Consider the following 115,343-nt stretch of genomic DNA (forward strand, 5'->3'; position numbering starts at 1 on the left):
AGAAGGTTACCCGACGGGGATACGCTAAAAAAATCAGAGATATTATTTGATACAACTTGGGAGAATTTAATTCCTGACGACCAATTTCCTTTCCATAATGGGAATTTTTGATGTAAGGAAGCGGCAAAAATGTGTATTTTTCGGTCGCTATCAGCCAGAAAAGCCTCATCATCGATACGATTTCCTGCCAAATTTTTATGCCAATTGGGTTGGTTTACTCCCGACAAGCCGTCGAAGAATACATAATCTATGTCGATGTTGTATTTTTCATTGTCAGAAGGCTGATACGCATAAAAAGAACTCAATCCATAACGTGCATTTCTTTGTTTGAAGTAATCGCTTTGCCCGAAAATGGTCTTTTCATATTTGAAATCCTTATTGAAGATATCGTTTTGGGTGTTTATAATTCCTTTACCGAAATGAGAGTTCGCAGAAAGGGCTATCCCAATTGTATTCTTCTTATTTAGTAGATAATCCAGCCCAAAATTACCTGAAACAGAGTGACGCTTGTCTGTATCTGCCGATGAACTGATGTACCACTTGTCATCTAACTTTCTTTCTGAGCCGTAATCATAATTGATATGCCCAAAATGATGGCTGTATGAGGCGTTTATGTTTAGTTTATCGGTATTGTGTTGCAAGGAAACGTCCGTTGTATTTCTCAGGTGATGCCAATAGGATACACCACTCCCCGCCGAAATGTATGTACCCTCAATGTTATGCTTGTCTAACACTATATTAATGATACCAGCCGCTCCTTCGGCATCGTATTGGGCTGGTGGATTTAGCATAATCTCAATGTTCTTAATCTGTGAGGCTGAAATGGATTTGAGGAAACTTGCTAAGTCCTCCGATTGCATAAATGTAGATTTTCCGTTGATAAAAACGACTGCTCCTTTTTTGCCCAGAATTGAAATGGCGTAAGAATTATCCATTAATATACCTGGTGTTTTTTGCAGAGCCTCCAAAGCGTTTCCTCCTGAGGTAATACTACTTTCTTTAGGCGAAAAAATGATTTTGCCTTCCTTCAACCGAATGGTAGGTTTCTTTCTGTCTGCCGATACTACCACGCCCGATAATTCAGTAACTAAAGATTGCAGCTTAATAATGCCGAGAGAAATGTCTTTGTCCCATTGTAAGGGAGTTTTTTCCTCGTAGGTTTCAAATCCTGTGGCAAAGATTACTATTTTTATGTTGTTTCCGTTTCCTTTCAGGGTAAAATTTCCCTCCAAGTCGGTGCTTGTTTGTGAAATCACCTCAGATTTGTCATACGACAACACCGAAACAATTGCGTAAGGCACGGCATCGTTGTATTCATCGGTTATACGCCCTGAAATGATATGAGAATGTTGTGAAAATACACTCGTACAAACTAAAAAGAACATAAAATAGATAGTAGTTTTCATTTTTTAAATCATTTTGTTGGTTTTGGTGTTTCAATATTGCGAAAAATAAAATAAAAAGTCTCAAAATTTGTACAAAATTAAAAATTAAAAATTAAAAATTAAAAATTAAAAATTAAAAATTTTATTTTTAAATATAAATTTAGAATGAATATGAATTGATTGTTGTTTTTGTAAGTAGTGAAATGTAATCTTTCCAAAGATTATAATAAATTTAGAATCAACAAATTTGGATATTATTTTTGTTTTCGCTGATTTTTTCAATACATTTGCAAGGCACTAAAAATAAAGAAAATAATGATTCTGTCCGATTTAAGCCAAAGTAGTCGTTATGAGGGGTTGCATTCTGCTTTTCCGAAGGTTTTTCAGTATGTGAAAAGTCATAATTTGTTAAACGCAGAACTGGGGAAAATAGAAATTGATGGCGATAAAGTTTTTATAATTAATTCAGAACCTGAATGTCTTTCTAAAGAAAATCAAGTACTTGAGTATCATAGGAAGTATTTGGATATTCATATTCTTCTTTCTGGTGAAGAAACTATCGGCTGGAAGAATTTGGCTCATTGCAAACAGGAAAAAAAAGCCTTTGATGAGGAAAATGATTATGGACTTTACGAAGATAAACCAACAACTTACATTACGCTAAAACCCAATCAATTTGCGATTGTATATCCTGAAGATGCTCACGCTCCGATTATTGGCGAAGGTAAAATTCGGAAATTGGTAGTGAAAATTAGTGTGGAATAAAAGGCTTTAAGCATAAGGATATGAAAGTTATTTCACAAATAAAGGAACCTATCCGCCAAGAGATGGAGCTTTTTGAGCAGAAGTTCCGCGATTCAATGTCCTCTCAAGTGGCATTACTTAATCGGATTACGTATTACATTGTTAATAGAAAAGGCAAACAAATGCGTCCGATGTTTGTGTTTTTGGTGGCGAAAATGGTTTCTGGCGGTAATGTGGAAGAACGTACATATCGTGGAGCCTCTGTAATTGAGCTTATTCATACGGCAACTTTGGTCCACGATGATGTGGTTGATGATAGTAATAAACGTCGTGGATTTTTTTCGATTAATGCTTTGTGGAAAAACAAAATAGCCGTTTTGGTTGGTGATTATCTGCTTTCCAAAGGATTGTTGCTTTCAATTGATAATTCTGATTTTGATTTGCTTAGAATAATTTCGGTTGCGGTTCGTGAAATGAGTGAAGGAGAGCTTCTGCAAATAGAAAAGGCTCGTAGGTTAGATATTGTTGAGTCTGTTTATTATGAAATTATTCGTCAGAAAACAGCTACATTAATTGCTGCCTGTTGTGCTATGGGTGCTTGTTCTGTAATTCCAGATGATAAGGAGACTATTGAAAAAATGCGTCTTTTTGGAGAATATATCGGAATGGCTTTCCAAATCAAGGACGATTTGTTTGATTATACAGAAGAAAGTATTGGTAAACCAACAGGAATTGATATTAAAGAACAAAAAATGACGCTTCCTCTTATCTACACATTGAATACTTGTACGGAAAAAGAGAGGAAATGGATAATAAATTCTATTAAAAATCATAATAAAGATAAAAAACGCGTTCGGGAAGTTATCAATTTGGTGAAAGAAAAGAATGGACTTGCTTATGCTGAGGAAAAGATGCGTGAATTTCAACAAAAAGCTTTGGAAATTCTTTCTAAATTCCCTGATTCAGAGTATAAGAACGCACTAATACTAATGGTGAATTACGTTATTGACCGAAAAATATAATTATACAAATAAAAAGAGCCTAAAATTTAGGCTCTTTTTATTTTTGAATTCAATTTTAACTATTCTCCAAGAATTCTAAACTCTGTTCTTCGGTTTTTGTGATGCTCTTCTTCTGAACATTGAACTCCGTTAGCACATCTGTTAATCAAACGAGATTCTCCGTATCCTTTTGCGATCATTCTTGAACGTTGAATACCTTTGTTAGCTAAGTAGTTAACAACAGCATTTGCTCTCTGTTGAGAAAGAGACATATTGTATTGGTCGTTTCCTCTTGAATCTGTGTGTGACATAATTTCTACACTTGTGTTTTTTCCTCTTAACAAAGGTAACAACATATCATCAATAACTTTTTCAGAAGCTTTTGTTAACTTAGCACTGTTGTACTCATAAAGAATAGGCAACAAAGTAGGTTCTAATAACTTACAATCAACCTCTTCCCAAACAGTAACACCTCCTTGTTTAACTAAAACTTGTTTAGTTATGGTTTTGTGTTCAGCAGGAACTTCTACTTTGCGAGTTGTTGCTGGTGAATCAATTACTTCACGTTTGATAGTGGCGTATTCAGCAGGAATTTCAATTTCTTCAACACGAGCAGGAGTTTTGATTACCTGACGTTTGAAGTTTGCTGATACAGCAGGGATTTCACTCTCAGTTGTGTGAGCATCTTTTGTTAATGTAACGATGTTAACACTTTCAAAACGAGCTGGTCTTTCAACAAAACACGCAGTAACACAAGCGTCTTTATTAATTGAAGGACAATTGTCAAGATGTTTGTATTCCCACCCTGAAGTTTTAGGGAATACTTCAATAGTTTTTACATCATTTCCAAAAGCAGCAGGAACAACTTTCAAAATACTTCCTTGTTCTTTTTTCTCGTAAGGGACATCGACTGTTTCATAAACAGCAGGTACGTAAACCAACTTTTTGCTTGCTTCTTTTACAAGAACACGTTCTTCAATGGTTTTGTACTTAGCAGGAACTACCTCTAATTTGCTGTACGCAGGAGAAATTTCGATAGTTTCTGTTTCTTCGCGGAATTCATCCTTTGTGATACATTTAACGTAGCACTTTCCTGGGGCAGGGTTTGCTGGTAAATCTTGGGCACACACATACCCACCAACCGATAAAATAGCAATTAAGCTCAGGGTTGTCTTTTTCATATGAAAAAAATAATTATTGGTTTAAAACATTAGCAAAAATACAAATTAATATCACATCTAAAAAAAATTAACAATACTTTGGCTTTTTTTATATATGTTGAGAGGAATTATGTTAAGAATTTGTTTGTAAAAGAAAATTCGAAGATGAGTTGAATTGTGTTTTTGCAAAGAAAAAAGATATGTTTGCTGCTTATCAATTATTTACTACCTTTGCACCTATGCAGGAAAAGAAGGACATACGAGCATTAAGTAAAAGTGAGTTGCGTGAGTTTTTTGAAACGAACGGAGACAAAGCTTTCCGTGGAGATCAGGTATATGATTGGCTTTGGAGCAAAGGGTTGCACTCCTTTGATGAAATGACCAATTTACCAAAAAAAACTAGAGAGATGCTTGATAATAATTTTGTTATCAAACATATTGAGGTTGATATGATGCAACGCAGCTCTGATGGAACAATCAAAAATGCGGTTCGACTGCACGATGGATTATTAGTTGAATCTGTTTTAATCCCTACTGAAACACGAACAACTGCTTGTGTATCAAGTCAAGTTGGGTGTAGTTTGAATTGTACTTTCTGTGCTACAGCTCGTTTGAAACGTATGCGAAATCTGCTTCCTGATGAAATTTTTGACCAAGTAAAAGTGATTGATAGTCAAAGTCGTATGTTCTTTAACAGACCGCTTTCCAACATTGTTTTTATGGGTATGGGAGAGCCTTTAATGAATTACAACAACGTACTGGCTGCTATTGAGAAAATTACTTCAGAAGAGGGGTTAGGAATGTCTCCTAAACGTATAACAGTCTCAACTTCAGGAATTCCGAAATTAATAAAAAAAATGGCTGATGATGATGTTAAGTTTAAACTTGCTGTGTCATTGCATTCTGCTATAGACCAAGTGCGAACATCTATTATGCCCTTTAATGAAAAATTTCCGTTAACCGAACTTCGTGAAGCTTTGGAATACTGGTACAAAAAGACAAAGAACAGAATCACTTATGAATATGTGGTTTGGAAAGATATCAATGATAAGAAGAAAGATGTAGAAGCGTTGATAAAATTCTGTCGTTTTGCTCCTTCAAAAGTAAATCTTATAGAATACAACCCAATTGGGGAAGATGGTTTTGCTCAAGCGGATAGTGCAGCTATTGAAATGTATCAAAATATGCTGGAAGAAGCAGGGATTACTGTAACAGTTAGAAAATCAAGAGGAAAAGATATTGACGCTGCGTGTGGGCAACTGGCAAACAAAAAAGTCAAGAACTAAAAGATAGTAATCAATTATTTCAGATAGTTTGGCTCAAAGTAAGCAATATCTTCAAAAGTTTTGTTTTTAAATTTTTCAAGAGCGTGTATAATCATATCTCTTGCTTGAGGGTAGGCGTTTTTTACAAAAACTGCGTTTGGATTGTCACAGATTTCCGAAAATTTATCTACACCATCACCTAAAAAAATTACTTTTCCTTTTGAGAGCCACTCTGCGTAGCTATTCTTATCCAGAATTTTGGCTTCAGTTTTTTCAATTTCATTGAAATTTCTGTCAAAAACAGCACTATACACTTCCATACGTCGAGCATCTATCATAGGGATAATGATTTCATTATCTGTTACTTGTGAAGCTAAAATTTGAAGTGTTGAGATGGCAATTAATGGTTTATTTAAGGCGAAACATAATCCTTTAGCTGTCGAAATACCAATTCGTAAGCCTGTGTAGGAGCCAGGTCCTCCGCTTACAGCGATAGCATCAATTTCACTGAGAGAAATCCCCGCTAAACCGACTACTTCATTTATGAAAACGTGCAAACTTTCAGCGTGTGTGAATTTCCCTTTGTTTTCGGTTCTTTCAGCCAGAAGAGTGCTATCTTTTGAAATTGCTACGGAACAATTTAAGCCAGAGGTTTCTATACAAAGAATTTTCGTCATAAAGTCAATTTTGAAAATGTTTCGGAAGAATTATTTTTTTGTTTTTCCTTCAATAACCATTACAATCTCGCCTTTGGGTGTTTTTTTTTCGTAATATTGTAATAATCCTTCAAGAGTTCCTCGCTGTGTTTCTTCGTGTATTTTTGTGATTTCCCGAGAGATAGAAGCTCTTCTTTCTTTTCCAAAAACGGAAATAAAGTCGGAAATAGTTTTGAGTAGCTTATGAGGAGAAACATAAAAAATCATTGTTTTCTTCTCATCAGCAAGTGAGGATAAGCGAGTTTGTCTCCCTTTTTTGTCTGGCAGAAAGCCTTCAAAAACAAAGCGGTCATTCGGTAAAGCACTATTCACCAACGCGGGGACAAAAGCTGTAGCTCCAGGAAGGCATTCTATATCAACACCTTTTTCAACACACTCTCTAACAAGCAGAAAGCCAGGGTCGGAAATAGCTGGCGTTCCAGCATCTGTGATTAAACCGATATTTTCTCCACTTTTAATTCGCTGCACCCAATGTCCAACTACCTGATGTTCATTGTGCATATGATAACTTTGCATTGGTGTGGAAATCTCGTAGTGTTTTAGGAGCTTACCACTTGTTCGAGTATCTTCTGCAAGTATAAAATCAACTTCTCTTAAAATGCGTAAAGCCCTGATAGTGATGTCTTCCAGATTTCCAATAGGAGTAGGGATAAGGTAGAGTTTACCCATTAAACTTCAAATCGTTTAAGCATTAAACCTAAAAATCGTTCTTCGTAATCTTCTTTTCCTCTCCAATGATTGTAGATAGGTTTTATTTCTTGCTCTATGTAAAGTGCAATTTCCTCTACACTTTGAAGGTCATTAATGTGCTGAACTACAGTGTTGTATTCACTTTCGCTTCCGAAAAATAATTGACGTATAAACGCAAGTCTGTCATTTAACCCAATTTGAGCAGTTTTTCCAAGATGGTCATTTAATGAAGAAGTTTTTGTGGTTTCTGCTTCTTCTTTTTTTTCAAATACAGGGTGTTGTGTTTGAGAGATGAAATCCTCTAGAGACTGACCTTTGTTTCCTTGTTTTGCCTCTGTTTCTTTATGTACTTCAGTGACAGGCTCGTTATGAGTATGCTGGTTTTCTGCTTCTTGGTTAGCATGTGCCTTTTGAACGATATCCTGATAAGCCCTGTAAGCAGATGTTTTATGCGACTCAGTAGAAGTATAACTTGTTTTTACTGTGTGGTTTTCTTCTTTTTTTTCTGTATCAGTAGGTGTTTTTTCTGTTTGAGACAGAACGATTTTCTGCACTTTAGTTGTTTCAACAGGGAGGTTGAAGATGTCGTTTTCATCTTGTTCCTCTTCTATGAAATCTGCAACTTTCTTCATTGTGTATTGTAAACGGTCTTCTGAGGAGCCAACAGAGTTGTAATATTTCTCTACAAAATTTAAAATTGAAACTTTTTCCAGTAGTTTTTCCAATTCTTTTTTTAAGTCAGGCAGATCCAAATTATCTTTTGTTGAGATAATATTTTGTGCTAATTCCTGTAATTCTTTTTCTAGTTGCTTTTTCATAATCTCAAACATAATAGTGATACAAATAGGCTCCAAAGGTATAAAATATTATTTTAAAAACGAAAATTCATCTGTGAAATCTATAAAAAAGGTTGATTCGTAAAGGATTTTTGTAGTATATTGTGCTCATTAAGTGTAAAAAGCATTACTATTTTGTTTGTTCTAAATAAATATAATATCTTTGCCTTCGAAACTTTAATTTTTATTTAGTATGAATAAATATATTTTATCAGCTCTTTTGATGGGAGCATTTGTGTTTGGAGCTTTCTAACGTTATCCTAAGTGGAAAATATGTAAGTTCATCTAAACTATTTGATATTGATAGTGATAACAAAAGTTTTTACATTCCTTGTGAAAGTTATGTAATATGGCGATTGCAAACTTCCATACGTTTGCCGTATCATTTTACGCTTAATGTGGGGATTAACAATTTGTTTGATTATGTAACTAAAACGGCAAGTTTTTATTCGAGTATTTCGCCAGGTAGAACGTATTTTGTTGGGCTGAAATGGTCAATTTAGCAGCAGGGTTGAAAAGATCATCAATTAGAATATTTAATGAAAGCTAAAAAAAATCGTTTTAATCAGTTTAATAGCTTTGTTAGTTGGAAGAAATGGATTGCTCCAACTCGGATTGCTTTAGTGAATTTTCCGTCGTCAAATACTGATAATGATTCTCAAAAACGAGGCAAACGCATCGGAACAGCTTATCAATTGGAGAACGGAGATATTGTCTATCTTTCAGAGTAATTCGCTGTCAGATAAATGTAAAAAAGGCTTGAAATAAACTATCTCAAGCCTTTTTAATTTTATTTTAAATAATAACTATGCTTCAAAAGGAACAATTGAAACGTATGATTTATTATTTTTCTTTTTCTCAAACTTAACAATACCATCAATTTTAGCGTGTAGTGTATGGTCTTTACCTACATACACGTTTTCTCCTGCATTGTGTTGAGTTCCTCTTTGTCTTACGATGATGTTACCAGCTATAGCAGCTTGTCCACCGTAAATTTTCACTCCTAAGCGTTTAGAGTGAGATTCTCTTCCGTTCTTCGAACTACCGACACCTTTCTTGTGAGCCATTTTCTTTAATTTTTAAGTTTTAAAATTATTTTACGATACCACCATTAAGCTCATCTTGCCATTTTTTCAGTTCGTCCCATTTGCCATCGGCAGCTAATTGAGCTTGTGCAGCCCAAGTTTGTGGGTCTAAGTGAGCTAATGTTGAACTTGCTTCTGCCAAAATTGTTTTAATTTCTTCTGCTGACTTTTTGGCTAATTTAGCAAATGTGTCTACACCAGCGGCTACAAGGGCTTCTGATGCTTTTGGTCCAATTCCTTCAATTTTTTTCAAATCATCAGCTTTTACTGATTTTGAAGGTTTTTCCTCTTTTTTCTCAGTTTTTGCTGGTTTAACAGCAGCTCCTGATGCGATGATGTTTTCAATAAGGATTTCAGTCAAATACTGTCTGTGACCATTTTTAACTTTGTACCCTTTACGTCTTTTCTTTTTGAAGACAATAACTTTATCTCCTTTTAGGTGTTTTACCACCTTTGCTTCAACTGAAGCACCATCTATAGCTGGGGCGCCTACTGTGATTGCTCCATTGTTGTCTAAAAGCAGAACGTTGTTAAATGCAACTTTCTCTCCCTCTTGGTTTTGCAAACGATGAACAAACACTTTTTGGTCTTTTGAAACTTTAAATTGTTGCCCTGCTATCTCTACAATTGCGTACATAGCTTGTTGTTTAAAATGTTAAAATTGGGTGCAAAAGTAACTCTTTTTTTTCAAATGTCAAAGTTCTTTTTATTAATTTTGCTATTTCAAAAAAAATAATTATCTTGCGAAACTTATTTTTAAGCTACTATGAAGAATTTTTTTTTCTTGTTTATAGTTCTAACAATAACAGGATGTGGAGTTTATAACTTTACTGGAGGAAGTACTGGAGATGCAAAAACATTTCAAGTTAACTTTTTTCGTAACGATGCCCCTTTGGTTGAGCCTGGTTTGGATAGAGATTTTACCATTGCATTACAAGATTTGATTAATAATCAAACAAATTTGTCTTTAACAGATAGGAATGGGGATTTGGTGTATGAAGGGGAAATAGTAGAATTTAATATTACACCAATGACGGCTACAGCACAACAGACGGCAGCTCAGAATCGGCTTACTATAGCAGTGAATGTACGTTTTACCAATAACGTGGAAGAAAATAAGGATTTTGAAAAGCGTTTTTCTTTCTACTACGATTATCCTGGTACATCACAATTAAGTTCGGTGAAAGGTACAGCAATTCCTGAGATTTTTGAACGAATTACTCAAGATATTTTTAACGCATCGTTGGCTGATTGGTAAAAGAATGACGGTAAAAGAGTTTGTTGAAATACTAAAAAATCCTTATGTAATAGGAGAGGAACAAGCACACGAATTAGACCATATCGTGAAGGAGTATCCCTACTTTCAGGCTGCTCGCGTATTACAGCTCAAAGTGCTTCATTCTGAAGGGAATTACCGTTACAACAAGGCTTTAAAACTTGCTGCTGCTCACGTTTTGGATCGCTCTGTGTTGTATGAATTTATACATTCAAGAGCGGTTGTACCTGATATTTCAGCTCTGAAGCAAGATTTGAACGAAATTAAAAAGGCAGTACAACGGCAAGAAGCAAAAGAAAATGCAGAAATTGTCAATGTAGAATATCTGCCTCCAGAGCCTTTTACCATTCCACAAGTGCCTAAATCTATTTTTGATGAAGATATTTTTTCAGAAAAATTCATTCGTCAGGGAGATATAGAATCTATCCTTGTTTATAAGGAGGAAGTGGACGATGTAACGCCTGAAACAGAAAGAGTACAAGGCAAAAACGTATTAGGTGACAGGCTGGATTCTATTTCGGAATGGCTGAAGAGTATTTCTGAAGATAAAAGTATGCAATCTTCTGAATATAAAGATGATAATGTGGCTAAAAAATTTCATTTGATAGATAAATTTCTGGAGACTAATCCTAAAATTGAGCCTGTAAAAGATTATTCTTCAAATGTAAATTTGGCTAATGAAGTTAAAACAGACCCACGCCAATTAATGACTGAAACGTTGGCTCAAGTTTATGTAAATCAGAAGAAATATAAACAAGCAATTCAGGCTTATGAAATATTAATTTTGAAAAATCCAGAAAAAAGTGCTTACTTTGCATCCCAAATACAAGAAATAAAAAATTTACAACAACAAAAATAATTTATTTAAATGACAACATTCAATATTTTTTTAATCCTTATTGTAGTGGTGTGTCTGCTACTTGCATTGGTTATAATGGTTCAAAATCCTAAAGGAGGTGGTCTTTCTTCTTCTTTTGGAGGAAATACGCAAGTTGTGGGAGGAGTTAAAAAGACGGGAGATTTCTTGGAACGTAGTACTTGGACATTTGCGACCCTTTTGGCAGTGTTGATTTTGGTGGCTAACACTTTGTTGCAATCAAATACAACGACAGGTTCTGACTCAAAATTATTAGATGGAACTCCTGTACAAACAGATGTTTTAAACACGCCAGCTTCTACAAATGAGGCTCAACAACCTGGGACAACTTCAAACACTGCACAATAAAGATTTAGTGGTTAAAATTAAAAAATTGAGAATTGAGTATCATATGTATTTTCAATTCTCTTTTTTTGTTTAAAATAAAAGTATGACATAGTGTCAGTTTTTTTTTGTTTGGCACACTTTCTGAGTTGTTTTGAAGAAGATTTTTGAATACTTGTAATGTATTTAATTTTTTTTAGTATAATTATAAATTCAATAAAAACATAAAATATGGCAAAAGTGAAAATTAAGCCTTTGGCAGACAGAGTACTAATTGAACCTGCTGTAGCTGAGACCACTACGGCATCAGGTATCATCATTCCTGACACTGCAAAAGAAAAACCACAAAAAGGTACCGTGGTTGCAGTAGGGGCAGGAACAAAAGACAATCCAATTACCTTGAAAGTAGGAGATGTAGTTCTTTATGGGAAATACGCAGGAACTGAACTTAAATTAGAAGGAAAAGATTATCTTATTATGAGAGAGAATGATGTATTAGCTGTTTTATAGCTAATTGTTCATTCTTTTTGAGTATAAAAAATAAATAAAAATGGCAAAAGAAATAAAATTTGATATAGAAGCTCGTGAAGGCTTAAAACGTGGCGTTGATGCATTAGCAAACGCAGTGAAAGTTACTTTAGGTCCGAAAGGAAGAAATGTAATTATCAGTAAATCATTTGGTTCTCCTCATATTACCAAAGATGGTGTAACTGTAGCAAAAGAAGTTGAGCTAGAAGATGCTCTTGAAAATATGGGAGCTCAAATGGTAAAAGAAGTTGCTTCAAAAACCAATGATTTGGCAGGTGACGGAACTACTACTGCCACTGTTTTGGCTCAGGCCATCGTTAAAGAAGGTTTGAAAAACGTTGCTGCCGGTGCAAACCCGATGGATTTGAAACGCGGAATTGACAAAGCTGTCACAAAAATTGTTGAGAATTTAGCGAAACAAGCAAAAGAAGTTGGCTCTTCTTCTGAAAAAATCCGTCAAGTAGCTTCTATTTCAGCAAATAACGACGATACTATCGGTGAGTTGATTGCCGCTGCTTTCGAAAAAGTAGGAAAAGAAGGTGTTATCACTGTTGAAGAGGCTAAAGGTACTGATACTTACGTAGATGTGGTGGAAGGAATGCAGTTCGATAGAGGATATTTATCTCCTTATTTCGTGACAGATTCAGAGAAAATGGTTGCTGAATTGGACAGACCTTACATCTTATTGTACGATAAGAAAATCTCTACAATGAAAGACTTACTTCCTGTGTTAGAGCCAGTTGCTCAATCAGGTAAGCCATTGTTAATCATTGCAGAAGATATTGATGGAGAGGCTTTAGCTACATTGGTAGTTAATAAATTGAGAGGAACACTTCGTATTGCAGCTGTAAAAGCTCCTGGGTTTGGTGACAGAAGAAAAGCAATGTTGGAAGATATCGCTATCTTAACAGGAGGAACGGTTATCGCTGAAGAAAGAGGATTTACTCTTGAAAACGCAACCATCGATATGCTTGGTACAGCAGAAAAAGTGTCCATCGACAAAGATAATACAACTGTTGTGAATGGAGCTGGTGATGCTGAACAAATAAAAGCTCGTGTAAATCAGATTAAAGCTCAAATTGAGGTAACAACTTCTGATTATGACCGTGAAAAATTGCAAGAGCGTTTAGCAAAACTTTCTGGAGGTGTAGCTGTTCTTTACGTTGGTGCTGCTTCGGAAGTAGAGATGAAAGAGAAAAAAGACCGCGTTGATGATGCTCTTCACGCAACTCGTGCTGCTGTTGAAGAAGGTATCGTAGCTGGTGGAGGAATTGCTTTACTTCGTGCAAAATCTGTTTTAGCAAAACTTAAACCTGTGAATGCAGATGAAGCAACAGGAATCCAAATAGTAGCAAAATCACTGGAAGCTCCATTGAGAACGATTGTGGAAAATGCTGGTGTAGAGGGTTCTGTGATTGTTGCCAGAGTTTTAGAAGCTTCAAAAGATACATTTGGTTACAATGCAAAAACAGGTCAGTATAGCGATATGTTCAAAGCTGGAATCATCGACCCTAAAAAAGTAACTCGTGTAGCGTTGGAAAATGCAGCTTCTGTAGCAGGAATGATTTTGACAACTGAATGTGCTTTGGTTGATATAAAAGATGAGAAAGCAGGAGCAGGAATGCCTCCAATGGGCGGAGGAATGCCCGGAATGATGTAAATAAAATCATAATCAAAATAAATTTTCTACAAGAGAAGCCACTTATGCAAATAGGTGGCTTTTCTGTTTCTATATTTTTCGTAGTAAATAGAAGTAGATTTTCATTAAAGAAATTTAAGTCATCTGTAATTTGAAGTATGAAAATTGTATAAAAAATTGATTTTTAAAATAATATTTGTACTTTTGGAAAGGCATTTTAATCGTTAAAGTTATGAGATATTTCAAAAGATTTTTTATAGGGTTGATTGTAATATTGTTATTGGTCGTTGGGGGTATGTACATAAGTGGGTATGGATATATTCTCAAAGCAGTTTATGCTATCTATTGTTCGGGACATAAGACAGCCTTTTTGTCTGATTACGAGAAGTTTGATAACAGAACCATCAATAAGGGAGCAGAATCACAACCTTGGGCGTTACATAAGGATTACAACAAGACGAAACCCACAAAAGATTTAGAAAATTTGCATAAAAAGTACGAGTCTGTGGCATTTCTTATTCTTAAAAATGATAGTATTTGGCACGAGCAATACTTTGATGGGTATTCCGAAAAATCAAAAAGCAATTCCTTCTCAATGGCAAAGTCGTATGTTTCTGCTTTACTTGGAAAATCTATTTATGATGGATGTATAAAAAGTTTGGAACAGTCTGTGAGTGATTATCTTCCTGAGTTTTCAGAAGGATTGGCGTCAAAACTTACTGTGGGCGATTTGGCTTCAATGGCGTCAGGTTCGGATTGGGATGAGTCGTATTATAGCCCGTTTTCAATTACTACTCAAGCTTATTTTGATACGAATCTTCGGGAAGTTATGGGGCGAATGAAAATTGTTGAAGAGCCAGGAAAAAGATATGTTTATCAAAGTGGCAACACACAATTATTGGCAATGGTTATTGAAAAAGCAACAGGCAAAACGCTTTCCGATTATTTATCACAATCAATTTGGAAGCCGTTAGGGTCGGAGAGCGATGCTCTTTGGCAGGTTGATAGTGAGGCAAGTGGAATGGAAAAAGCTTATTGTTGTATAGCTTCCAATGCTCGTGATTTTGCTCGGCTTGGTAAACTTTATCGTGATTATGGAAAATGGAATGGACAGCAGGTTTTAGACTCTACCTTTGTAGCTAAATCCATTCAACCTCGATTTTCCGAAAGTCCAGAATACGGATATGGGATGTGGCTTTTGACTCATAATAGCAAAAAGTTTTTTATGATGCGAGGACATTTGGGGCAATACGTTATCGTTCAGCCAGAAGATAACATTATGATTGTTAGGCTTGGACATTTGAAAGGAGTAGAAGAGGAGGGAGGAGATCCTTTCACTGAGGATATCTATGGATATATTGACGAAACTTATAAAATGTTGGAAAATAATGCTCAATAAAATCAATTTGGAAGATATTCTATTTCTAGATATTGAAACGGTTCCTCTATCTGAAGATTATCAAGAACTTTCACAAACTGAACAAGAACTATGGAATGAAAAAACCAAGTATCAACGAAAAGAAGATTTTACTGCTGAGGAATTCTATGACCGAGCAGGAATCTGGGCTGAATTTGGGAAAATAGTTTGTATTTCAGTAGGCTATTTTTCGTTTCGCTATGAACAACGAACTTTTCGGGTGACTTCCTTTTTTGGCGATGAAGTAAAGATTCTGAAAGATTTTTCCCGTCTTATTGAACAATATTTCTCAAGCAGTAATAAGTTATTGTGTGCTCATAATGGCAAAGAGTTTGATTTTCCGTATATTACAAGGCGTATGATAATTAATAATATACGTATTCCTCAAAAAATGCAATTATTTGGTAAAAAACCTTGGGAAGTTCCGCATTTAGATACGTTGGAGATGTGGAAATTTGGTGATTATAAGCATTTTACTTCATTGAAATTATTGACACACGTTTTAGGAATTCCTTCACCTAAGGACGATATTGATGGAAGCCAAGTCAGAGATGTTTTTTACAAAGAGAAAAATATAGACCGAATTGTTACCTATTGTGAGAAAGATACTGTAACTGTTGCTCAGGTGTTTCTGCGTTTTCGAGGAGAAGCATTACTAACAGAAGACGAGATTTTGTTCGTGTAAAATAAAAAAATCGCAAATTTTTTAAATTTGCGATTTTTTTCTATTCTAATTTTTTATGAATGTTCTTTAATTTGTTCTTGGTTTCTGTCCAAAATCTCAAAGATTGAGTTGTTGCTCTTAAATTCTTTAACTATTTCTTTCAGAATGCGAACTACTTCAATTTTGTCGCCTAACTTGGCAGCTGCACTAATTTTGTTTGATAAGGCATCAATTTCTTCAAAAGCCATTGTCGGATCTTTAGACACCATTATTTTCTCGTGGTGAGTAGGAAGTGTTCTTGTATCATCACTTAAAAGTTCTTCATAAAGCTTTTCACCAGGTCTTAACCCTGTGTATACAATTTTTATATCTACATTTGGTTCATAACCAGACAATTTTATCATACGAGTAGCTAAATTGAGGATTTTGACAGGCTCTCCCATATCAAACACAAAAATTTCTCCTCCTTTACCCATCGTTCCCGCCTGAAGAACCAACTCACAGGCTTCAGGAATGGTCATAAAATAGCGAACAATATCAGGGTGTGTTATGGTTACGGGACCTCCTTTTTCAATCTGTTTTCTGAAGTGAGGGATTACTGAACCATTAGAGCCTAATACGTTTCCGAAACGTGTTGTGATGAACTTAGTAGTGTTACCTTCTTCATTTTGAAGTGCTTGTACGAAAAGTTCAGCAGCTCGTTTTGAGGCTCCCATAACGTTTGTAGGATTTACAGCCTTATCGGTAGAAACCATTACAAAACGATTTATTTTGTATTTGCTGGAAAGTAATGCTAAGTTTTTACTTCCTTGAATGTTTACCAGAATAGCCTCATGAGGGTTTTCTTCTATCAAAGGAACGTGTTTGTAAGCCGCAGCGTGGTATACCATGGAAAAATCATGTTCCATAAAAACACTTTCTATACGTTCTTTGTTCGAGATATCTGCTAAAACGAACTTAAATTTCGTATTAGGGAATTTCTCTTTCATTTCCAGCTCAATATCGTACAGAGGGGTTTCAGCTTGGTCTAAAACTACAACTAATGATGGGTTGAATGAAGCCACCTGACGCACAATTTCACTCCCGATAGAACCAGCTCCTCCTGTAACCAATACATTTTTTTGGAAGTGTCGTTTTTTTACTTCATCGTTTTGGATTACAATAGGTTTTCTGTTGAGTAAATCTTCAATTTGAACTTGGTGGATTTTGATATTTTCATCAGGACGTAACTTTTGCAACGATGGGGTTTTTAGAATCATCAATCCTCTTTCTAAGAAGAAGTTTACCCATTGGTTTAGGTCTTCTTTCGAGAAGTTATTTTTATTTATAAGTACCCCGTGTATGCCAAGATACTCCTTACGATATTTCATAAGTTTGTCCTTGCTATAGATAGTCTTACCTAAAAGTACAGCGTGGTTGGAGTCTGTTCTTTGTGTTAAGAAACCAGCTACATCATAAGGTAACTTCGGATTCTCCATAATTGCTTTTGCCATTGATATGGATTCTTCGTCTATTCCCAATATAAGAATACGTTTCTTTAATGCACTTCTTCTGAATTCTTTCAACTGCTCAAAAATTTCTTTAACAAATAATCGGAAGAAAGACATTAGTACAAAAGAAATTGCAAAATAAAGTATTAAGGGGATGTTTAGCAATAATTTGTCTCCTACAGCAATAATATTAGCTATGTTAAAGAGCCAAAGCACAAATATTGTACATACATTAGCTAACAAGATTTTGATTAAGTCGGTAAATGTGGAGTGACGAATAATACCAGAATAGGTGCGAAACACCAACATAAAGACGATATTTACCCCAATGATTAAAAGGTACTTTTGGTAAAGGAGTAGGTTGTCACTATCTTTTACCTCTAATCCATTTAAAAGGTAAAAAGATACGAACAGAGAAAAAATAGATAGACAAATGTCAATAATTAGAACAATCCATCTAGGTAGATATCTGAGGTTTGATAGGTCAATGGTATTACGCTCATTGTATGTTCTTTTGTTCATTATCAATCATTATTTTTATCCACAAGAAATATTTGTGTGAAGGTTCAACAATTAAGTTAAGTAGTAGATATTTATGTTTTTTAAATTATTTAGAAAAAATTCTTGCGATTCGTTCTCTATCTTCATCTGTCATATTAGAACCAGAAGGAAGACAAAGACCTTTATCGAATAAAGTTTCAGAAACATTTCCTCCGTAATATGGAGCATCGGCAAAAACGGGTTGTAAATGCATAGGTTTCCACAGAGGGCGTGTTTCAATGTTATCCTCAAGGAATTTCAGTCGCAGTTCTTCTCTGTCAAAACCTGTTTTTTTATTATCAATTGTTATTGCTGAAAGCCAATGATTTGAAAAGAAATCAGAATTAGGTTCCGTGAAGAGTGTAATTCCATCAAAATCTTTAAAAAACTCTTGATAGAAGGAGTGATTTTTACGTCTTTGAGCAATTCTTTCATCAAGCACTTCCATCTGTCCACGACCAATTCCAGCTGATATATTACTCATTCGGTAATTATATCCAATGTGTGAGTGTTGATAATGAGGTGCGTTGTCTCTTGCTTGAGTAGAAAGGAACACAACTTTTTCTTTTTGCTCAGCTTTTTTACACACTAAAGCTCCTCCTCCAGAAGTTGTTATGATTTTATTTCCATTAAAACTAAGGATTGCCATTTCTCCGAAAGTACCACATTTTTGTCCTTTGAATGTACTTCCCAAAGCTTCAGCAGCATCTTCAATGATGGGGATTTCATAACGATTCGCCACTTGAAGTACTTCATCCATCTTTACAGGCATTCCGTAAAGATGTACAACAATGATGGCTTTAGGTTTTTTACCTTTTGAAATGCGGTCTTTTATAGCTTCTTCTAACGCTTGTGGACAAATGTTCCAAGTTTGTGGCTCACTATCAACAAAAATAGGGGTAGCACCCTGATAAACAATTGGATTTGCGGAAGCTGAAAACGTAAAACTCTGGCAAATCACCTCATCTCCCGATTTTACACCAAGAGCTACCAAAGCTAAATGCAGAGCCGCAGTACCTGCAGAGAGAGCTGCTACCTTTGCATTTTGTCCTAAATATTTTTCTAAATCTTCTTCAAATCCGTTTACATTAGCACCAAGCGGGGCAACCCAATTTTGGTCAAACGCTTCGTGGATATACTTAAGTTCTCCTCCTCCCATATGAGGTGAAGATAACCATACTTTTGAATTCATTTTATTTCTTTTATTTTTATTATTCTTCCTGGGTTTCCTACAATTGTCGCAAAATCAGGCACGTCTCTGATTATTACAGCACCCGCACCTATAGTAGCCCATTTCCCTATTTTTACTCCTTGAATTACGCAAGAACCAATACCTATATGAGCTCCCTCTCCTACTTCAACATTACCTGCTAATGAAGCATTTGGAGATATGTGGACAAAATCTGAAATTTTACAATCGTGCTCTACTATTGCGCTAGTATTAATAATACAATGTTTTCCAATTTCCGAATCTGAATTTACAACTGCATTTGCCATTACCACTGTTCCGTTTCCTATTCTTGAAAATTTAGAAATTATAGCACTGGGATGTATGATAGTTTGATAATCAAATTGATATTTTTCTGATATTTTTTTTCTGATTTCGTTATTACCTATTGAGATTATTACTTTATTATTTTCATTATTTTCTGTAAGGGTGCCTTTTTCAACAGGAATATTAAAAATATCCTTGTTTTTTGGTTCATCATCAATTATTTTACTGACTTTTATGTTGTTTTTTTGTAGAATGTCAATAATTACTTTTGCGTGTCCACTTGCTCCGTATAAAATCATCTCTTTTTTAGTTTTTTATGGTATAATTTTTCTGGTTTCTGATAAAAGATATTTTAGTTGGTTACTTTGTTTTTTGGTTCAATATTTAAAAGCCTATCACACTTGGAAAACATTACACCTTCTTTATAATTAAAGAATTGAGAAATGTCATTTCCTCCCTTCAACCATTCGATATAGGCTGCCGCTGTATTGCTTCCTGCTTCGTGTGAAAAAGGATATCCACCACCAAAACGAGGATTTAATTCCAAGATATATAGTTTTCCGTCACATTCGAAAATATCACAGTCTAAATTACCAATGTGTTTTAGATTTTCGCCTATAATTTTTCCTACCTGATTAAATCTCTCATCTATTACTGAAATAGCTTTGTCTGTTTCACCTGCTCTCATAGATAACTTTTTACGGACAAATGTATTTACATAGTTCCCTTGAAAATCATTCAAGATATCCGCTCCATACTCCGTTCCCAATATTTTTTCTTGGATGATAATTGCGCTGTTAAGACATTTTTCACTAATAACTTCTGCAAGAATACTTCTCTTTAAGCGAATCATTTGCAATCGATAGGCTAAGTCTAACTCTTCAACGGATTCTATAAAATCAATGCCAACAGAAGCACTCCCCCATCTGGGTTTTAACACAAGAGGGAATTTCAATTCTTTTTCTTGAATAGCCTTTTTTGCTTCAACCAGAGATATGAAAGTTTTAGGGGAGTTTAATCCAATCCTATTTATGAATTTTACTGTTTCCCATTTGTCAAATGAAATGTCAATAATATCTTCGTTAGAAACGATTACTTTTGTTCCATATTTTTCTATTTCGCTTTTTTTTGTTGAAAGGATAGGTAGTTCTAAATCATTCAGCGAGATAATAGCTTTAATATTATGTTTTTTTACAATATCAATTATAGTCGGAATATAATTTTTGTCATATATGTTTGGAACCTGGATTGCTACATCAGCGTCAACTAATGCGGGTGCGTTAAGCTGTTTATCTGTTGCAAAAACCTTTCCCTGCCCTTGTAGAGAGTCTTTAAAGTAGTTGATGAGGTAGTTCCTTCGTCCTGCACAAGTGAAAAGAATATTCATATCATTGTTATTTAGAAATGTTTTTTTGAGTTGTTTCTCACAATGTCTAAATCATTACTTTCGCAACTAGCAACAATTATATCTTTCTGAGAAACAACATTTTCTATTGTTTTTAGTAATATTTTTATGTCATTTGTGAAAGAGAGCTCTTCAACATACTTTGCATCCATTTCAAGCTTGTCATCCCAGCTAATGTTGTTTCGTCCATTTACTTGTGCAAGTCCAGTAATTCCAGGTCTTACAGTGTGTCTTAGTTTTTCTCTTTCAGTATAATAAGGTAAATATTTTACCAATAAGGGTCTTGGCCCAATTAATGACATATCACCTTTCAATACATTTATTAACTGAGGGATTTCATCTAAGGATGTTTTTCTTACAAAAGAGCCTATTTTAGTGAGCCGTTCAGCATCGGGAAGGAGTTTTCCGCTACTATCTCTTCTGTCATTCATTGTTTTAAATTTTATAATCTCAAAGACACGGTTGTGTAATCCAGGTCTTTTTTGAAAGAAAAAGGGTTTTCCATCATTGGCAAAAAATAGACCAACCATCACAATTATAAATATCGGAGATAGAAGAATCAGACCAAATAATGCTGCAAAAAAATCAATTAAACGCTTTATATAATTTTTGTACATATTACTAAATTCTGTTGTATTAAACTTTTGAAATTATAAACTTCCGTTTTCCAGTTTTTTCTGTAGGAATTTCTGAAACTTCATCTATTTCTACAGTAGTTTTTTTACCAAACACATTAATTAACTTTTCTTCAATTTGTTTGAACGTTTCATTCTTATTTTCAAATTGATGTACTAGTTTTAGGTGAACCAAGTTCAAATTTTCTTGGATTAATTGAAATTGAACAATATCCTTAAAATGCCATAATGTATATATAATGAGATACGGAGGCAATAATTTACCATCATTAGTTTTCAGAAGATCATTAGCTCTTCCTTGAAGGGTTTTAATGTATTTCCGATTGTTCCTGATGCCAAATGTACATAAGTCGCCTGTTTCATAACGTATTAAAGGAACTGATTTGTTGAATAAGTCTGTAATTACTATACGTGCAAGTTCGTTTTCGTTAGCTTCTTCATCATTATCCAATTTCAAAAATTCGAAATGATAACTGGCTTCGTTAGTCAAGAAATAATCTTCACCTGAAGCAGGTTGCTGTGCAAACATTCCCATTTCTTGGTTTGAGTAACGTGAAACAACGGGGCAATTAAAGATGTTAATTAATTCCTGTTTAGTGTGTATGAGTAATTCTTCAGCCATTGAAATGATGGATTTTACTTTCCATTCTTTGCTTTTTTTTCTACTTTGATTGTCTAGATTTTTCACTAACTCAGCAAATGTAGAGGCGTAACCCGAAAGAACTTTTATATTTCTGTCTTGTATTGCAATTTTTTCAAGTTGAAGAACTCCTTCTTTGCTTAGACTTGAGGTGTCATACATTCTAAAATTTTCCTTCAATTGAGTAAGCCAACTCTTACGATTGATATTCGTCCAGATACGTAACGAGTACATCCTATCTCCAACATCATAATTAGCAATATGGTAGAAAAAAAGGATGTCCATTTTGTTTCTCAAAACTTTCTCAGGATTTTGATATATTCTGAAGGTAGCTCCCGTTGAGCCGCTCGTTGTCATTACCCTAAGAGAATCCTTTTTGTTAATATAGTCTTCAGAAAAAAAACTATCATAATTCTCGTTAACATTTTTTTTACTTATTATTGGGAAACTTTTTATGTTTTTGGGGTCAAAATTTTTATAAAAAGAGGTCTTTTGACAAGCGTATTCTAAAATATCATCAAGTCTTTTGGATACAATTGAGTTATACCCCTCCTCTTGATGATAGATTTTTGCAATCTCATCATAGTGTTTTCTTTTTTTTCCTCCTGTTAGTGCATCTAGTCCCCAATAAAGGTAATACCTAATATTTTTCATATGTTAGTAGAGTATGTGTTTCCCTTTTCAGTTACTTTTTTGGGTTAGAATCAAAGGTTCTAAACCTCGTGCAAAGGTAGGAAATTATTTAACATAAAATAGTCGAAAAGAGAAATTTAAGATATTTTTCACATTACTATATCGATTAAGTTCTTTAAATCTTCAATCTTGTGCTTTGGAAGAAAAATTTGTTCAATACTGAAGTCTTGCCGGTGTATATTCCGGCCTTTGTTGAGTAGGCAGACAGTTGTCCAATTTAATTTATTAGGAGTTACAAAATCTTTTTTAGGGTTATCAGCGACGTAAAAATATTCACTACAATTACTTTCTTCAAACACTAAAAAATTTCTTTCATCGGGCTTAGAAGATCCAAACTCTTCTGAGATAATGATTTTATCAAAGATGTCCTCAATTTTTAAGGCTTTTAGCTTATTTCTTTGGGTGATGCTACGTCCGTCGGTTATTAGTCCTATTTTATAGTTGTTTGATTTGCAGAAATGAAAAACATCTTCAGCACCATCGTTTAGTTTCAGATTAGGAAAATGATTTCTGTATATTTCTAGTAATTTATCCTTGGTGAGATATGGAAATTTATCTATTAAGAACGAAAATACATCTCCTCCTTGATGATAAATTTCAAGCATTCTGCTGTAAAGAGATTCGTGATTTTGAGAATTAGAAACAAAACGGACAATTTCTCTATATGCTGATTTTAAAAAGTCTATTTCGTAAATCAGCGTGTCATCCAAATCAAAAATAATATATTTATTCTTCATAATTATGTACCAAAACCTCATTATCATAACGAAGCATCAACAGATTATCTTCCCAATCGTCAAAAGGTTGAATTTCTTCGTTTAAAATGTACTCATCAATAATGAACTTAGGGAAATTGGCGCCAGCTAAATAACTCAGTGGATAACCACCTCCGAATCTAGGATTAATTTCGATGCCAATTACGCGTTTGGTTTCGGGATTGAAAAAGAATTGCATTGTGAGGCAACCTATGGCTCCATCTATTTTGTCTAAACGAGTTTTGATGAAATCTACAAGCTCATTTTTTTTGGTTACCCCCTTATTAATTTCTCCAGCACGGACGGAAATTCTTCTTCGAGGAACAATACATTTCAATATATTTTTTTTGTCGTAATAAGCATCTATAGTAAATTCTTCATGCAATGTTTGGTTGATGCACTCCATAAATATTAATTTCGGGTCATTCAAGTAATGTTCTGTAAGTTCCGAAGCATTGTTGATTAGAAACGAGCCTTTACTGGCTGAGCCATCATAAGGTTTTACAAATAGAAGAAACTGTGGATTATTTTTGTCAATAATTTTTGGAATATTAATTCTGTTATTGATAAAAAATTGATTGATTTTACGTTTGTCTCTGCATTTTTTTACGAAATCTAATGATGAAATTATGGGTGTAATTCTGTGATTTATAAATAATTCCTTGTTTTTTGACAAGATGTAAAGTTCCGTGTCAATGGTGGGGATAATTATTTTGATATTCCATTCCAAGCAGATTTTAGTAAATTATCAATGTATCGGTCGTCAGTAACTTTTTCAACCTGTTTATATCCATCGGAGATAATACACGCGGGAGCCAATACGGGATTCAAATCAACCGTATATACGTTGTTTTTCGGATTTAGTTTTTTTATCTCTTTTTGGAAAGTTTTCACTAAAGAAACTCGTTGTCCAGCAGAGGTAATTAGAATATTGTTCATTGTGAATATAAAAGTAACAGTTGGAATTTTTTTATTTAATAAGTCCTAAAATGTGATTAATGTTAATAATGGTTTGCAAAAGAAATCTATTATTGAAACATTTTATCAATAATTTATCTCTTTTGTTATATCCTTTGAAATTATGAATGGGATATGCTGGAACTCTGCCCTTTTCTAAGTTAAGTAAAATAGTAGCTAATTCAGAGTATTTTCTCTTACTTCTGATAAATCGAACAATAGCAAAGTAAACATATGATTCTTGCCGTGCTTTCAAACGCGAAAAGGCTTTTGGATTTTTTTCAAGGTTAGCTTTGCATATAATTTTACCGAGCCGTTCAGAGGCATAAAACATATCGTTGTTTATCTTTCTTAAACGTTCAGGATTCTTAGTTTTAATTGTCGAATCATTGTTTGTAAAATACCCATAAATACGATTTTTATAAACTCTTCCTTTCTTTACTTTTAATAGTAATTCTGTTGTAAAGATGACATCTTCACACACTCGCCCTTCTTCAAAAAAGAGATTTCTAGCGATGGCTTTTTCAAAAATGAACCAACACGATCCGTTATAATAATTGTGACTCTCAATGATATTCAGTCCATTGCCTTGATTTTCAATTTCTAAACTTTCTACTATAGTAGAGTGAGAATATGTTTTTGAAGTATGATAAGCCTTGAACCCTAGAAAATCTAAATCTTCTTTCTCCATAATTTTTAATAGACTCCCTAAATATCCTGAGTTCAGATAGTCGTCAGAATCTATAAAGTATACGTATTTGCCAACTGCGTGTTTTAATCCTACATTTCGGGCAACACTTTGACCTTGATTTTCTTGGTTGTAAACCTTAATATTTTGGTGTCTTTTTGCTAGTTGATTGCAAATTAATAAGCTACTATCAGTTGATCCGTCATTAACAAGGATGACTTCAAACTCTTCTAAAATAAGATTTTGATCAAAAAGGCTTGTTACGCACCTTTCAAGATATTTTTCAGTATTATATATAGGTATTATAATGGAAAGTTGCATAAATAAAAACTATAAATATTTTTCTAAGTGTTTTTTTTCTTTGAATAAAATTTCATTTCTTCTGTTTACTAAAATTTGTTCTATTCTTAAGAGATTGAAGCATCTATAGATAATACCTTTAATTGTGGTGTAAAAAAAATATTTTTTCCAAAAAGAATTATTAGGGTATTTCTTTAAAATATATTGCTTACTTGTGTTGGCTAGAAAATATTTCTTGTAGTAATTATTGCCGATTTCTCTATAGAAAAATAGAGGTTCAGAAAGGCTGACGAACTTATATTTCTTGTATGTCCTATACCATAATTCAGCATCTTCCATTCTAACAGCATCTATATCATAAGGATTGTTTTTAAACCATTCTGTTTTTGCCATAATGGTTGGGTGAATAAATCCCTTAACTCGCTGTAATTGTTTTGAGTTGATTACTTTGTGTCTTAATCCAATGACTATGTTATCTTTATCTATTGTGTAGGCATTAGTTCCTAATACATCAATATCAGTGTATTTTTCTAGTATCTCTATTTGTCTCTGTATTCGTTTAGGGTGCATAATGTCGTCTGCGTCCATTCTCGCTAAATACTTTGTATTTACTAAGGAAGGTATTTGATTAAGTCGAAAACCTAAGTTTTTATTTTCTCCATCAGAAAAAACTCTAATTCGATTATCCTCTTGTGCATACTTCTGTGCTATTTTTAATGAATTATCCTTAGAGCCGTCATCTATTAGCAGGAGTTGCCAATTAGAGTAGGTTTGTGCAATAACAGAGTCAATAGCTAGACTTAAAAACTGTTCTGCATTATAGAAAGGAATAGCAATTGTTACCATAATTATTTACTGATTTTGTTTATAAACTTCTTGGGGAGCTAAAAACTCTTGATTGATGTTGATTTTTGTAAGGTTTTAGGGTTTTTATGTGTTAAATGAAGTAAATGATTATTATATTCCCGTAAAGTGGCTTCCCAAACGCTAGACTGCTCATAACGTTCTACAATCATTCTTCTGGCGTTTTGTTTTAATTGAATGTACAAATTTTTATTCTCAAATAGTTGTTTCATTCCCTTTTGCAAGTCATCAACTTGTTTAGGAGGTATTATCATGCCGTTTTCTCCATCAATGATTATTTCATTACACCCGTTGATGTTAGAAACTATGGAAGGCAATTCCATTGCACCTGCTTGTATTACTGCATTTGGGAAGCCTTCTCTGTAACTTGGAAATGCTAAGGCGTTAGATATGGCAAAGTATGGGCGAACATCTTTTTGAAATCCTACTGATATGATAGAGGGATTGGTTTCAATTTCTTTTATAGTTTTTTCTTTCAGAGGGTCTAATTCTTTTTCCATAGGACCAACTAATAATAACTTCACATCACTAATTTTCAGGGAAGAAAATGCTTCAATTAGTTCATTTATTCCTTTATCGCCAACGAGTCTTCCAACAAAGATAAAAACAAAGTCATTTGGTTTGATTCCTAATTGTTGTTTTAATTCTGTTTTTTGTTCTTCTGAAACTTGAGAGGGAGAGAAATACTCTAAGTCAATGCCATTAACATTTCCATTAGCGATGACTTTCAACGGTTTTGATGTGATTTTATAGTTAATCAAATCTTGTTTTACTCCATTTCCTTCGGGATAGATATTAGTTGCTGCCCAGCATAATAGTTGGTCCATCAGGATTAAAATTTTTTGCATTAAACCTGTCTTATTTGGAAAAATGAGTCCTGTAAAAGTATGTATTCGAATAGGTACACCAGCCATTTTTGCAGCTAACATAGATAGCAAACCAGCTTTTGGAGTAATGGAATGAACGATTATAGGTTTTTCTTTCTTAAATAAAATCCAAAGGTGCAACAAAGACTTTAGATCTTGAATGAGTGCTATCCTTCTTGCTATGTGTATAGGAATGACTTTTACACCTTCATTAAGTGCAACTTCTTGTAAGGCTTCTCCTTCTGATGACACACCAATAACTTCGAAGCCTTTTTCTGATATAAAGCGGAGTTGTCCCTTTAAAAGTGTTTTTAATGAACCTGGTACAGTTGATAAACGGATGAGTTTTGTGTTCATATGAGAGTGTAAAAATATGTTTGGTTTTAAGATAAAGGATTTACAATATGGTTTTCATTAATTGGTTATATTCATTTAAAATTTCTTGCCAGATTACAGTTTGTTCATAACGCTCTATGATTGTTTTTCTGCTATTAAGTCGTAACTGTTCATACAAGTTTTTATTCTGTGATAAGATAGACATTTTTTCTCGTAGTTGTTCAATATTTTTAACAGGAACAATCATTCCATTTTTTCCCTCAATGATTATTTCATTACACCCATTGATGTTAGAAACTATACAAGGTAGTTCCATTGCACCTGCTTGCATTACTACATTTGGGAAGCCTTCTCTATAACTTGGAAATACCAAGGCGTTAGATATGGCAAAGTAGGGACGGACATCTTTTTGAAATCCTACTGATATGATAGAGGGATTTGTTTCAATTTCTTTTATGGTTTTCTCTTTTAGAGGGTCTAATTCTCTTTCTATAGTGCCAACTAACAAAAGTTTTGTGTTGTGAATATTCAGGTAGGAAAAAGCATCAATTAGTTCATTTATTCCTTTATCGCCAACGAGTCTTCCAACAAAGATAAAAACAAAGTCGTTTGGTTTGATTCCCAATTGTTGTTTTAATTCTGTTTTTTGTTCTTCTGAAACTTGAGAGGGAGAGAAGAAAGAACTATTGATTCCATTTGATGAACCATTAGCTATTACTTTTAATTTCTCCTTTGTAGTATATTTATTTTCTAAAATGAAATCATATAGACCCTTTGAGTTTGGATAAATTTTAGTGGAACATTTGTAGGTTAGTTTTTCTACAAAATCTAATATCTTTCGTTTTAGACCAGCAGTTTCCATCAATGGTAGTCCTGCCACTGTATGTAAGCGAATAGGAACTTTAGCCAACTTAGCTCCTAACATGCCTACAATACCAGCTTTTGGAGTGTGGGAATGTACAATCAAGGGTTTTTCTTTTTTACAAATGGAATAAAAATTGTACAGGGATATCAAATCTTGAATAGGAGAAATGCTACGGGTCATTTCCAATTCTATGGTTTTAATATGTTCTTCATTTTGTACATCTTGAAGTTCTTGTCCTTTACTTGATACTCCAATGACTTCAAAACCCTGCTTTGACATAAACTGATGTTGCCCTTTTAAAAGTATTTTTAAAGATATAGGGACAGTCGTTATACGTATAAGTTTGTTGTTCATTAGTGTTTTAATTATTTAGTTTTTATCATATAATGTATCATAATCTAATGAGGTTTAACTACCAAAACTTGAATAATCTGTTACAGAAATTTCAGGTTTAATCTTAAAAAGATGAGATGTTTTTAAATTTAATAATTTCCTGAAAAAGTTTATTTTTTTTAATTCATTTTTAGTTAATAGTCAAACACAATTTTATGTTTAGAAATATTTACCGAAAATAATTTATATACATATACGGGTATAAATTTTATTCCTATAGAATGGTATAATTACAAAGTTTTCTAGTTTGGTTTCCTTTTTTCTTTTAGGAAAAAAAGCGTATTTCTTCTTGGTATATATCAGTATCATTGCGTTTTGCATTGTACAAAAAGAAATTGTTTTTTTACATCTAATAAGATATTTAAGATGAGGTTATTTGGAAAAAAATATAAATACTAGCGAAAAATAGAACAATAATAGAACGGTATTGTTTTTTATTTTTTATATCACTAAAAAAAGGAATCATCAATAAAGGGATTGTAATCCAAGAAAAAAGCCCCCATCTATCGGAATAAGGAATTTGAAAAGTCATAAAAAAGAGAATACTACTTGTTATGAAGTATTTCAACAAGATTTCATATTTTTCTTTATAATTATTTTGAACACTTAATCTGAAACGGTTTGAATATAATGATAATATTAAAAAAACAGTGTTAAAAGCTACGAATTGGGGCTTGAACCCCACAGAATAAAGTTCGTTACTCCCTTGTAGATAGCCTATTCTTTTAGAGGATTCTCCCAGAATATCGGCTATAAAAGGAGCAATATTCAATAACCCAATATTTGCTGCAGCTAAGATGATTCCAATCAAATACAAAATGTTGAAATATTTCAGAGATGTCTTTTTACAAAAAATATTGATGAAAATGAAAATTATTAAAGGAATAATAGATGTGGTATGAGTAAGTATGGAAAGACATATAGCAAAATATAAGATAAACTTACTTTTACTATTTGTTGCCCATAAACTATAAGAGTACAATAGAAAAGATAACGAGAGACCCTGCCTCATAATATTTATCGACATTGTAGATGTAAAAAACAATGAAAATAAACAAAAAACTACAAGGAAGGCATTTGCTTTTTGGGAATGAGATAATTTGCTTAAAGACCTTGCCATAAAAAAATAGAATAGAAAAGCGACAAGTAAAAGAAAACTAGTGAATGACAAAGACGCTTTTTTTAGAGTACTCATCAAAGTATCAAATATAATCTCTGAAGACTCAACAGGAGGGGCACTACTCAGCCATTGGTTATAGTAAACTTCTGTATCTGTGCCAACATTATATTCACGAAACCCAACTATCCCTATAAATAGAATTGAAAAAAAAATGATGAAAGGATTACTCAATTTATTTGGCAGTAACTTATTGTTCATATCAATGGATATAGAAGAAAGTAGTGCAACGAAGACCATCGCTGAATAAATTGATATGTGTAAAGTGCTGAATAACGTTTCCGATATATATCCTTGGTTATCAAACATGATTTTTGAATTTTATTGTTTTTTTTACATCTGTTATATTAAAAAGTAGGAAGACTAAAACAGCAACTAAGAACTTTATGATAAAACTTAAGTATATATTATTTAAAATAATTATATTCTTATCTAGTATGTTTATTGTTAGTATTGGAGCTATCATTAATAAATATCGACTCATTAAAGACAATAAAGATTTCAATGTGCCTGATATCAATCTATTTAATTCTATTCCTACAATCACAAGGATAATCAAATTATGTACAACAATAGAATATATAAAAAAATAAAAATCATAAAAAACACCAATCAATATTATAGGAATAATTAATATTTTTGTAGCTAATTCTATGTCTAGATAAAGTTTAGTTTTTCCTAATACTGCTATGTAGTCAAGGGTTAAATTATACAGTACAATGAAAACCCCTGAGATGGAAATTATAGACAATATGTCTGCACTTAGAAGCCATTTCTCACTCAATATTATAAGGATCACTTCTTTAGAACAGAGAAGTAACGTGAGACAAGCTAAACAAGTAGTTAAGAATGCGACTCTTCTAAAAAATAAGAATTTTTCTAACTGTATTTTTTTGTCATTTATTTTTGACAAAGTAGAAAAACTCACTTTTTTGACAATGCTGGAAACGTTTGTGGAAAGCAAGTCCCGAAAAATGGTGGCTCTTGTGTAATATCCTAGTTGTGAGGCATTATAGAACTTTCCAATCAAGATGTAATATATGTTTAACTGTAGTGAATTTAGTAAGTTCGAGAGTAGTAAATTTATACCATACTTAGACATCTCTTTTAAAGATTTTAAAGAAAAAGATAAAGAAGGTCTCCATTTGTTAAACGCCCAAAACAATACAACTGCAATAACTTCTCCTATCAAAATTCTATATATAAGACTATATACACCATAACCTCTATATGCCATTATAATTGCACAACCTGCACTAACAGAAACAGAAATGAAAGATATAATAGTAATAATACGAAAATTTAGGTGTTTAATGAAGATAGTTCGATGGATTAATTCCAATGATATTAAAATGATATTAAGCCCTGCTAAACGTAGCAAATTTTTAAGTTCAACGAGATTAAATTGAAAAGCAATCCATTCCGATGATAAAAATAATATGGCATATAAAAGCACAGAAATGCCAATGTTGGTCAAAAAAACAGTATTATAATCTATTTGAGAGACCCTCCTTTTGTTAATTAATGCAGCACTAAATCCTCCATCTACAAATACGTTTGATAAAGCTATAAATACATTTATTATTCCTACCAAACCGAACTCTTCGGGTAAAAGCAAACTAGCTAAGATAATTCCTACAATGAAATTGAGAATTTGTTGAGAAGTATTGTCAGCAAAACTCCAAAATAGGTGTATAAAAGATTTGTTTTTTGGCATTTCTTATACTAACTTTTTTAAAATAGAAAGTTTATTACAACTTTTTATCACAATCTTTTAAGATTCCTTTTACATCGTAAACGATAGCATTCTCTTTTTTCAAAGAGTCGACGTTTACTTCTTTAAATTCCTTGTGAGCCACACCTAATACAATGGCATCAAACTTTTTAGAAGATAGTTTTTGTGAGCTTTCAACGCCATATTCGTGTTTAACTTCTTCAGGATTCGCCCAAGGGTCAAAAATAGTCACTTTTACACCAAAATCCTCCAAAGCGGCAACTACATCCACAATTTTAGTATTTCTAACATCAGGACAATTTTCCTTAAAAGTAACTCCCAACATTAGTACTTCGGCACCATTTACGTTGATGTTCTTTTTAATCATAGTTTTCACAACCTCTTCAGCAACATATTTCCCCATTGAGTCATTCAACCTTCTTCCTGCTAGAATAATTTCTGGATGGTAGCCATACTCTTGAGCTTTTTGTGCCAAATAATAAGGGTCAACTCCAATGCAATGTCCACCAACTAATCCTGGTTTGAAAGGTAAAAAGTTCCACTTCGTACCAGCAGCAGCTAAAACAGCGTGTGTGTCAATATCCATTAAGTTGAATATTTTAGCCAATTCATTAACAAAAGCAATATTGATATCACGTTGTGAATTTTCAATCACTTTAGCCGCTTCAGCAACCTTGATAGTAGGAGCTAGGTGCGTTCCAGCAGTGATTACAGACTTGTAAATATCGTCCACGATTCTCCCTATTTCTGGAGTAGAACCCGAGGTTACCTTCAAAATCTTTTCTACTGTATGCTCTTTATCTCCTGGGTTGATTCTCTCAGGAGAATAACCCGCGAAGAAATCTACATTGAATTTCATTCCTGAAGTTTTTTCTACAACTGGGATACAATCTTCTTCGGTAGCTCCTGGGTATACAGTTGATTCATATACTACAATGTCTCCTTTTTTCAGAACTTTTCCTACTGTTTCACTCGCTTTTACTAGTGGAGTTAAAACAGGTCGATTATTTTTGTCAACAGGTGTAGGAACTGTGATTATGTAAATATTTGCGTCTTTGATGTCGTGTAACTCGGCAGAACATAGAAGTCCATTGGTATTACTGTTGAAAGGGTTCTCTTTTACCAATGCAGATTGAAGCAACTCATCAGAAACTTCCAAAGTATCATCGTGTCCTCCGTTAAGTTTTTCAACTCTTTCTTTATTGATGTCAAAACCAACTACTGGATATTTTGTAGCAAAAAGCCTTGCCAAAGGCAATCCAACATAACCTAAACCGATAACAGCTATTTTGTGTTTCATTTTCTTACTTTTTATTAATGAATTTTAAGTTTCTTTATTTGAATTATTTTAAATTTTTCCAATACCAATCTACCGCTTCTTTTAGTCCCTCAGCGAACTTATGAGTTGGTTGATATCCTAAGTTTTTTTGTGCCTTTTCTATAGAAGCCAATGAGTGAGGTACGTCACCTAACCTATTTGGACCATTTAGAATTTCTACTTCTGCAATTTTCGGATCATACTTAGCAAGAAATGTTCTCAATAATTCAGCCATATCCTTAATGGTAGTTCTATCTCCTACTGCTGTGTTATATACTTGATTTACAGTGTCATTGTTTTCTGAAACCATTGCTAGAAGATTCATCTGAATCACGTTATCTATGTATGTAAAATCACGGGAATAGGTTCCATCTCCGTTAATTGTTGGCGATTGGTGATTCATTAACTGAATGACGAACTTTGGAATTACTGCGGCATAAGCTCCATTCGGGTCTTGTCTTCTTCCAAAAACATTAAAATATCTAAGTCCAATTGTGTCAAAATTATAAGTACGCTTGAACACATCAGCGTATAGCTCATTCACATATTTAGTGATGGCGTAAGGAGAAAGTGGTTTGCCAATTACATCCTCTACTTTAGGTAATGATTTAGAATCTCCGTAAGTCGAGGAACTTGCTGCGTAAACTAAACGTTTTACTCCAGCATCTCTTGCTGCCACAAGCATATTAAGAAAGCCTCCCACATTTACGTCATTACTTGTAATAGGGTCGTTGATAGAACGAGGTACTGAACCTAAGGCTGCCTGATGCAATACGAATTCTTGTCCTTCACAGGCTTTTCTGCAAGTTTCTAAATCACGAATGTCACCTTCAATTAAAGTGAAGTTTTTATTTGATAGAAATGGTTCAATGTTGTGTCTGTGACCTGTAGCAAAGTTGTCTAAAACAGTTACTATAGCACCTAATTCCAAGAGTTTTTCAGAAAGATTAGACCCAATGAAGCCAGCTCCACCAGTAACTAAAATTCTTTTTTCTATTAATTTTTTGAAAGGCATAGTTTTTATAATTATATTTTTACGTTTTCTAAAGCTTCGTGCAAAGATACGAGGTTTTTTTAAAATCGAAAAGTATTTAACATTTTGATAATACTTGTTTTTGTGTCTTTTTTAAGAAGTTTTTAAGGTCTAAAAAGAAACAGACCTTGTCAATAAGGTCTGTTAAATTACTTGATCAGTATTGGATGTTACTCGATGATTTTTTGTTTACAACTTCCCATAAATTAGTTCCTTTTTTTATGAGTGTAACGTGTGAACCATGAGGAATTGTAATGCTACTTGATAATCGTTGTTTTTGTTTTTCTCTTTGAATAGTTTTTTTTGTGAGTGTGGATTTCGTTCCAAAGTTTAAATTTAGAGGGACTTTGTTAGTTGAATTGTTAGCGTAGTATAGTTCGAATCCAGAAATGGGGATGTTGTCATTTAAGTATATAATAGGAGCTTCTATTGTGTTTTCGTTAATGTTTACGATTGTTTTATCTAGGTTTTTAACTACTTCAAAATCACTCCATCTCGAAAAGCCAAAACTAGGTAATTTGCTTTTTTCAGTGTTAATAGTTAAGATGAATTTACTATGTAAGTTTGAAAAATTGGATAAATTGGGGTCAGAGATTCCGCTGTGATTATAAAAAGGAATGCTATATCCATCTATGATTAAATTTTCAATTCTAACATCTTTTAAGTCTTCACTGAAAGAGCTAGGAGTGATATTGCGAATGGCATTTTTGTTGAAAGTTGCATTTTTGTCAGCAATAAAACGAGGATTTCTAATAGAAATATTTTTATTTCCTGTAGTTTTTACGCCTTGTTTATTACAATTAAAAAGCATAGGTATAAAATATGAAGAGAGTAAATTCGTTTTTTTTACACAATTATAAAATAAAGGATTTGCAATTTCTGTTTCAAAATTATTAGATTGATGATTTAGTATGTATACTGCTGATATATAGGATTCACGAAATTCAGGGTTTTTTACAGTTAGTTTTCCTTTTACAAGATCTGATGAGGCAGAAATAAGTAACTGATCCCCTTCGAAGATAGGGCTTATTAATTCTATGTCAAAAGTAGTAGGAATAAATTCTTTTTGGTTTGTAGGCTTTTTTTTGCTTATTTGATGGGGGGATAAACAAAAACCAGCAAAATCTCCTTCAAATTTCCCTCCATCATTTAATTTACCATTATTCCTAAAAATAGCATTGTAGATTTTTAGATTTTTAACATGTTCCCCATTTTGGTTTGGTTCAACAACAATACCAAAAGCAGGATAAGTTCCAGATGTATTAGATATTATAGGTGAGTGTATTTCTACGTTTTCACAAGAAATTATTGAAATACCTTGACGTCTATTGTCATCTAATACAGGATTGTGAATTTTTACATTTTTAGCGTTATTGATATAAAGTCCATCTCCCCACATTTTTGAGATACGAGCGTTTACTATCTTAATATCGCTGCAATCAGTTATATTTATTCCGTTTCCCCATTCTCCAGTGGTTCCCAAATGGGTATATTTGTCTCCTTCGATATTTGGATTTACAATGGTAACATTGTTTTTTGATTTCAAATCTATCACGGAATATATATCTAGTCCGTTTGGTTTTACTTTTATTTTTGCGTTAGATTCAAAAGTTATTGTGCATCCATTTTTAGGTTTTATAGCTCTATATTCACTGATTAATTCAATGTCATATGTGCCGTCCTTAATCAGAATGTTTGAGTGTTTATCCACAATGCTCTGAAAAAACGTTCTAAAATCTCCTTTTACATTTTGAGTGGTAATTATAAAATCATATTTTTCATTGTTCTTATCTAATTCTTTACGTTTTTCTGAAGAATGATCCAAGATGTCCTCAAAAGTACAAGAACTCCCTCCAAAAACAATAATAGGGATGATTCCTAAAAATAAAAGTGAAGTAATAATTCTTTTTTTCATTTGCTATTTAGTTTAGATCTTGGGGCAAAAATATGTAAAACTATTTAATAAAACAAAATGTACGACATATACTATTTCATAAAATGAGTTTCAATAATTTAGATGACTACCAAGATGTGATTTAATACTCTATGGTTCTGCACTATTTTGTCTCTATTTTTCTCTTAATTTTAAATCTTTCTTTGTATTTTCGCCCCTAAAAAAGTGTAAAAATATGGATGTTCAATTTAACATCAATGAAGATTTTAATAAGCTTGAAATAAGTGAATTACGTAGAAGGTTAGCTAAAGTAAAAGAGGGCGGTGGTAAAAAACGCCTTGAAAAATTACACCATCAAGGGAAGTTATCCGCTCGTGAACGCATTGAATATCTGTTAGATAAGGATAAAGAACATATCGAGATAGGGGCTTTTGCAGGAGAAGGAATGTATCCCGAACACGGTGGTTGCCCATCGGCTGGGGTGGTGGTTGTAATTGGCTATGTGTCAGGAAAACAATGTGTTGTGGTAGCGAATGATGCTACTGTAAAGGCAGGAGCTTGGTTTCCTATCACGGGCAAGAAAAATCTTCGTGCTCAAGAAATTGCCATCGAAAATCGTTTACCAATCATCTACTTGGTGGATAGTGCTGGGGTGTATTTGCCAATGCAGGACGAAATTTTCCCCGACAAAGAACATTTCGGACGAATTTTTCGTAACAATGCGATAATGAGCAGTATGGGTATCACACAAATTGCAGCCGTTATGGGAAGTTGCGTTGCTGGCGGAGCGTATTTGCCCATTATGAGCGATGAAGCCCTAATTGTGGATAAAACAGGAAGTATCTTTCTGGCAGGAAGTTATTTGGTAAAGGCAGCTATTGGGGAAGATATTGATAATGAAACGCTTGGTGGAGCCACTACACATTGTGAAATCAGTGGAGTGACCGATTTTAAAGCCAAAGATGACAAAGATGCGTTGGATAGAATCAAACGGACGATGGCAAAAATCGGGGCTTATGAAAAAGCAGGTTTTAATCGTGTTGAAGCTCAAAAACCACTGAAAAATCCTCAGGAAATTTATGGTATTTTGCCTAAATCACGGGCAGAACAGTTTGATATGATGGAAATTATTCTTCGTCTGGTAGATAATTCCGAATTTGATGAATACAAAGCAGGTTACGGACAAACACTCATCACAGGATACGCTCGAATTGATGGCTGGGCAGTGGGAATTGTTGCTAATCAGCGTAAAGTGGTGAAAACCAAAAAGGGTGAAATGCAATTCGGTGGAGTAATTTATTCTGATAGTGCCGATAAAGCCACCCGATTTATAGCCAATTGCAATCAAAAGAAAATTCCTTTGGTGTTTCTGCAAGATGTTACGGGCTTTATGGTGGGTTCGAAATCTGAACACGGCGGTATCATTAAAGATGGAGCGAAAATGGTAAATGCAGTGGCAAATTCAGTGGTGCCTAAATTCACGATTGTTGTTGGAAATTCCTATGGTGCAGGAAATTATGCGATGTGTGGAAAGGCATACGACCCGCGTTTAATCGTTTCGTGGCATAGTGGAAATATTGCTGTGATGGGAGGAAATCAAGCTGCCAAAGTTTTGTTGCAAATTGAAACTGCTTCACTCAAAAGCAAAGGTCAGGAAATTAGTAAGGAGCAAGAACAGGCGTTGTACGATAAGATAAAATCAAAATATGATGAGCAGATTTCACCATACTATGCTGCCGCCCGACTATGGACAGATGCTATTATCGACCCGCTCGAAACCCGCAAATGGATTTCAATCGGTATTGAGGCTGCCAATCACGCTCCTATCGAAAAATCATTTAACTTGGGAGTTTTGCAAGTATAATAATTAATTTTTAAATATTTAATATGATGAATGTAAAGAAAATATTTTTAGGAATTCTTTTTTTGGTGTCTGTGTCTCTATATTCACAGGATATTTCAAAAGCATTGAAGGTAGGAGATAAAGCTATTGATTTTACTTTGAAAAATGCTAAAGGAGAGGAGGTTACGTTGTATTCGCTTCTTGAGAAAGGAAATGTAGTAATAACTTGGTATAGAGGTGGTTGGTGTCCCTATTGTAATGTTGCTCTAAGTCAGTTACAAGAGAAATTACCAGAGTTTAAGTCGTTGAATACTAGTTTGGTAGCTCTTACGCCTGAATTGCCAGATCATAGTCTATCCACTCAAGAAAAAAATAATCTTGAATTTGAAGTACTTACTGATATTAATAATCAGATTGCTCGAAAGTATGGTGTTGTTTTTAAGTTAGATGATACAACGGCAAAGCGTTACGAACAAGCCTTACAGTTGAGCAGCCGAAATGGAACCAATTCTTCTGAATTACCTGTTCCTGCTACTTATATAATTGATAAAAAAGGGAATATACGTTATGCTTTTGTAAATCCTGATTATAAAGTACGTGTAAATCCAGAAGAAGTAATTGAGGAACTCAAGAAAATTCGTTAGGAAGTTTTGACAACGAAATTCAAAGAAAATAAAAGTGTTAAAAAAATCAAAAGTTGATAAATTTGTTAAGTCTAATTTTTTCTTTTTATAGAAAAATTGTAAATTGACTGAAAATCATTGAAATTAACTTTGTGAGTACTGTAAAATGTCTTTTATTTAGAACTTATATAAATTAACTTTAAAAGAAATAAGTTTTTTTGTATATTCCTAAGATGTTCTATTTTTGTCACTTGAATAAATCAGTTTATCAGAGCGTTCAATTAGGAAATAGTAGATAACATATTTTAATATGAAAAAGGTTAAAAACCATAAATTTTTGAATATCAGTATTTTTAGCTTTTTACTGATGTTGTTATTTTCAACTTCAGTTTTAGCTCAGGAAGGTGTGGTTCAGGGTGATCCTGTAAAAGGAGAAACCTTATTTAAAACCAACTGTATGGCTTGTCACCAGTTGGATAAACGCACAATTGGTCCTGCTTTAGGAGGTGTAACAGATAGAAGAACTAATGAGTGGCTTCATAAATGGATTAACAATAGTGCGGCGTTAATCGCTTCAGGTGACGCTGACGCAAAAGCTATATTCGAGGAATTTAATCAAGTTCCGATGGCTCCTTATGAAGGAATTCTTTCACATCAGGATATAGAGGATATTTTAGCTTACACAGCAAATCCTCCTGCAGTGCAGGAAGTTGTTGAAGAGGAAGTTCCGCAAGTTGTTGTTGAGAATCCTGAAGTAGCGAAAGAAAAATCGGTTACATATGTTACTGCTATTATAGGAATAACAGTGCTTTTAATAGCATTGTTCGTGATTTTGTTTGTTCTGGGGAATGCATCAAGAATTATTGCGAATGGGGACATTTCAGCTGAAGAGTTTGCAAAACGTAAAGAAGGGCTTCTTTCAAAAGCATTCGCAGATAATCCATTTTTGGTTGTAATGACTGTGTTGGTGCTTTTGTTTGGTTCAACGTATGCTATCTTTGGTTATTTAATGCAAATTGATGTAAATCAAGGATATGAGCCAATTCAGCCAATACACTATTCACACAAGATTCACGCTGGTGATAATCAAATTGATTGTAAGTTCTGCCACTCTGCTGCACGTGTATCAAAAACAGCAGGTATTCCTTCGTTAAATGTTTGTATGAATTGTCACGAAACAATATCAGAATATAAAGGAGCTGAAGATTTAGCAAATGGCTATACACGTGAATTTTATACCAATGAAATTAAAAAGTTGTATGAAGCTGTGGGGTGGGACGAGAAAACATTTACTTATACAGGAAAAACTAAACCAGTTCGTTGGGTTCGAATTCACAATTTGCCTGATTTTGCGTATTTCAATCACTCACAACACGTTAACGTAGCGGGACTTGAATGCCAAACTTGTCACGGAAAGGTGGAAGAAATGGAAATCGTTCATCAACACGCTCCATTAACAATGGGCTGGTGTGTGGATTGTCACAGAAAAACAGAGGTTAATACCGAAAATGGATATTACCAGAATTATAAGGAAGTTCACGCTGAACTTGCTAAAAAACTTAATGTAGAGAAACTTACTATCGCTCAGTTAGGAGGTTTAGAGTGTGGTAAGTGTCACTACTAATTCAATTATTATTAAAGAGTTAAATTTCAGATTATAACTATGGCATCAAACAAAAAGTACTGGAAAAGTGTAGAAGAACTTAGTGAAAATTCAGTCTTAGATACACTGAAACAGAATGAGTTTGTGGAAGAAATTCCTGTTGATGAGTTTTTAGGTGATAAGGCAATTTTGGAGTCGTCATCAACTTCGCGTCGTGATTTCTTAAAATATGTAGGTTTTACTACAGCTGCTGCTACCTTAGCTGCTTGTGAGGGACCTGTACATAAGGCAGTTCCTTATGTGGTTCTACCTGAGCAAATTCGTCCGGGAGTAGCTGATTATTATGCAACTACCATAGCTGATGGGTTTGATTTTGCAAGTATTTTAGTTAAAACCCGTGAAGGACGTCCTATTCTGATTGAACATAATCGTGAGGCAAAATCACATTGTGATGCCAATGCAAGGGTAATGGCTTCTGTTTTAAGCTTGTATGATAATTTACGAGTTAAAAATCCTATTGCTAAGGGAGGAAATTCTATCTCTTGGTCAAATTTAGATGCTGAAGCAATAAAAGCTTTCGAAAAAGCTACACAGAATGGAAAACAAGTTGTTGTTCTGAGCCATACTTTGGCGAGTCCTTCCACATATAAACTGATAGAAAATCTTAAAGAAAAATATCCAACATTAAAATTAGTTGAATATGATGCCATCTCAGAGGAAGCCACACTAAATGCTTTTGCGAAAAAGTACAATATTCGTGCAATGGCCGATTATGATTTTGCTAAAGCTGATGTAATTGTTTCATTTGGGGCAGATTTTATTGCTGATTGGCAAGGAGGAGGTTTCGAAAGTGGATATGCTAAAGGACGTATTCCTGCGAAAGGAAAAATGTCACGACATATTCAGTTTGAAGCAAATATGACGTTATCGGGTGCTAATGCCGACAAACGTGTCCCTGTTACACCATCGCAACAAAAGGTAGCTTTAGCTAAATTTTATGAGTACTTAATGGGTACTTCTGTCGCAGGAAATCTGCCAGAGAACGTAGAAGAAGCAGTTAAAAAAGCAGCACTTCAGGTTAAAAAGGCTGGGACAAAAGCCGTGGTAGTTACTGGAATTCAAGATGAAGATGCACAGTTGTTAGTTTTGGAGATAAATGAGAAATTGGGAAGTGAATCCTTTAATCCTCAGTCTCCTATATTAACAAGAAAAGGGAACTTAGCAGAGTTAAAGCAGTTAGTTTCTGATATGAATGCTGGAAATGTAGGAGCGTTAGTTATCAATAACATTAATCCGTTATATACTTTTCCTAATGCTTCTGAGTTTGCAAAAGCTTTAGAAAAAGTAGAATTTTCAGTTTCTTTTTCAATGAAAGCTGATGAAACCGCTATCAAAACGAATTATATAGCTGCTACTCCACATTACTTGGAATCTTGGGGTGATGTAGAGTTGAAGAAAGGATATTATGCACTGACACAGCCAACAATTCGTCCATTATTTGACACTCGTCAGTTACAAGATGCTTTGTTGAAATGGTCAGGTTCGGATAAAACATACTATGATTTCGTAAAAGAATACTGGACAGCAAATATCTTGGGTTCAGCAAAATGGAATCAGGCTTTACACGATGGGTCTTTTGCAATTCCTGCTGAAGGAGAATCTCTTTCTAAAAATGAAGTGTCTGTTAGTGAATTAATTACAAACTTAGCCAAATCTGAATCCAAAGGGTTTGAGCTTACCTTATATACAAAAGTGGGAATAGGAGATGGACAACAAGCCAACAATCCTTGGTTACAAGAACTTCCAGACCCAATAACAAGAACCACTTGGGATAATTACGTAACAATGTCAGCAGCTGATGCTAAGCAATTGGGTGTTAAAAACTGGCACGTAGCAACGGGTGCATTAGACGGGGATTACGTTAAAATTACTGTAAACGGAGTTAGTTTAAAAGTTCCTGTATTAATCCAGCCTGGTCAAGCTAAAGGTTCGTTAGGGTTAGCTTTTGGCTATGGTAGAGTAGAGGGTATGAAGAAAGAAATGCAGGTAGGCGTGAATGCTTATCCGCTTTATCATAACTTCAATAACGTACAGAAAGTTGAAGATATTACAAAAGTAGATGGTACGCACGAATTTGCTTGTATTCAGCTACATAATACTCTGATGGGACGTGGAGATATCCTCAAAGAAACTACTTTGGAGGAATTTAATACTAAACCAGCTGAGGAATGGAATAAAAAGCCAGTAGTTTCATTGGATCATAAAGAAGTTCTGGCTTCAAGTATATCCCTTTGGGAGTCTTTTGATCGCTCGTCAGGACATCATTTCAATCTTTCAATAGATTTGAATGCTTGTACAGGTTGTGGAGCTTGTGTAATTGCTTGTCACGCGGAGAATAATGTGCCTGTAGTAGGTAAAGAAGAGGTGAGACGTTCAAGAGATATGCATTGGTTGCGAATTGACCGATATTATTCTTCTGATGAAACTTTTGCAGGTGACCTTAACACAAAAAACAACATTAAAGGGTTGGGAGCTGCACTTTCTACCTATGGAGAGATGGAGATAGCTTCAGAAAATCCTCAGGTTGCTTTTCAGCCAGTGATGTGTCAACATTGTAACCACGCTCCTTGCGAGACAGTTTGCCCTGTTGCTGCAACATCTCACGGTCGTCAAGGACAAAATCATATGGCTTACAATCGTTGTGTAGGAACTCGTTATTGTGCCAATAACTGTCCGTACAAGGTTCGTCGTTTTAACTGGTTCTTGTACAACAACAATGATGAGTTTGACTTCCATATGAATAACGATTTAGGAAGAATGGTATTGAATCCTGATGTTGTGGTTCGTTCGCGTGGGGTAATGGAAAAATGTTCGTTCTGTATCCAACAAACACAAGCTGTTATTCTTAAAGCTAAAAATGAGGGACGTGCAGTTCGTGAAGGGGAGTTTAATAACGCGTGTGCTTGTTCGGCAGCTTGCGGAACTGGAGCGATGGTGTTTGGTGACATTAATGAGAAAAACAGTGAAATAGCTAAATTGGTTACCGATGACAGAGCTTATCATTTGTTAGAACATATTGGAACAAGACCTAATGTGGTTTATCAAGTAAAAGTAAGAAATACAGCAGAAATTTAATTTTGATGAATAAATACATTTTAATATACGTTTTATCTTTTTTATTGGTTTCTTGTGGAGGAACTAAGTCTCCTGAGTTAAAACGTCTCAAAGCAAAAGAGGAGATATTAAAACTTAACACAGAGCTAAATAGCCTAAAGATAGAACTTGAGAAAAGTCGTATAGAAAACGAGGGCTTGAAGTCTGATGTTGATAAAGTTAATAGCAGAGCGGATAAGAAAACATCTGATTTTACATCTGCCGAGGCGGGTTCGTCATCAGCTAAAGATGCAAAACAAGCTCGTCGAGCTTTGAAAAGAGCAGAAAAAGCGAATCGTAATTTGGCGAAAAGTAATAAGAAAATGCAGAAGATTCAACGAAAAATTGAAAAAGTTCAACGAAAAATCGATGGGCTTAATAAGCAAATTGAGTTTGTTGATAATAAGGAAGAAAAGTAGTTGTTTTTGCCTAATGGATAATATTTTCTGAAAAAATCAAGTAAAAAGTTTAATTTTTAAATATTTAATAATAAGTATGGCATCGCATTACGAAGCACCTATACGAAAACCCTTGGTAACGGGCGATAAAACTTATCACGATGTAACTGTTGATATTGCTCGTCCTGTGGAAGGTAAGGCAAATAAGATGTGGTGGATAGTTTTTTCCATTTCTTTGGTCGCTTTCCTTTGGGGCTTGGGCAGTATGATTTACACAGTATCAGTAGGTATTGGTACTTGGGGATTGAATAAAACAGTTGGTTGGGCTTGGGATATCACAAACTTTGTATGGTGGGTGGGTATCGGTCACGCTGGGACGTTAATTTCTGCAGTACTACTTTTATTCAGACAAAAGTGGAGAATGGCGATTAACCGTTCGGCTGAGGCTATGACAATTTTCTCAGTAGTACAAGCAGGTTTGTTTCCAATCATACATATGGGGCGTCCTTGGTTGGGATATTGGGTTATGCCTATTCCAAATCAGTTTGGGTCGTTATGGGTAAACTTTAACTCTCCGCTATTGTGGGACGTATTTGCAATTTCAACATATCTATCAGTGTCTCTGGTATTCTGGTGGACAGGATTATTACCTGATTTTGCGATGCTTCGTGACCGTGCTGTAAAGCCATTCCAAAAGAAAATATACAGTTTGGTGAGTTTTGGTTGGAGTGGTCGTGCTAAAGATTGGCAACGTTTTGAGGAAGTATCGTTGGTACTTGCAGGTTTAGCTACCCCACTAGTACTTTCTGTACACACTATCGTATCATTTGACTTTGCTACATCAGTAATTCCAGGTTGGCATACTACTATTTTCCCGCCTTACTTTGTTGCTGGGGCTATTTTTTCAGGGTTTGCGATGGTAAATACGCTCCTTATCATTATGAGAAAGGTTTGTAATTTCGAGGATTATATAACTATCCAACACATTGAGCTTATGAACATTGTGATTATGATCACGGGTTCGATAGTTGGCTGTGCTTACATAACAGAATTATTTGTTGCGTGGTACTCGGGGGTTGAGTATGAGCAATATGCGTTCTTGAATCGTGCTACTGGTCCGTATGCTTGGGCTTACTGGATGATGATGACATGTAACGTGTTTTCACCACAATTTATGTGGATAAAAAAGGCACGTAGAAGTATAATGTTCTCTTTCATCATTTCATTGGTGGTGAATGTAGGAATGTGGTTTGAGCGTTTTGTAATTATTGTAACTTCTTTGCACAGAGATTACTTACCTTCATCTTGGACAATGTTTTCACCAACTTTTGTAGATATTGGTATTTACATTGGTACAATTGGTTTCTTCTTTGTGTTGTTCTTGTTGTATGCTCGTACGTTCCCTGTAATTGCACAGGCAGAAGTAAAATCAATCTTGAAATCATCGGGAGAGAAATATAAAAAATTAAGAGATAATAATTCTAACCACAACCACAATGAGTAATAAAGTAATACAAGCATTATACAATGATGATGATGTCCTGATGGATGCCGTGAAAAAAGTTAGAGCTAAAAATCATCATATTGCAGAAATTTACACACCTTTTCCTGTTCACGGTTTGGATAAGGCTATGGGGTTGAAGCCTACCAGAATTGCTATTGCATCATTTATTTATGGCTGTATAGGGCTAACAGTGGCAGCTTTGATGGTTAATTTTATTATGATTGAGGATTGGCCGCAAGATATTGGGGGTAAGCCAAGTATGACGTTTTTGCAAAATATGCCAGCGTTCGTCCCTGTGATGTTTGAAATGACTGTCTTTTTTGCAGCTCACTTAATGGTAATTACTTTCTATTTAAGAAGTAAGTTGTGGCCATTTAAAGAAGCAGAAAATCCAGACGTAAGAACTACAGATAACCATTTTTTGATGGAAGTTGCTGTGACAGAAAATAGTATAGGAGATGTAACAACACTTTTGAAAGAAACAGGAGCTGTTGAAATAAAAATAGCAGAAAAATAGGAGATATGAAAAATATAGTGAAAATAGCTTTATTCAGCAGTGTATCTTTACTTTTAGTATCTTGCTTTAACAAACGTGAGCCGAACTATCAGTTTATGCCCAATATGTATGAAAGTGTTGGTTATGAAACATATCAGGAATCGGTAGCTTTTAAGGATAGTATGCAAGCCCAACTACCTGCACAAGGAAGTATTAAACGTGGTTGGAAACCTTATGATTATCCTGATACATCAGCAGGTTTGCTTCTTGCTAAGGAGGAGTTAAAAAATCCTTTGTTAGCCGATTCGCTTAACATAACTTCAAATACAGAGGCGGGTAAGGCTTTGTATGATATTTATTGTGCTGTCTGCCACGGAGCAGAAGGAAACGGAAAAGGTATTTTGGTAGAAAGAGGAAAATTCGCAGGAGTACCAAGTTACGGAGATAAAAATCGTGTTATTACACAAGGGGGTACGTATCACGTGATTTATTATGGGCTTAATGCAATGGGGTCTTATGCTTCACAAATCAACGAGAAAGAACGTTGGCAGGTAGCTCTTTATGTTGAGAAATTACGTGACGAGTTAGTAAAATAATTTCCTAAAAAGAAAGATATTAGATTATGTACACATTTTCAAATAAATTAAAAATCACCTCTATCATTCTTATGGTTGTAGGAATTATAGGAGTTGTAGTAGGTTTCTTGACAGTTCCACATACAGCCGAAGATGAACATATTTTACATATGTTGCACAACAAGCCTTGGGCTGCAGTATATGTTGCTGCTCTTTTCTTTATGCTTATCTCTTTAGGAGTGTTGGCTTTTTACGCTATAAACAGAGCTGCTCAGGCGGGTTGGTCGCCAGTTCTTTTCCGTGTTATGGAAGCAATTACAGCTTACTTATTCCCAGGTGTATTAATAGTTTTTACTTTGTTAGTACTTTCAGGAATGCATCTGAATCATCTTTTTGTTTGGATGGATGAAAGTGTTGTGGCTCACGATGCTCTACTACAAGGAAAACAAGGATACTTAAATGTTCCTTTCTTTTTGGCACGTGCTGCATTTTATATGTTAGGCTGGGTGCTGTATCGCCATTTTTCAAGAAAGTTGTCCATAGCGCAAGATACAGCTACTGACGATAGGAATTTTGTGAAGAATTTCAAACTATCTGCAGGATTTTTAGTATTCTTCTTGGTAACAGAGTCAATGATGTCTTGGGATTGGATTATGAGTGTTGATCCGCACTGGTTCAGTACGTTGTTTGGATGGTACGTGTTTGCAAGTTTCTTTGTGTCAGCTATAACTGTAATTGCGATGATTACGATTTATTTGAAAAGCAGAGGATACTTAGAATACGTAAATAGCAGTCACTTGCACGATTTGGCTAAATTTATGTTTGGACTTTCGATTTTCTGGACATATTTATGGTTTTCCCAATTTTTATTGATTTGGTATTCGGATATTTCGGAAGAAACGGTTTACTATGTTGCTCGTATTAGAGATTATAAAGAAATATTTTTCGGAATGTTAGCTTTTAATTTTGTGTTGCCTTTGTTGTTACTGATTAATACAGATTATAAACGAATTGGCTGGTTGGTGTTTACAGCAGGAGTTTTAATATTGGTAGGACATTATATTGATTTCTATATTATGATTATGCCTGCAACAGTAGGTGACCAATGGAGCATAGGAATTACCGAAATTTCGGCGGTGTTATTCTTTTTAGGGTTTTTTATCTTCGTGGTATTTACATCTTTGACAAAAGCTCCTTTATTGGCGAAACGTCATCCACTAATTGAAGAAAGTAAACATTTTCATTATTAATTAAATTAGTAATGATGAATTATAAAAAATAAAGCCATAGAATTACTATGGCTTTTGTTTTTTTACATTTATTTTTTCTTTATGAAAGCAATCAATAAAAGAATCCAACCAAGCATCAAAAGCAAACCTCCAAAAGGAGTTATGAGTGCAAATGATGAAATATCAATAAAAGTGATGCTTTTTGTAGCTAATAAGTAGATAGAACCAGAGAAAAATAACACTCCTAATACTGTTACTATAAAAGCTGATTTCTTTAGTTTGATTGATATTCCTTCAATTGAAGCTAAAAATAACAAAAACAAGGCGTGGTACATCTGATAACGAACTCCCACTTCAAAACTAACAAGAGCCTCTTGTGAAAGATGCTTTTTTAGTGAATGTGCTCCGAATGCTCCTAAAATGATAGAAGTTACTCCTAATAAAAGTGCAGTAATAATAATTTTCTTTTTCATTTGTATTCTATATAACTGGTTATAGGGCAAATCTACGTTATTTTTTTATATTTGTTAGATTCTTTTATAGGAAATTCTTTTTTTTGTGTAAAACAAAACATATTTCTGTTTTCTTTTGAGATTTACTGAAGAAAATTTAACTTTGCGAAGCATTTTCTAAAATCTGAAGTAAGAAACATTCTGTTTGATTGTAGATGTCAAGTTTTTAAATGAAAAGATTTTGATTTTCTTTTAAGGAAAGACTTTTTAATGATTTTACATATTCATAAATTGTATTTCTTGACTGAAAATGTTTATAATCACTATAAAATTAGCTTGATTATCTCATAAAAACATTTATTTTAAACAAAATCATTCTATGCAAATATTCAAGTTTGGTGGGGCATCTGTAAAAGATGCTGAAGGTGTAAAAAATATAGCAAACATATTGCAAAAGGTTGGTTATTCCAATACGTTGATTGTAATTTCGGCAATGGGAAAAACAACAAATGCTTTGGAAGTAGTTGTACATAATTATTTCAAAGAAAAAGAAAAAATCAAAGAAAGTATTGATTTTGTTAAAGAATTCCATCATAAAATTCTTCAAGGATTGTTCCCTGATGAAAAACATTCGATTTTTTCAAAAATAGATAACTTATTTAACGAATTAACTTCTTTTTTGGAAAGAAATAAATCTCCTAAACATAGTTTTGTATATGATCAAGTAGTTAGTTTTGGGGAATTAATCTCTACTACGATTGTTAGTCAGTATTTGAACGATTGTGGTGTTAAAAATACGTGGCTCGATGTGCGAAACTTAATAAAAACCGATAGTAATTATCGCGATGCAGGAATTAATTGGGAAGAAACACAAAAGAACATCGTTAGTAATGTTAATAAATCACTTTTGAACATTACGCAAGGTTTTTTGGGGAGTGATTCCAATTTTTTTACTACAACCTTAGGAAGAGAAGGCTCGGATTATACAGCAGCTATTTTTGCTTATTGTTTAGATGCTGAAAGTGTAACTATTTGGAAAGATGTTCCTGGTGTACTTAATGCAGACCCTCGTTACTTCGAAAAAACCGAATTATTGCATAAAATTCCATATAAAGAAGCCATTGAACTTGCTTTTTACGGAGCTTCTGTAATTCACCCCAAAACATTGCAACCTTTGCAAAAAAAAGAGATTCCGTTGTTTGTAAAGTCATTTATTAACCCTCAAGCTCAGGGAACTGCCGTTTGCAACGTTGCAGAGCTTGAACCTAAGGTGCCTTGCTTCATTTTAAAGAAAGAACAGGTTGTAATTTCACTTTCGTCGCTCGATTTTTCATTTATTGTGGAAGATAACATCAGTTATATTTTCAAATTACTTTCTGATGCTAAAATGAAAGTTAGTATGATTCAGAATTCAGCTATTAGTTTTTCTGTCTGTGTTGATAATAAATTCGATACACTTTCTGATTTGGTGGAGAAATTGAAAGAAAAATTCAAAGTTTCGGTGTTTGAAAACGTAGATTTGTATACAATTCGTCACGCTGATGAAGCTTCTGTTCAAAAAATTCAGGAAAATAAGGAAGTTTTATTAAAACAAGTCCTTCAAAATACTGTTCAGATAGTAGTTTTGTAGCAGAATTTAAAAAATAAATACCTATTTCAATTTTAAAGTTGATAACAGATGAAAGAACGTTTTGAAGAACATATCTGTCAGAATTTTAATCTTAAAGACAAAAGAATTTTGGTTGCTATCAGTGGGGGAGTGGATAGTATGGTACTTGCAACGTTGTTTTATCAGTTAAATTATGATATTGTTTTAGCACATTGTAATTTTCAGTTAAGGGGTGAAGAAAGTGACCAAGATGAGATTTTTGTAAGAAATTTTGGCGAAAATTTAGCTGTAAAAACTATTGTTAAGCGTTTTGATACGTCACAATTTTCTGCCGAAAGTAAATTAAATACGCAACTATCTGCCCGAAGGTTGCGATATGATTGGTTTTACGAAATAGCCTCTGAAAATCAGTGTGATTATATAGCTACAGCGCATCACGCTGATGATAATCTCGAAACATTCATTATAAATCTTTCCAGAGGAAGCGGACTTGATGGACTATTAGGAATTCCGCAAAAAAATGGAAAAATTATTCGTCCGATGCTTCTTTTTTCACGTGAAGAGATTTTAGAATTTGCAAAACAAAATTCTATTCATTGGAGAGAAGATAGCTCCAATCAGACTGAAAAATATGTCAGAAACAAGATTCGACATACAATTATTCCTGTTCTGAAAGAAATTCACCCCACTTTTTTGGAAAATTTTAAAGAAACGCAACATTATCTTTCACAATCATCACGATTTATAGAAGAAAATATCCAAAAAATTAAAGAACAATGTTTTGAGGAACGAGAATATCAAACTATTATTCGTCTTGAACCTCTTAGAAACGTATCTGATATTGATTTTGTGCTTCACAAACTTTTTTATCCATATAATTTCAGAAATATTCGAGATTTAAAGAAAATGTTATATGCTGAAAGTGGAAAACAACTATTTTCGCCTACACATCATCTCATTAGTGGTCGTGATTATCTTGTTTTGATGAAAACATCTCCTAAAAATGAAGAGTTAGAAGGTGAAGGAATCATTTTTTTAATCAATGAAAATCATTTTGATAGAAAAGATACTATAAAATTGAGTATTTCTGATGTGAGAAGTTATCTTTCACTGGAAATGACTATCCTAAAGCGAGATATAAATCATTTTTTTGATTTAGAACAACTCAAAAACGCAAATAATGAAGTTGCATACTTTGATTATGATACATTGCAATTTCCATTGATGCTTCGGCATAAAAAAGAGGGCGATTTTTTCTATCCGATAGGAATGCAACAAAAAAAGAAGCTTAGCAAGTTTTACATCGATGAAAAATATTCACTTTTTGATAAAGACCAACAATGGTTACTTTGTTCGCAAGAAAATATTGCTTGGGTAATTGGCAAACGAATAGATAATCGTTTTAAAGTTACAAACAAAACACAACGCATCTTAAAAGTATCAATTTTGTGAATTTAATGCTTGAAAAATGAATTTTCCTCCTCAAATTATCAAAAAACTGAATGAAAGAGCAGAAAATAATGCTTTACGAACTCTGAAAAATAATCAATTTGAGTTTGATTTCTATTCCAATGATTATATTAGTTTTTCTTCCTCAGTTAACATTCAAAATGAAGTAAAAAATATTTTATCAACTACAAAATTACAACACGGAGCAACAGGTTCTCGATTAATATCAGGAAATTTCCCACTTTTTGAAATTGCTGAAAATGAGATAAAAACTTTTCATAATTCGGAGAGTGCATTGCTTTTTAATTCAGGATATGATGCTAATGTAGGTTTTTTTTCGTGTGTTCCACAACGAGGAGATATAATTTTATATGATAATTACATTCACGCTTCTATTCGCGATGGAATTTCATTAAGTTTAGCACAATCTTTTAAGTTTAAACATAATAACTTGGAAGATTTGGAAAAATTATTGAAGAAATTTTCCAGCACAATACATTCTATCTTCATAGTTACAGAATCTGTTTTTTCAATGGACGGAGATTCTCCTGATTTACGTCAAATGACCAAATTGGCAGAACAATATAATGCTTTTTTAGTTGTTGATGAAGCTCACGCATTAGGTGTTTTTGGTTTTCAAGGTTGCGGATTGGTTCAGCAATTAGGTTTGGAAGAAAAAGTATTTGCCCGAATTGTTACTTATGGAAAAGCATTGGGTTGTCACGGAGCTTCTGTTTTAGGGAAGGATATTCTGAAGAAATATTTGATAAATTTTGCTCGTTCATTCATTTATACTACGGCAATGTCTCCGCATAGTGTTGCAACAATAATTGCAGCTTATAGAGAGCTTAAAACTACGAATAATATCAAAAAATTACATCAAAATATATCTCTTTTCAGAGATATTCTAAAAAAATCAGACAAAGAAAATATTTTGAATACCGATATAGATGATAAGGAAGTAAAATATGAAAAAAAACTAAAAAATTATTCATTTATTGAGTCAGAATCTTCTATACAAGCAGTGATTTTATCTGGAAATGATTTTGTAAAACAAACAGCTCAAAAATTTCAAGAAAAAGGCTTTGGAGTGATACCAATTCTCTCTCCTACAGTTCCTAAAGGACAAGAACGATTGAGAATTTGTTTGCATAGCTTTAATTCAGAAAAAGAAATAAAAGAATTACTCAATTTTTCGTTTTAAAATTATAAGTAATCTTACTTTTATAAAAAATAATATTGATTTTTATTTTTATGATGTATGAAAAGTAAATTTAGATATATAAATTTTAAATATATATGTTATAAATTAAAATTATAATGTATATATTTATTTTTATAATATCATTTTTTTAAATATATAGATTGTTGTAGTATTGTTTTTGTATTTTTCATTTGTTTTTATTTTTTACTTCTCTTTTATCTGTCTAAAAAATTTTTTATTAGTTAAAAAATATATAAAAATTTGATTTTCAAAAATTATTTGTTTACATTTGAAGCAGAAAATAAAAATAAATTGATTATGGCTACAAAATCTTACTCAGAAAAAGTAGTGCAAACTAAAATAATGGTTGATGCATTGCGAAACAATAAGGAAAGTCTTCCTGCTGGTGTTACAGAAGAAACAATAAGTAAATTGGAAGAATTAAAAAGCCTTGCAGAAAAGCTAAATAGTGAACAAGAAAAATTGAAAGCACAATTAAAGCTAAAAACAGAAGAACTTTCAGATACATTAGATAAATTATCAGCTTTGTATGTTGAAACTAAAAAAAGAGTGAAAATTGATGTTTCAAAATCACTTTGGAAAGAATACGGATTTTCTGATAAGAAATAATAATAAAATTTTATTTTAATGATGCTATTTCTTTTTTCTTTGTTGAATAAATGAAGAAAAAAGAGGTAGCTTTTTTATTTTTTAATATCATAAATTATGAATAAAGATACTTTTTTTATTACAGGAATTTCTACAGAAGTAGGAAAAACAATTGTTTCGGCAATTATTACAGAAGCGCTACAAGCAGATTATTGGAAACCTATTCAATCTGGAGATTTAGATAATTCAGATACTAATAAAGTTCAAAAATTGATTTCAAATGAAAAAAGTGTCTTTCATTCTAATTCATATGCATTAAATATACCAGCAAGTCCGCATTTGTCAGCTGAGTTAGATGGAATTGAAATAGAATTAGATAAAATAAAACGTCCTGAAACTAAAAATCATCTGGTAATTGAAGGAGCAGGAGGATTGTTAGTTCCTTTGAATGTAAAGCATACTATTGCTGATTTAATATTGCCTTCTGACAAAATTATTTTAGTTTCTCGTCATTATTTAGGAAGTATTAATCATACATTACTTACTTACGAAACTTTAAAGCAACGCGGACTTTCTATCTTCGGAATTATTTTTAGTGGAGTAAAAAATCCTTCATCTGAAAGTATTATCTTGGAAAAAACAGGATTAAAATCTCTTTTGCATATAAATGAAGAACCTTATTTCGATAAAAATGTAATTAAATACTATGCAGAGAAATATATATCAAATTTGAATGATTTTTAATCTTGTTTCTTGTTTATTTCTCATAATATACTAATTATATATGATTATAAATGAAAAAATCCGAGAAAGTTCTCGGATTTTTTGGTTTATTATTAAATATGAAGATAAAGTCAAATTAAAACTGATATACAACTTCTATTTTATGTCCTTCAAGAGTTTTTTTAGCTTTTTCAATGTCTTCGGTAAATCCTAACATATATCCGCCTCCTCCTGAGCCGCAAAGTTTCAAGAAATAATCCCCAGTATCGATACCTTTTTTCCAAAGAGCGTGAAATTCGGAAGGAATCATTGGTTTAAAGTTATTAAGAACCACTTTTGAAAGTTTTTTCACATTCTTGAAAAGGGATTTTACATTTCCTTTCAGAAAATCATCAATACAAGCGTCCGTATATTTGATGAATTGTGTTTTTAACATACTTTGAAAGGCTTCATTTTTCATATTTTCCATAAAAATACGAACCATTGGTGCCGTTTCGCCTACAACGCCACTATCTAACAAAAAAACCGCTCCTTTGCCGTTCATCGTTTGGGAGGGTATCCCTGTAGGTTCAATATTATCTTTGGAATTTATAAGAATTGGCAGACTCAAGTAGCTATTCAAAGGGTCTAAACCAGAGGAAGTTCCGTGGAAAAAGCTTTCCATTTTTCCGAAAATATTTTTCAGTTGCAGAAGTTTTTCTCGGGTTAAATTCTCCAAAACCGTGATTTTATTGTGAGCGTATTGGTCGTAAATGGCAGCAACCAAAGCTCCGCTACTCCCAACGCCATAACCTTGCGGAATACTACTATCGAAGTACATTCCGTTACTGATGTCTTTTTTTAGTTGTTCAATGTCAAAAGTAACAACTTCAGGATTTTCTGAGGATAATTTTTCCAGATGGATAGTGAACTGGGCTAACGCTTGGTTTGATTTTTTTGCTTCTGCCTGTTTGCTTTCATCGATTTGGTCAGGCATTTTTAAAGCTCCATTGTAGAAATTATACGGAATAGCCAACCCTTTGGAATCCTTGATGATGCCATATTCCCCAAAGAGTAAGATTTTTGAATAAAATAAAGGTCTCTTCATTCAATTATAAATTTTTCAATGTGTCTATCCTAGCACTTTTTATAGTTATAAGTGGAACTGGATGCAAAGTTAGGTAAAATTATTAAATATTCTTCTGAAAATGATAGAAATTGCTACTTTTTTATTGCTAAGTAAAATACCCTGTTAGTATTTTTTCTCCTAAATTTGAGAAATGACAGAATTTAAAAACAGCGACCTAATTTAGGTTGACTTCGATTTAGCTAAATTAAGAACTTTATTTTTTCCCATATTTCCTGAAAGCAGCAATGAATTGATATATAAAAAATCCAGTAACAATTTTATTAAGATAATCAATAAACACAGACCAACCATTTAGCTCAGCTTTGCTTACTAAAAAGTCTGTCCTATGAGTTATATCAAGGAAAGAAAAATAGTAGCTTATTAGGTTAAAATCAATATCATTATGGTTAAAAATTCTTTCCAAGCTCCATAGATATAAAATATAAAAGAATGCTGAGGAGATAAATATCCCCAAAAAAGGTCTTTTTATAGACAAACCGTGATTGTTTGAAAAACTATTTATGTATAATATTACTTTATCCCAAAAGGACAAATCCTCAATACGTTTAAGTTCTTCGTTTGAAACTGCTTGAAGCTTTAGTGTTTCATAGACATTTCCTGATGCTTCAAGTACCTTTTTTAATTGTAAAAAAGTTTCGTAACGTATTTTGAAATAATTTTTATCTTTTTTATCTGGGCAATGAATATTCTCAATGGTTTTTATTTTATCAAATTCTTTGAGTTTACTTGGGAAATCACAGGCTGTGAAAGTGGTTTGTCCAAACCTATTTCTGTAAAACGATATTATTGAATAATCATTAAATGCAATGTTGTTAAACAAAACTTTATCAAGATTCGAGTTTTTTATCTCTAATTTTCTTTCTTCTACCTCCTTTCGAAAAGGTCTGATATTATAAAAATTAGCTCCTAATTGTGTTGAAAATTCTGAAATGTACCAATTGTCTATTTTACAATTTTCAATTGCCAATTTTCCTGTTGAATATCCACTTATGGACAATGTTGATAATAGAGCATTGATTATTTTAGTAGATGTATGTTCCTTATCTGCGGAATAATTAATACTTAAACTAATATTAATTTTTTTCTTCTCTTCTTTACTTAAGTAATATCCAATTTTATTTAATTCTTTGTAATGTGTTTTATAAATACCTACCTTGTTAGTTTTATTTTCGTTAAATGTAAAAGTTATTTCCTTACAATCGTAAATGTTAAATGAACGTTTTTTTGTAAATAAGTCTTCCAAGGTTGTTTTTGAAGATTTTAACAACTTTTTCCATCGAATTGGAAAGATATTTTCTTCTGTGTAGGAAATAGTAACACTTTTTAAATTAAGTAGGAATAATAAATGATTTGGAAAACAATTGTTTATACTAACATTCTTTAGATTTTCATTTTCTATTTTTCCTTTTAGAATTGAATTTCCGAAAGATATTGAAAGATTTGTTGTGACAATGTTTTTAATGTTTATTTCATAAATAAAACAATCAGTAAATAGAATATTTATTTTTTCGAAATCTATTATTTCACTATTTTCAATTTCTAATTTTTTAAACAGACAACCTATAAAAATGAATGTAAACTTTCCCTCTTGAAAAGATAAATTTGTAAAATTTGAAGCCTTGATGACTATTTTACTATCTTCGAGGTAGTCTTTGTTTTGGACTATTTTATAAGGAGTTAAAGATATTTCATTCATCCTATTGATAATGTGAGTTAGTTTGTGCTTTTTGTTAAGTACTTAAATCTTTAGAGAGCTTTGTAAATAAAAACAACAATCAACTAAAATAAGTGCAATGTTAACTTCAATACATTGAAATTTAATTATATAAAATTTGTTGGATGTCTTTGTAATTCAAGAATTTAATAATATTGATCTTGAGATAGCTGGTCTAAGATAAATTGCTTATTTTCACAAAATGCAATCAATTCATCTTTAATAAATTGCAAAACTTCGTTTTTGTACGAATCTGGATATAAAACGTGTACGTTGGCACCAGCATCCAAAGTGAAACAAACGGGAGTTTTAGTTTCTTGCCGGAACTTCCAAATGCGTTGAATAACTTCTAAAGTGTTGGGTTTCATTAGTATGAAGTAAGGAAGACTGGTCATCATCATTGCGTGAAGTGTTAAGGCTTCACTTTCAACAATTTCGATGAACTTATCTAAATCTCCATCTTTAAAAACAGGAATTAATTTATTAAGATTTTCGTGAGCTTGTTCGAAGCGTTTTTGAGCAAAAGGGTGATTGTGCATCAAGTCGTGTCCTACAGAGCTGCTCACTTGCTTTTGTCCTTTATCGATAAGCAAAATTGTGTCCTGATAATTTTTAAAAATATCGTGAATTTCAAAAGGATATGGAATTCCATAAAGGTCAGAACTTTGCGGAATAGACTTATGTTCTCCCCAAACCACAATATTTCCTTGTATGCTCCTACAGGCACTTCCTGATCCCAAACGTGCTAAAAATGAGGCTTTTTGCCAAAAATCGCTTTCTGAAATATTAGGGTTTAATTGCTTTTCAATCTGCATCAAACATACCGACAATGCTGCCATAGCACTTGCTGAAGAGGCAATCCCGCTACTATGCGGAAAGGAATTTTCTGAATATATTTCAAAATGATAGTCCTTCAAAAAAGGCAAGTATTCGTAAATCCGATTGAAAAAAGTAATTATTTTTGGGTGGAAAGACGGCTTTGGTTCTTTTTCAAAAAAGAAAGTAAATTGAAAATCATCAGTAGGCGTTTCCAATTTTTTAAAACGAACTGAAGTTTCTGTATAACAATTTGTTAGTGTAAAACTAACGGAGGGATTTGCAGGGATTTGCCCTTCAAGTTTTCCCCAATATTTAACCAAAGCAATATTGCTTGGTGCTTTCCAAGAAATGAAATTTTTATTGCTCATTCAGTCTTTTTTATCGTATTGGGCGATTCATTACCAAATCGATGTATAAATTTACTTTGTCTTTCAGTTGTTTTCGATTTACTATGAAGTCCAAAAAACCGTGCTCCAACACAAATTCTGCTGTTTGGAAACCTTCTGGTAAGTCTTGTCCTGTGGTATCTTTCACCACTCGAGGTCCTGCAAATCCGATTAACGCTCCTGGTTCGGCAATGTTAATGTCGCCAAGCATTGCATATGAGGCTGTTGTTCCTCCAGTAGTAGGGTCGGTACAAAGTGAGATGTAAGGTAGCTTTGCCTCGTCCAGTTGGGCTAATTTTACAGAGGTTTTAGCCATTTGCATCAGTGAAAGTGCTGCTTCCATCATTCTGGCTCCTCCTGATTTTGAAATCATTAGGAAAGGCAATTTGTGTTTGATAGCATAAGCTATAGCTCTTGATATTTTCTCCCCTACCACACTTCCCATCGAACCGCCAATGAAAGCAAAATCCATACAAGCAATTACGATTTTCTCACCTTTTGACTTGCCAACTGCAGTGCGGACAGCGTCTTTTAAACCTGTTTTTTGTTCAGCCTCTTTTAAACGTGTTGCATACGATTTTGTATCAACGAATTCCAAAGGGTCTTTGGAGGATAAATTGGCATCAAGTTCTTTAAATTCATTATTATCGAATAAGATTTGGAAGTATTCCTTACTTCCTATCCTGACGTGATAGTCGTCTTCTGGACTTACAAAGTAGTTTGTTTCAAGAGCTTCATTGTCAACTATACTTCCGCTTGGGGATTTGTACCATAGCCCTTTTGGTATATCTTTTTTTTCTTCAGTAGAAGTTTGAATTCCTTTTGCTGTTCTTTTAAACCAAGACATAATCTCTCTGTATTTGTTGGACAAAAGTACAAAAAAAAAATGAATTTGAAAGCAGAATTAAAATTTGAGAAAAGTAATTCCTACGTATTGTTAAATTTCTTGAAAATATATTATTGCTTTGATTTTTACATTTTTTTCGGAAAGATATATTCTTAATCATTATTATGTGTTTTTTCAGAGTGTTAAAAAGAGTTAGATTTTGTGGATTGTTTTCTTTGGAAATAAAAGTAGATTTTTTTATTTGGTTATATTTTCTAACTTTGCGGTGTTGAAAATGTGAAATTTATATTGCTGATTTTGTTTTTATTATGTAATGTAAGCTTCTTTTTAAAATTTTCAACATTAAATAGAACTAAATGAAATTACTAACATATGTAAAGGCTGCTCGTCTACGAACCTTGCCACTGTCTGTTTCTGGTATTGTTATGGGGAGTGCTTTGGCGTTTCGTGCAGGATATTTTCGATGGGAAGTTTTCCTGTTGGCACTTTTAACAACGATTCTCTTCCAAGTACTTTCTAATTTTGCTAATGATTATGGCGACGGGGTGAAAGGTACGGATAATGCAAATCGGATTGGTCCAGAAAGAGCTTTGCAAAGTGGAAAGGTAACTCGGAAGCAAATGAAACTTGCAGTTCTGATAACGGCTTTGTTGTCAGTGCTTTCGTCTATAGTGCTTATTTATGTTTCTTTCGGAAAAGAAAATCTTATGTATGTATTGATTTTCTTTTTTTTAGGGTTATTTTGTGTCGCGGCGGCAATCAAATATACGGTAGGAACATCGGCTTATGGTTATAGAGGATTAGGAGACGTATTTGTGTTCATTTTCTTTGGTTTGGTAAGTGTACTTGGCTCGTATTTTTTGTATGTACATCAATTAAATTGGAAAATATTTTTACCTGCTGTGGCAATTGGTTTGCTTAGTGTAGCGGTGCTGAATCTCAATAATATGCGTGATTATGAGAATGATAAGGCAGTAGGCAAAAATACACTTGTGGTGAAAATGGGAGTTGATTTGGCTAAGTATTATCAGTATTATTTGGTGGTTTTGGCTATGCTGTGTATGTTGGCTTTTTCGATTTTGAATTTTCAGGTACGTTGGCAATTGATTTACATATTAGCTTTTTTTCCTTTGATAGTACATTTGCTTTCTGTTAAACGAAATAAAAACCTAAAAGACTTGGATAAAGAACTGAAAATTGTAGCTTTTAGTACTTTTTTTTTAACAATATTGTTTTTCATTGCACAAATTTTGTAATTTCGCCAATTGAGAATTATTTATATCTAATCATTCAAAAATACATTTATTTCACACCTCATTGATGTTGAAAATACTATGGAAATAACTTTTTATGGACATTCTTGCGTTGGGATAAAAACAGAGGATACAAATCTGTTGGTGGACCCTTTTATATCGGGAAATCCTTTCGCCAGACATATTAATATTGAACAGATAAAAGCTGATTACATCTTACTTACCAATGCTCATCAAGACCATACAATGGATGTTGAGGCTATTGCAAAGAGAACCAAAGCAAAGATTATTTCAAATTTTGAAATAGTTGAGCATTATTACAATTTGGGTTTTGATGGTCATCCTATGAATTTGGGTGGCTCTTTTGAGTTTCCGTTCGGGTATTTGAAGTTTGTACAAGCGTTGCATTCTTCCACATTTCCTGATGGAAAGGCAGGAGGCTGTGCGGGAGGTTTTATTTTGAAAACATTTGAAAAAACTATCTACATAGCTGGGAATACAGCCTTACATTTTGATATGCAGCTTATTCCAGTGCGTCATAAGATAGATTTTGCAGTGTTACCAATTGGAGGAAACTTCACAATGGATATAGAAGATGCTGTTATGGCTTCCGATTTTGTGAAGTGTAATAGAGTGTTGGGAGTAAATTATGATACATTCAGTTACATTAAGCTCGACCACGAATTAGCAAGACGAAGTTTCAGAGCCAAAGGCAAAGAATTGTTATTGCTTGAAATAGGCAGAACTATCACCATTTAACAGTTTTCTACATTTTTATCTACAATTATTTTGAAATGAATTACTTTTCATCGGATTTTACTTTGGGTATTTTAGGAGGAGGACAATTAGGGAAAATGTTACTTACTGAAACCCGAAAGTATGATATCAAAACTCACGTATTGGATTCCAGTGCCGACGCTCCCAGTCGTTTGGCGTGTAATCAATTCATTCAAGGAGATTTGAATGATTATGAAGCAGTTTACAATTTTGGTAAAAATGTCGATGTCCTTACCATTGAAATTGAAAATGTTAATGTCGATGCACTCGAAAAATTGGAAGAGGAGGGGATAAAAGTATATCCTTCGGCAAAAAGTTTGAGAATTATTCAAAATAAAGGGCTTCAGAAAGAATTCTACAAAAAGAATAATATTCCAACGGCAAGTTTTGACATTTTTGCTTCAAAAAGAGAACTGAATCAGGCAATTACGCAAGGCAAAGTTCAATTTCCTTTCGTTTGGAAAAGTACTCGCTTTGGTTATGATGGTAATGGTGTAAAGGTTGTTCGTACAACAGATGATTTGATGAATATTTCTGATACAGAGTGTATTGCTGAAATGATGATTCCTTTTAAGAATGAATTGGCTGTGATAGTAGCTCGTAATCCGAAAGGGGAAGTAAGGACATATCCTGTTGTGGAAATGGAGTTTCATCCTGAGGCCAATCAAGTGGAATACGTGATTTGTCCTGCTCGAATCTCAGAAAAAATAGCTGAAAAGGCTCGTAGAATAGCACTCCAGGTAGCAGAGGCGTTTAAAATTACGGGGCTTTTGGCAGTAGAAATGTTTCAAACCCAAGATGATGAAATTTTGGTGAATGAAGTTGCTCCGCGTCCTCACAATTCTGGGCATTATAGCATTGAGGCTTCTTATACGAGTCAGTTTGAGCAACATTTACGTGCTATTTTAAATCTTCCTTTGGGAAAAACTGATAGTAAAGTGGCTGGAGTTATGGTGAATCTGGTTGGAGCAGAGGGATATGCGGGTAATGTGGTTTATAAAAATATTGAAAAGATTATGGCTATGGATGGCGTTACGCCCCATATCTATGGGAAAAGAGAAACAAGACCTTTCCGCAAAATGGGACACGTTACCATCATTGATGAAAATGTTTCTAAAGCTCGTGAAATAGCTCAGAAAGTAAAGGAAACCATCTTCGTTATCAGCGAGTAAATCAAAATTATTCAGAAGTACATTTTTTAAACACATCAAATGAGAATATTTTTACTATTTCTAATTTCGGCTGTTGCTTTTGGGCAAAACCTTAAAACAGATTGGCAAAAAGAGAACCTGAAAGGCAAAGTTAAATCTGTGGAAAGTGTTGCGTATCGGTATGTTGGCAACGAGGGAAAGAAAGAGCCTATGTCTAATTTCAATACAGAGGAAAAGTATAATAATAAAGGGTTTAAAATTTCGGGAAGAAGATTCACCAATGAAGGGAAAACTTCTGTAAGTTGGAGTTATTTTTATGATGATAAAAATTATCTGACAAAGGTCGAAATTCTAAATGATAAAGACCAAGTGGAAGAATCTTTAAAATATGTTTATGAACTTGATGCTCAAAAAGAAGAAATCTTAGGGTATGATGGCTCGGGAAAGTTAACAGGAAAACAGATAGCTTCATATAATGAAAAAGGTAATAAAATCAGTGAGTTATCTTTAACCGCTGATGGAGCTTTTCTGTTGAGACAGGAAATCATTTATGATGCAAAAAACAATATTTTAGAGAAAAGATTTGAAGATAAAGAGGGAAAGAAAGTTCTTCTGAAGTATGTTTATGACAACAAAAATAACATTGTGGAAGAAAACTATTACGGAGAAGAAGACCAACTTTACGGGCAGAAAATCTTTTCCTATAAATACGATGCGAAAGGCAACTGGATACAACGTACAGAGCGTATTTATGACGTTGAAAGAGTGGTTACAGAGAGAAAAATAGAATATTTTTAAAAAGGTTGAATTATGTCGATGAATAAAAATACGGTTTTGGGATATGCTACCCTTATAATGATTGTAGTAGGTGTGGGGCTTATAGCTTTAGGAGCTTTCCGATATGACGATATCGCAGGATTTGGTTTTGCGGCTGTGGGAGTAGGTTTTTTTGCTATTGCTTGGGTATTCAATGCTTTAAAAGGAAGGGTTTAAGTTTTAGAATAAAAAAATAACATTGTTTTTTTGTGTTTTTCAATGTGTTTTTATAATTTTAGCACATCAAATAAGTAAACTCTAAACCGAAAAACAATGAAAATAGGAATTCCAAAAGAAATTAAAAACAACGAAAATCGTGTTGGAGCTACACCAAGTGGTGTTAGTGAATTAGTTAAGAATGGTCATACTGTTTATGTGCAAAAAACAGCGGGACAAGGAAGCGGTTTCTCCGATGAAGAGTATGTAAAAGCTGGTGCAATTATGTTGCCTACAATTGAGGAAGTTTATGCAGCAGCTGATATGATTTATAAAGTGAAAGAGCCTATTCTTCCTGAATATAATTTGATACGTGAAGGTCAATTGATTTTCACGTATTTTCATTTTGCTTCGGAGGAAGCTTTAACTCACGCTATGATAAAGCAAAAGGCAGTTTGTTTGGCATATGAAACGGTTACTGCTCATAATTCACTTCCGTTATTAACTCCTATGTCAGAGGTTGCAGGGCGTATGGCAGCTCAGCAAGGAGCTCGATTTCTTGAAAAACCTCAAGGAGGTAGAGGTGTGCTTTTAGGAGGCGTTCCTGGCGTAAAACCAGCAAAGGTTTTGGTGCTTGGAGGAGGTGTTGTAGGATATAATGCGGCGATTATGGCTGCCGGATTAGGAGCTGATGTCATCATTGCGGATATTTCACTACCAAGGCTACGTGTTTTGGATACGATTGTTCCAAAAAACATTGATACTCTTTTTGCTTCAACCTATAATATTCAAAATGAGTTGCCTTCTTGTGATTTGGTAATTGGTGCTGTGCTGATTCCAGGAGCAAAAGCTCCTCATCTTATTACCAGAGAGATGCTTAAATTGATGAAAAAAGGTTCTGTACTGGTAGATGTTGCGATTGACCAAGGAGGTTCCTTCGAAACATCGAAGGTAACTACGCATAGTGAACCAGTTTATGAAGTTGACGGAATTGTACATTATTGCGTAGCGAACATTCCAGGGGCTGTACCATACACTTCCACTTTGGCACTGACCAATGCTACTTTGCCGTATGCTATTGAGTTGGCTAACAAAGGTTGGAAACAAGCCTGTCAAGATGATAAAGGCCTTGAAGAAGGTTTGAATGTTGTTCAAGGGAAAGTGACTTACAAAGCTGTAGCCGATACTTTTGGTTTGGAATATACTCCCGTTTGTGAAGTGTACTAATGAATTATTAAAATAAAAAGCAGTAGTTTTCTACTGCTTTTTTCTTCTTTTTTATCTTATATCTCTCACTTTTAGCTGTAAAGAAGTGTTTCCGTTCCAGTGATTTTCTTCGATGGAATACACAATTTCAAAAGGTTTGCCTGATTTTATCAATTCCAGTTTATTACCCAAATTAAATCCTATTGCGGTAAAGAATTTTTCTCCTTTAAAATCTTTTATTGTGAGCCGAAGATGATTATTGTCCTTACCAATTTGCTTGGCAAAGCCTGTATCAATCACATTTTTAGCGTAAAATATGGGAGCCATATTCTGCGGGCCAAAAGGTTCAAATTGTTTTAAAATCTGAAACATCTTCAGATTGATTTTTTCTAACGGAAGTTCAGTATCAATAGTTATTTGAGGTGATTTTAATTCTTTCGGAAGTGTTCTTGCAACTACTTTTTCGAATTTATCTTTAAAAAGAAGATATTTTTCGGGAAGAATTGTTAGTCCAGCGGCGTATTTATGTCCTCCAAATTGTTCGATATGTTCAGCACATTGCTCCAGAGCTTCATATACATCAAAACCTTGCACAGAACGCACCGAAGCTGCGTATTTTTCGCCACTTTTTGTGAAAACTACTGTCGGGCGATAGTAAGTTTCAATCAATCGTGAGGCTACAATGCCAATTACACCCTTATGCCAGTGCGGAGCATAAACAACGGTGGCTGATTTTTCTTCTTCCTGATTGACTTGTATCTGATGTAAAGCCTCTTGTACAATACTTCCATCAAGGTCTTTACGTTCATTATTAAAAGTTTCAATTTGCTTGGCTTTAGCAAAGGCTTGGCTGTAAGAACTTTCCGTAAGAAGTTTGACGGCGAACATTCCGTGTTCAATTCTTCCTGCTGAATTGATTCGTGGAGCTAGCCGAAATACAATATCCACCATCTGTACGGGTTTGTTTTCCAGTCCTAATAATGCAGTAAGCCCCACAGACGGATTTTCGTTCAGAATCTGCAATCCATAGTACATCATCACCCGATTTTCCCCTGTAATGGGTACAATGTCAGCCCCAATGGCGACAGCTACCAAATCCAACAGCGGTTGTATTTGCTCAAACGGATTTTTCATCTGCTTGTTAAGAGCTTGTATTAGCTTGAAGCCCACGCCACAGCCACAAAGTTCCTTATATGGATAATTGCAGTCGGTTTGCTTTGGATTTAAGACGGCTACCGCTTTGGGAATTACTTGTGAAGGACGATGATGGTCGCAAATGATAAAATCAATGCCTTTTTCATTGGCGTATTGTACTTTTTCTACGTCTTTGATGCCACAATCCAAAGCGATGATGAGCGAAAATCCGTTGGTGGCGGCGTAATCAACCCCTTGGAAAGAAACTCCATAGCCTTCGGTATATCGGTCGGGGATATAGGTGGCAAGTTGGCGAGTAAATCGCTTCAAGTATAAATACATTAGCGACACAGAGGTCGTTCCATCTACATCATAATCGCCATAAATGAGTATTTTTTCTTCCTTTTCAATGGCTTTTAACACTCTTTGGACTGCTTTTTCCATATCTTTCATCAAAAATGGATTATGCAAGTCGGAAAGTGACGGACGAAAGAAGCTCTTTGCCTGTTCAAAATCGGAAATACCTCGCTGAGCCAACAAAGTAGCGGGAATTTCGCTGAGGTTCAACTCCTTTTGGAGCTTTTCTACGATTTGAGGATTCGGTTTGGGCTTAAATGTCCAATGATGCATCATATTGCTAAGGATTTGATAGTCTTTTTGTTTACTTTTTATGGAAAAAGGCTTTGGTTTCTACTTTGGCAAATTGCTGGAACATTTTCATAACGCCACAATATTTCTCGGCAGATAAATCTACGGCTCTTTGTAGTTTTTCCTCGTCAAGATTTTTTCCTGAGAAGTGATATTCTACTCGTACGGTGTGATATACTTGTGGGTGTTCTTCTGTAAGTTCTCCAAAAGTTTCAATTTTGAATTCTTCTACTTCCAATTTCATTTTTCGGATAAGTGAAGCTATATCCAATCCCGAGCATCCTGCCAATGCGGAAAGCATTAGGGCTTTGGGGCGTAATCCTTCTCCTTTTCCTCCGTTTTCTTTTCCGGCATCGATTTGTATTTCTTTTCCCGAAGGATTATTTGATGAAAAGAGCATATCGCCTTTCCAAATGGTTGTTACTTGATGCATATTATTATTTTTTAGTTTTATTTTTCTCTCACAGATTACACAGATTTTTTACACTCAACTTCTTATCTTTTTTCTCTGTGAAAATCTGTGAGAGAGTATTTCAATTAGTATCCTACTTTTTTACGAACTCTTTTGAGTACTTCGTTGGCTGTTTTCTGGGCTTTTAAAGCTCCTTCGTGTAGTATTTTGTCTAATTCGTCCAAATTTTCCATATAATAGTTGAATTTTTGGCGAGCTTCAGCGAATTTTTCTAACATAAGTTCGAAAAGAGCTTGTTTGGCGTGTCCGTAGCCATAGTTTCCTGCTAAATAATTGTTTCTCATCTGTTGTGTTTGCTCTTCAGATGCGATTAATTTATACAAAGCAAAAACATTGCACGTTTCGGGGTTTTTAGGTTCTTCTAATGGAGTGCTATCGGTTTGTATCGCCATTACTTGTTTGCGGAGTTGTTTTTCAGGAAGAAAAATATTGATGAAATTGTTTCGTGATTTACTCATCTTTTCTCCGTCTGTTCCTGGTATTATCATTATGCGTTCCTCAATTTTAGCCTGAGGAAGTACGAAAGTTTCTCCCATTTGATGGTTAAATCGGGAAGCTACATCTCTTGCCATTTCAAGATGTTGTAATTGATCTTTTCCAACAGGTACTATTTCTGCATCATAAAGTAAAATGTCGGCAGCCATTAACATAGGATAAGTGAAAAGCCCTGTATTGACGTCTTCCAAGCGGTCTGCTTTATCCTTAAACGAATGAGCTAGTGTAAGTCGTTGATATGGGAAAAAGCAACTCAAATACCAAGTGAGTTCCGCCGTTTGAGGGACATCACTTTGGCGATAAAAAACAATCCGATTGTAATCCAACCCAAAGGCTAACCACGTAGCAGCAACGCTATAGGTGTTGGAGCGAAGTTCTTCGCCTTTTTTGATTTGTGTAAGTGAATGCATATCAGCAATAAACAAAAAAGAATCGTTTTGAGGATTCTGTGCCATTTGTATTGCGGGTATGATAGCTCCTAAAATATTTCCTAAGTGTGGAGTTCCTGTACTTTGTATGCCTGTTAATATCCTTGCCATATTGTTGTGAATTTTCAAAATTGTTAAAGTGGACAAAATTACAAAAACATTTTAGATTTTTTATATCTTTGTGCTTCAACCAAAATTAAAATCAGATATGCGACCTTATATATTAGCTGAAACCAATTGGAAGGCTGTGAAAGATACTCATTTTTCAGTTGCTATTCTTCCGTGGGGAGCTACTGAAGCTCATAATTATCATCTTCCGTATGCTACTGATGTTATTGAATCAGAATACATTGCTGCTGAATCGGCTCGAGTTGCGTGGGAACAAGGTAGTAAGGTGATTGTACTACCAACTATTCCTTTTGGAGTAAACACGGGACAGGCTGACATCACGTTAGACATCAATATTAACCCCAGTACACAACTTATTTTGTTGTCTGATATTGTCGAAACCCTAAATCGGCAAGGGATATACAAACTTGTTATTCTCAATAGCCACGGGGGAAATGATTTCAAACCTATTCTGCGTGAATTAGGATTAAAATTCCCTAAAATGTATATTTCTTTATGTAATTGGTTTCAAAATCCGGAAAAGAAAAATTATTTTGATATTGTTGGAGACCACGCCGATGAGATGGAAACCAGTTTGTTAATGTATCTACGTCCTGATTTGGTACTTCCGCTATCACAAGCTGGTGACGGAGCCGAAAACAAGCACAAAATAACTGAATTCACACAAGGGTGGATGTGGGCAGAACGCCAGTGGAGTAAAGTTACTGCAGATACAGGTATTGGTAATCCTAAATTGGCTGATGCACAAAAAGGGGAGCGTTATTTTAAGTATATCACTGAGAAAATAGGTAATATTCTGGTGCAATTGGATAAATTAGATATAGAAGCCCCTTACCAGTAATTTTTTTGTGTAAAACAAATTATTTTATATCTTGCAAAACTTTTTATAACTATCAGAAAAGAAACATATTATATGACAACAGAAAAATTATCATCTGAAAAAGCGATGGAGCTTGAAGATAAGCACGGAGCACATAATTACCATCCGCTTCCTGTGGTTTTAAGCAAAGGAGAAGGTGTTTACGTATGGGATTTGGAAGGAAAAAAGTATTTTGATTTTTTGTCGGCTTACTCGGCTGTAAATCAAGGTCACTGCCACCCGCGAATTATTGGAGCAATGACAAAACAGGCTCAAACTCTTACGCTCACATCACGTGCCTTTTACAACGATAAATTAGGCGTTTATGAAAAATACGTAACTGGGTATTTCGGTTTTGACAGAATGTTGCCAATGAACACAGGGGCAGAAGCTGTTGAAACTGCTATTAAAATATGTAGAAAGTGGGCATACGAGAAGAAGGGAGTGCCAGAAAGCCAAGCCATCATCGTAGTTTGTGAGCAGAATTTCCACGGGCGAACTACCACAGTGGTTTCTTTTTCGTCAGATAAGAATGCAAGAAAAAATTTCGGTCCGTACACGCCTGGATTTATAACCATTCCGTATGACGACCTACAAGCATTGGAACAAACGTTAGCCAAAAATCCAAACGTGGCTGGGTTTCTGGTAGAGCCTATACAAGGCGAAGCAGGGGTATACGTTCCGTCAGATGGCTTCCTTAGTGGTGCTAAAAATCTTTGTGAAAAACATAATGTATTGTTCATCGCTGATGAAGTGCAAACAGGAATCGCTCGTACAGGTAAGCGATTGGCTGTTGACCACGAAAACGTAAAGCCTGATATGTTGGTGCTGGGTAAAGCCCTCAGTGGGGGAGCGTATCCGGTAAGTGCTGTACTTGCCGATAGCCATATTATGGAGGTGATTAAGCCAGGACAACATGGAAGTACTTTTGGAGGGAATCCCGTGGCGGCTGCCGTTGCGATTGAAGCGTTACAAGTTGCCAAAGATGAAAACTTAGCTGAAAACGCTCAAAAATTGGGTGAAATCTTCCGCCGGGAAATTGGCGAGTACATCAAAAACTCAAATATTGCAATCTTGGTGCGTGGAAAGGGATTGTTAAACGCAGTAGTTATTAATGATACAGAAGAAAGCGATACAGCGTGGAACATTTGTTTGCGTATGCGAGATAAAGGGCTATTGGCAAAGCCTACACACGGCAACATTATTCGTTTTGCACCTCCTTTGGTAATGAACGAAAGCCAATTAAAAGAATGTATTGATATCATCATAAGTACATTAAAGGAGTTTGAGAAATAATTTAAAGTATATACCAATGGAAAATCAAATTAATTTCTTCAGAGAAGACAACCAAAAGTTAGAAGTTACATCGTTTATTAAAGAAAATCTTTCGCAAACAGCAAAATGGGCGAAGTTTTTGGCCATCGTGGGCTTTGTAGGACTAGTAATTATGTGTTTGATAGCTGTTTTAATGCTTACTGTAGGGTCTTTTATCTCCTATCAGTTGAATACACCTTTTAATCCAGGTGTTTTGGGGGTTACCTATCTCATAATAGTCTTGGTTTACTTCTTTCCACTAAAGTATCTGTACGACTTTTCTGTAAAAATGAAAAAAGCTTTGAATCTTACAGATAACCAAGCCTTTTCGGAGAGTTTTTCTGCCTTAAAATCACATTACAAGTTTATAGGAATTTTAATGATTATTTCTCTTTCAATATATTTGATAATGTTTCTGCTTGGATTTTTTGCATTTATTTTGGGAGATTTTTTTAATAGCGGTCTTTGAGACATATAATTTGTTTTTATTTATTGACCTTGCAGAGATGCAAGGTCAGTGTTTTTTTTAGAGGTAGCAAACATTTCGCGAATAGCTTTGTATTCTAAAATACTTTTTTCCAAAGGTTTGCTCTTGCTAAATCAAATTGCAAGGGTTAAGACTTTTGTTTGTTAGCTTAAAATTGAAAAGATAATCCTTGGAGGTTGTCTTTTTTGCTTTCTGTGAGATTATTTTTCATATCGAAAACTAAAAAACTATTTCACGAAAACTGAAAAGCAGTAGGAAATTATTTTTATTAAAATGTTATAACTATAAAGTGCAGATTCATAGTGTTTTCCATAGGTTTATAAAAAAATAAGATATAAAGATACGATTATATAAGAGTTAGTTATATCATTATAATAAAAAACAATGCTTAAAAATAGGAAAATGAAAAAAAAAGAACCAAATTTGTGCGACTAACAAAATCTAACAACACGTATGCGTAAAATTTATCTATTAGTATCGCTTGGGGTGTTCATAAGTTGTAATAACACTCCTAAGAAGCAGTCTGTTACAGATACAGAACCTGCACAAACCAAGTCGGAATTGCTGAAAACAGCCGAAACATTCTTCAAATCGGTTAGTTCCGTGCCTAAGCCAGAAATCTCAGAAGAGAAAATTGCCTTGGGTAAGAAGTTGTATTTTGACACGCGTCTGTCAAAGGACGGAAACATTAGTTGTAATTCTTGCCACAACTTGGAAACCTTCGGTGTGGATAACTTGCCAACTTCACCAGGGGATACAAAGGAGTTGGGAGCAAGGAATTCACCTACCGTGCTACACGCAAGTTTACACGCAATGCAATTTTGGGACGGAAGAGCCAAAGATGTGGAAGAACAAGCCGAAGGTCCTATCTTAAACCCTGTAGAACACAATATTCCAAGTGCAGAATTTTTGGAGAAGAAGTTACAACAGGTAGCGGAATATCAAGATTTGTTCAAAGTGGTGTATCCTGACCAAGAGCAGCCTATTACCTTCAAGAATATTGCCAATGCCATTGGTGCTTTCGAGCGTACGCTGAATCCCGCATCACGATTCGATAAGTTTTTAGATGGTGATGAACAGGCTTTGAATCAGCAAGAGAAAGACGGACTAAAAGCCTTTGTGGATAACAGCTGTATAACTTGCCACTCGGGGGTAGCTCTTGGAGGACAGATGTTTCAGAAGTTTGGCTTGTTCGGAAATTATTGGGAACATACCAAAAGTAAAAAGATTGATGCAGGTCTGTCTGACTTAACTAAAAACGAAGCTGAAAAGTACTTCTTTAAAGTTCCTGGACTGCGAAATATCGAAAAAACAGCTCCATACTTCCACGATGGCTCTGTTGAGAAGCTGGAAGATGCTGTTAGAATAATGGCTAAACTACAATCAAACAAAGATTTGACAGAAAAGCAAGTTGATGATATTGTAGCATTCTTAAAAACATTGACTTCTGATATTGAAGATAGTCAAAAAAGATTATAATAACTAAAAAGCACTCTAAAAAGGAGTGCTTTTTTTAGTATTTTCTTAGTTTTCTAATTAAATTTTTGTAAGAAAAATCTTTTTTAATAAAAATCTAAATAGAAAATAATAATAAAACTATTTTCTTTCGTAAATTAAAATATAAAGCTATCATCGGAAAGTTTTATTATATAAATTTAAACAGAAAACTATTATCAAAAAGTTTTCTTATGTAATTCCAAATGGAAAAATAGTAGAAAAAAGTTTTCTTAAAGTATAAAATAAAAATATAAGAAAACTTTTCTTTTAGTGGTTGCTAATTCAACTGAAATGTTGTGAAAAATTTGTTGTAAACTTCTATCTGTTTAATAGATATGACAGATATGCTAAATCCTTGTTAAATAATTTGTTATTTATAGAAGAAGTGAGTATTTTTGAAGCAAATTTAATGCTTAAAAAGAAAAACTTATGAAGACAACAAAACTTATTTTCAGTTTCTCTAAGCTGAGAAATAGCGAATATCCGCTGGTAGTGGGACGTATTTTAGAAATCGTTTCAAAACACAATCTGGAAGAATTAGCTCTGAAAAAAGCCTACGATAGAATAGCGTTATTTCAGCCAGAGTTGGAGAAAATCAAAATTCAGGAGAAAACAAGTGGTTTAACTACTGAAATAGCTGCCGCTAATAAGTTGCGGGATAAAATAACAATAGTTATTTTCAATTTGGTTAATAATTTCAAACTATTGGGTATTTCGCCCTACTCCGATAATGCTAAAACGCTTCATTTGTGGCTATCGAAGTACGGAAAAAGCATTGTTAAGGAAAATAATACCTCACAAACTGAGAAAACGAACCAGTTAATAGCTGAAATGGAAGCAGATGAAGCTATCAAAAAGGCTCTTTCTGCATTGCATCTTACAGATTTGTTTATTCGCCTGAAGAAAGCCAATGAGGAATTTGAAAGACTTTTCCGTTCTCGTACTTCTGAAGTTGCGAGTCTACCCGAAGTAGATGCGAAAGCTATTAGGCAACAAGCAGACAAGGAATTAAACAAACTTTTTGTAGCTATCGATTTCTGTGCGTCGGAATATGAGGATAAAGATTACAAACCGCTAATTAGCGAGTTACAGGAATTGCTTAATTATCATAAAACACAAATCAAAGCAAGAAAGAATAAGAAAGTTCTTCCTGAAGTAATGTAAATTGGAGTAAGAAAATTATTTATTAGAAAATATAGAATTAGATTTAGTGATGAAATAGAGTTAAGGTCTTGTTTTTTTAAAGACTTTAGCTCTGTTTTGTTTGATGCTCATAAATTTTTGTTCAGATTTGAGCAAACCGATACCAATAACAAAATATATATTGTAATTTTGTTGCGGTAAAATGTATTTTTTATCAGTCGTTATTCAGATAATTCACATAAAAGCGATGTAATGCTACTTTATTTTTCAATTTTATAAAAATGGAAAAGAGAAAACTTGTAAAATTTTTGATTTGGAGGTCCAAACACCTTACTAATCAACAATTCATACTGATTTTGTGTGCTGTTATAGGTATTGTGTCGGGTATTATGGCTGTTTTTATCAAAAAATTTACGTTGCTGATTCAACATATACTTCAAAATGGCTTGGTGGCATCGTATCACAGAGCTTTCTACTTTTTTTTCCCTACGATAGGCTTTCTGATAGTATATTTCATTATAAAATATGTCATAAAAAAGCGTCCTGAACCAGGAATTCCTTACACGTTGTATGCAATTTCACGTTTGAAAGGACTTATCCCTTCCAAACAGATGTATGCAAGTCTTATTACAGCACCATTCACAGTGGGTTTTGGTGGTTCTACAGGTTTGGAAGGACCGATGGTAATTTCAGGAGCGAGTTTTAGCTCGTATATAAGTAAGTTATTTCACATTAATCAATCGGAGCGTATGCTACTGATTGCTTGTGCTTGTTCAGCTACAATGGCGGCAATGTTTAAGGCTCCTGTAGCTGCAATAGTATTCGCAATTGAGGTTTTTAGCTTGGATTTAACTCTATTATCATTACTTCCGCTAATGGCTTCGTCCTTATTGGCTGTTTTAACATCGTATTTCTTCTTAGGAAATGAAATTCTGATGCCTATTAACTTAGATGGAGAGTTTACTCTGGAAGATGTACCTTACTACGTGCTATTGGGTGGCTTCACGGGCTTGGTTTCAATTTACTTCTGTACAGCTTATCAGCGAATTGTATCCTATTTTGATGAAATAGAGTCGTATGTAAAACGTCTGTTTTTTGGCGGATTGATGTTGGGGCTGGTTATCTTTTTTATTCCTCCACTCTACGGAGAGGGCTTTGAGGTGATGAATACGCTCATTAGTGGCAACCCGAAAGACGTATTGCAGAATGCTTTTAACTGGGAAGTAGAAAGTGCGTGGTCTATTATTGCATTGATGTCGGGATTAGTTCTTTTTAAAGTGGTAGCAATGGCAACTACGGTAGGAGCAGGTGGAGTAGGAGGGGTGTTTTCTCCAGCTCTTTTCACAGGAGGTATATTAGGAAACCTATTTGCTAGAACCGCCAATCAGTTGGAATTGTTCGGACACTCAGTGCCGTTGGCAAGTTTTACCTTGGTGGCAATGGCAGGACTCGTAGCCGGAGTGTTACACGCTCCCTTAACAGCTATCTTCCTCATAGCGGAGCTTACCGGTGGCTACACGCTATTTATCCCACTGATGATTGTAGCCTCTGTTTCCTTTGGGCTATCTAAATACTATATAAAACACTCTTTATATACCAAGCGTTTGGCTTTGGAAGGTAATCTCATAACGCACGATAAAGACCAGAAAATTCTCACGCTAATGGATATTGACTCCGTTATCGAAAAAAATCTTATCCCAGTAACAGCACAGATGACGTTAGGGGAACTGATAGATAACGCAGTGGTAAAATCTAACAGAAATGTGTTTCCTGTAATTCACCCAAGTACAAAAATGTTTGAAGGCGTTATCTTGCTGGATAATATTCGTACAATAATGTTCAAACACGAGTTGTATGAAAGTGTAAAGGTGAAAGACGTGATGCAATCTCCTCCTGATATAATCCGAATGGAGAAAGATAAGATGGCGGACATAATGGATAAATTCCAGAGGACTAATGCGTGGAATTTGCCTGTAGTTAAAGAAGGTGTTTACGTGGGATTTGTGTCGAAATCGAAACTCTTGACAGCTTACCGCAAGAATTTGATTTATTTTTCTACTTAAAATTAATCAGAAACCTATAAGAAAACAAAAAGCGACAAGTATTCCGTTTGGATAGTTGTCGCTTTTTTATTTTTTTTGACTGATTTATATGAATTTAAAAAATAATTGTTTTTGAATGATTGTTTTATATCCCCCTTGCCCCCTTAAAAGGGGGATTGTTAAGTTATTTTTTTAATTCTATGAGATTTATAAATCAGTGATGTGTTTTTTATTCCCCCTTTCAAGAGGGTAGGGGGATGTTATTTGTTATTAATTTGATGCTATAAAGAAAAGAAAAATCAACAAGTATTCTATTTAGATAGTTTTTGTTTTCTCTTTTTCTATGATATTGTTATTTTGAACGCTAAGAATATAATATTTTGTCAGGTTGAGCGAAGTCGAAGCCTTATTATCAAAACTATTTCTATTTGTTTTGTATTTAATTTACAGAGTATTTACAATTTTGTTAAACTAGGCGGAGTCGAAGTTCTTTGTCAGAGGCTTCGACTTCGCTCAGCCTGACAGCTTCAAATAAGAAAAGACTTTGACTTCGCTCAGCCTGACAGATTTAAATAAGAAAAGGCTTCGCTTTCGCAAAACCTTTTACAATCTTATTGTCCAAAAATTTGAAAGCATTATTTCGATTAGATAACTATTACTCTACCTATTTTTATACATCTGGTCGTAATATTTTTGGTAGTCGCCACTGGTGATAGTATCTAGCCATTCTTGATTTTGCAGATACCAAGTTACGGTACGCTGAATTCCCTCTTCGAACTGCAAGGAAGGCTCCCAACCAAGCTCTTCCTTAATTTTTGTAGCGTCAATAGCATAACGAAGGTCGTGTCCTGCTCGGTCAGTAACAAACGTAATGAGTTTTTCCGAGCTTCCTTCAGGGCGACCTAGCTGCTTATCTACTTCTTTGATGATGACGCGTATCAAGTCGATGTTTTTCCATTCGTTAAAGCCTCCGATGTTATACGTATCGCCAATTTTACCCTTGTGGAATATTACGTCAATTGCTCTGGCGTGGTCTTCAACGTAGAGCCAATCTCGCACGTTTTCACCTCGTCCGTAAACGGGTAATGGCTTATTATTCCGAATGTTATTGATGAATAAAGGGATTAATTTTTCAGGAAACTGATAGCTTCCGTAGTTATTGGAGCAGTTGGAGATAACTGTCGGAAGTCCGTAGGTGTCTTGATAAGCTCGAACGAAGTGGTCGGACGAGGCTTTCGATGCCGAATAGGGCGAATGTGGGTCGTACTTTGTGTTTTCTGTAAAAAGCGTGTTGTCCATCTGCAAAGCACCATACACCTCATCGGTAGAGATGTGGTAGAACAGCTTTCCGTCCCAATTGCCGTTCCAAACCTCACGTGCTGCCTGTAGGAGTGATAGCGTACCCATAACATTGGTCTTCGCGAAGGTAAAAGGGTCTTTAATGCTGCGGTCTACGTGGCTTTCTGCTGCCAAATGGATTATTCCGCTGATGTTTTTGCTCTCGATGAGTTGCTTCATAGCCTGAAAGTCGCAGATATCAGCCTTTACGAACTCGTAGTTAGGTGATTTCTCTATATCTTTGAGGTTTTCCAAGTTTCCGGCATACGTTAGTAAATCCAAATTGATGATTCTGTAGTCAGGATATTTGTTTACAAACAACCGAACCACGTGCGAGCCTATAAATCCAGCTCCGCCTGTTATTAAAATGTTTTTTTTCATTTGAAGTGTTTTTTTTGTTAAGGATAAAGGATAAAGTGGAAAGGATAAAAAATGCTAAGTTGATTTTTTTCTCATTTTTGAATGTATGGCACCTATAATGCTCATCAACTCCTTGCTTTCTTGCTCCAAATCTTTCCAATTCCTATTATCGTCATAAATTCTAATAAGTATTCGTATCCAATAGTTCGTTTCTCTTATCTCTTTCAAGCAGATGCCAATTTTATTAGTAAAGTCGGCTTGTGATACTGCTCCTTGCGATTCTTCGTAGTTGGCTCCGACAGAAGTTGCCGACCTTATCAGCTGATGGGCAATCAATTTGTACTCAATGCCAATAGGAAGCTTTCTGACTTCGTTAATGGCTGATATGGAGAATTCAAATAATCGATTTTGAAGGTTTATACTTTTCACTTTATCCTTTATCCTTTTTATTTTATTTTCCTTTTAAAGCATCTTTCCAATGTGAAATTGTATAATTAAAATCATTTTTTAGCTTTGATTTGTCTAAAACCGAATAACTTGGACGTTTTACCTTACTTGGGAACTCGCTCGACAAGCAGGGTTTAATCAGACAATCATTCCCTGACATACGAACGATTTCGGTAGCGAAGTCGAACCACGAGCATACGCCTTCATTTGAGAAATGATACACCTCGCGTTTTTTGCACAAATCTTTCTCAATGATATGGACGATAAATGCAGCTAAGTCACGAGCATTTGTTGGCGTCCCAACTTGGTCGAAAACTACTTTGAGTTCATTGCGTTCAGAACTCAATCGTTGAATGGTTTTGACGAAGTTATGCCCAAAGGAAAGCGAGTACAACCACGAGGTTCTGATAATAAGATAATCAATATCCGCATTCTGAATGGCTTTTTCGCCCTCTAATTTTGTTCGTCCGTAAATTCCCAGAGGTTCCGTAGGGTCTGTTTCGGAGTAAGGTGTGTTTTTAGTGCCTCCAAAAACATAATCCGTTGATATATGAATAAGAGAAGCGTTGTTTTCCTTGCAGACTTCTGCCAAGTAGCCTACTGCGATGTTATTTATCAGGTTGGCGGTTTGTATGTCGTCTTCGGCTTTATCCACGTTAGTATATGCGGCACAATTAACCACAATCTGAATGTTGTTTTTCTTCACGAAATCCGAAATTGCCTGTCGGTCGGTAATGTCCAAGTCCGAAGCATCTGTAAAGAAGTAATTTTTGGTTTTTCCTTGAATATTCTGAATTTCAGAACCTAATTGTCCGTTAGCTCCTGTAACTAATATGTTTTTCATTGTCTCAAATCGCATTATTCGTATAGGTTTACATCAAAATCGAAGTGAAAAGCATCTTTCAGCAAGGGGCTTTCTTTGTCTTTTTGCGAAAGAATAATATTTTGATGAGGGATTTTCCAATCGATTTGCAATGTAGGGTCGTTCCACAGAATGCTTCCTTCCTCCTTGGGATTGTAGTAATTGTCGCACTTATATTGAAAAATGACTTCCTCGCTCAGCACGGCAAATCCGTGAGCAAAACCTCTAGGAACGAACAACTGTCGCTTGTTTTCGGCAGAAAGCTCAACAGCTACGTGTTTGCCAAAAGTAGGCGAACCTTTGCGAATATCGACTGCAACGTCCAAAACCTTTCCTACTACTACGCGTACCAATTTCGACTGCGAAAACGGAGGTTTCTGAAAATGCAATCCTCTTACCACACCGTAACGCGATTTTGATTCGTTATCCTGTACGAAAGTTGTTTTACAAACTTGTTCCACAAACTTTTCTTGTGAAAACGACTCAAAAAAGTATCCGCGCTCATCACCGAAAATTTTAGGCTCAATGATGATAACGTCTTTTATTTCTGTTTGGATTATGTTCATGGTGCTGTTACTTTTCAGGTGTACTTCTGTTTGTAATTGATTTTGAATTTATTTTTCTCCCAAGTTGCCAATGATGCTATCTATTTTCTCAAAGTTTTCTTTGTTGTATGAGCTATAAATTACATCATAATATTTTTCGTTTTGAAATACTGCAATTATTTCATTATCAGAATTTGCATAGAATGTAGCTCCCAACCATTGCGAGAGGTAAAATGGTTTTTGCTGGAAGTTCTGCTTGATGATTTCCAATTCTTCTTTGTTAAGAAAGGAGAATTCTTCTGAGGAAAAAGGCAAAGCAAACACCGCCTGCAAACTTGCCATTGCATTGAGAAAATCGGTAAGTTTTTCTGTTTCTTTTTTCCAGTTTTCTTGGTCGTAACTCATATAAACGGGCGGATTCTCAGCAATAAGGTCTTCTTTTCGGATTGCCCAAGTACGAACCCATTGATTTTCGACATAGAAAATCAAATAATCTCCACTTTTTGACCATTTTAGTTTGTTGGGAAGCAAAAGTTGGTCTTGTGTGTGATTTAATTCTTCAATTTTCCCAAGTTGTAAGTAATAATCGTACAATACTTTTGGAATATTTGAGCTTATATCTTGCGTTTTTTGTAGCTCTTCAGCCGAAAATCCGTTTTCTCCTTTGATATTAAAGAGAGTCTTGATGTAACTAAAGTCCGTCATTATATATCTTTTGGATTGCTATTCTGTGAACTCGTTGGTTACATCTTTCCAATTTGGTTCGTCATAGCCGAAGTTTTCATCATAATAGATAACCTTGAAAACAGGGATAGCTTCTTCAGGACTATTAAAAAATCGTCTGAAATGCTGAAAAATCGCATCTGATTGATATAAACGAACCTCTACACCCCATTTCCAACCGTTTTCTGTTTCCATTTCAGCCATTTGGATATAATTTGGTTGTTTGTCATCACTCAAAACAACAAAACCTTCCTCGTAAATGTTTTCATTTAGAAAATCCTTCAAATCTTCCCAAGAAATTGCCTCTTGGTCTCTAAATTCTGTGCTTATTATCTTCATTTTTTTGTTTTATTTGTGTGAAATGGTTTTCTTGTTGAAAGTTAATCTATCGTTGGTAAATAGAAAATTGGAAAGCTATTTAATCAACTCTAACAAATATTGCCCGTATTGATTTTTTAGCATTGGTTGGGCTAACTCTCGGATTTTTTCGGCAGAAATCCAGCCTTTTTTGTAGGCAATTTCTTCCAAACACGATATTTTAAGTCCTTGTCTTTTCTCAATAGTTTCCACGAAGTTGGAAGCCTCTGAAAGTGAATCGTGTGTGCCTGTGTCAAGCCACGCAAAACCTCGTCCTAATAGTTGGACTTTCAGTTCGTTGTCTTTCAAAAACTCCTGATTTACTGTGGTAATTTCTAATTCTCCTCTCGCCGAAGGTTTTATGTTTTTGGCTACATTTACAACTTTATTCGGATAGAAATACAGCCCAACCACGGCGTAATGCGATTTTGGTTTTTCGGGTTTCTCTTCGATGGAAAGTACGTTTCCTTCTGCATCAAATTCGGCAACTCCGTAGCGTTCAGGGTCTTTGACGTAGTAACCGAAAACGGTTGCTTTATGCTCTTTTTCAGCGGTTTCAACGGATTGCAGAAGCATTTTGGTGAAACTTTGTCCGTAGAAAATATTATCGCCCAATACGAGGCAAACATCATCATTTCCAATGAATTGCTCTCCGATGATGAAGGCTTGTGCCAGTCCATCGGGTGAGGGTTGCTCGGCATAACTAATTGAAATTCCGTAGTCGCTGCCGTTGCCTAGAAGTCGTTGAAAACCAGGCAAGTCTTGCGGAGTAGAAATCACCAAAACTTCACGAATACCCGCCAACATTAGCACCGAAAGCGGATAGTAAACCATCGGTTTGTCATATATAGGTAGTAACTGCTTTGAAATACCTTTTGTTATAGGGTAAAGCCTTGTTCCTGAGCCTCCTGAGAGAATAATTCCTTTCATAGTATTTTACTTATTTTGTGTGAAAAATTTCTTCCATTGTGTGCCACCATTCGCCTTCTTTGAGTTCCAAGGGTTGTTGGCAAGGATCGGTCTCTGCCCACCAACGTTGTGTTTCGGGGTCGGCTGCCATTTTTCGCATATCTTCTTGAAAGTTATCTCCAATATATTCAAAATATGCAAAAAGAAGCTCATCATTGAGTAAAAAAATGGAATAATTGCGAATGTTACATTCGTGGATTTTATCCAAAACGGATTGCCACGGATTGGCGTGTAATTCCCGATAATAAGCTAATTTCTCAGGTTTTATTTTGATGACTTGTCCAAAGCGTTTCATAAGCTACTATCTTCTTATTCTGATTCTTAATGCTTTCTCAATAGGGATTTTCGATAAAATTACTAAATAACCTCCTCCTCCTGCACCACTAAGCTTATAACCAACTACTGTTTCGGGTAAAGAAGCGATTTCTTTGCGGATTTCATCATTTAACATATTAGGAAATAGATCAATTTGTGACTCAAAGGAAGTAATCATTGCTTCCCCTGTACCTTTTAAATCTTTTTGAAGTAAAGAAATCCAGAATTGTTGTGCAGCCTGAGATAATTTTTTAACCTTTTCAGGAGAAATATCCGCTCCTTCAGTGACATGCAATTCACTATGCCGTGGTTGTAAAGGTAACAAATATAAATGATTTTCTATCCACGCAAGTAGATCTTCGGATAGATTTTTCTCTATTTTTTCTGGCCAAAATTCACCATCATACCAATAGTAATTTAACCCTGGAAGTACAATCCCCAAAGCATCTTGTGAACCACTAATATAATCTTCTCCTGGGAAATTTTCATAGGAAAATAATATTTTCGCTAAATGCTCTTTATCTCCATCAGGAATGTCTGTGTGCCAAAGTTCTATCGCTTTTTTACGCGTACTGGTTGACATTCCACTTCGGTCATTAAATTCATAATCAGGTTCAATACAAATGGTTATTACAGGGCCTGGACAGAATTTAGACACAGAAGGTTGATCAAGCCACCCTCCTGCCAAGTCTATCCGATAGGGAATCAAACACTCTTTTCGCAAAGCTGTTGTACTTCGAATGGGTAGATTTCCGTGTGGAATACGCTTACTCACATGATATTCAATTCCTAATTCTTTACATAAGGCTTCTTTAGCGGGTGAATGTCCGTCTTCGTTAACAAATAAAACGTCGGGTTTTAAACGTACCATATCCTCTTTGAAATCTAGAATACCTGAACCTGAATTTATCCAAGCATCTTTTACGAAACGTAACGATTTAACCATATAAAGACGCTCCTGCTCTGGATTTATTGTTTTTCGAGCTTTGAGTTCCTGAATAGTCCTGTCCGAACCAATCCCAACATATAAATCTCCTAACCGCGATGCTTCTTCAAAAAAAGCAACGTGTCCAGAGTGTAGCATATCATAACAGCCCGACACGAATATTTTTTTTCTTTTCATTTACTTTAGTGATTATGTTTTTTTTCTGAAAAAAATTAATTCTGAGAGTTTTTCATTCTTTGAGATAATTTTTTTGCTTCTACGATATTATCTTCTATTGAACAATACGTCCAACTTCCATACCGTCCAATAGAGTATATATTACGATTGGCTAATTGCTTTTTGAAGCCTTCTACCATTTGCATACTCTTTTGATTTATATGTACATAGGCAGGATTCATCACAATACTGTGGTAGTCAATAAGTTTTTCATTTGAGATAACTCCAATTTTCTTTAAATCAGAAAGTACTCGTGCCAAAACTTCTTGTGTGTTTCCTATATCAGCATCCTTTGGAAAACCAAGCTCCACGTACAAAGACATTTTTTTTGATTTAATAATATTATCATAATACCCCAAACGATAAAAACAAATATCTTTATTAGGAACGTACACCCAACTACTTTCTTTGTCCTTTCCTTTTCTGTCAAAACCTAAATTAAATACCATTACTTTATTCCAAGTAAAAGCTGATTTGTCATAGGAAATATTGCACAATTCGAGTAATTTGGGAAAAGGTATTGTTGAAATAAGTCTGTCAAAGGGAATCTCTCTTTTATTCGTATATGCAACCTTATTTGTTATATCTATTCGTCGCAATTCTTCCTCTAGAAAAACATTATCTTGTTTCACATTCTTAAATAAAGATTTGACATATTCTATTGCACCTTCTGATGAATAAACAAAACTATCATTGTATGAGCTATTATTTTCTTTTTTAAAATTTAAAATAATTTCTTCTTTATTTGCCTTTGGAAAAAATCGTCCCATAGCTTCTGCATCTAAGTCATTTAGATCGCAGGCGTAGAGTTTTTCGTTATATGGAATTAAAAACTTATCGGATATACTTTTGCCTAGATTGGCATAAACCATATCCTTAAACGTTTTTACTTGAATATTTTCGGTATTAAATAAATCGTATAAACATTCTATAAACTCCTCTTTTTTAAGCTGGTGAATGTTTTTTTGAAAAGGAAAATCAATATATTTACCTTCATAGTATATTTTTGTTACTTTTTTTACTGTTTTAAGCGTTCTGGGTTCTATGTGCCTACAAACTAATTCTTTCAATTTTTTATCTCTAAAATGAAAGAAATGCCCAGAGTAATCCCATACATATCCATTTCTTTTGATCGTTTTGCAATATCCTCCTATTTCTTGGTCTTTATCGATCATTAAATAATCGTTATCAGTGAAAGTTGCGTATGCAATTCCTGAAATACCAGCTCCTACAATTAGATCCATATTTCTCTATTTTTTATATTTAAAAAAACCATTGAATGCCCAATGAGTTAAGTAGTATAAACTTTTAAACAATCCTAATTTTTCTATTTTGTAATATACAAGGAATTGAGGTTTTATGACCTTCTTTTTGTTGCCCGTGGTACTTGATGTGAATACACGATATGAAGCTAACACTTCCTTGTTTCCATAAGCTATTTTAATTTTTTTTAGCATTTCAAGCCAGTAAACATAGTCATCTCTTAAACTTTTCAATTCTTCTTTAAAAAATTGCTCTCCTACTATTTTTTTATCGTAAATACTTGTAAGACAGGATATAGGGCAGGTTTTTAACAAGCTCCTGTAGGTGACTTCGTCAGGTACAATAAAGGGATTCAATTTTTCATTACCATTTTCATCGATACGTTTATAGGAAGCAAACACTAAGCCTGCTTTTTTCTGTTTTAAAAAAGTCATTTGTTTCTCAAAAAAGGAGGGCTCCAGTAGGTCATCAGAGTCCAAGAAACAAATATAGCGTCCCTGTGCCTTACTTAATGCGTTATTACGAGCTGCTGCGGAGCCCACATTATTCTGTCGTATTAATTTGATTCTGTTATCTTTATCAGCATATTGCTCAACAATTTCTGATGAATTATCTTTAGAACCGTCATCAACAATGAGCATTTCCCATTGTGTATAGGTTTGAGATAATACAGAGTCTATCGTTTGCTCCACATATTTGGAGGCATTATACATAGGTGTAATTATGGATACTAAATTTTGTTTCATTATTGTTAATTTTAGAAGTTCTTCTTTAGATATCGATATGTTTTATAAATAACTCTAGTTATGAATGGTAAATGTAATAATGAGAAGCTTATGGTTATCTTTTGAAAAAATCCATAACCATTATCACTAAACAAATACTCAAATTTATTAACATCTGGACGGACAGTGTAGAAATATTTGGCATATTGTCTATCCAGCAGGAACATTTTTTTCCAAAAAATAAGCATTATTTTAAAGGCTTCTTCATATCTTCCGTTTGTTTGTTCCAAAATTTTTTCAAAAATTCTGATGGAATGAATGGTATCTTCAATATGAGAAGCATTCATTGTTTTGGTGATAGAATTTGTATTGTATTGAGTATAATGAAGAAAAGGTTGTGCAACATATGCGACCTTACTTGTGGTTAGAAAAACTTTGAACATTGTTTCAAAATCTTCTCCCATATCAACCTCACCTGTTGGGATAAAACCATTTTTTAAATAAAATTCCCTGCGTACCAAAGTATTACATAAACTTGGATGAACTCGCCCCAACATAATACTTTTTACATTATAGTCAATATCTGCTTTATATTCTTCTTTTCGATATTTTCTTTTACCATTTAAAAAACTAATGTAATAATCACAAGTAACTACATCGCTTTTTTCTTCTTCGGCTTTTTTGTACAAGGTACTTAACATATTGCGTTCTATCCAATCATCTGAATCTATCTGTATGACATATTTTCCAGAAGCGGCGAGCATTCCTTTCCTTCGACTTTTGCCAATACCTAAGTTAGTTTCGTTTTCAATAAGCTTTATATCGTTTTTTCTTTCAGAATCGGCAGCCTTTTGCTTGGCGATTTCAAAACTTTTATCAGGAGTACAGTCATTTATTAGGATGTATTCAACATCGTCTAAATCCTGATTAAACACTGAATTTAAACATCTTTCAATGAAAATCTCGGCTTTGTATATAGGAATGATAACAGTTGTTTTATAATTTTTATCCGCTTTCATAAACTAAAAATTAAGTTCATAATGGTATTTGTTTTCTTCAACAAGGAGAAATGTATAGAAAGAATATGTTGAAGGAATCAAGAAAATGAATAGTAAAGCTAATCTGGTTTCGATGTTTTTTGTTTTTTCAAGTAATATTGGTACTAAAATAATTTCCAACAACCTGAAAAACATATTGAATCGTGTTGCTAATAAATTATATTGAAACAGAGAGATATAAATAAAAAAACCCACCAAATACATAATAAATAATTTGTCTAAAATGGGGTTTTTAATCATTTCTCTGAAATAATACAAGACAAACAATAGCAAAACCCTTGTTGTTATTTGAAACATTGAGGTGGATTCAGAAAAAAGCGTTATATAAACAGTACTAACACCCAAAACATCAAACAAAAGTTTTCCTAATAAATCTAATTTAAGGCATATAATAGAAAGCGAAAATCCTACTAAAAAGAACTGCTTTATATTTATTTTATATAGAGTCACCAAATAGGCTACAATAATGAGCAAGCCTGTCAAATGAATCAAACTCGCAATAACGCTCAATAAAATCACGTAAAGTAGTTTCTTTTCAAAAATAAAAGGTAAAGAAAAAATGAAAATACCCATTGCTATTCCTTGTCGCATACCATTGAAAGGATAGGTAAGGTAAAAGACCAGTAAATAAATAAAAAATGATATAAACATATATTTTATATTCATTCTTTTTAATCCTAAATAAACAGGAAAAATAGATAAAAAGGCACAAATAAGGAAAAAATAGAGAGACTTTGTTGTAAGTAACTTTATAAATGAAACAAGAAAAACAAATCCAGGCTCTACTGCAACCATCTGAAAAGTAGAGTTTTTAGAAAGAGGTGCTATTGCATGCCAAATATCTAAATAAGCGAGATAATCTATTCCAGTGTTGACTCTAATACCTGCCAAAAATACAAGCAACAACATTGAAAAAAATGTTATGACCTTGAATTTTTGCTTATAAACTAATTGGGCGACAGATAAGGATAAAAAGTATATATATAAGATAAAATATATCATTAATTATATGTATTTTCTGTAAATTTCATAGAATTGACCCAACAATAATTCTTTCAATAACCTGTTGAAAAAATATCTGTTGTATTTTTTTCCTGAAATATGCCTTTCTTCTATTAACAAATCTATGGAAGAAGACGACGATAATCCTCCATATAAGAACTTTGAAACAATAACCTCCTTGTATTTGAACTTTGCTCCTGCTTTGTATATATCAAAAAAGAATTTATAATCAGCACATATCCTATAAGTTGTGTTGAATAAATATTTTTTGTAGAGATTACTTTTGACAAAAGAACTTTGGTGACAAAAAGGCATTCCTCTCTCAATATGACTTATCGGTAAGGGTTTTTTTAAAGAAATCTTTTTAGGAAAAATAATAACCATACTTCCGTATATTATGTCAACTTCTTCTAGATTATTTGCTTTGAAAAATTTACTTAAAACTTCATTGTCGTAAAATTTGTCTCCTGCATTCATAAAATTTATCCAGTCTCCGTTTGCTTTATAAATGCCTTTGTTCATAGCATCATAAATACCTTTGTCTGGCTCACTGATCCAATAGGCTATTTTATCTTGATACTTTTTTATTATATCAATTGTACCATCAGTACTTCCCCCATCAATGATAATATATTCGATGTTGGGATAGGTTTGATTGATTACAGATAAAATGGTCTGTTCAATGGTTTTTACAGCATTGAATGATACAGTAATGACTGAAATTAAATGTTTTCTATTTTTCATTAATAATTTTTTTGTACAAATCTACATACTTAGGTATTAAAGCTTCATTAGAAAAAGAGTTCATAATTCTTTGTCGGGCATTTTTGGACAAATCCTCGTAGTTTTCATTATTCAATACCCACTCTATTCCGTTTTTTAGATCTTCGCTACTAAAAGGAGAAGCCAAATACCCGTTAACCTTATGTTCAATTATGGTGGGAATTCCTGTAGTATTAAAAGCAACGACAGGGACTCCACAAGCCATTGATTCTGTGGTGGTTTGTGGAAGATTCTCCTGTCTACTTGGTACGACCATAACATCCGCACAATTATATAAACTTACCAAACTTACATCGTCATAAAGTCTACCAACATACGTGACTTTATAATCACTTAATGGCTGTTTATAACTTGGCTCAGAACTACCAAAAATAATTATTTCAACATTGTTTGTTTTTAGTAAATTAAGTGCATTCTTTAGTAGTAGAAAACCCTTTCTGTCATCACTCACTGCACTAATTGCTCCGAAAATAATAATTTTTTTATCCCTAGGAACATTCCATATACTCCTGGCAATTTCTTTAGGTAGGGGTTTGAAAATATTTACATCAATAACATTAGGTAAATGAAAATGTTTCTTATTTTTCAATAAAGAACTTCTTTGTGCTTCATTGTGAATCCAGTTACTTGGACCTATGATTATCAAATTATCAATTTTTCCATACACATCGTTTTTTCGTTTCCATCCCTTTCTACTTAAATCATTCTCTTTATTGGAACCCAGTACTTTTGAAAATCCACATTTTTCAAGGTAATGTTCTTGATTTTCGTCATAGTGCTCTCCACCTGTGAAAGCCCACATATCGTGCAATGTCCACACAATAGGTTTTTTGATCTTAGCTAAATCTTCTATTGGCAACATTCCTCCACAAATCCAATGTAAATGAACCACATCTGGATTAAGCTCATCAATTCTATTTAATACTTTACTAAAGGGAAACCAAGCTGGTGAGAAGGGAGTCTTAGTTCTGTTTTTGTAGCATTTTAAAGGTAATGCATCCAAAAAAGGACGTAATAAACTGTAAGCTTTTCCTAATTTTGTTTTATAAACAGCCTGTACGGTGCTATCATCACTATTTTTAGTTTGGACAAGCATTTGGCTATCCATACCTATTTTCAGTAACGCTTTGTGGAGTCGATATGCTGCCCGAGCTGCCCCACCCTCTATATCGTTTGTATTTATATGGAGTATTTTCATAAAATTTCAAAAAGAGTATTTTTAAACGTTATACATTGGAATTATTACACTAAATATCATGTCTTTCACAGCAAATTATGCTTTTTTATAAAATATCTACAAAAAACTACTTCTATCAATCCTGATAAAGTCATAGCAGTACATAAAACGATAATTTTATCGGATAAAGCAATTCCTATAAAACTGAATAGAAAAAAGCTACACATTGCTATGATTTGATTGTAGGTAATAAAATAATTGAATTGGTTGGGTAAAAAAACAAAATAAATATAGGCTCCTACTAATAAATAAAATAGTGTTGTTGGACTAAGGACAAGCAATAAAACATAAGCTTCAATCATTTGTTTTCCTCCTAACAACAAAACAGCCCAATACCCCAAAATAGTTATCAAAAATATTAAAACAATACTTAGTATGAACTCATATTTAATTATTTTCTTTATTTTTTCAGCTTTTAAATTCTCTAATAATTTAGGAAAAATAGCCCCATTGATACTTGTAAACAGAAATCTTGGTATACCTATAATTTTATTAGCAAGATCATATATAGCAACTTCTCTCATTCCAAAAAAACTTCCGATAATGAGCACCAATCCTTGGTCCTTCAATATTGAAATAAAATTAGTTAAAAACAGAGGGAATGCTTCTTTGTACCAATTTATTAGCTTTGAGAAAGAAACCAAATTTATTCTCAATTTCTCATATATAAGCAAAACTATGGTAGCCAACAATCCTCCTAAAATATTAGTGGATGTGAAAATTATGATAAATAACTTTAAATCTTCGGGGCGTTTTACGAAAGTGAAAATAAAAGGTAAACTTATTAGTTTAGATAGTAATTGTATAGCTGTTACCCACTTCATTTTTTGTACTGCCTGAAAATACCAATTGGGAAAAAGTATATTCGAAAACGTATTCAGAAATAAAATGAGATATAATTCATAATTTTGTTTCAGGGAAGGTGAGAAAAAAACTATTCCTATAAAAATTAAGAAACTAAACAACTGTAAATATATTTTTGCAGAAAAAATGGTGGAAACTATTTCTGATTTTTTCTCTAAAGAATCTCCAATGCTTACAATTTTTTTTATAGCAGGTAAGTCAAAACCAAACATAATAAAAGTAGAAAAGTAGGTAATCACGGAAAAAGCATAAACATAAAGGCCATATTTTTCCACTCCTAATGTGCTTATAAAGTAAGGGTAAAGAAATAAACCGAAAAAAGAATTTAGTACTTGTAACAAAGTCATAAAGAAATAGTTTTCAATAACTTTTTTGTTGTTGAAAATAATTGTCTTTATGTCCTTTATCTTTTCTAATTTCATTTTTTAACAGAAGTAGAAGTTTTATAACAATTGTTTTGGTAAGATTATTTACAAATAATTTCCTTAATATAGTCCTTAACACACTTTCTGGCTTTCCAACCTAAAGATTCGGTTTTTTCGGTTATCACGTCCGAAGCCATTCGGTTGCCTTTTCGTTCGGGTAGCATCTCTATTTTGCCACCAAACATTTCCGCTATTTCAAGAACGGTGTAAGTTTCCGAATTTCCAATGCCAAATTCATCGCCTAAGCCCTTTTCTCCAACTAAAAGTAAACCTTCAACAATATCATCAATGTGTGTGAAATTTCGTTGCTGTGTGCCAGGGGAAACTACTGTTAAGGGTTCGCCTCTTTTCATTTTTTCTGAAAATAAGGCAATAAGAGTGGCGTACTTCCCTTCACTGATTTCTCGTTTACCATAAACATTGTAAAAATAAACGATGGCATACGTTAGTCCGTACCACTCTCCGTAGTTTTTAATTAGTTCAGTATTAGATGCTTTTGACCAAGCGTATGGGCTTTGATTTCTTCCAATGCCTCCATCTCCAAATTTTGTACTGCTACCTGCATAAACCAATTTGCAATTGTGTCTTCTGCAAAATTCCAAAACTTTTGATGTGCCTACTTTGTTGAATAACAGAACTTTGTCAATATCTTCAAAACTCTGCTCCACACGAGAATATTCACCTAAGTGATAAACCAAATCGGGTGCAAAGTTAATCAATTCAAAGATATATTCCGTACTTCCTTCAATATATGTTACACCTGCGATGTGATTATCTCTACTCCCTGTAAAATAATTGTCAAGTGAAAATACTTCATTTTCAGGGTTTTTTACGAGTGACTCACATAAATTTGACCCTACAAATCCCGCACCTCCTGTTACTAATATTTTCTTGGTTTTGCTCATTATTTCCGTTAAACTATCCTTTTTTGCAACTTCTAATAGTACTGATTTACTCCTATTTGGAAATACTGAAAGCCCTTGCTGGGTAGGTCAAAAGCATTGTATTGATTTCTCCCGTCGAAAATGACTTTCTCTTTCAGTAATTTGCCTATTTCGTCAAAATCGGGTGAACGAAATTCTTTCCATTCAGTAAGTAAAAGCATTGCGTCAGCTCCTTTTAAGGCTTCATATTTGCTTTCAAAGTAGCTAATTTCTAAATCTTTTAAGTAAAATGTCTGTGCTTCGTGTGTTGCTTTGGGGTCGTAAGCTCTGATTTTTGCACCTCTTTTCACAAGTTCCCTAATGATGTAAATTGCAGGAGCCTCACGCATATCATCGGTTTCAGGTTTGAAAGACAAACCCCAGATAGCGAAAGTTTTTCCAGATAAATCTTCACCATATTTTTGGATAACTTTTTGAGCAATTACGTATTTCTGACGATTATTTACATTATCTACCGAGGCGATGAGTTCGGCATTATAGCCAACCTCTTCTGATAATTTTTTTAGAGCCAGAACATCTTTCGGAAAGCAAGAACCGCCATAGCCACAGCCAGGGTAAATAAAGCTATATCCGATGCGTGAGTCTGAGCCAACACCCAATCGTACTTTATTTACATCAGCTCCCACACGCTCGCATATGTTAGCAATCTCATTCATAAATGAAATTTTTGTTGCAAGCATCGCATTGGAGGCGTATTTTGTCATTTCGGCAGAACGTACGTCCATCGTGATAAAACGTTCGTGTTGTAAAAAAAATGAAGAGTAAAGGCTTTTCATTTTATTAAGAGCGTAATCAGTTTCTGCACCAATTACCACTCTGTCAGGCTTCATAAAATCCTGCACAGCTTTTCCTTCTTTCAGAAATTCTGGATTGGAAACAACATCAAATTCTATTGAAACTCCTCTTTTTTGCAATATTTCTGAAATAGTGGCTTTTATCTTGTCTACAGTTCCTACTGGTACGGTAGATTTATTAACTACAATTAGCCTTTTCTGCATTGACTCGCCAATGGATTTAGCAACAGAAAGAACATATTGTAAATCGGCAGAGCCATCATCTCCCATAGGAGTTCCCACCGCGATAAATACAATCTCAACATTTTCAATAGCTTGAGCTAAATTAATTGTAAAAGTTAAATTTTTACTTGCCACATTGCGTACAACCATTGCTTCAAGTCCTGGTTCGTATATGGGAATGATACCCTTTTTTAATTTTTCAATTTTCTCTGAATTTATATCAACACAAGTTACGTGATTTCCTACTTCAGCAAAGCAAGTGCCAGAGACCAATCCCACATATCCTGTTCCTACTACGGCTATTTTCATTTACGTTTTGAATGTTAAAAAAAATACAACTTTTTATTCCGTTTTGCAAAGATACATTTTTTAATCGTTAATCTCAGTATTGGCTTTTGATTTTCTTCCAGAGGATACAAAAAAGGAGAGGAAAAGTTGTGGAAAGAAAATTTTTATTTAATTTTGTTGGGGTAATTCTTTTTCAAATTTTTTATGCAAGTGAAAACTCGAAAAACAATAATTATTGTATTTGCAATAGTTTTGGCAGTGTTGTTGAATTATCTTCTTCCTTATGAAGAAAAGGTTAATAAAGGATTGGCTCTCTTAGCGTTAGTAGCTATTTTGTGGCTTACTGAAGTGATTCATATCACGGTTACAGCATTACTAATTCCTGTTTTGGCAATATTTTTTGGTCTTGAACAAACAAAACCAGCCTTACAAGCCTTTGCTAATCCTACTATTTTTCTATTCTTTGGAGGTTTTGCCATTGCAACAGCGTTGAGCGTTCAGCGGTTAGACCAGTACATAGCCAATAAGGTAATTTCGTTGGCACAGGGTAATTTTGCAGTGGCAATTTTTTTGTTGCTTTCCGTTACGGTTTTGCTTTCGATGGGAATTAGCAATACGGCAACTGCTGCAATGATGATTCCGCTTGGGATTGGAATGCTTAAAAATTTGGATTACAAATCTAATAAAGGAACTTATATGTTTGTAATTCTGGGGATTGCTTATAGTTCAAGCATTGGAGGAATGGGTACTTTGGTGGGTTCTCCACCAAACGCCATCGTAGCTTCACAACTGAATTTAACTTTTTCAACTTGGCTGAAATACGGAATTCCTGCAATGGCTGGATTGATGCCTTTATTCTTGCTGGCTATGTATTTCGTTTTCAGACCAAAGCTAAACATTAAAGTAGATTCAAATACTCAAACAGAAAAGTTGAATAAAAAGCAATATGTTACTATTGCTATTTTTGTAGTGACGGCTATTTGTTGGATTTTGGGAGAATATCTAAACGAGTCGATTTCACGCTTTTTAGGAATTGATAAAATAGGCTCTTTTGATGCAGTTGTGGCGATAGCAGCTTCTGTATTGGTTTGTTTGTCGGGAGTTGCAAGTTGGAAGCAAATACAAGAGAATACCGATTGGGGAGTTTTGATGCTTTTTGGTGGGGGACTTACATTGAGTGCTATTCTTACCAACTCAGGAGCTAACAAAGCAATGGTTGATGCTGTTGTGTTTCTTGTGGAGGGCAAACATTTCTTCTTGATAGGATTACTTGTTGCTGCATTCATAATTTTCCTTACAGAATTCACCTCAAATACAGCCAGTGCGGCTTTATTGGTGCCTATTTTTATATCAATTGCTGAGGCTTTGAATATGAATCCGTTAGGGCTTTCATTGCTCATTGGTTTGGGAGCTTCCTGTGCTTTTATGCTTCCTGTAGCAACTCCTCCGAATGCAATTGCATACGGAACGGGAATGGTAGGGCAAAAAGATATGATAAGAGCAGGATTTGTTTTGAATATATTAAGTATAATTTTTCTTTCAGTAATAGCATATTTATTCTGGTTTTGATAATCAATAATGGGTGGTTAATAGGCAGAAAATAGTTTGTTAACCACTCATTTTTTGTATATTTTGTATGAAAATTCTTCTTCTTTCCGATACGCATTCATATATTGATGACAGAATTATTGCTCACGCTCAGCAAGTTGATGAAATTTGGCATTGTGGTGATTTCGGTTCTATTGAAGTGATTGAAACTTTGAAAAAAATAAAGCCTTTACGAGGAGTTTATGGCAATATTGATGATGCGAAAATCAGGGCTGAGTTTCCGGAAGTAAATCGTTTTTATTGTGAAGATGTAGAAGTTTTGATGATTCACATAGGAGGGTATCCTAATAAATATTCTCCTTTGGCAAAAAAAGAAATTGAATTGAAAACTCCTAAAATATTCATTTCGGGGCATTCGCACATACTAAAGGTTATGTATGATAAGAAGTATCAATTGTTGCACTTAAATCCTGGGGCAGTGGGCAAACACGGGTGGCAAAAAGTACGAACAATGATTCGCTTTGAGATTGATAAAAAGGAAATCAAAAATATCGAAATTATAGAATTTCAAAGATAGCTTCATATCTCATCGTAAAAAACAACTTAAAGTAAAAGTTAATTATTTTTTAATTTTTAACTTTTTCAAATTTTAAATGTCTGATTTTTCTTACTTTCTTATTTCTGACTTAAGCAGAAATGAAATAACAATCCATATAGTTTCCTAAAAATTTTGTATATTCCAAAATAATGCGCTACTTTTGAGGGCGTTATAACAAAATCTAATATGAAACTACTTATTTCTTTTCTGTTGAGTTTTTCAGTTTTTTGTATCTCACAGGCTCAAGTTACTCCTACAGTAAACATTTCCGACCATAATGGGAATGTTTCTAATATTAACATTAATTGTGATTATAATTTTGCTCCTAAAAAAAGTGTCACATTAACAGCTAATTATCCTACTATTCATCAAACGCAAAGTTATGATGTGGTTTCTATAACATACACTCCTGTTGCTTCTTTTTCGGCAGGAACGATAGTAAATATTGAAGGAAATTCGGGAAAAAAAGACGACGTTTTTAGTAAGGTTTTGCCGCTTCCTTTTGAATTTTGTTTCTACGGAAATCAATTTCAGGAAGTTGTAGTGAGCGACAATGGTGTGGTTAGCTTTGGAGCAGGAAATAGCAATGGAGATAGCCCTTATACTATAGCTGGGCAAAATCCAAATTTGGGACTGACCAAAAATGCTATTTTTGGAGTCTATCACGATTTGCAAAATGTGGATAAGGTTCGTACACTTACGCAAGGAACGACTCCTTATCGTCAGTTTATTATCAATTATGATGATATTCCGCAGTATGGTAGCCTTCGAAAAAGTACAACTCAAATTGTTCTGTATGAAACTACGGGCGTCATTGAAGTGTACATAAAGGATAAGCCTGAGAATGATGCTACTAATATTTCTGAATTCCGAAAACAGGCTCTTATTGGCATTATCAACGCTGATGGAACACGAGGAGTTTCGCCTCCAGACAGAAATACAGGTATTTGGTCAGCTTCACAGGAGGCTTGGCGTTTTGTGCCATCAGGAACTACAACCATCAACGTGCAATGGTACAATGCGGATAATGGAACATTTTTAGGTTCAGGAAATTCAATTAATCAAGCACCAACAATCAATACTCGTTATGAGGTTCGTGTGACGTACAATCTGTGTTCGCCTGTTACAGTGACGGATGTGGTACAAGTTTCATTTTCAACGGATTTTCCAACAGCAAAAGATGTAGAGCAGGTTTATTGTTTAAATTCAGGAGAAACGCAAACGGTTGATTTGACAGCTTTCCAGACGGCTATCAATAATGATGCTACACTTACTTTTTCATATCACGAATCTGAATCACAAGCACATAATAATCAATCTCCTATAACTAATCCTAAAAATTATTCATTTACGACAGATAAAGTTGTTTATGTTCGTACTTTACGAAGTGGTATCTGTTATGCAGTATCACGAATAAACTTACGAACCAATATTCGCCCAAACATAGCAACTCCTACAACACCATTTGATTTTTGTGATACAGGCAATGATTTGCGAGAAAACATCAATTTGAATAATGTTTCTATTTCAGGAGTTAACTATTTGCATAACAGAGCTTTTTTTGAAAGTTTAAGTGATGCACAAAACAATACGAATCCAATTGTTGCAGTAAGTAATTATCAATTGAATGTTTCCTTACCGAGCAGAGAAAAAACGATTTACGTCCGAATATGGAATCGTAATTTTAATGATGCATCGTGTGCAACCGTAATTCCTGTGCGTTTGCTGTTAAAACCTTATGTTGAGGTTACTCCGCACGAGGCTTTGATATGTGGTGTTTTGGAAGGACAGGCTATTAATCATAATTTAACACAATATGTAGCCAATATGGTTTCAGGTACTTTAACTTATGATTTGAATAATGTTAAGGCTACTTTTTATAGATATGCAAGTTATACAAATCCAATTACCGACCCTACCAATGCCGCAATTGTGATGAATACGACACTTTATGTAAAACTCGAGTATCCTAACTTTTGTGAGTCGAGAACTACTCTGAAACTCACCGCTGATGTGGATTGCGATGGAGCACCAGGAGGTGGCGGAGGCGGTAATGGCAGCGGAGGTGGTGGAGTCGGAGCTCCAGCATTGTGTGATGTTACTTTCCCTTTAAATGTTAATTTAGAGAGAGATTACTTTCCGCGTTATCTTCCTGCGGGGCTTACGGCTACTTCTGTTACTATTGTTGGATTTTATGATGATGCAGCGATGACTTCTCTTATGACCAATCCAACAAGATATGAACTTACTGAAGATAACACGCCTAAAAACGTATATGTAAAATACATAATTAAAGCGAGTAACACTGAAACTTCTTTGGATTTTGTAGTAAATGCCTCCGAAAAAAGAACACTGCCAAAGAATACATTTGCAATTTGTGATGTGTTGAATAATGGTAGAGAAGAAGTGAAATTGATGCCAGAGTATCGTAAAATACTTGAAGAGCTGTATCCGTTTAGTAATCCGTCAGTGCGATTTTTTCTAACAGAGGTAAATCGTAATCTTTATTTAGCTTCAAGTCCAAGAAATGAAAGTCTTGCAACAGAATCCGTTGAAGTTGTTGGAACACAAACCACTACCGCTTATGCTTTGGTTTCATTGGAAGGCTGTCATTATGAGTATGACCTTCATTTTCTGTTAGAAAAAATAAACGTTCCTGTAGTTTCAAAAACGATATGTGATTTTAATGATGATAAACAAGAGGCGGTTAATTTAGTGCGTTACAAATCAGATATTGATGCTCAACTTACAGCAGACCAACGTTCAGCAACTACATCGATAAGTTATTATTATTCAGAAGCAGACGCTCATACTGCAACCAATCCAATTACAGACGAAACACAGGCTCAGGTAAGTACTGGGCAGATGTCAGTCTTTGCTCGAGTGGAATTTAAAGAAGGTTGTTTTGTAATTGTTCATTTGCAATTTAGCTTCACTACAGCTGTGGACTTACCTGTGGTAACTACGCTGAATGTCTGTGATATTCTCAATGACGGAACTGAATCGGTGGATTTGAATAAATCTATAAGTGGAGCCAATGCGAGTTCAACGATTAGTTTTTTCAACAATGAGGCAGCCGCTGATGCAAACGATTCTAACTTTTTACTTGGAATGTATAATCCAACGCAAACTGTTTCCATAACACTTACCACAGCTTCAACTACAGTGTACGTCAGAGTGCTGGATTTGGTTACTGGTTGTATAAAAGTATTGCCCTTGCAAGTCAATCTTATTTCATTCCCCGAAATAACAAATAATCGTGTTGCTATTTGTGATTTTGCTAATAATGGAGAAGAAAATGTTTCGCTTACTGAAATAAAAGATCAATTGGTAGCAAATAATCCAACAACGCTTAATGATACGATGGATTTTGCATTGTATTTTTCACAAGCAGAAGCTATCTCGGCAACAGCCTCACAAACGACTATAAAGGCTACACAAAATCTAACGGCTTGGGTTCGGATTACACCTGCTGGAACAGATTGTTTTTATGTGAAAGATATTAATTTTGACTTAATAGCTTCGCCAGTTGTGCAAAATTTAAACAAAACAATCTGTAATAATAGTAGTAGAAATCTATCAGGAGATACCTCAGAAGTTGTAAATCTGAATGCTTACAGAGATGAAATTGTAGGAAGAACATTAACATTAGATGATAATTTCCGTTTCTTTACCAATGAAAATGATGCCTTGAGCGGAAGTAATGAAATAGGAACAAATTACACCATTACAAGTTTTCCTGTGGTTGTTTACGTTCGGACAGAAAATAATACAACGAATTGTTATTCAGTTTCGTCAATAACGTTTAATGAATACCCACAATTGGCAGTTTCTGATACGAGTATCGCTTTTTGTGCCGATGGGCAGCTCAATGGAAACATTAATCTGACAGAATATCCTGCTAAAATGGTCTCAGATACAACAATGTATGATATTACGTATCACGAGTCGCACTCCAATGCAGTTAATGATATTCCTATTACTTCCGATATTACAAATTATTACGTGATTCCAACATCGGTAATATGGATAAAATTTGTTAGCAAAGATACGAGTTGCTTTGTTATCAAGCGATTAGCAGTGTCAATTTATCCTTCGCCGAAAGTAAATCCTGTGTTCCAAAATCGTTGTGATACTGACTTATCAGGAACTTTCACGGAAGATTTAACACAATACATAACGCAAATAATTACAGGAGAGCCTAATGTGAATTTATTGTACACATTTACCTATCATACAACTTTGGTTGATGCTCAAAATGGAACAAATGCAGTAGCTTTACCAACAACATATAAGTTTTCGTACGATGATTTTCAGCCTAATCCTTCTGTACCTAATCAGCTTCGTCATAGTGTTTTTGTACGAGTTGTAGCTAACGGAGGTATTGGGTGTGCATCGCAGTCGGTTATCAATTTTGATGCTTTCTTAAAGCCTGTCACCAACACGAGAACTACAACGCTGACGCTTTGTGACGATAATTCAGACGATGGTTTACAAACCTTTGATTTAACCCAAGCTCAGAATGCTATTTCCTCACAAACTGGAGTTAATTTTACGTTCTATCCTACTTATGTTGATGCTCAAAATCAGACCAATGATATTGCTAATCCAGCTTTGTACACGAATGTAAATCCATATTCTGAAACGATTTTTGCACGACTTAATGCCAATGGTTTCTGTGATGATTGGGCTGCCATTAATCTTGTTGTATATCCGTATATTCAAGCTACTGATAGAGTGGTAAATCCGATTTGTGAATTTGATAATAGTGGAAATAGAGTTACGATAAATCTTCAGCAGGAAGCCAGTGCGATGCTGTTGACGCAACATTCTGCCCAAAGTTCGATTACTATTACATTCCACGATTCGCAGGTTGATGCTGAAAACGGAACTTCGCCAATTACCAGCAATCTTGCCAATTACGATTTTTCTGTAGGTCAGAAAGTGGTTTGGGTTCGTTTTACGAATGCTGAAGGCTGTGCGGAAGTTCGTTCGCTTACGCTTGAAAAAGTGGCAAATCCTGCGGTGACTGATGTAGAAATTGAAGTTTGTGATGTTCGTTGGGATAATTCTTTTACACAAAACTTGAAAGATTATGAAAGCCAAATTGTTAATGATGTTTCTTTAGTTACATTCCGATATTTCAGAAATAGTAACGATGCTCGAAATGGCTTGAACGAACTGATTCCAATGCATACATTTACCCGCTCTGATTTTTCACTTGCTCCATCAGGAAAGCAAATGTACGAGATAGTTGCTTCTGTAGTTTCCAATAATGCAAATGCTTGTTTATCAATTGCTACAGTTCGATTTGTGTTGCCAGATATGGTTCAAATTCATACACGAACTGCAACGCTGACACTCTGTGATGATAATTCAAACGATGGTTTACAAATCTTTGATTTAACCCAAGCTCAGAATGCTATTTCCACACAAGCTGGAGTTAGTTTTACATTCTATCCTACTTATGTTGATGCTCAAAATCAGACCAATGCTATTGCTAATCCAGCTTCGTATACGAATGTAAATCCATATTCTGAAACGATTTTTGCACGACTTAATGCCAATGGTTTCTGTGATGATTGGGCTGCCATCAATCTTGTTGTATATCCGTATATCCAAGCTACTGATAGAGTGGTAAATCCGATTTGTGAATTTGATAATAGTGGAAATCGAGTTACGATAAACCTTCTGCAGGAAGCCAGTGCAATGCTATTGACCCAACATTCTGCTCAAAGTTCGATTACTATTACATTTCACGATTCGCAGGTTGATGCTGAAAACGGAACTTCGCCAATTACCAGCAATCTTGCTAATTACGATTTTTCTGTAGGTCAGAAAGTGGTTTGGGTTCGTTTTACGAATGCTGAAGGCTGTGCGGAAGTTCGTTCGCTTACGCTTGAAAAAGTGGCAAATCCTGTGGTGACTGATGTGAATTTAACTCTTTGTGATGATGATGCAGATGGAGTGTATCCTTTGGATTTGAATATGTTAGATAATCAAATTACCACTTCTGTTGGGGTAACAGTTACATATTATTTGAGTGAAAGCGATGCTCGAAAAGGCACAAATTTGATTAACAAAACTGAAGTTTATAATGTTCCTCCACATCGTTTAAGTCGTTTATATGCCCGAACTGAAAATGTGAATGGTTGTATCGGTATTGCTAAAATTTCACTTTCAACGATTCCTTCTCTGAAAGCAAATATTTCTGTTTTAGAGAATTGTGAGAATAATGTTGGACGTAGTTTGGTTGCGGTTTCATTTGAAAATAGGTTGAATTTCGCAAATGTCCGTTATGCAGTTAATAGCACAGATATTGCTCAAAGTGTGGCTTTTGACAAATTTGAGGATAAAATTGGTTACATCGAAACGAGTCGTTTGCCAGAAAATACAACAATTTCATTAACCATTTTTTATGAAACTTGTCAGTATACACTTCCTCAGACATTTAATATAACTCATTTACAGCCACTTTCTGTGGTTGAGGTTCCTCAACAAGACATTGCAATGGTTGCAGTAGAGGTCAGTGGAGGTCGTACGCCTTATCAGTATGTTTTTAATGGGAAAGCCAATGAAACGTCAAGTTATGTGATTAAATATTCCGATCCAGGCTATGTTGATGCACAAGGCAGAACGGTTAAGCAGATTAATGTAGTGGTGCGTGATGCCTTGGGGTGTGAGGTTGTTTTGGATATTGAAAAAGTGTTTATTGATTTTAATGTTCCGAATTTCTTTACGCCTGATAATGATGGTAATAACGACCGATGGAGTCCTAAAAATACAAAATCCTATCCACAAATGATTACACAAATTTTTGATAGACACGGACGACTTATCAAAATATTGCGTGAAGGCGAGTCGTGGGACGGAACCTATAATGGGACTTCGCTTCCTTCAGGAGATTATTGGTACACGATTGAAACCAATGAATCTCGTGATGGACGTAAATTTGTCGGAAATTTCACATTGATGCGATAGTTTTTTCGATAAAATCAAATTTTTTGAAACGAGAAATCTGAATATAGTTTTTAGGTTTCTCGTTTTTTTATTGTTCTAAAAACGATTGAATTTTGTCTCTTTCTTCTTTTTTACGTACTTTTGCCAACATAATTCAGGTATCAGCAGATGTTAAAACAAAATTTACAACTCAAACTTTCACAAAAACTCTCGCCTCAGCAAATTCAGTTAATGAAATTGGTGCAGTTGCCAACACTTGCTTTTGAGCAACGGATTAAGCAGGAATTAGAGGAAAATCCAGCTCTGGAATCGGGACGTGAGGAAGATGAGTTTGACGAATTTGCCGATGAATTTGACAATTCAAAAGACGAATATAATGATAGTGAAGTGATTGATATGGAGGATATTAACATCGATGAATATCTCAGCGATGATGAAATTCCTGAGTATCGGTTACAAGCAAATAACTATAGTGATGACGACGAGGAGAAAGAAATCCCTTTCAGTGCTGAAGTTTCTTTTCATCAATCTCTTTTAAATCAGCTAAATACATTTACACTTAATGATGAAGAATATCTGATAGCTGAATTTTTGGTTGGTAGTATTGACGATAGCGGTTACATTCGCCGAACTATTCAAGATTTAACCGACGATTTGGCTTTTACTCAAAATATTTACACAGAGGAAGATAAGGTAAAACAAGTTCGGGAACAAATCATTTTCCAGTTAGACCCATCAGGTGTTGGGGCTTTCGATTTGCAGGAATGTTTGTTGATACAACTACGCCGAAAAAAAGCGACTCCATCAGTTCTTTTAGCAATTGAAATCATTGATAGTGGTTTTGAGCAATTTTCTAAGAAACATTATGCGAAATTACAGCAAAAATTTTCCGTTTCGGAAGATGAACTAAAAGATGCGATTCAGGAAATAGAAAAACTAAACCCTAAACCAGGAAGTTCATATTCAGGAAGTAATGTTCACACAGAGCAAGTCATTCCTGATTTTACGGTGCGTGTTAATGATAATGAGTTAGAATTGACCCTTAACGGAAGAAATGCTCCTGAATTACACGTTTCGAAGGATTATTCCATAATGCTGGATACGTATAAGAGGTCGAAAGAAAAGAGTGCTTCTCAGAAAGAGGCTGTCTTTTTCATAAAACAGAAGTTGGATTCCGCTAAGTGGTTTATTGATGCTATAAAACAACGTCAACAAACGCTTTTGGTTACAATGGGGGCTATAATGGAACATCAGCGTGAATATTTCCTTACGGGTGATGAATTGAAAATTAAACCTCTTATTCTGAAAGATATAGCTGATAAAGTTGGAATGGATATTTCAACCGTTTCACGTGTGGCGAGTAGCAAATATGTAACAACGCCTTATGGAACCAAGTTGATTAAGGATTTCTTTTCTGAATCAATGAAAAATGACCAAGGAGAAGATGTTTCGACACACGAAATAAAGCAAATTCTGCAAAAAATCATTGCCTCTGAAGATAAAAGCAAACCTTATCCTGACGATGAGTTAGCACAACTTCTTAAAGAAGAGGGGTATCCAATAGCACGAAGAACCGTTGCGAAATATCGTGAACAGCTAGATATTCCTGTAGCAAGGCTTAGAAAAGAATTGTAATTATTTCTTAAAGATTTTATTGGTAAAACTATCCAAAATATTGGATAGCTTCTGGTGAGTTGTTGTTCATTTTTTTACAAAATGGTTTGTTATTTATATTGAAACGTATTATTTTTGCACGTCGTTTAAGATTAGATAGATGAGTTTACAGACAAAAGTAATGGAGGCATTGAAAGAGGCTATGAAAGCTAAAGATACCGTAGCTTTGGAGTCTTTACGTGCAATTAAGTCAGCTATTTTATTAGCCAAAACAGAATCAGGAGCTTCTGCGCAACTTTCTGAAGCAGAGGAGTTGAAAATCTTACAAAAGCTTGTGAAACAGAGAAATGATAGTGCTGCTTTGTACACTTCTCAAGGGCGTAATGATTTGGCAGAGCCTGAGTTAGCACAAGCTGCCATTATTCAGAAATTTTTGCCTAAACAGCTTTCTGAGCAAGAAGTTTCTTCTGAAATTGCTGAAATTATATCAAGTGTTGGGGCTTCTGGAATTAAAGATATGGGCAAAGTAATGGGGGTTGCTACCCAAAAATTAGCGGGAAAAGCCGACGGAAAGCTTATCTCGACTGTTGTAAAAAAATTATTGTCATAACATATAGATTAAAGGCCGCGTAGTTCAACTGGATAGAATATCAGATTTCGGCTCTGAGGGTTAGGGGTTCGAATCCTCTCGCGGTCACAAGTAGATAAATAACTCTTTGTTTTACAGAGAGTTATTTTTTTCTTTATATAATATCTCCATTCTTGTAGTAAATTACTACCCAAAAGTTTTTCTTCCCAATTCTAATCAAAAAATTTTTTATCTTTGCTTCCTATGGATACAGTTAAAACCTACACCGTCGAAGAAGCAAAACGAAAGTTGGAGGCTTTTTGTGCCTATCAGGAACGTTACCATAAAGAAGTGATTGATAAACTCCAAAAAATGCGTATGATTCCTATTGCCATTGACGAAATTGTAGTGCATTTAATTCAAAATAACTTCTTAAATGAAGAACGTTTTGCTAAAAGTTTTGCCAGAGGAAAGTTTAGGTATAAAAAATGGGGACGTATTCGTATTGTACGAGAATTAAAACAACGAGGTCTTTCCACGTATATCATTCAATCAGCTTTAAAAGAGATTGATAATGAGGAGTATATTGCTACTTTTGAAATTCTAGCTGAGAAAAAACATGCAGAAATAAAAGAAAAAAGCGTATATAAGGCAAAACGAAAACTTGCTGATTATCTACTTTATCGTGGCTGGGAGTCAGATTTAGTCTATGACAAGGTAAATGAATTATATGAATAAATTCAATTAACCTATTTCTTATCAAAAGAATATGGAAAATTTCAGAAATCAAACCGTGCAATTGTTTGAAGAGTACGGATTTAGTAATCTATGGGCTGTCGTTATACAATCTGTAATTACTTTTGCAATCATACTCATTGTAGCTTGGCTGATAGATAAATTGGCAACTTTTATTATGAGGCGAACTATCCCGAAATTGGTGGGACGTACTGCAACCGAATGGGACGATATTTTTATGGAAAATTTAGTTTTCGCCAGATTTGCACACTTCTTTCCTGGATTATTAGTCCTTTCTTCATATCACATAATTGCCTCAGAATCGCTAAGATGGTTGATTCATACATTAATAAGTACTTATTTCATCGTAGTTTTAATAATATTTTTGAATGCGGTGCTTAATGCCATAGAGCAACTTTATATTCACCTGAAAGGTATTGAAGTAACTATCAAAATATATATTCAACTTGCTAAAGTTATATTGTATTCACTTGGTGGTGTTGCTATCATTTCTATTTTTGCAAATAAAAATTTTATTGATATTTTAACAGGTTTGGGGGCAATGATTACCATTCTTTTAATCGTTTATAAAGATATGATTATGGGATTTGTTGCTGGTATTCAATTGTCTGCAAACAAAATGCTCTTTGTGGGTGATTGGATAGCCTCTCCAAAAGACGGAGCTGACGGAACTGTAATTGATATTGGGTTAACAACCGTAAAAGTTCAAAATTGGGACAGAACTATAACTACGATTCCCACTTACAAACTCACTTCGGAATCTTTCACAAACTGGCGAGGAATGGAACTATCAGGAGGTAGGCGAATTAAAAGACACGTAAGCGTTGATATTGAGTCAATTCACTTTTTGTCGGAAGAGGAAATAGAAAATTTTAAAAAGATACGATTAATTTCGGATTATATCGAAGAAAAGGTAAAGATAATTAGTGAAGTAAATGCCAACGAAACAGAAAGTTTCAATCAAAGAAGGCTTACAAACATTGGAACTTTCCGAAAATATGTAGAAAATTACCTTCGAGAATCGGATTTTGTCAATTTAGATATGATGTTTGTTGTCAGGCAATTACAGCCTACGGAGAAAGGTGTTCCGATTGAGATTTATATGTTTTCAAAAGTGAAACAATTTGTTACTTATGAGCAAATACAAGCTGATATTTTTGATCATATCCTTGCTATTGTTCCTACATTTAATCTTCGATTATTTCAAGAGCCTTCAGGACATAGTTTTTCAAAATATGGAAAATAAATTATTTTTCTGTTTTTGGAGTATCTAACGTGAATGAAAACTCTGAGCCTACGCCATAAACACTTTCTACATAAACTTTTTGTTTGTGAGCTTCGATAATATGTTTTACGATGGAAAGCCCTAATCCTGAGCCACCTTCCTTACGACTTCCGCTTTTGTCAACTCGGTAAAAACGTTCAAATAAGCGTGACAGATTCTCCTCGATGACTCCTTCACCATTATCCATAACGCGAACAATTATCTTTCCTTTAGGTAATTTATCGATGCTTATTTCTGTTGTTCCGTTATATTTTCCGTACTTTATGGAGTTAACTATCAGGTTTGCAATTACTTGTTGTATTCGCTCTCGGTCGGCATAAACGTAAATTGGAAGATATTTTTTATCAAAAATGAGTGAAATTTCCTGCTTAGCCGCTTGCATTTCAAACATTTCAAATACATTCTGAATTAACTCAACGATATCAAATTCTTCAAAATCAAGATTAAGTTTTCCTGTTTCCAGTTTTGAAATCATTTCAAGGTCCTTTACCACATAAATTAATCGTTCAACTCCTTTTGCTGCACGTGAAAGGTACTTTTTGCGGACAGATTTGTCTTCTATTGCACCATCTAAAAGTGTTAAAATATAACTTTGTACGGTAAAAAGTGGTGTATTCAACTCGTGTGAAATATTTCCGATGTATTCTTTTCGATATTTTTCTTGGTCTTTAAGGGCTTGTATCTCAAGTTTTTTTCTACGTGCAAATTTGTTTATATCTTTACTTAAAGAAGCTACATCTGTGATAATGGGCTTACTTCCAGTGCTTGAACTTTCCAGAAGGGATACGTCCTGATATATTCTCTTAATCCTTTTGTACATAAATCTTTCCACTCGATATTGTAATATGAAAAAGCAAACTACAAACAAAACTAAAGCGTATGAAATTATAATCCACAAAGAGACTTTTTCAAACAAAAAACTTACAATTCCGAGTAAAAAAATAGAAAAAAATGTAATGTACAAGGAAGACCTTAATGCAAATCGATATGATTTTTTTAATTTCCACATATTTAAAAAAGATAGGGATTAGCAAAAACTAATCCCTAATTATAAATCTTATTTAATAAGCGACAAACTTATAGCCCACGCCTTTAACCGTTTTGAAATAACTGTCTTTTGTTTTTTCTCGCAGTTTTCGGATATGAACATCAATAGTTCTATCGCCAACAACAACCTCGCTTCCCCAAACTTTATCCAGAATATCTTCTCGTTTGAAGACTTTTCCTGGTTGTGAAGCTAACAACCACAGGAGTTCAAACTCCTTACGAGGTAAAATTATCTCTTCTCCTTCGTGAGTTATTTTGTACTCGTCTCTGTTGATAATGAGATTGTTTACTTTCAAAATTGAGTCACTTTCTTCATTTGTGTTAAAGCGACGTAATAGTGCCTTTACTTTACTCACAAGTACTTTAGGCTTTATGGGCTTTGTGATGTAATCATCTGCACCAGCCTCAAAACCTGCGAGTTGAGAATAATCCTCGCCTCTGGCTGTTAAGAAAGCTATTACCGTTTTTGATAATTCAGGTTGTTTTCGGATACGCTCACAAGCTTCAATGCCATCCATTTCAGGCATCATTACGTCCATAATGATGAGATGGGGTTGCTCCTTTTTTGCTTCTTTGACTGCTTCTAAGCCATTCTTTGCTGTAAATACACGGAAGCCTTCTCTTTCTAAATTGTAGCCTACAATCTCTAAAACATCAGGCTCATCATCAACCAATAAAATTTTCAATCCCTTCATAATATCCTCCAAAAATTGGTAATTTACAACAAAACTATAAGTATTTTTCTAAGACGATTTATTTCTATTCAAAATAATCATCTAGCATTGTTCCGAATTCTGCTTTACAACGATAAAGTAACGCTCGTGTTATGCCCAGATTTGAGTGTTCGCGCTCAAGTGCAGTAACCGAGAAAAATTTACCCAAAGCGGAAACCATAATGATAAATACAATTTTATTGGTTTCAATGATGATATCATCAATTTCCAAATTCGCTTCTGCATTGCTATCAACCACCATTTTTACCTGATTTAGGATAGTTAAATGGAAGGCAGACCCGCTTTCGATATTATCAGCCAATGGGTTGTCATTAGCTTGAGCTTTAGACAGTGTAGTACCATCTGAGGAACTAAGAATACCATAGAACAAGAAACCAGGCATATTGTCCTTCATTTCTTGACAATGGTCATTTAACATTTTTTGTAATTCTAGTGCATTCATCTGTAATCAATTTTTGCGCAAAAATAAAAACTTTTTTTACTTGTGAAATAACACCCATAAAATTACTTCACTTTTTTACTCAAACTAAATAAATATTTTACTCCTGCAAATACTTGAATACTATGAGTAGGATAATATGCCCATCGGTTATAACTGTTTGATGTTAAATTGTTTACTTTTGCAAAAATCATCCATTTTTTGTTAATAGTGTAATCAGCGTGGAGGTTTAGGTCAAAATATCCATCTAATGTTAATTTTCTTGGGGAAGCTTGTATTGAGGAAATATAATCCTTCTCGTATCGGTCTCCTACATAGAATAAATCAACTCCTGCGAAAAGTCCATCAATAATTTTAACATCTGTAAATAATGAAACTCTTGTTCTTGGCAAATTCCAAGCTTCCTCCTGATTTTTAGTGGAATATCCATTAATTCTTCCTTCTAAATCGAAGAAAAATATATCATCTATATTTCCTCCTATTTCTGCTAAAAATCCAAACTCGTTTACATTGTCATACACTAATCCAAACGAATTATTATGTTGGTAAGCAAGCGTTCCTACTTCTGAATAGGTCGTAAATAAAGGGAGATTTTCGTATTGTTTGTAAGCTCCTTGTAACTTATAGTACAGCCCAGTTGTTAGTTCTCCTTTGATAGAAACGGAAGCATCTACATTAATATTTGTAGGGTTAATTAATTGTGTTGGAGCTAAGTACGGATTGGCTTTTGTCAGTTTTTCAAAAGTGTTTTGCTGAAACATTCCGCGGACGGCTCCGTGTAAAATCATATTATTTTCTGAAAATTTGTATAACACTTCCACATCAGGAAAAGCTTTAAAATTGCTTTCTTGCGTAGGATTAGCTCCTGCATAAGCTAATGTCGCTCCCAATTTTAATTCTAATCCATTAGTAGAAAAGTGATATGAAGGATTAGCTCCAATCAACAACCATTTGTTCTTTTGCTCAGTAGTTGTTAGGTGTCCTCTTTCAAAAGTTCCTGAATAATAATCTAAGAGAAGATTCAAGCGAATTTTATGCTCATCTTTGCTAATAGGTACTTGAAATGATGGGGCTAACCTGAAATTCATTTCACTTGTATTAAATTTATCTGAAAGACCTCTGAATGAAACATCTACACTCTCAAAATACGAATCAGAAAGTTTTGCATATCCTGCCAGTCCGTAATCCAAGTATGTTTGTTTTAAGTTTGTTAACTGCCTTAACTGTTCTTCAGTATAGAAATCTTTTTGTACTCCGTACCAATTGTAAGCACGTCTTCCAAAATCGGCATTAACGCCCCAATTAATGTCTTTATCCAGATAATCATAACGTAATCCAGCAGTGGTTTTTGCAAAATTATTATCCAAGATTACATCTTTCACTTCTGCATTGGAAGATAAGTGATTGAACAAAAAAGCAACATTGCCCTCATCAGTTACTGGAAAATTAATAGATGCATCGCCATACAGAGTGTTCAGGTTACCAAAAGCTCCTCCCGCATACGAATCAGGATAATATTCTCTTTTGGTCGTTTTTTTCATCGTTGTGGCTTTTCCCTTTTCTGGAACGAAAGTAGATGCCACTGGAACTGAATAAATTGAATATGTAATCTGTTTTTTGGTTAGGGCTAAAGAATCTTTTTTGATATTAGCATCTTCCCTTTTTTTGTAAGCATCTGCAATTGTAGGGGCATACGATTTTACCACATCAATCACTTTAGTTGTTAGGCTATCTTTTTTGTTTTGTGCAACTGATATAGAACACATTAAAAAAGTGATTAACAACGCATTAAGTTGAAATATATTTTTATTCATTATTGTCATTTTTTTATTTATAAACTACATCTTAACCGAAGAATTACTTTTTGCAGCTTCAGCTTTTACTATTTCCAGCTCTTTTTTAGCATCGCTAACTACATCAGGATAATCTTTAAAGTTATTAATCACGCTTTCAAGTATATAGGTTGCTTGGTATGAATCTTTCAAACCATAGAAGTTTTTCGCCATTACTACCAACCCTTTGGCTGCAAACTCCTTATAACCACCATAATCTTTTGCTAATTTTTGAATAACCTCGTTTGATTCTTTAAATTTTCCGTCTTTATGTTTGAAGTATGCATCGTAGTACATCGCCTCGGCAGCCAAACTTCCTGTGGCTGTTTTTGCCACTTCCTGATAGGCTTTTCTTGCTTCCAACTCATTTCCTAACTGAATGTGCGAACGAGCCAGAACGTTGTAAGCATCACTCTTGATTCTGGAGTCTATTGTTTTATCTTTCAGAACTTTACTTGCGTATTCGATTGCCTTATCGTACAACTTCTCGTTATAACAAACTCGCATTAAATTGGATTGTGCATATACTTTATTTTGAGCAATTACAGCAGTTTTTTCCAATTCTTCCAGATAAGGTTTTGCTTTTAAATAACTTCCTGCATCTAACAGAATTTGTGTAAGTTTTGTCAATGACTGTTCTATAAATTCATTAGCTCCACTTTTTATAACATTTTCGTATAATGAAACTGCTTTAGATTTCTGATTTGAAGCGTAATACAATTGAGCCAAGTAGAATTGTGCATTGGTATGACGCATTCCGTTAGGAAACTCTTTGATGTATTTCTCAAAACCTTGAATTGCCTCTTTTTCATTTTGTTGAATATATTGGCGTTCTGCTGCTTCATAAGTAGCACTTTCTAATTCTAAATCAGAAACTTCCACATAACCAAGACCTTTCGCCCAAGAGGCATATTCACTAACTTTACCCATATCGATATAAATCAGTTTGGCGGTAGCTACTGCCTGTGCAGACTCGTTTGTTTTTGGATAATCTTTGGCGATGGTTTTGAAAACTTGTAAAGCGTTCTGATTCTGGTTTTTATTGTAGTAAACCAATCCTTCACGCAACATTGCACGAGGCACAAAATTATTTCCTTTGTATTCTGTTTGTATTTGTTTGTAATATTCTACTCCTTTGGCTGTATTTCCTTCTGAAACGTACGTATTCCCTAACTCAAATAACGCATTAGGACGAAGATTTGAATTTCTATATTTTTTAATAAACTTCTCTAATTCATCTATTTTTTTGGAAGACCTATCGACAAATCCATAACTTATAGCTTTCTGATAGGCTGCGTAATCCTCGTCTGCTGTATTGCTGGCTATGAGCTTGTTATACCTTTCCATCGCTGGCCAATATTTGCCTTCAACAAAGTAAGAATCAGCCAAACGCAACAAAGCGTCGTTTGTCCAAGCATTTGATTTTGGATTTTCTTTCAAATATCTCTCAAAATTTTCAATAGCAGTTTTGTATTCTTTCAAATTGAAGTCTGCATATGCCAAGTTATAGTAAATATTTTTATATTCGCTTGTTTTTGAAGAATTTGGCTTATTTAAAAATTGTGTATAATACTTTTTAGCATTCTGAAAATCTTTCAATAGATATGAAGTTTCTCCCAACCAATACAAAGCTCTTACTGAAATAGTTGCATCTGAACTTTCAGTTGATTTTTGTAAATATTTAAGTGCTTCTTCATATTGGATTTCATTAAAAAGCTCCAATCCTCTGTAAAAAGATACTTTTCTGTAGACTTCTTGGTCTTTGGGATCAGTTGATTTTTCTAACAGATTGATAGCCGCTTGATAATTTCCTGAAGAGATGTAGGAATCAATTAATAACGATTGTATTTCTTCCTTTTTGTCGTTAGGATACGCTTTTGAATAGGAAAGCAACACGGCTGGAACACTTTCGTAAGGATTACCAATTTCGTAGCTTAGACGAGCATAGTTCAGATGTGCATCTTTTTTTATTTGAGCATCAAAATTCATCTGATATGCATTACGGAAAGCGTTTAAAGCTTGTTGTTTTTGTCCTGTATTTAGGTAACATTCAGCCAAGTGATAGTATGCATTTTGTGCTACTGCATCATTTCCGCTTATAATTTGATTGAATTGCTCAATGGCATTTGTGTAATCTTTGTTTTTATAATAGGCATATCCCAAATAGTAAAAATCTGTGTTTGAGAACTTCCCTCTTTTCCCTTTGTATTCTTTTAAATAAGGAATGGATTGATTGTATTTTCCTAAATTAAAGTAGCTTTCTCCTATGATTTTATTGAGTTCCGAAAGTTCTTGAGCGTTTTTGTTTTTGTCTTTTTGTTTAAGTCCTTCGCGGATGGCTTCCTCAAAAAGCCCTTGCTTAAACTTCATATTGGCCTGAAAATAAGAAACATTCTTATCAAGACTTTCCTCTCCTTGCACCTTTTCGAAATAACTTTCTGCCTTTTTATAATCATCTGAATCGTAGGCGATGTAACCCAAATAATAGTTTGCGTCTGCTCCGTATTCTTTTGTATTTTTAACTAAATTCAAATACTTTTCAGATTCCTTTCTATTGCCTGTGGTAAACAATGAATATCCTTTTTGAAAATAGAACTTAGTTCTTTCCTCTCTACTTACACTGGCATCGTTCACTTGCTTATACCAAGTTAAAGCCTCTTTATAATTTCCTTTCTGAAAATAATAGTCCGCCATTCGCATAAAAGCTCCTGTACTTAGCGGAGATTCAGGATGCTCATCTATAAACTTTTTCATCAGAACATCTGCCCCTGTCTCACCCAAAATAGCTGCAATCGAAGCAACATAATACTGAGATTTTATTCGTTTTTCCTCATCAAGTGATGTAGTTTGTTCAGTTCTAAATAAATGCTGTGCGGGTTTGTACATTTTCCGATTATACAAAGACATAGCCTTCTCGAAATTAACCGAAGGATTGGTGTACACTTCTGTTTCTTGTCCCAATAAAATTTGAACAAAAAACAAGAAAAAAGAGATTGAATAAATTTTTTGTTTCATAAAGAAATGTTTTTAACGCCCAAATTTATGGATTTTTGTCTTGTAAACCAATTCTATGTGTTTATATTTGGAAATATATGGAGTGTTGTATTTGTATGTGAAGTAAAATAACGTATTGATTACTAGTTGTTTGTTTTTGAATTATCCGAAAGTTAAAAAAACGCTAAATGTTTTATTTTAATGATTATAAAAACAAAAGAGGCTACCATTATGGTAACCTCTTTGTATTTGGTATAGTTTTTTACGTATCTCTATGAGATTATTTTACTAAGTTAATCTCAACGCGACGGTTCAAAGCTCTCCCCTTTGCATTTTTGTTAGAAGCGATTGGTTTCTCAACTCCGTATCCTTTTGCAGACAAACGAGTGTCAGAAACTCCTCTTTGAACCAAGTAAAGTCTTACAGCATCAGCTCTTTCTTGTGAAAGTGTAAGATTTTTAGCTTTGTTTCCTGTGCTATCAGTGTGTCCTTCGATAGTAAATTTAGAGTTAGGATACTGATTTAACACGCTAACGATTTGCTCCAATACTGCAGCTGATTGAGGTTTGATTGTAGCTTTACCAGTGTCGAACAAGATAGTTTTAGCGTACTCATTCAAAGTTTTTTGAACTTCTTCAGTAACTTCTGGACAACCTTTGTTAGAAGCTGGACCAGCTACCTCAGGGCACTCATCATCTTTGTCAAGAACACCATCTTTGTCTGTATCTGGCCAAGGACAACCTGCATTTTCTTTTGGACCAGCTACTTCAGGACATTTGTCATCTTTATCAGCAACGCCATCTCCGTCTGTGTCAGGACATCCGTTAAGTTCTCTAGGACCAACTACTTCAGGACAAGCGTCATCTTTATCAGCGATTCCGTCTCCATCTGTGTCAGGACATCCGTTGAATTCTTTCAAACCAGCCTCTTCAGGACAAGCATCATTTTTATCAGCGATTCCGTCTCCGTCTGTATCAGGACATCCGTTGAATTCTTTTAGACCAGCTACTTCTGGGCACTCATCGTCTTTATCGAAAACTCCATCTCCGTCAGTGTCTTTACCACCAAACTTGATAGCTACACCCACTGAATGTTGGAAGAAATCGTGGTTTTTCTGATCTTTTTGGAAAGCAGAATTAAACGCAGTTTGTAAGTTCAAACCGATATTTTCTGTAAACCAGAAGTTCAATCCTCCACCTCCTAAGGCTCTGAATTTTCCTTCGTCTTCAATAGCTGCATATCCTCCACCTAATTGTAGGTATGGATCAAACCATCTTGCACCTGTCCAAAGAGAGTTCAAGTGATATTTAGCTCTCAAGTCAACCCCCCAAAAAGATTGGTCTACTTTAGGTGCATCTTTAACGTACCCATAGCCTTTTTCAATTTTGTTTAATGATCCTGAAAGCTCAGCAGAGAAGCCGCTTCCGATGTATCGACCTACAGAAAGGCGAGAAACAGCTGGAAGGATGTTTAAATCACTAGGTCCTCCCCAATCTTTCATAAACTCCCCAAATTCATCACTCGGCGTGCGGACGTCAACAGCGTTAACTCCAAACCCTATTTTCCAAGGATTATTTGCATCTTGTGCATAAGCTCCAACTGCAAGAGCCGAAGCCAAAGCAATAAAAGTTACTTTGATTTTCTTCATACTTAAAAATGAATTTTTGATTACTACTTTATTTTTGGGACAAATATAAATATTATTTTGATATATTCACAAATTCCCTTTCTTTTTTTTTACTTTTTTAACTACACTTATATAACGCCCAATTCCTTGCCGACTTCTGTAAAAGCTTGTATTGCCTTGTCTAAGTGTTCTTTAGAGTGTGCTGCTGACAACTGAACACGAATACGGGCTTTTCCTTTAGGAACAACAGGGTAGAAGAAGCCTATAACATAGATTCCTTTTTCAAGAAGTTTGTCAGCCATTACTTGTGAAACCTTTGCGTCGTAAAGCATTACTGGAACAATAGCACTATCTCCTTCAATGATGTCAAAACCAGCTGCTTTCATACCTTTTTTGAAATACTCAGCATTCTTTTCTAATTTATCACGAAGCGAAGTGTCCTTCGATATTAAGTCAAATACCTTTATTGAAGCACCAACAATTGCAGGAGCCAACGAGTTTGAAAACAAATACGGACGCGACCTTTGGCGTAACATTTCAATAATTTCTTTCTTTCCTGTTGTGTAGCCTCCCATCGCTCCACCGAGAGCTTTTCCTAAAGTACCTGTAACAATATCAACACGTCCCATTACTTTTTTAGCTTCAAGAGTTCCTTTTCCTGTGGCTCCGATAAATCCTGCTGCGTGGCATTCATCAACCATTACCATAGCATCGTATTTTTCTGCTAAGTCGCAAATTTTATCCAGCGGAGCAACTAATCCGTCCATTGAAAATACACCATCTGTAACAATTATTTTGAAACGAACCCCAGCGGCATCAGCTTCTTTTAATTTGGCTTCTAGGTCTGCCATATCACTATTTTCGTAACGAAAACGTTTTGCTTTACACAAACGAACTCCATCAATGATTGAAGCGTGATTTAATGAATCGGAGATTATGGCGTCTTCATCGGTGAATAGTGGCTCAAAAACGCCTCCGTTCGCATCAAAAGCAGCTGCATAGAGTATTGTGTCTTCCGTTCCGTAAAAGTCAGCAATTTTTTTCTCTAACTCTTTGTGAATATCCTGAGTTCCACAGATAAAACGGACTGACGACATACCAAATCCGTGTGTGTCAAGAGTATCCTTTGCTGCCTGAATTACCTCAGGGTGAGCAGAAAGCCCCAAGTAGTTATTTGCACAAAAATTTACTACTTCTTCACCAGAAGAAATTTTAATTTCAGCTCCTTGTTTTGAGGTTATAATTCGTTCCTTTTTGTAAAGTCCCGCTTCTTTAATAGCTTCTAATTCAGCTTGGAGATGTTGTTTTATTTTTCCGTACATAGCACCAAATTTAATTTTGATTGTCTTTGAAAGCACAAATGTAGCTAATTTCTAACATAACGTCAAAAAAATATACACTTTTATTCTTAATTTTCGTTTGCAGATAGGTCAGTTTGAAGGAAATTTTATCTTCTCGTCTATTATTCTTACCTTTGGGCTTGATTTAAGTAGAAACTTTATGATATTTGATGATATTCTTGGATACGATTCTATCAAAAAATACCTGAAAGATAGTGTGGAAGCTCAACGAATTCCGCACGCACAGCTTTTTGTAGGGAATGAAGGTAGTGGTACTTTGCCAATGGCTATTGCGTATGCATCTCATATTTTATGTAAAGATGAAAGTTCTTGTCTATTGAAATGCAATAACTTATCTCACCCTGATTTACATTTTGTTTTCCCTACAGCAATTACTACAAAAGTTAAAAAAGACCCTATAAGTACTTTATTATTAGATGAATGGCGAAAATTTATAAAGGATAAACCATACGGAAGTCTTTTTGATTGGTATCAACAATTGGGAATTGAAAACAAACAAGGCAATATTGGTGTTAACGAAGCCAAAGACATTACTTCGAAACTGTCATTAAAAGCTTTTGAGGGTGGATATAAAGTAATGGTTATTTGGATGGCAGAAAAAATGAATACTGAATCTGCTAATAAATTGCTGAAACTATTGGAAGAACCGCCTCAACGAACTATTTTTCTTTTAGTTACGGAAGATGAATCTTTGATTTTGGATACCATTCGGTCGCGTTGCCAGATTTTGCGATTTCCACCATTAAGTGAAAAAGCTATCAAAGAAGGACTTGTAAAAAGAGGTGTCGCTGAAAATGAAGCTGTTAAATTAGCTGTGAGAGCTCAAGGAAACTTCAACAAAGCATTGAGCTTTTTGGAAAATACTGATGAGGAGAATATCTTTGAAAAATGGTTTATCACTTGGGTTCGTTCTGCTTACAGAGCCAAAGGAAATAAATCCTCTATTCATGGGCTTTTGCAATGGAGTGAAGAAATTGCGGCATCAGGACGGGAAACTCAAAAACAATTCTTGTTATATTGCATTGAAGTTTTTCGTCAGGCACTATTGATGAACTATAATTCAGCGAGTTTGGTGTATTCTGAATTTAAAGATTCGTCTTTTAAATTAGAAAAATTTGCTCCTTTCGTACACGGAAATAATATTCAACAAATTCATCAACAGTTGGAAGAAGCTCTCTTTCACGTTGAACGTAATGGAAATGCGAAAATTATCTTTACCGATTTATCAATAAAATTAAC

The 115,343-nt window shown here is 34.4% G+C and carries 103 protein-coding genes, 1 tRNA gene and 1 pseudogene (2 of these 105 only partly in view); 47 read left to right on the top strand and 58 right to left on the bottom strand.

Features of this window, described 5'->3' with window-relative positions:
* A protein-coding gene (locus CGC48_RS07215; RefSeq protein WP_098029049.1) for a TonB-dependent receptor domain-containing protein crosses the window boundary here: on the bottom strand, positions 1–1,406 show its 5' portion. Its footprint begins 1,003 nt before the window's first position; the window shows 1,406 of its 2,409 coding nt (coding positions 1–1,406); it begins with the start codon at positions 1,404–1,406; its stop codon lies off the left edge, out of view.
* 294 nt (positions 1,407–1,700) lie between these two features.
* On the opposite strand from CGC48_RS07215, the gene CGC48_RS07220 reads away from it, so the two are divergent.
* Positions 1,701–2,150, top strand: a complete 450-nt coding sequence (locus CGC48_RS07220; protein WP_098029050.1) for a YhcH/YjgK/YiaL family protein — start codon at positions 1,701–1,703, stop codon at positions 2,148–2,150.
* A gap of 20 nt (positions 2,151–2,170) precedes the next feature.
* Positions 2,171–3,151, top strand: a complete 981-nt coding sequence (locus tag CGC48_RS07225; RefSeq protein WP_098029051.1) for a polyprenyl synthetase family protein — start codon at positions 2,171–2,173, stop codon at positions 3,149–3,151.
* A gap of 59 nt (positions 3,152–3,210) precedes the next feature.
* Here the strand turns inward: CGC48_RS07225 and CGC48_RS07230 are convergent, their stop codons facing one another.
* The gene (locus CGC48_RS07230; protein ID WP_018278876.1) at positions 3,211–4,311 is read right to left on the bottom strand and encodes an OmpA family protein; all 1,101 of its coding nucleotides are present in this window, start codon (positions 4,309–4,311) and stop codon (positions 3,211–3,213) included.
* A 218-nt stretch (positions 4,312–4,529) separates the two neighbouring features.
* Between CGC48_RS07230 and rlmN the strand changes: the two genes are divergently transcribed.
* A complete protein-coding gene (rlmN, locus tag CGC48_RS07235) occupies positions 4,530–5,576 on the top strand; it encodes a 23S rRNA (adenine(2503)-C(2))-methyltransferase RlmN (protein WP_026193791.1) in 1,047 nt (348 codons plus the stop codon).
* A gap of 14 nt (positions 5,577–5,590) precedes the next feature.
* Here rlmN and tsaB read toward each other — a convergent pair whose 3' ends face one another.
* The 3 genes from tsaB to CGC48_RS07250 are packed head-to-tail and all read right to left on the bottom strand — an operon-like array spanning position 5,591 to position 7,779.
* Positions 5,591–6,232, bottom strand: coding sequence for a tRNA (adenosine(37)-N6)-threonylcarbamoyltransferase complex dimerization subunit type 1 TsaB (gene tsaB, locus CGC48_RS07240; RefSeq protein WP_018278874.1), 642 nt, complete (start codon positions 6,230–6,232; stop codon positions 5,591–5,593).
* Between the two features lie 30 nt (positions 6,233–6,262).
* Positions 6,263–6,940 carry a 16S rRNA (cytidine(1402)-2'-O)-methyltransferase gene (gene rsmI, locus CGC48_RS07245; protein WP_098029052.1) on the bottom strand — a complete coding sequence of 226 codons (678 nt, stop codon included), beginning with the start codon at positions 6,938–6,940 and terminating at the stop codon, positions 6,263–6,265.
* Positions 6,940–7,779: a hypothetical protein gene (locus CGC48_RS07250; protein ID WP_098029053.1), complete on the bottom strand. Its 840-nt coding sequence runs from the start codon at positions 7,777–7,779 to the stop codon at positions 6,940–6,942. The genes rsmI and CGC48_RS07250 overlap by 1 nt, the downstream gene beginning before the upstream one ends.
* Before the next feature lie 257 nt (positions 7,780–8,036).
* Here CGC48_RS07250 and CGC48_RS07255 point away from each other — a divergent pair.
* Both CGC48_RS07255 and CGC48_RS11795 read left to right on the top strand, forming a co-directional pair.
* Positions 8,037–8,300 (top strand): annotated as a pseudogene (locus CGC48_RS07255) (TonB-dependent receptor); the annotation flags it as partial.
* A gap of 36 nt (positions 8,301–8,336) precedes the next feature.
* Positions 8,337–8,528, top strand: a complete 192-nt coding sequence (locus CGC48_RS11795) for a hypothetical protein (RefSeq protein ID WP_111995081.1) — start codon at positions 8,337–8,339, stop codon at positions 8,526–8,528.
* Positions 8,529–8,603: 75 nt separating this feature from the next.
* Here the strand turns inward: CGC48_RS11795 and rpmA are convergent, their stop codons facing one another.
* Complete coding sequence (rpmA, locus tag CGC48_RS07265; RefSeq protein WP_018278864.1) at positions 8,604–8,864, bottom strand: 50S ribosomal protein L27; 261 nt, start codon at positions 8,862–8,864, stop codon at positions 8,604–8,606.
* A 25-nt stretch (positions 8,865–8,889) separates the two neighbouring features.
* Entirely contained in the window at positions 8,890–9,519 is a 630-nt protein-coding gene (rplU, locus tag CGC48_RS07270) for a 50S ribosomal protein L21 (RefSeq protein WP_098029054.1), read from the bottom strand.
* Between the two features lie 129 nt (positions 9,520–9,648).
* Between rplU and CGC48_RS07275 the strand changes: the two genes are divergently transcribed.
* The 7 genes from CGC48_RS07275 (at position 9,649) to CGC48_RS07305 (ending at position 15,628) form a co-directional block, all read left to right on the top strand.
* On the top strand, positions 9,649–10,140 hold the full coding sequence (locus tag CGC48_RS07275) for an LptE family protein (protein ID WP_018278862.1): 492 nt from the start codon (positions 9,649–9,651) through the stop codon (positions 10,138–10,140).
* 4 nt (positions 10,141–10,144) lie between these two features.
* Positions 10,145–11,017 carry a hypothetical protein gene (locus tag CGC48_RS07280; protein WP_098029055.1) on the top strand — a complete coding sequence of 291 codons (873 nt, stop codon included), beginning with the start codon at positions 10,145–10,147 and terminating at the stop codon, positions 11,015–11,017.
* Positions 11,018–11,026: 9 nt separating this feature from the next.
* Positions 11,027–11,383, top strand: coding sequence for a preprotein translocase subunit SecG (secG, locus tag CGC48_RS07285; protein ID WP_041991221.1), 357 nt, complete (start codon positions 11,027–11,029; stop codon positions 11,381–11,383).
* Between the two features lie 207 nt (positions 11,384–11,590).
* On the top strand, positions 11,591–11,869 hold the full coding sequence (locus CGC48_RS07290; RefSeq protein ID WP_041991223.1) for a co-chaperone GroES: 279 nt from the start codon (positions 11,591–11,593) through the stop codon (positions 11,867–11,869).
* A gap of 40 nt (positions 11,870–11,909) precedes the next feature.
* The gene (gene groL, locus CGC48_RS07295; RefSeq protein WP_018278857.1) at positions 11,910–13,547 is read left to right on the top strand and encodes a chaperonin GroEL; all 1,638 of its coding nucleotides are present in this window, start codon (positions 11,910–11,912) and stop codon (positions 13,545–13,547) included.
* 211 nt (positions 13,548–13,758) lie between these two features.
* Positions 13,759–14,925, top strand: a complete 1,167-nt coding sequence (locus CGC48_RS07300; RefSeq protein ID WP_098029056.1) for a serine hydrolase domain-containing protein — start codon at positions 13,759–13,761, stop codon at positions 14,923–14,925.
* The gene (locus tag CGC48_RS07305) at positions 14,915–15,628 is read left to right on the top strand and encodes a 3'-5' exonuclease (protein ID WP_098029057.1); all 714 of its coding nucleotides are present in this window, start codon (positions 14,915–14,917) and stop codon (positions 15,626–15,628) included. The genes CGC48_RS07300 and CGC48_RS07305 overlap by 11 nt, the downstream gene beginning before the upstream one ends.
* A gap of 53 nt (positions 15,629–15,681) precedes the next feature.
* Here the strand turns inward: CGC48_RS07305 and CGC48_RS07310 are convergent, their stop codons facing one another.
* The 18 genes from CGC48_RS07310 to CGC48_RS07390 all read right to left on the bottom strand — a co-directional run bounded on the left by CGC48_RS07310 (position 15,682) and on the right by CGC48_RS07390 (position 35,707).
* The gene (locus CGC48_RS07310) at positions 15,682–17,619 is read right to left on the bottom strand and encodes a nucleoside-diphosphate sugar epimerase/dehydratase (RefSeq protein WP_098029058.1); all 1,938 of its coding nucleotides are present in this window, start codon (positions 17,617–17,619) and stop codon (positions 15,682–15,684) included.
* An 85-nt stretch (positions 17,620–17,704) separates the two neighbouring features.
* Complete coding sequence (locus CGC48_RS07315; protein WP_098029059.1) at positions 17,705–18,829, bottom strand: DegT/DnrJ/EryC1/StrS family aminotransferase; 1,125 nt, start codon at positions 18,827–18,829, stop codon at positions 17,705–17,707.
* On the bottom strand, positions 18,826–19,431 hold the full coding sequence (locus tag CGC48_RS07320) for an acetyltransferase (RefSeq protein ID WP_098029060.1): 606 nt from the start codon (positions 19,429–19,431) through the stop codon (positions 18,826–18,828). The genes CGC48_RS07315 and CGC48_RS07320 overlap by 4 nt, the downstream gene beginning before the upstream one ends.
* A gap of 53 nt (positions 19,432–19,484) precedes the next feature.
* Complete coding sequence (locus CGC48_RS07325) at positions 19,485–20,519, bottom strand: ATP-grasp domain-containing protein (protein ID WP_098029061.1); 1,035 nt, start codon at positions 20,517–20,519, stop codon at positions 19,485–19,487.
* Positions 20,520–20,530: 11 nt separating this feature from the next.
* Positions 20,531–21,154, bottom strand: coding sequence for a sugar transferase (locus CGC48_RS07330; RefSeq protein WP_098029062.1), 624 nt, complete (start codon positions 21,152–21,154; stop codon positions 20,531–20,533).
* A 19-nt stretch (positions 21,155–21,173) separates the two neighbouring features.
* Positions 21,174–22,466, bottom strand: a complete 1,293-nt coding sequence (locus CGC48_RS07335) for a phenylacetate--CoA ligase family protein (protein WP_098029063.1) — start codon at positions 22,464–22,466, stop codon at positions 21,174–21,176.
* A gap of 128 nt (positions 22,467–22,594) precedes the next feature.
* The gene (locus CGC48_RS07340) at positions 22,595–23,242 is read right to left on the bottom strand and encodes an HAD family hydrolase (protein WP_098029791.1); all 648 of its coding nucleotides are present in this window, start codon (positions 23,240–23,242) and stop codon (positions 22,595–22,597) included.
* Positions 23,232–23,990 carry an ATP-grasp domain-containing protein gene (locus CGC48_RS07345; protein WP_232780472.1) on the bottom strand — a complete coding sequence of 253 codons (759 nt, stop codon included), beginning with the start codon at positions 23,988–23,990 and terminating at the stop codon, positions 23,232–23,234. The genes CGC48_RS07340 and CGC48_RS07345 overlap by 11 nt, the downstream gene beginning before the upstream one ends.
* Positions 23,969–24,199 carry a hypothetical protein gene (locus tag CGC48_RS11850; protein WP_232780473.1) on the bottom strand — a complete coding sequence of 77 codons (231 nt, stop codon included), beginning with the start codon at positions 24,197–24,199 and terminating at the stop codon, positions 23,969–23,971. The genes CGC48_RS07345 and CGC48_RS11850 overlap by 22 nt, the downstream gene beginning before the upstream one ends.
* A 31-nt stretch (positions 24,200–24,230) precedes the next feature.
* Positions 24,231–25,226 (bottom strand): glycosyltransferase, encoded by a 996-nt coding sequence (locus tag CGC48_RS07350; RefSeq protein ID WP_098029064.1) that lies wholly within the window; start codon positions 25,224–25,226, stop codon positions 24,231–24,233.
* Positions 25,227–25,235: 9 nt separating this feature from the next.
* The gene (locus CGC48_RS07355; RefSeq protein WP_098029065.1) at positions 25,236–26,051 is read right to left on the bottom strand and encodes a glycosyltransferase family 2 protein; all 816 of its coding nucleotides are present in this window, start codon (positions 26,049–26,051) and stop codon (positions 25,236–25,238) included.
* Between the two features lie 38 nt (positions 26,052–26,089).
* Positions 26,090–27,292 carry a glycosyltransferase family 4 protein gene (locus CGC48_RS07360; protein ID WP_098029066.1) on the bottom strand — a complete coding sequence of 401 codons (1,203 nt, stop codon included), beginning with the start codon at positions 27,290–27,292 and terminating at the stop codon, positions 26,090–26,092.
* A gap of 40 nt (positions 27,293–27,332) precedes the next feature.
* On the bottom strand, positions 27,333–28,415 hold the full coding sequence (locus tag CGC48_RS07365) for a glycosyltransferase family 4 protein (RefSeq protein ID WP_098029067.1): 1,083 nt from the start codon (positions 28,413–28,415) through the stop codon (positions 27,333–27,335).
* A gap of 475 nt (positions 28,416–28,890) precedes the next feature.
* Entirely contained in the window at positions 28,891–29,907 is a 1,017-nt protein-coding gene (locus tag CGC48_RS07370; protein ID WP_232780475.1) for an EpsG family protein, read from the bottom strand.
* A gap of 100 nt (positions 29,908–30,007) precedes the next feature.
* A complete protein-coding gene (locus CGC48_RS07375; protein ID WP_098029069.1) occupies positions 30,008–31,423 on the bottom strand; it encodes a lipopolysaccharide biosynthesis protein in 1,416 nt (471 codons plus the stop codon).
* Positions 31,424–31,457: 34 nt separating this feature from the next.
* Positions 31,458–32,741 carry a nucleotide sugar dehydrogenase gene (locus CGC48_RS07380; protein ID WP_098029070.1) on the bottom strand — a complete coding sequence of 428 codons (1,284 nt, stop codon included), beginning with the start codon at positions 32,739–32,741 and terminating at the stop codon, positions 31,458–31,460.
* Between the two features lie 43 nt (positions 32,742–32,784).
* Positions 32,785–33,774 carry an SDR family oxidoreductase gene (locus CGC48_RS07385; RefSeq protein ID WP_098029071.1) on the bottom strand — a complete coding sequence of 330 codons (990 nt, stop codon included), beginning with the start codon at positions 33,772–33,774 and terminating at the stop codon, positions 32,785–32,787.
* Positions 33,775–33,949: 175 nt separating this feature from the next.
* Positions 33,950–35,707 carry a right-handed parallel beta-helix repeat-containing protein gene (locus tag CGC48_RS07390; RefSeq protein WP_098029072.1) on the bottom strand — a complete coding sequence of 586 codons (1,758 nt, stop codon included), beginning with the start codon at positions 35,705–35,707 and terminating at the stop codon, positions 33,950–33,952.
* A 214-nt stretch (positions 35,708–35,921) separates the two neighbouring features.
* Here CGC48_RS07390 and CGC48_RS07395 point away from each other — a divergent pair, with 214 nt between their 5' ends.
* The 9 genes from CGC48_RS07395 to CGC48_RS07435 all read left to right on the top strand — a co-directional run bounded on the left by CGC48_RS07395 (position 35,922) and on the right by CGC48_RS07435 (position 47,131).
* Complete coding sequence (locus CGC48_RS07395) at positions 35,922–37,550, top strand: acyl-CoA carboxylase subunit beta (protein WP_098029073.1); 1,629 nt, start codon at positions 35,922–35,924, stop codon at positions 37,548–37,550.
* Positions 37,551–37,573: 23 nt separating this feature from the next.
* The gene (locus CGC48_RS07400; RefSeq protein ID WP_232780476.1) at positions 37,574–38,173 is read left to right on the top strand and encodes a peroxiredoxin-like family protein; all 600 of its coding nucleotides are present in this window, start codon (positions 37,574–37,576) and stop codon (positions 38,171–38,173) included.
* Positions 38,174–38,462: 289 nt separating this feature from the next.
* Positions 38,463–39,776 (top strand): c-type cytochrome, encoded by a 1,314-nt coding sequence (locus tag CGC48_RS07405; RefSeq protein WP_198537132.1) that lies wholly within the window; start codon positions 38,463–38,465, stop codon positions 39,774–39,776.
* Positions 39,777–39,815: 39 nt separating this feature from the next.
* Positions 39,816–42,890, top strand: coding sequence for a TAT-variant-translocated molybdopterin oxidoreductase (locus tag CGC48_RS07410; protein WP_098029074.1), 3,075 nt, complete (start codon positions 39,816–39,818; stop codon positions 42,888–42,890).
* A gap of 5 nt (positions 42,891–42,895) precedes the next feature.
* Positions 42,896–43,327 carry a SlyB protein gene (locus tag CGC48_RS07415; protein WP_098029075.1) on the top strand — a complete coding sequence of 144 codons (432 nt, stop codon included), beginning with the start codon at positions 42,896–42,898 and terminating at the stop codon, positions 43,325–43,327.
* A 76-nt stretch (positions 43,328–43,403) separates the two neighbouring features.
* On the top strand, positions 43,404–44,810 hold the full coding sequence (gene nrfD, locus CGC48_RS07420) for an NrfD/PsrC family molybdoenzyme membrane anchor subunit (RefSeq protein WP_018278831.1): 1,407 nt from the start codon (positions 43,404–43,406) through the stop codon (positions 44,808–44,810).
* The gene (locus CGC48_RS07425) at positions 44,803–45,327 is read left to right on the top strand and encodes a DUF3341 domain-containing protein (protein ID WP_098029076.1); all 525 of its coding nucleotides are present in this window, start codon (positions 44,803–44,805) and stop codon (positions 45,325–45,327) included. Before nrfD ends, CGC48_RS07425 begins: the two co-directional genes overlap by 8 nt.
* Before the next feature lie 5 nt (positions 45,328–45,332).
* Positions 45,333–45,902 carry a c-type cytochrome gene (locus CGC48_RS07430; RefSeq protein ID WP_098029077.1) on the top strand — a complete coding sequence of 190 codons (570 nt, stop codon included), beginning with the start codon at positions 45,333–45,335 and terminating at the stop codon, positions 45,900–45,902.
* A 26-nt stretch (positions 45,903–45,928) separates the two neighbouring features.
* Positions 45,929–47,131 carry a quinol:cytochrome C oxidoreductase gene (locus CGC48_RS07435; protein ID WP_098029078.1) on the top strand — a complete coding sequence of 401 codons (1,203 nt, stop codon included), beginning with the start codon at positions 45,929–45,931 and terminating at the stop codon, positions 47,129–47,131.
* 68 nt (positions 47,132–47,199) lie between these two features.
* On the opposite strand, the gene CGC48_RS07440 is transcribed toward CGC48_RS07435, so the two are convergent.
* Positions 47,200–47,583 carry a DUF423 domain-containing protein gene (locus CGC48_RS07440; RefSeq protein ID WP_098029079.1) on the bottom strand — a complete coding sequence of 128 codons (384 nt, stop codon included), beginning with the start codon at positions 47,581–47,583 and terminating at the stop codon, positions 47,200–47,202.
* Positions 47,584–47,941: 358 nt separating this feature from the next.
* Between CGC48_RS07440 and CGC48_RS07445 the strand changes: the two genes are divergently transcribed.
* From CGC48_RS07445 to bioD, 5 genes are all read left to right on the top strand, one after another.
* A complete protein-coding gene (locus CGC48_RS07445) occupies positions 47,942–49,192 on the top strand; it encodes an aspartate kinase (protein ID WP_098029080.1) in 1,251 nt (416 codons plus the stop codon).
* Between the two features lie 48 nt (positions 49,193–49,240).
* A complete protein-coding gene (tilS, locus tag CGC48_RS07450; RefSeq protein WP_098029081.1) occupies positions 49,241–50,623 on the top strand; it encodes a tRNA lysidine(34) synthetase TilS in 1,383 nt (460 codons plus the stop codon).
* 16 nt (positions 50,624–50,639) lie between these two features.
* A complete protein-coding gene (locus CGC48_RS07455) occupies positions 50,640–51,824 on the top strand; it encodes an aminotransferase class I/II-fold pyridoxal phosphate-dependent enzyme (RefSeq protein WP_098029082.1) in 1,185 nt (394 codons plus the stop codon).
* Between the two features lie 318 nt (positions 51,825–52,142).
* Positions 52,143–52,454 (top strand): membrane-binding protein, encoded by a 312-nt coding sequence (locus CGC48_RS07460; protein ID WP_098029794.1) that lies wholly within the window; start codon positions 52,143–52,145, stop codon positions 52,452–52,454.
* A 96-nt stretch (positions 52,455–52,550) separates the two neighbouring features.
* A complete protein-coding gene (gene bioD, locus CGC48_RS07465; protein WP_098029083.1) occupies positions 52,551–53,177 on the top strand; it encodes a dethiobiotin synthase in 627 nt (208 codons plus the stop codon).
* Positions 53,178–53,292: 115 nt separating this feature from the next.
* On the opposite strand, the gene CGC48_RS07470 is transcribed toward bioD, so the two are convergent.
* From CGC48_RS07470 to accD, 4 genes are all read right to left on the bottom strand, one after another.
* Positions 53,293–54,243 (bottom strand): mevalonate kinase family protein, encoded by a 951-nt coding sequence (locus CGC48_RS07470; protein ID WP_095916861.1) that lies wholly within the window; start codon positions 54,241–54,243, stop codon positions 53,293–53,295.
* A 235-nt stretch (positions 54,244–54,478) separates the two neighbouring features.
* Positions 54,479–55,981: a hypothetical protein gene (locus CGC48_RS07475; RefSeq protein ID WP_098029084.1), complete on the bottom strand. Its 1,503-nt coding sequence runs from the start codon at positions 55,979–55,981 to the stop codon at positions 54,479–54,481.
* 164 nt (positions 55,982–56,145) lie between these two features.
* Entirely contained in the window at positions 56,146–57,186 is a 1,041-nt protein-coding gene (locus tag CGC48_RS07480) for a diphosphomevalonate/mevalonate 3,5-bisphosphate decarboxylase family protein (protein WP_098029085.1), read from the bottom strand.
* 10 nt (positions 57,187–57,196) lie between these two features.
* Positions 57,197–58,051, bottom strand: a complete 855-nt coding sequence (gene accD / locus CGC48_RS07485; RefSeq protein WP_018279419.1) for an acetyl-CoA carboxylase, carboxyltransferase subunit beta — start codon at positions 58,049–58,051, stop codon at positions 57,197–57,199.
* A 356-nt stretch (positions 58,052–58,407) separates the two neighbouring features.
* Here accD and CGC48_RS07490 point away from each other — a divergent pair, with 356 nt between their 5' ends.
* The 6 genes from CGC48_RS07490 (at position 58,408) to ald (ending at position 63,431) form a co-directional block, all read left to right on the top strand.
* Positions 58,408–59,307 (top strand): 1,4-dihydroxy-2-naphthoate polyprenyltransferase, encoded by a 900-nt coding sequence (locus CGC48_RS07490; protein WP_098029086.1) that lies wholly within the window; start codon positions 58,408–58,410, stop codon positions 59,305–59,307.
* A 78-nt stretch (positions 59,308–59,385) separates the two neighbouring features.
* On the top strand, positions 59,386–60,063 hold the full coding sequence (locus CGC48_RS07495; protein ID WP_098029087.1) for a metal-dependent hydrolase: 678 nt from the start codon (positions 59,386–59,388) through the stop codon (positions 60,061–60,063).
* Between the two features lie 35 nt (positions 60,064–60,098).
* The gene (locus tag CGC48_RS07500) at positions 60,099–61,253 is read left to right on the top strand and encodes a 5-(carboxyamino)imidazole ribonucleotide synthase (RefSeq protein WP_098029088.1); all 1,155 of its coding nucleotides are present in this window, start codon (positions 60,099–60,101) and stop codon (positions 61,251–61,253) included.
* A gap of 39 nt (positions 61,254–61,292) precedes the next feature.
* Positions 61,293–62,030, top strand: a complete 738-nt coding sequence (locus CGC48_RS07505) for a hypothetical protein (RefSeq protein ID WP_098029089.1) — start codon at positions 61,293–61,295, stop codon at positions 62,028–62,030.
* 12 nt (positions 62,031–62,042) lie between these two features.
* Positions 62,043–62,225 (top strand): CAL67264 family membrane protein, encoded by a 183-nt coding sequence (locus CGC48_RS07510; RefSeq protein WP_026193871.1) that lies wholly within the window; start codon positions 62,043–62,045, stop codon positions 62,223–62,225.
* Positions 62,226–62,321: 96 nt separating this feature from the next.
* Positions 62,322–63,431, top strand: coding sequence for an alanine dehydrogenase (gene ald / locus CGC48_RS07515; protein WP_098029090.1), 1,110 nt, complete (start codon positions 62,322–62,324; stop codon positions 63,429–63,431).
* A gap of 51 nt (positions 63,432–63,482) precedes the next feature.
* Here ald and recJ read toward each other — a convergent pair whose 3' ends face one another.
* From recJ to trpS, 3 genes are all read right to left on the bottom strand, one after another.
* The gene (gene recJ, locus CGC48_RS07520; RefSeq protein WP_098029091.1) at positions 63,483–65,177 is read right to left on the bottom strand and encodes a single-stranded-DNA-specific exonuclease RecJ; all 1,695 of its coding nucleotides are present in this window, start codon (positions 65,175–65,177) and stop codon (positions 63,483–63,485) included.
* 28 nt (positions 65,178–65,205) lie between these two features.
* Positions 65,206–65,625 (bottom strand): OsmC family protein, encoded by a 420-nt coding sequence (locus CGC48_RS07525; RefSeq protein ID WP_044729725.1) that lies wholly within the window; start codon positions 65,623–65,625, stop codon positions 65,206–65,208.
* Positions 65,626–65,729: 104 nt separating this feature from the next.
* On the bottom strand, positions 65,730–66,698 hold the full coding sequence (trpS, locus tag CGC48_RS07530) for a tryptophan--tRNA ligase (protein WP_098029092.1): 969 nt from the start codon (positions 66,696–66,698) through the stop codon (positions 65,730–65,732).
* A gap of 97 nt (positions 66,699–66,795) precedes the next feature.
* Here trpS and CGC48_RS07535 point away from each other — a divergent pair, with 97 nt between their 5' ends.
* The 6 genes from CGC48_RS07535 to CGC48_RS07560 all read left to right on the top strand — a co-directional run bounded on the left by CGC48_RS07535 (position 66,796) and on the right by CGC48_RS07560 (position 74,079).
* Positions 66,796–67,557 carry a creatininase family protein gene (locus CGC48_RS07535; RefSeq protein WP_098029093.1) on the top strand — a complete coding sequence of 254 codons (762 nt, stop codon included), beginning with the start codon at positions 66,796–66,798 and terminating at the stop codon, positions 67,555–67,557.
* 72 nt (positions 67,558–67,629) lie between these two features.
* Entirely contained in the window at positions 67,630–68,871 is a 1,242-nt protein-coding gene (rocD, locus tag CGC48_RS07540) for an ornithine--oxo-acid transaminase (RefSeq protein ID WP_098029094.1), read from the top strand.
* 16 nt (positions 68,872–68,887) lie between these two features.
* The gene (locus tag CGC48_RS07545) at positions 68,888–69,358 is read left to right on the top strand and encodes a hypothetical protein (RefSeq protein ID WP_098029095.1); all 471 of its coding nucleotides are present in this window, start codon (positions 68,888–68,890) and stop codon (positions 69,356–69,358) included.
* Positions 69,359–69,829: 471 nt separating this feature from the next.
* Complete coding sequence (locus tag CGC48_RS07550) at positions 69,830–70,855, top strand: cytochrome-c peroxidase (RefSeq protein ID WP_098029096.1); 1,026 nt, start codon at positions 69,830–69,832, stop codon at positions 70,853–70,855.
* 447 nt (positions 70,856–71,302) lie between these two features.
* Positions 71,303–72,037: a DUF6261 family protein gene (locus tag CGC48_RS07555; protein WP_098029097.1), complete on the top strand. Its 735-nt coding sequence runs from the start codon at positions 71,303–71,305 to the stop codon at positions 72,035–72,037.
* 260 nt (positions 72,038–72,297) lie between these two features.
* Entirely contained in the window at positions 72,298–74,079 is a 1,782-nt protein-coding gene (locus CGC48_RS07560) for a chloride channel protein (protein WP_098029098.1), read from the top strand.
* A 639-nt stretch (positions 74,080–74,718) separates the two neighbouring features.
* Here the strand turns inward: CGC48_RS07560 and rfbB are convergent.
* From rfbB to CGC48_RS07650, 18 genes are all read right to left on the bottom strand, one after another.
* Complete coding sequence (gene rfbB / locus CGC48_RS07565; protein ID WP_098029099.1) at positions 74,719–75,777, bottom strand: dTDP-glucose 4,6-dehydratase; 1,059 nt, start codon at positions 75,775–75,777, stop codon at positions 74,719–74,721.
* 54 nt (positions 75,778–75,831) lie between these two features.
* Positions 75,832–76,185 carry a four helix bundle protein gene (locus tag CGC48_RS07570; RefSeq protein WP_042001326.1) on the bottom strand — a complete coding sequence of 118 codons (354 nt, stop codon included), beginning with the start codon at positions 76,183–76,185 and terminating at the stop codon, positions 75,832–75,834.
* Between the two features lie 22 nt (positions 76,186–76,207).
* Positions 76,208–77,047, bottom strand: a complete 840-nt coding sequence (gene rfbD, locus CGC48_RS07575) for a dTDP-4-dehydrorhamnose reductase (RefSeq protein ID WP_098029795.1) — start codon at positions 77,045–77,047, stop codon at positions 76,208–76,210.
* 14 nt (positions 77,048–77,061) lie between these two features.
* The gene (gene rfbC, locus CGC48_RS07580; protein ID WP_098029100.1) at positions 77,062–77,631 is read right to left on the bottom strand and encodes a dTDP-4-dehydrorhamnose 3,5-epimerase; all 570 of its coding nucleotides are present in this window, start codon (positions 77,629–77,631) and stop codon (positions 77,062–77,064) included.
* 48 nt (positions 77,632–77,679) lie between these two features.
* Positions 77,680–78,315, bottom strand: coding sequence for a hypothetical protein (locus tag CGC48_RS07585; RefSeq protein WP_098029101.1), 636 nt, complete (start codon positions 78,313–78,315; stop codon positions 77,680–77,682).
* A gap of 18 nt (positions 78,316–78,333) precedes the next feature.
* Complete coding sequence (locus tag CGC48_RS07590; RefSeq protein ID WP_098029102.1) at positions 78,334–78,672, bottom strand: hypothetical protein; 339 nt, start codon at positions 78,670–78,672, stop codon at positions 78,334–78,336.
* Between the two features lie 75 nt (positions 78,673–78,747).
* The gene (gene rfbA, locus CGC48_RS07595; protein WP_098029103.1) at positions 78,748–79,620 is read right to left on the bottom strand and encodes a glucose-1-phosphate thymidylyltransferase RfbA; all 873 of its coding nucleotides are present in this window, start codon (positions 79,618–79,620) and stop codon (positions 78,748–78,750) included.
* 10 nt (positions 79,621–79,630) lie between these two features.
* Complete coding sequence (locus tag CGC48_RS07600; protein ID WP_098029104.1) at positions 79,631–79,954, bottom strand: L-rhamnose mutarotase; 324 nt, start codon at positions 79,952–79,954, stop codon at positions 79,631–79,633.
* Between the two features lie 6 nt (positions 79,955–79,960).
* Positions 79,961–81,097: an adenylyltransferase/cytidyltransferase family protein gene (locus tag CGC48_RS07605; RefSeq protein ID WP_098029105.1), complete on the bottom strand. Its 1,137-nt coding sequence runs from the start codon at positions 81,095–81,097 to the stop codon at positions 79,961–79,963.
* Between the two features lie 35 nt (positions 81,098–81,132).
* Positions 81,133–82,380, bottom strand: a complete 1,248-nt coding sequence (locus tag CGC48_RS07610) for a protoporphyrinogen/coproporphyrinogen oxidase (protein ID WP_098029106.1) — start codon at positions 82,378–82,380, stop codon at positions 81,133–81,135.
* Positions 82,381–82,386: 6 nt separating this feature from the next.
* The gene (locus CGC48_RS07615; RefSeq protein ID WP_098029107.1) at positions 82,387–83,145 is read right to left on the bottom strand and encodes a glycosyltransferase family 2 protein; all 759 of its coding nucleotides are present in this window, start codon (positions 83,143–83,145) and stop codon (positions 82,387–82,389) included.
* An 11-nt stretch (positions 83,146–83,156) separates the two neighbouring features.
* The gene (locus tag CGC48_RS07620; RefSeq protein WP_098029108.1) at positions 83,157–84,143 is read right to left on the bottom strand and encodes a glycosyltransferase family 2 protein; all 987 of its coding nucleotides are present in this window, start codon (positions 84,141–84,143) and stop codon (positions 83,157–83,159) included.
* 3 nt (positions 84,144–84,146) lie between these two features.
* On the bottom strand, positions 84,147–85,184 hold the full coding sequence (locus CGC48_RS07625; protein ID WP_098029109.1) for an EpsG family protein: 1,038 nt from the start codon (positions 85,182–85,184) through the stop codon (positions 84,147–84,149).
* Positions 85,185–85,187: 3 nt separating this feature from the next.
* Complete coding sequence (locus tag CGC48_RS07630) at positions 85,188–85,928, bottom strand: glycosyltransferase family 2 protein (protein WP_098029110.1); 741 nt, start codon at positions 85,926–85,928, stop codon at positions 85,188–85,190.
* A complete protein-coding gene (locus tag CGC48_RS07635) occupies positions 85,918–87,165 on the bottom strand; it encodes a glycosyltransferase family 4 protein (protein WP_098029111.1) in 1,248 nt (415 codons plus the stop codon). The genes CGC48_RS07630 and CGC48_RS07635 overlap by 11 nt, the downstream gene beginning before the upstream one ends.
* A gap of 65 nt (positions 87,166–87,230) precedes the next feature.
* On the bottom strand, positions 87,231–88,490 hold the full coding sequence (locus CGC48_RS07640) for an oligosaccharide flippase family protein (RefSeq protein WP_098029112.1): 1,260 nt from the start codon (positions 88,488–88,490) through the stop codon (positions 87,231–87,233).
* A gap of 44 nt (positions 88,491–88,534) precedes the next feature.
* On the bottom strand, positions 88,535–89,398 hold the full coding sequence (locus CGC48_RS07645; RefSeq protein WP_098029113.1) for an NAD-dependent epimerase/dehydratase family protein: 864 nt from the start codon (positions 89,396–89,398) through the stop codon (positions 88,535–88,537).
* 32 nt (positions 89,399–89,430) lie between these two features.
* The gene (locus CGC48_RS07650; protein WP_098029114.1) at positions 89,431–90,762 is read right to left on the bottom strand and encodes a UDP-glucose dehydrogenase family protein; all 1,332 of its coding nucleotides are present in this window, start codon (positions 90,760–90,762) and stop codon (positions 89,431–89,433) included.
* Positions 90,763–90,945: 183 nt separating this feature from the next.
* On the opposite strand from CGC48_RS07650, the gene CGC48_RS07655 reads away from it, so the two are divergent.
* The 8 genes from CGC48_RS07655 to CGC48_RS07690 all read left to right on the top strand — a co-directional run bounded on the left by CGC48_RS07655 (position 90,946) and on the right by CGC48_RS07690 (position 104,031).
* Entirely contained in the window at positions 90,946–92,310 is a 1,365-nt protein-coding gene (locus CGC48_RS07655) for an SLC13 family permease (protein WP_098029115.1), read from the top strand.
* A gap of 67 nt (positions 92,311–92,377) precedes the next feature.
* Complete coding sequence (locus CGC48_RS07660; protein WP_098029116.1) at positions 92,378–92,866, top strand: metallophosphoesterase family protein; 489 nt, start codon at positions 92,378–92,380, stop codon at positions 92,864–92,866.
* Between the two features lie 207 nt (positions 92,867–93,073).
* Positions 93,074–99,868 (top strand): T9SS type B sorting domain-containing protein, encoded by a 6,795-nt coding sequence (locus tag CGC48_RS07665; RefSeq protein WP_098029117.1) that lies wholly within the window; start codon positions 93,074–93,076, stop codon positions 99,866–99,868.
* Positions 99,869–100,015: 147 nt separating this feature from the next.
* On the top strand, positions 100,016–101,482 hold the full coding sequence (rpoN, locus tag CGC48_RS07670; protein ID WP_098029118.1) for an RNA polymerase factor sigma-54: 1,467 nt from the start codon (positions 100,016–100,018) through the stop codon (positions 101,480–101,482).
* A gap of 139 nt (positions 101,483–101,621) precedes the next feature.
* Positions 101,622–102,071, top strand: a complete 450-nt coding sequence (locus CGC48_RS07675) for a GatB/YqeY domain-containing protein (protein ID WP_098029119.1) — start codon at positions 101,622–101,624, stop codon at positions 102,069–102,071.
* Between the two features lie 13 nt (positions 102,072–102,084).
* Positions 102,085–102,158: transfer RNA gene (locus tag CGC48_RS07680), tRNA-Arg, on the top strand.
* Between the two features lie 135 nt (positions 102,159–102,293).
* Positions 102,294–102,767: a regulatory protein RecX gene (locus CGC48_RS07685; protein WP_098029120.1), complete on the top strand. Its 474-nt coding sequence runs from the start codon at positions 102,294–102,296 to the stop codon at positions 102,765–102,767.
* Between the two features lie 31 nt (positions 102,768–102,798).
* The gene (locus tag CGC48_RS07690; RefSeq protein WP_098029121.1) at positions 102,799–104,031 is read left to right on the top strand and encodes a mechanosensitive ion channel family protein; all 1,233 of its coding nucleotides are present in this window, start codon (positions 102,799–102,801) and stop codon (positions 104,029–104,031) included.
* Position 104,032: 1 nt separating this feature from the next.
* Here CGC48_RS07690 and CGC48_RS07695 read toward each other — a convergent pair whose 3' ends face one another.
* The 7 genes from CGC48_RS07695 to kbl all read right to left on the bottom strand — a co-directional run bounded on the left by CGC48_RS07695 (position 104,033) and on the right by kbl (position 114,065).
* The gene (locus CGC48_RS07695) at positions 104,033–105,079 is read right to left on the bottom strand and encodes a sensor histidine kinase (protein WP_018279347.1); all 1,047 of its coding nucleotides are present in this window, start codon (positions 105,077–105,079) and stop codon (positions 104,033–104,035) included.
* Positions 105,080–105,131: 52 nt separating this feature from the next.
* Positions 105,132–105,812 carry a response regulator transcription factor gene (locus CGC48_RS07700; protein ID WP_018279346.1) on the bottom strand — a complete coding sequence of 227 codons (681 nt, stop codon included), beginning with the start codon at positions 105,810–105,812 and terminating at the stop codon, positions 105,132–105,134.
* A gap of 64 nt (positions 105,813–105,876) precedes the next feature.
* Positions 105,877–106,293: a hypothetical protein gene (locus tag CGC48_RS07705; RefSeq protein ID WP_018279345.1), complete on the bottom strand. Its 417-nt coding sequence runs from the start codon at positions 106,291–106,293 to the stop codon at positions 105,877–105,879.
* Positions 106,294–106,355: 62 nt separating this feature from the next.
* The gene (locus tag CGC48_RS07710; RefSeq protein ID WP_098029122.1) at positions 106,356–108,104 is read right to left on the bottom strand and encodes a TonB-dependent receptor; all 1,749 of its coding nucleotides are present in this window, start codon (positions 108,102–108,104) and stop codon (positions 106,356–106,358) included.
* Positions 108,105–108,128: 24 nt separating this feature from the next.
* The gene (locus tag CGC48_RS07715; RefSeq protein WP_098029123.1) at positions 108,129–111,137 is read right to left on the bottom strand and encodes a tetratricopeptide repeat protein; all 3,009 of its coding nucleotides are present in this window, start codon (positions 111,135–111,137) and stop codon (positions 108,129–108,131) included.
* Between the two features lie 259 nt (positions 111,138–111,396).
* Positions 111,397–112,764: an OmpA family protein gene (locus tag CGC48_RS07720; protein ID WP_098029124.1), complete on the bottom strand. Its 1,368-nt coding sequence runs from the start codon at positions 112,762–112,764 to the stop codon at positions 111,397–111,399.
* A 107-nt stretch (positions 112,765–112,871) separates the two neighbouring features.
* Positions 112,872–114,065: a glycine C-acetyltransferase gene (kbl, locus tag CGC48_RS07725; RefSeq protein ID WP_098029125.1), complete on the bottom strand. Its 1,194-nt coding sequence runs from the start codon at positions 114,063–114,065 to the stop codon at positions 112,872–112,874.
* Between the two features lie 178 nt (positions 114,066–114,243).
* Here kbl and CGC48_RS07730 point away from each other — a divergent pair, with 178 nt between their 5' ends.
* A protein-coding gene (locus tag CGC48_RS07730; protein WP_098029126.1) for a DNA polymerase III subunit crosses the window boundary here: on the top strand, positions 114,244–115,343 show its 5' portion. It continues 22 nt past the right edge of the window; the window shows 1,100 of its 1,122 coding nt (coding positions 1–1,100); it begins with the start codon at positions 114,244–114,246; its stop codon lies beyond the right edge, outside the window.

Origin of the sequence: Capnocytophaga cynodegmi (assembly GCF_002302475.1) — a bacterium.
Taxonomy (GTDB): domain Bacteria; phylum Bacteroidota; class Bacteroidia; order Flavobacteriales; family Flavobacteriaceae; genus Capnocytophaga; species Capnocytophaga cynodegmi.

Excerpts from the sequence above, each read along its gene's own strand:
- rfbB (WP_098029099.1), bottom strand. The coding sequence starts at position 75,777 with ATGAAAAAAAACATTTTAATAACAGGCGGAGCTGGATTTATAGGCTCG.
- CGC48_RS07400 (WP_232780476.1), top strand. The coding sequence starts at position 37,574 with ATGATGAATGTAAAGAAAATATTTTTAGGAATTCTTTTTTTGGTGTCT.
- CGC48_RS07280 (WP_098029055.1), top strand. The coding sequence starts at position 10,145 with ATGACGGTAAAAGAGTTTGTTGAAATACTAAAAAATCCTTATGTAATA.
- CGC48_RS07635 (WP_098029111.1), bottom strand. The coding sequence starts at position 87,165 with ATGAAAATACTCCATATAAATACAAACGATATAGAGGGTGGGGCAGCT.
- CGC48_RS07290 (WP_041991223.1), top strand. The coding sequence starts at position 11,591 with ATGGCAAAAGTGAAAATTAAGCCTTTGGCAGACAGAGTACTAATTGAA.
- trpS (WP_098029092.1), bottom strand. The coding sequence starts at position 66,698 with ATGGCAAGGATATTAACAGGCATACAAAGTACAGGAACTCCACACTTA.
- CGC48_RS07675 (WP_098029119.1), top strand. The coding sequence starts at position 101,622 with ATGAGTTTACAGACAAAAGTAATGGAGGCATTGAAAGAGGCTATGAAA.
- CGC48_RS07320 (WP_098029060.1), bottom strand. The coding sequence starts at position 19,431 with ATGATTTTATACGGAGCAAGTGGACACGCAAAAGTAATTATTGACATT.
- CGC48_RS07640 (WP_098029112.1), bottom strand. The coding sequence starts at position 88,490 with ATGAAATTAGAAAAGATAAAGGACATAAAGACAATTATTTTCAACAAC.
- CGC48_RS07445 (WP_098029080.1), top strand. The coding sequence starts at position 47,942 with ATGCAAATATTCAAGTTTGGTGGGGCATCTGTAAAAGATGCTGAAGGT.
- CGC48_RS07380 (WP_098029070.1), bottom strand. The coding sequence starts at position 32,741 with ATGAAACACAAAATAGCTGTTATCGGTTTAGGTTATGTTGGATTGCCT.
- CGC48_RS07305 (WP_098029057.1), top strand. The coding sequence starts at position 14,915 with ATGCTCAATAAAATCAATTTGGAAGATATTCTATTTCTAGATATTGAA.
- CGC48_RS07650 (WP_098029114.1), bottom strand. The coding sequence starts at position 90,762 with ATGAAAATAGCCGTAGTAGGAACAGGATATGTGGGATTGGTCTCTGGC.
- CGC48_RS07300 (WP_098029056.1), top strand. The coding sequence starts at position 13,759 with ATGAGATATTTCAAAAGATTTTTTATAGGGTTGATTGTAATATTGTTA.
- CGC48_RS07410 (WP_098029074.1), top strand. The coding sequence starts at position 39,816 with ATGGCATCAAACAAAAAGTACTGGAAAAGTGTAGAAGAACTTAGTGAA.
- groL (WP_018278857.1), top strand. The coding sequence starts at position 11,910 with ATGGCAAAAGAAATAAAATTTGATATAGAAGCTCGTGAAGGCTTAAAA.
- CGC48_RS07335 (WP_098029063.1), bottom strand. The coding sequence starts at position 22,466 with ATGAAAAATATTAGGTATTACCTTTATTGGGGACTAGATGCACTAACA.
- rfbD (WP_098029795.1), bottom strand. The coding sequence starts at position 77,047 with ATGAAAAACATATTAGTTACAGGAGCTAACGGACAATTAGGTTCTGAA.
- rplU (WP_098029054.1), bottom strand. The coding sequence starts at position 9,519 with ATGTACGCAATTGTAGAGATAGCAGGGCAACAATTTAAAGTTTCAAAA.
- rpmA (WP_018278864.1), bottom strand. The coding sequence starts at position 8,864 with ATGGCTCACAAGAAAGGTGTCGGTAGTTCGAAGAACGGAAGAGAATCT.
- CGC48_RS07645 (WP_098029113.1), bottom strand. The coding sequence starts at position 89,398 with ATGAGCAAAACCAAGAAAATATTAGTAACAGGAGGTGCGGGATTTGTA.
- CGC48_RS07630 (WP_098029110.1), bottom strand. The coding sequence starts at position 85,928 with ATGAAAAATAGAAAACATTTAATTTCAGTCATTACTGTATCATTCAAT.
- secG (WP_041991221.1), top strand. The coding sequence starts at position 11,027 with ATGACAACATTCAATATTTTTTTAATCCTTATTGTAGTGGTGTGTCTG.
- CGC48_RS07505 (WP_098029089.1), top strand. The coding sequence starts at position 61,293 with ATGAGAATATTTTTACTATTTCTAATTTCGGCTGTTGCTTTTGGGCAA.
- CGC48_RS07600 (WP_098029104.1), bottom strand. The coding sequence starts at position 79,954 with ATGAAACGCTTTGGACAAGTCATCAAAATAAAACCTGAGAAATTAGCT.
- rlmN (WP_026193791.1), top strand. The coding sequence starts at position 4,530 with ATGCAGGAAAAGAAGGACATACGAGCATTAAGTAAAAGTGAGTTGCGT.
- CGC48_RS07495 (WP_098029087.1), top strand. The coding sequence starts at position 59,386 with ATGGAAATAACTTTTTATGGACATTCTTGCGTTGGGATAAAAACAGAG.
- CGC48_RS07690 (WP_098029121.1), top strand. The coding sequence starts at position 102,799 with ATGGAAAATTTCAGAAATCAAACCGTGCAATTGTTTGAAGAGTACGGA.
- nrfD (WP_018278831.1), top strand. The coding sequence starts at position 43,404 with ATGGCATCGCATTACGAAGCACCTATACGAAAACCCTTGGTAACGGGC.
- CGC48_RS07455 (WP_098029082.1), top strand. The coding sequence starts at position 50,640 with ATGAATTTTCCTCCTCAAATTATCAAAAAACTGAATGAAAGAGCAGAA.
- CGC48_RS07230 (WP_018278876.1), bottom strand. The coding sequence starts at position 4,311 with ATGAAAAAGACAACCCTGAGCTTAATTGCTATTTTATCGGTTGGTGGG.
- rsmI (WP_098029052.1), bottom strand. The coding sequence starts at position 6,940 with ATGGGTAAACTCTACCTTATCCCTACTCCTATTGGAAATCTGGAAGAC.
- CGC48_RS07525 (WP_044729725.1), bottom strand. The coding sequence starts at position 65,625 with ATGCATCAAGTAACAACCATTTGGAAAGGCGATATGCTCTTTTCATCA.
- CGC48_RS07395 (WP_098029073.1), top strand. The coding sequence starts at position 35,922 with ATGGATGTTCAATTTAACATCAATGAAGATTTTAATAAGCTTGAAATA.
- CGC48_RS07350 (WP_098029064.1), bottom strand. The coding sequence starts at position 25,226 with ATGCAACTTTCCATTATAATACCTATATATAATACTGAAAAATATCTT.
- CGC48_RS07510 (WP_026193871.1), top strand. The coding sequence starts at position 62,043 with ATGTCGATGAATAAAAATACGGTTTTGGGATATGCTACCCTTATAATG.
- CGC48_RS07685 (WP_098029120.1), top strand. The coding sequence starts at position 102,294 with ATGGATACAGTTAAAACCTACACCGTCGAAGAAGCAAAACGAAAGTTG.
- CGC48_RS07425 (WP_098029076.1), top strand. The coding sequence starts at position 44,803 with ATGAGTAATAAAGTAATACAAGCATTATACAATGATGATGATGTCCTG.
- CGC48_RS07590 (WP_098029102.1), bottom strand. The coding sequence starts at position 78,672 with ATGAAGATAATAAGCACAGAATTTAGAGACCAAGAGGCAATTTCTTGG.
- CGC48_RS07535 (WP_098029093.1), top strand. The coding sequence starts at position 66,796 with ATGCGACCTTATATATTAGCTGAAACCAATTGGAAGGCTGTGAAAGAT.
- CGC48_RS07720 (WP_098029124.1), bottom strand. The coding sequence starts at position 112,764 with ATGAAGAAAATCAAAGTAACTTTTATTGCTTTGGCTTCGGCTCTTGCA.
- CGC48_RS07275 (WP_018278862.1), top strand. The coding sequence starts at position 9,649 with ATGAAGAATTTTTTTTTCTTGTTTATAGTTCTAACAATAACAGGATGT.
- CGC48_RS07460 (WP_098029794.1), top strand. The coding sequence starts at position 52,143 with ATGGCTACAAAATCTTACTCAGAAAAAGTAGTGCAAACTAAAATAATG.
- CGC48_RS07660 (WP_098029116.1), top strand. The coding sequence starts at position 92,378 with ATGAAAATTCTTCTTCTTTCCGATACGCATTCATATATTGATGACAGA.
- CGC48_RS07545 (WP_098029095.1), top strand. The coding sequence starts at position 68,888 with ATGGAAAATCAAATTAATTTCTTCAGAGAAGACAACCAAAAGTTAGAA.
- CGC48_RS07585 (WP_098029101.1), bottom strand. The coding sequence starts at position 78,315 with ATGACGGACTTTAGTTACATCAAGACTCTCTTTAATATCAAAGGAGAA.
- kbl (WP_098029125.1), bottom strand. The coding sequence starts at position 114,065 with ATGTACGGAAAAATAAAACAACATCTCCAAGCTGAATTAGAAGCTATT.
- CGC48_RS11795 (WP_111995081.1), top strand. The coding sequence starts at position 8,337 with ATGAAAGCTAAAAAAAATCGTTTTAATCAGTTTAATAGCTTTGTTAGT.
- recJ (WP_098029091.1), bottom strand. The coding sequence starts at position 65,177 with ATGATGCATCATTGGACATTTAAGCCCAAACCGAATCCTCAAATCGTA.
- CGC48_RS07550 (WP_098029096.1), top strand. The coding sequence starts at position 69,830 with ATGCGTAAAATTTATCTATTAGTATCGCTTGGGGTGTTCATAAGTTGT.
- bioD (WP_098029083.1), top strand. The coding sequence starts at position 52,551 with ATGAATAAAGATACTTTTTTTATTACAGGAATTTCTACAGAAGTAGGA.
- CGC48_RS07225 (WP_098029051.1), top strand. The coding sequence starts at position 2,171 with ATGAAAGTTATTTCACAAATAAAGGAACCTATCCGCCAAGAGATGGAG.
- CGC48_RS07470 (WP_095916861.1), bottom strand. The coding sequence starts at position 54,243 with ATGAAGAGACCTTTATTTTATTCAAAAATCTTACTCTTTGGGGAATAT.
- CGC48_RS07500 (WP_098029088.1), top strand. The coding sequence starts at position 60,099 with ATGAATTACTTTTCATCGGATTTTACTTTGGGTATTTTAGGAGGAGGA.
- CGC48_RS07605 (WP_098029105.1), bottom strand. The coding sequence starts at position 81,097 with ATGAAAAGAAAAAAAATATTCGTGTCGGGCTGTTATGATATGCTACAC.
- CGC48_RS07390 (WP_098029072.1), bottom strand. The coding sequence starts at position 35,707 with ATGAAAAAAAGAATTATTACTTCACTTTTATTTTTAGGAATCATCCCT.
- CGC48_RS07615 (WP_098029107.1), bottom strand. The coding sequence starts at position 83,145 with ATGAAACAAAATTTAGTATCCATAATTACACCTATGTATAATGCCTCC.
- CGC48_RS07490 (WP_098029086.1), top strand. The coding sequence starts at position 58,408 with ATGAAATTACTAACATATGTAAAGGCTGCTCGTCTACGAACCTTGCCA.
- tilS (WP_098029081.1), top strand. The coding sequence starts at position 49,241 with ATGAAAGAACGTTTTGAAGAACATATCTGTCAGAATTTTAATCTTAAA.
- CGC48_RS07440 (WP_098029079.1), bottom strand. The coding sequence starts at position 47,583 with ATGAAAAAGAAAATTATTATTACTGCACTTTTATTAGGAGTAACTTCT.
- CGC48_RS07555 (WP_098029097.1), top strand. The coding sequence starts at position 71,303 with ATGAAGACAACAAAACTTATTTTCAGTTTCTCTAAGCTGAGAAATAGC.
- CGC48_RS07620 (WP_098029108.1), bottom strand. The coding sequence starts at position 84,143 with ATGAAAGCGGATAAAAATTATAAAACAACTGTTATCATTCCTATATAC.
- tsaB (WP_018278874.1), bottom strand. The coding sequence starts at position 6,232 with ATGACGAAAATTCTTTGTATAGAAACCTCTGGCTTAAATTGTTCCGTA.
- CGC48_RS07220 (WP_098029050.1), top strand. The coding sequence starts at position 1,701 with ATGATTCTGTCCGATTTAAGCCAAAGTAGTCGTTATGAGGGGTTGCAT.
- ald (WP_098029090.1), top strand. The coding sequence starts at position 62,322 with ATGAAAATAGGAATTCCAAAAGAAATTAAAAACAACGAAAATCGTGTT.
- CGC48_RS07430 (WP_098029077.1), top strand. The coding sequence starts at position 45,333 with ATGAAAAATATAGTGAAAATAGCTTTATTCAGCAGTGTATCTTTACTT.
- CGC48_RS07610 (WP_098029106.1), bottom strand. The coding sequence starts at position 82,380 with ATGGATCTAATTGTAGGAGCTGGTATTTCAGGAATTGCATACGCAACT.
- rfbA (WP_098029103.1), bottom strand. The coding sequence starts at position 79,620 with ATGAAAGGAATTATTCTCTCAGGAGGCTCAGGAACAAGGCTTTACCCT.
- CGC48_RS07365 (WP_098029067.1), bottom strand. The coding sequence starts at position 28,415 with ATGTCAAAGCAGGGTTTTGAAGTCATTGGAGTATCAAGTAAAGGACAA.
- CGC48_RS07695 (WP_018279347.1), bottom strand. The coding sequence starts at position 105,079 with ATGTGGAAATTAAAAAAATCATATCGATTTGCATTAAGGTCTTCCTTG.
- CGC48_RS07560 (WP_098029098.1), top strand. The coding sequence starts at position 72,298 with ATGGAAAAGAGAAAACTTGTAAAATTTTTGATTTGGAGGTCCAAACAC.
- CGC48_RS07415 (WP_098029075.1), top strand. The coding sequence starts at position 42,896 with ATGAATAAATACATTTTAATATACGTTTTATCTTTTTTATTGGTTTCT.
- CGC48_RS07340 (WP_098029791.1), bottom strand. The coding sequence starts at position 23,242 with ATGAAGAATAAATATATTATTTTTGATTTGGATGACACGCTGATTTAC.
- CGC48_RS07360 (WP_098029066.1), bottom strand. The coding sequence starts at position 27,292 with ATGAACACAAAACTCATCCGTTTATCAACTGTACCAGGTTCATTAAAA.
- rfbC (WP_098029100.1), bottom strand. The coding sequence starts at position 77,631 with ATGAACATAATCCAAACAGAAATAAAAGACGTTATCATCATTGAGCCT.
- rocD (WP_098029094.1), top strand. The coding sequence starts at position 67,630 with ATGACAACAGAAAAATTATCATCTGAAAAAGCGATGGAGCTTGAAGAT.
- CGC48_RS07355 (WP_098029065.1), bottom strand. The coding sequence starts at position 26,051 with ATGGTAACAATTGCTATTCCTTTCTATAATGCAGAACAGTTTTTAAGT.
- CGC48_RS07330 (WP_098029062.1), bottom strand. The coding sequence starts at position 21,154 with ATGTACAAAAATTATATAAAGCGTTTAATTGATTTTTTTGCAGCATTA.
- CGC48_RS07375 (WP_098029069.1), bottom strand. The coding sequence starts at position 31,423 with ATGCCAAAAAACAAATCTTTTATACACCTATTTTGGAGTTTTGCTGAC.
- CGC48_RS07475 (WP_098029084.1), bottom strand. The coding sequence starts at position 55,981 with ATGAATGAAATATCTTTAACTCCTTATAAAATAGTCCAAAACAAAGAC.
- CGC48_RS07710 (WP_098029122.1), bottom strand. The coding sequence starts at position 108,104 with ATGAATAAAAATATATTTCAACTTAATGCGTTGTTAATCACTTTTTTA.
- CGC48_RS07315 (WP_098029059.1), bottom strand. The coding sequence starts at position 18,829 with ATGAATTCAAAAGTATGGTTATCTTCACCTCATATGGGAGGAGGAGAA.
- CGC48_RS07705 (WP_018279345.1), bottom strand. The coding sequence starts at position 106,293 with ATGAATGCACTAGAATTACAAAAAATGTTAAATGACCATTGTCAAGAA.
- CGC48_RS07250 (WP_098029053.1), bottom strand. The coding sequence starts at position 7,779 with ATGAAAAAGCAACTAGAAAAAGAATTACAGGAATTAGCACAAAATATT.
- CGC48_RS07715 (WP_098029123.1), bottom strand. The coding sequence starts at position 111,137 with ATGAAACAAAAAATTTATTCAATCTCTTTTTTCTTGTTTTTTGTTCAA.
- CGC48_RS07405 (WP_198537132.1), top strand. The coding sequence starts at position 38,463 with ATGAAAAAGGTTAAAAACCATAAATTTTTGAATATCAGTATTTTTAGC.
- CGC48_RS07700 (WP_018279346.1), bottom strand. The coding sequence starts at position 105,812 with ATGAAGGGATTGAAAATTTTATTGGTTGATGATGAGCCTGATGTTTTA.
- CGC48_RS07480 (WP_098029085.1), bottom strand. The coding sequence starts at position 57,186 with ATGAGCAATAAAAATTTCATTTCTTGGAAAGCACCAAGCAATATTGCT.
- CGC48_RS07370 (WP_232780475.1), bottom strand. The coding sequence starts at position 29,907 with ATGAACAATAAGTTACTGCCAAATAAATTGAGTAATCCTTTCATCATT.
- CGC48_RS07385 (WP_098029071.1), bottom strand. The coding sequence starts at position 33,774 with ATGCCTTTCAAAAAATTAATAGAAAAAAGAATTTTAGTTACTGGTGGA.
- CGC48_RS11850 (WP_232780473.1), bottom strand. The coding sequence starts at position 24,199 with ATGAACAATATTCTAATTACCTCTGCTGGACAACGAGTTTCTTTAGTG.
- accD (WP_018279419.1), bottom strand. The coding sequence starts at position 58,051 with ATGTCTTGGTTTAAAAGAACAGCAAAAGGAATTCAAACTTCTACTGAA.
- CGC48_RS07625 (WP_098029109.1), bottom strand. The coding sequence starts at position 85,184 with ATGATATATTTTATCTTATATATATACTTTTTATCCTTATCTGTCGCC.
- CGC48_RS07435 (WP_098029078.1), top strand. The coding sequence starts at position 45,929 with ATGTACACATTTTCAAATAAATTAAAAATCACCTCTATCATTCTTATG.
- CGC48_RS07655 (WP_098029115.1), top strand. The coding sequence starts at position 90,946 with ATGCAAGTGAAAACTCGAAAAACAATAATTATTGTATTTGCAATAGTT.
- CGC48_RS07325 (WP_098029061.1), bottom strand. The coding sequence starts at position 20,519 with ATGAATATTCTTTTCACTTGTGCAGGACGAAGGAACTACCTCATCAAC.
- CGC48_RS07310 (WP_098029058.1), bottom strand. The coding sequence starts at position 17,619 with ATGAACAAAAGAACATACAATGAGCGTAATACCATTGACCTATCAAAC.
- rpoN (WP_098029118.1), top strand. The coding sequence starts at position 100,016 with ATGTTAAAACAAAATTTACAACTCAAACTTTCACAAAAACTCTCGCCT.
- CGC48_RS07665 (WP_098029117.1), top strand. The coding sequence starts at position 93,074 with ATGAAACTACTTATTTCTTTTCTGTTGAGTTTTTCAGTTTTTTGTATC.